We start from the raw sequence: 111,495 nt of genomic DNA, 5'->3' as shown, positions 1-111,495 counted from the left end.
AGGGCACCATTCGATTCGGCTTCGGCCTTCTTGCAGCCGTCGCGTGCCTGGTCGAAGAAAGGATTGTTCATGTTCTTCGGCACCAGGGCGAAGGTGTATTTCGCCTCGGCACCGGAAACGGCAAGCACCATGGCGCCAAGCGCGACAGCCGCCGTCAGCAGATGTTTCTTCATGTGAAGTTCTCCTCCTTGGTGTGATGTCCCGCAGGCCTCCCGCCGGCGGGTTTCTAGCGGCTTTTTTTGGGCATCAGGACTGCCAGCGACGCAGCGAGGATCGATTTGCCGCCGGTTTGCATGCCCAAAAGAACCGCAAGAACGATGAAGGCGCCGACGAAGGCACCCTGCCAGTTTGAATCGATGCCGGCCATCAGCAGCGCATTCCTGATCACTTCGAGGAACGCCGAGCCGATGACCGCACCGAAGGCCGTGCCGGCGCCGCCCATCAGGCTGGCGCCGCCAATCACTGTCGCCGCAATGACGCGCAGCTCATAGCCTTGGCCCATCGCATTGATGGCCGAGCCGTTGTAGCCGAGCAGCAGGAGCGAGGCGATCGAGGCGGTGAAGGCCGAGAAAAGGTAGGCCTGGAATTTGATCCAGTCGACCGGAACGCCGGTGAGCCGCGCCGCCTCCTCATTGCCGCCGATGGCGAACAGATGCCGGGCCCAGGCAGTGAAATTGAACACGAAGCCGACAATCAGCGCCAGGACCACCATGGTCCAGAATTGCGACGACAGTTCCGGTATCCAGTGCGGCGCCCAGTCCTCGGGTCCATGCCGCGGCCATTTCGCCTGGCCGATCGCCTTCACGATCGGAGCATCGGGCCCGAACTGGTAAAGCATCTGGTTGGCCGAGAACACCACCGCCAGCGAGCGCGCGACGGACAGCATGCCGAGGGTGACGACAAAGGACGGCATTCCGACATAGGCGACAAAAAATCCGTTGACCGCGCCGCAGGCCAGGCCGGAAATAAGGCCCATGGCGAAAGCGATGTACCAGGGATAATGCCAGGTGAGGAACAGGCCGGCGACGATGACCACGAGGCCCATGATCGAGCCGACCGACAGATCGATGCCACCGGTGATGATGACGACCGTCATGCCGAGCGCCATGATGCCGAAAGGCGCAAGATTGCGCGTCACATTGGCGACGTTTTCGGAGGTGCCGAAGCTCGGCTCCATCGCTGTCATCAAGATGACCAGCGCGATCAGCGCGATCGTCACCCAGAAGGGCTGACTTGAAATCACGCGTTGGAAAGCTGTCTGTTCCTTGGTCGGGACGAAGTCCGACATGGCCGGCTGGCCGGCGTTCCCGGCTGACTCCTGAACCATAACCGGCTCCTGAACACTATTCGCCACGGATGGCCCCCGTTATCAGTCCTGTGATTTCCTCGGGTGATGTGTTGCCGGTGTCCTTGTCGGCAACCTTGGAACCTCGCCTGAGCACGATGATGCGATCTGCGACGGCAAAAACGTCAGGCATGCGGTGGCTGATCAGCATGACGCCGACGCCCTGCGCTTTCAGGCGCCGGATCAATTCGAGCACTTCCGCCACCTGGCGCACCGAGATGGCGGCGGTCGGCTCGTCCATCAACACCAGCTTGGCGTTTGAAAGCCGGGTTCGCGCAATGGCTACCGCCTGGCGCTGCCCACCGGACATCTTCTTGACCAGATCGCGCGGCCTGGTTTCCGATTTGAGTTCCCTGAACAGCGCTGCCGAGCGGTCGATCATCGCCTGCTTGTCAAGCACTCTGATCGGCCAAAAGCCTTTCTTGATCTCGCGGCCGAGGAAGACGTTCTGCGCCGCCGTCAGATTGTCGGCGAGCGCCAAGTCTTGATAAACGACTTCGATCCCCTTGGCGCGGGCCTGGACAGGTTTATGGAAATGGCAAAGCTCGCCGTCCACGACAATTTCGCCGTCGCTCGGCGGGAAATTGCCAGCCACGGTCTTGACCACGGTGGACTTGCCGGCGCCGTTGTCCCCCATCAGACCCACGACTTCGCCTCGCTCCACCTGGAAGCTGACGTCGCTCAGGGCCTGGATGGCCCCGAAATTCTTCGAAACGTGGCGAACCTCAAGCACCGGCATCGCGGTCCTCCCCGGACAACATTTGCCAATCTTGTCCCGGACTTATGCAAGATAGCTAATCAGCGAAATGTATTCGACACAATCGTTATTCGAAGGAGACCGGCATCCGTTGTTGGAGGGGGGCAGGTGGACCCTGGAGCATCGAGAAGAATAGGACTTGCGAAGTTGTAGGATGACCGTATGATCTGACCCGATGGTCACGGATCGCCCCTCTCAACGCGAAGCTTCCGGCGCAATTGCTGAGCTGCCTGCGCAGTTGGCGGGTGATGCGCTGATAGACGGCCGGTCGCCCCAGGCGGAGCGCTACCTCATCGATTGGAGCCGCGACAGGCGCGGAAGTTCCCGCTTCATCGTGCGTCCAGGATCGGTGGAAGACGTCCAGGCGTTTGTGAGATGGTGCTCGCAGAGCGGTATCGCCATCGTCGTGCAGGGTGGCAATACCGGACTTGCCGGTGGCGCCATTCCAGACAATTCGGACTACGCAGTGCTGTCGCTTGAGCGTCTCAATCGGATACGCCGCGTCGACCCGCTCGACTTCACGCTGCAAGCGGATGCCGGGGCCGTGCTGCAGGACGTCAAGGACGCCGCTGAAGCATCCGAGATGACCTTCCCGCTCGCGCTTGGCGCACAGGGATCGTGCACGATCGGCGGCAATGTCGCGACCAATGCCGGCGGCATCAATGTGCTGCGCTACGGCATGACGCGTGATCTGGTGCTCGGGCTTGAGACGGTCCTGCCGGACGGGACACTGTGGAGCGGCATGAACGGGCTGCGCAAGGACAATCGCGGCTACAGCCTGAAGCAATTGATGATCGGCTCGGAAGGGACGCTGGGAGTCGTCACCGGCGTCGAGGTAAGGCTCTCGCCCCGGCCGACGCAGGTCGAGACCGCCTATGTCGGACTGGGCAGCTTCCGCCAGGCGTGCGAGCTGTTCCGGACGGCAAGGCATCTCTGCTCTGACCTTCTCAGCGCGTTTGAGGTCATCGGCGAGGAGTGCCTGCCGCTGGTCCACCTCATCGATCCGAACCTGCGCTCGCCGCTGACGCAAGAATGTCCGGTTCATGCGATCGTCGAACTCGCCTGTGGGCCAGGGATAGATGCCGGCGGCCTTCTTGAAATTATGCTGGCGCGCGCCCTCGAGGCCGACCTGATCAGGGACGGCGTCGTCGCGCAAAGCCGCTCGCAGGCTGCCACATTCTGGGCCATCCGTGAGGGCCTGGTCGAGGGGCAGGCGCGGCGCGGCTATCATGTCCGCACCGACCTGTCGGTTCGTCTCAGCCAGGTGCCGACGCTGATCGAGCAAGCACGCGCGTGTGTCTTGCGAGACTGGCCTGGCTGGACATCCCTGACCTATGGCCATGCGGGCGACGGCAACATCCATTTCAACGTGCTGCCTCCCATCGATTGCGACCCCGGCGAAGCGAGGACCGTGGGGCAGGCGGTTTTGACCCGGCTCTACGAGCTGGTCGGAGCGCTCGGCGGCTCGTTCAGCGCCGAGCATGGCGTCGGTCGCAGCCGCAGTCACGTGTTCTGGGCCGGCCTGTCGCAGCGCGAGCGGCAGCTTCATTTCGCGATCAAGGCAGCCTTCGATCCGGCAGGCCTGTTCAATCCGACATGTCTCATTCCTGATCCGGGCGATTTGTAGGGGAAAGCCGCATGAAGCAGCGTTCGTCCATCATCGGCAGCGTGGAGGCGCTTCCGCATCGCGTCGCTTCGCATCTGAGCCGCGAGATCGAGGGCGGCGACATCATCCCGGGAGCCCGGCTCCCCACCGAAAGCCAGCTCGCCGACAAGTTCGGCGTCAGCCGAAATGTTGTCAGGGAAGCGATCGCGCAGCTTCGCGCCGATGGCATGATCGAGGCGCGTCAGGGCGTAGGCGCATTCGTCATGGCGCCGGAACAGCGGACCGCCATCCGGATCGACCGTGAGGCGCTGAAAGACCAGCGCAACATGGAGCAGCTCTTCGAGCTGCGCAGCATCCTGGAGACCGAGTCCGCCACGCTGGCCGCGGCGCGCTGTAAATCCGATGATCTTGACGCAATCAAGGCTGCGCTGGACCGCATGGGCGGCGAGGAGCGCTGGGAGGATGGCAGCATCGAGGCCGATCTGCTTTTCCATCGGGCGATCGCCCGGGCGACCGGCAATAGTTACATCTACACCTTCATTTCCTTCGTCTGCGAGCAGATCCGCCAGTCGATCCACTATGCCCGCCTCACCAACCCGCTCCACGACCTGGTCGAGGTCAACGTTGCCGAGCACGTGCGGATCTACGACGCGCTCGCCGCGCATGATCCGCAGGCTGCCGGCGAGGCGATGCGCCGGCACATCGAAGGCGCCGCATCGCGCGTAGGCGTCGAGCTCACCGCCATCAATCGAGGCAAATGACCATGTCGCTCGGGCAGATCAAGGCAATCACCGATATCTGCCTGCTTGTAGAGGATATCGACCGCACCATCGACTTCTACACGCAGAAGCTTGGCTACCGGATCAGACGCCGCGCCGAGGGCTTTGTCGATTTTCATTCCGAGCGCGTGACGCTCGCTGCATGGCAATTGGACCACATCAATCGCCACTGCGGCGTCTCGAATGTCCGCTCACCGAAGCAGGCGCACAAGGCATGCGTCGCCATGGAACTCGAAAGCGCCGGCGAGGTCGACCGGCTCTACGCCGAACTGTCGGACAAGGGCGTGCCGTTCGTCGGGCCGCCCGGCGACTATGTCTGGAACGCGCGCTGCGCCTACTTCCACGATCCCGACGGGACGCTGTGGGAACTCTATGCCTGGACCGGCGCCGGACCGGGCGACTATCACGACACGCAAGTGTGATTGGATCGCGACGGCCTCGCAAGAAGGGCCGCGCCGCATGCAAACAGTCCAACAAAGGAGCAAGAAGATGAGTGGGAACGCATCGCAGTGGAATCGCAGATTGATCCTGAAGGCCGGCGCCGCCGGCCTGGCGGCTTTCGGGCCGGGACTTCAGCTGTTTGGCGCCAGCGCCTCGGCAGCCGCCAAGCTCGTGGTCCAGTATGACTGGCTGATGTCGAACGGCCAGATCGGCGACGTCGCAGCCGTCGCCAATGGCTACTTCAGCGAAGCCGGGCTTGAAGTGGAGTTCAGCCCCGGCGGGCCGAACGCCGCCACCGTGCCGCCGGTGGTGTCCGGTGCCGCCCAGCTCGGCCAATTCTCGGAATCGCCTCAACTCTATGCCGCGCGGGCGAGCGGCGTTCCGGTGAGGATAATCGCCTGCGGCTATCGCACCGGACCCTATGCGCTGACGTCGAAACCGGAGAAGCCGATCCGGTCGGTGGCGGATCTGAAGGGGATGCGGATCGGCACGCAGCCGACCGCGCGCTTCGCCATCGACGCGATGCTCGCGAAGAACAAGATCGACCCTTCCGAGGTCACCATCGTCAATGTCGGGTTCGACAAGGCGCCGTTGGTTCGTGGCGACGTCGATGCGATCGGCGGCTGGATCACCAACACGCAGGCGCTCAGCGTCGTCGGTGACGATCGCATCGATCTGCTGTTGTCGGAGCTCGGCCTGGCGTCCTATGCCAACGTCTACTTCGCGACCGACAGCGCCATCGAATCCGATTCCGCGACCCTGGCGAAATTCATCGGGGCGGTGGCCAAGGGGTGGGGCTGGGTCCACGCCAATCCCGAGCAGGCGGTCGACAAGCTCGTCGCGGCCTATCCCGAGATCGACGCAGGCTGGGAAAAGAAGACGATTTCCCTGGTGCTGAAACTGTCGTTCGACGACAACACGAAAAAGGATGGATGGGGCACCTTCGATCCTGCCTCGATCGAGAGCCAGATCGCGCTGCTTGACCAGATTGGCCAGTATCCAAACGGCAGGCCGAAGGCCGAGGACGTCTATACGACGAAGGTGCTCGAACTCAGTGCGGCTGATCGGCCGAAGCTCGGCGCGCCCGCCTCTTGATGGCCGCGCCGGCCATCGAAACTTCCGGGCTCGACGTCGGCTATCCCGGCCGGCGCTCGCCCGTGACGGTGATCTCCGGTCTCGAACTGACAGTCGAGGCCGGGACATTCCTGTCGATCCTCGGGCCTTCGGGGTGCGGAAAGTCGACGTTTCTGCGGGTTGTCGCCGATCTTCTGGCGCCGCTCGCGGGCACGATACGCGTGATGGGCGAAACGCCGTCGGCGGTGCGCTCCGGCCGGGGCGTGGGTTTTGTCTTCCAGGACTCGACCCTTTTGCCGTGGCGCACGGCGCGCGAGAATGTGCGGCTGCCGATCCAGGTGGGCCGCCGCAGCCTGTCGCGCATGATAGACGACCGCGCCGACGAGCTGCTCGAACTCGTCGGGCTGTCGGCGCTTGGTGAGCGCCTGCCGCATCAGCTTTCCGGCGGACAACGCCAAAGGCTGGCTATCGCCCGGGCGCTGCTTGGCGAGCCACGTCTGCTTCTGATGGACGAGCCGTTTGGCGCGCTTGACGAGATCACCCGCGATCGCCTCAACGACGAACTGCTGAACCTTTGGCGGCGGACCGGAACGACCGTGCTGTTCGTCACGCATTCCATTGCCGAAGCCGTCTATCTCGGGCAGCGCGTGATCGTGCTTGCCGCCCATCCCGGACGGATCGTCGCCGACCACGACCTTCGTCCGCTGAAGGGGCCGGACAACAGATGCTCGCGCGAGGATCCGGCGATCGTCGCGGCAATGGCCAGGATGCGCTCCGCCCTCGGAGCGGCGTCGTGAACCAGGGCGCGCTTTCGCCATTCGCACAGGCTGCGCTGCCGATCCTCGGCGCCGGCTCGCTTATTCTCGCATGGCAATTCCTGCTGCCGCTCGCCGGCGTGCCCGCTTACATCGTTCCGACGCCGACCGCGATAGCGGGCGTGTTTGCCGGGAACGGATCGCTTCTCCTGTCGAACCTCTGGCCGACGGCCATCGAGGCGCTCTCCGGCTTCGTGCTCGGCAACCTCGCCGCAGTGCTGCTGGCGGTCGTCTTCGTTCACAGCCGTACGCTGCAGGCGGCCTATTTTCCGGTCGTGCTGTTCTTCAATACGATCCCGGTGCTGGCGCTGGCCCCGGTCGTCATCCTCATCTTCGGCCTCGGCATGCTGCCCAAGATCGTGATCGCGGCGGTGATCTGTTTCTTCCCAACGCTCATCAACATGATCCGGGGTCTGGAATCGGCGAGCCCCAGCGAGCACGAGCTGTTCCGCGTGCTGTCGGCGACGCGCTGGGAAGTATTCTGGCGCCTGCGCCTGCCGCGCGCGCTGCCAATGCTTTTCGCTTCGCTGCGGATCGCCTCGGCGACCGCGGTGATCGGCGCGATCGTCGGCGAGTGGATCGGCTCCGACAAAGGTCTCGGCGCGCTGATCATCCAGGCGACCTTCAACTACCAGTCCGACCGGCTCTACGCCGCCATCGTGCTCTCATCGCTGTTGTCGATCGGGTTCTTCATGACCGTCGTCGCCGCTGAGCGATGGTCGGTTCGATACCGTTAGAGGCGGCTGAACGCGTCGGCGATGGACGTAGCATCATTTGTTCCCGCGAAGGCAGGGCGCCTCCTTGAGAGCCGCCCTGTTGCTTGTGTTTCTGGCGATGATTAGAGCTTTCCCGCTGCGAGCAGTTCGCGGGTCCGCTTCAGCGTCGACAGCAGGGCGGCCTTGTAGCCGTTTTCGCTGCCGAACTGAGCCTGCTCGGCCTGCTCCTCGCGACCGTTTGGCTCTTTGCCGCGCAAGCCAATGTAGCAGTAGAAGCGAAGCTGCAGTGCGCCTTCTCCATCTTCGTTGACAATCGCTCCCTCGCGCGGACCGGATGCCTGGAAGAAGGTGACCTTGCTTTCCGGCTCGAGCGTGACGATTTCGCGCAGGTCGTGGCCACCGATCGTGGCCTCACGCACGAAGTGGGTAGCGCTTTCCTCCACAACGTCGCAACGGGTGCAGAGACCCGTGACAAGGAACAAGCGGGCGTCGCGTGCTTTCAGCTCGAGACCCTTCCACACTTGAGCGCGCGTCAATGGGACTTCGCCTTCCGGGTTCACCGGAACTGTGGCAGTTGAATAAATCATGATGACAGTCCTTGTGATCAGACAGGGGCTGCGCTTCCGTCAGGCGGAGGCAGCGGTTTCCGAGGCGAAGGCTCGATATGGGCGCAGTGGACGTCCGAGCAGGGCAGTCAGGCGCTCGACGTCGCCGGCCCCAGGCAGCATCCCGTCGGTGAAGAAGCGCTCGCCCATCAGACGCATGTCGTAGGCCATCCAGGCGGGCACGAACTGCTTGAGATTTTGCTCAAAATCCTCGGTATTGTCGCCGCCGTAGTTGATCGGGCGGGCGAGCACGTCTGACCAGATGGCGGCGATATCCGCCCCAGTCAGTGTCTCTGGACCGACGAGGTTGATCCAGTCGATCGCAAGCGGCTCTGCGGCCTGTTCACGGCGCAGCAGCTCAAGGGCGGCGATCTCGGCGATATCACGGACGTCGATCATGGCGAGACCCTTGTCGCCGATCGGCATTGTGTAGGTGCCATAGCCGGTGATGACGTCTTTGATCATCAGATCGTTCTGGATGAAGTAAGCTGGGCGCAAGATCGTAGCCTTTAAGTCCATCTGCTCGATCATTCGCTCGACGCCGAACTTGCCAGCGAAATGGGGCACGTTCACGTAGCCGTCAGCGTGGATCACCGACAGATATACGATCCGCTCGATACCGGCCGATCGGGCGACGTTCAGCGCGACCAAAGCTTGGGTGAATTCGTCCGGGACTACGGCGTTCAAAAGGAACAGAGTGGAAACTCCAGACATGGCTTTGCGCAGCGAATCGACATCGAGAAAGTCGCCTTGCACGACGGATACGCCTGCCGGGAAGTTGGCTTTCGACGGATCGCGGACGAGAGCACGTACATCAGCGCCGCGCTTGACGAGGTGTTCGACGACTTGGCGGCCAATATTGCCTGTGGCCCCGGTAACGAGAATGGTCATGAAATTTCTCCTGTTGGGTTGCTTGACACGGCCAATATGTGTGGCTCACTGAGGGTCCAATAGGCTGAAATTTTAGACGCACCGTCTCGCTGGTGGAACACACATGGATCTTCTTGCCCTCGCCGATTTTAATCTCGTTGCCCGCCACGGTGGTTTCGGCAAAGCGGCAAGGGCCACCGGACGGCCTAAGGCGACCCTGTCCCGGCGCGTTGGAGAATTGGAAAGCAGCCTTGATCTGCGCCTGTTTGAACGGGGTGCGCGTAGCCTGAAGCTCACCGAAGAAGGACGGGCGCTCTTCGAGCGGACAGGGGCGCTGCTTGCCGAACTGGACGAGACGGCTTCGGCGATTGCCTCGGGCGGTCAGAGACCCAGGGGCAGATTACGGATTAGCGCACCTTTGCTTTTTTCTCAGACCGCAATGGGGAGGATTGCTGCGGGGTTTGCCCTTAAATATCCGGAGGTGAGGCTGGAGGTTACGACTGAGGATCGGCCTGTTGACATGATCGAGGAAGGCTACGATCTGGTAATCCGAGTCAATCCAGATCCCGACGAAAGCCTTGTTGGACGGGCGTTTCTCCGCGACCGCCTGGTCGTAGTGGCGAGCCCTGACCTTCCTCGCGCGAGTGGTGGACTCGCCGCTCCTGGCGTCGCGCGCTGGGCGGGCGATCGGCAAATATGGCACGTGAAGACACAAGGTGGCCGGTCAACAATTGCAATCGAGCCTGTCCTCGCTTTGTCGATGCTCGTCATGGTCCGGGATGCGGTACGAGCCGGCGTCGGTGCAGCACGTCTTCCCATTTCGTTGGTGGCCCACGACTTGGCTGACGGCACGCTGGTACTATGGGGGGATATCGACGGCCCCGAGATCGCTCTATGGGCGCTCTACCCATCTCGGCGGCTACTCAGCGCGCGAGTGTCGGCGTTCTTGAATTTTCTAAAACAGGCCTTCCCAAATGGGACGCCGGACGAACTAGCCGCCTATATTGGCAGGTGATGACCGAACCCGCGTTCGGGCGTAGAAAGTCCTATGCAACAAAAAAACGAAAACTGAGAAGCGCTTTGCCAGCGTCATGGATGAACTCACGTCCCATGCCAGCCTGCTTAGCAAAATGTGCTGGAACTATGGCCTGTCTTCCGATGCACTTTGTCAACAGAACCTAGGGGTGAAAGTCTGACGCTTGGTGCCGGTGGACGGCAAGAACCGACCCGTTGACGACCTTGGGCGTTGCAGACTTGAACCTCCAAATCGAGGTCGGGAACCTGACCTTCAGCGCAAGAGCATTCGGGAGTGCGCTCTCGTAAGGTAATTCACCACATTTGGCGGCACCCGCATATGCTTTTTCGTGTTATGATGGGCTTGCAACGCGCGTAATCTCGACCTCGGCAATATGGCAGAGGTCGAAAGCTATTGCCTTGGCACAGGAAGCTTTCGCCCCAGCACTTGATCGCCTCCGAAACGCTGGGTGTGCTGCTTTCCCTGACTGACCCCGGGGCGAGGAGGTTGTCCATGTCCACGAGTAGTGTTGACCGCCCGCTGCAGCCGGGCGACCGGGCACCGAATGTTGTGCTCAATGCGATCTCACGCGAAGGCAAGATCGCGCTCGATGATTTTCGAGGCCGTAGCCCGTTGTTGATCGGGTTGTTCCGAGGCCTGCACTGTCCGTTCTGCCGGCGCCATGTCGCGGCGATGGCGCAACTCAAGCCGGCCCTGCGTGAGAAAGGCGTCGAATGCCTGGCTGTGGTCAATACGCCGGTCGAGCGGGCGCGGCTCTATTTCCGTTACCACCCGGCACCCGATCTTCTCGCCGCATCCGACCCGGAGCGAGCCTCGCACCGTGCTTTCGGCTTGCGCGAGGTCGGGATGGACACGGTCATGGCGATACCGTTCCATCTCCCGGGCGAGTTGCCCGAGCCTATGAACGTCATGGCAATGAATGAATTTCTTAACAAGAAGGAAGGATATGAGATTACGGAAGTCGATCAGCAGGCGATGGCTTCCAGCCAGGCGCAGCTTGTCGGTCAGTTCCTAATCGACCGGGCGGGCATCGTACGCTGGAACTTCACTGAAGTTCTGGAGGATGGCCTCAACACCTTCAGAGCGCTGAATCCCGAGGAATTGATGTCGGCAGCTTCCCAAGTTGCACATTAATAGGCTGCGGAAATGGGCTGCTGAAAACTCGCTCGACGGCCACCGTCCTGTGGTGATTCTTTGGATTTAACAATCATCGAAATGCTCAGCGCAGGAGGCTAAGGTCTGCCCGTGGGCTTCGTAGCGATTTCGATTCAACGGTCTGCGGACCGCCCCGACGCTAGAGTGAGCAAGCCGCATAGGCGGAGCGACGTCCGCTCCTTGCCGCAATCACGTCGTTCCGACAGGCGCGCATACGGCAAGTTTCCACCCTGAGCTGCCCTACGCGTCGGGTAGCAAGCGTCAGGCTTTCACCACTAGGCGCCGCCTCCGGCGGCTTACCGCCGCGATGCGACCGCGGTGATCGGCGCGATCGTTGGCGAATGGATCGGGTCCGACAAGGTCTTGGCGACGATCGTCGACGCGACCTTCAACTATTGGTCCGACCGGCTCGACGCCGCTATCGTGCTCTCATCGCTGTTGTCGTTCGGGTTCTTCATGACTGTCGTCGCCGCCGAGCGATGGTCCGTTCGATATTTTTGACCGGTTGGCTACCGGGATGGCCGCTTGGCGTCGCGCAGCGGACTTTGCTGTATCGCGCAGGCGAGGGCTGGCCTTCCCTGCGTCGGCCTGTAGTATGACAGTGCTTGCAGGGAGCTCGAGCGTGGGGTTGGGTCGGAATTTCCGCCGTTGGGGGACGTTGGCCTTCATCGCCGTCATGGTGCTTTCGCCGCAGGCGGCGTCGGCCGACAGCCTTACGCCCGACCGGATCACTGCCGCCCTGTCGAAGCTCGAACTGCTCGCCGAAGGTGTCGTCGCGGACGGTGCCGTACCCGGTCTCGCCATCGGGGTCGTGCATGACGACAAGGTGGTCTTTCTCAGAGGGTTCGGGCGTCGCGAGGCCGGCAAGCCGGAGACCGTCGACGCCGACACGGTGTTCCAGATCGCCTCCCTCTCCAAGCCAGTCTCGGCAACGATAGTGGCGGCGCTGGTCAGCGAGGGCATCGTATCCTGGGATGCGAAAATCGTCGATCTCGATCCCGCCTTCCGGCTCGCCGAGCCCTATCCGACCAGTGAACTCACGGTCCGCGACCTGTTTTCGCACCGCAGCGGGCTTCCCGGCACCGCCGGGGACGATCTTGAGGACATTGGCTACGATCGCGCGGAGATCCTGCGTCGTCTGCGGTTCGTGTCGCCATCGTCGAGCTTTCGCGCCGGCTACTCCTACAGCAATTTCGGACTGACTGAGGGTGCCGTCGCGGCCGCGAAGCCGACAGGCAAGTCCTGGGAAGAGGTCGCCGAGGAGAAACTCTACCGGCCGCTTAAAATGGTTTCGACCAGCTCCCGTCATGCGGACTTCATCAAGCATGCCAACCGCGCTGCGCTCCACGTCAAGATCGACGGCGTCTGGGCCGCGAAGGTAAAGCGCGATCCGGATGCGCAGGCGCCCGCGGGCGGTGTCAGCTCCACGGCGCGCGATCTCTCGCAATGGGTGCGCCTCGTGCTCGGCAATGGGGTCTACGCCGGCGAGACGCTCATTAAGGCAGATGCACTGGACCAGACGCATGTTCCCCTGATGGCGCGCGGCAGGAACCCCGTCTCAGGCGGCACGTCCTTCTACGGCCTCGGCTGGAATGTCGAATTCGGCCGGCACGGCCTGAGCTGGGGCCATGCCGGCGCCTTCAGCGTCGGCGCCCGTACCCTGGTGACAGTTTTTCCTGAGGAGAAGCTTGGCATCGTCATCGTCGCCAACGCCTTTTCGACAGGGGTGCCGGAAGGGCTGTCCGACAGTTTCGCCGATCTCGTTTTCGACGGAACGGTCGAGAAGGATTGGATCAAGGCATGGGACGATACCTATGCGGGTCTGTTCGGCCCGGCAATCGCGGCGGCCAACGCCACCTATGCCGCGCCACCGTCTCCGGCAAGCCCGGCCCGGCCAGCCAGCGCCTATGCAGGCCGTTACTCCAACGATTTCATCGGCGATGCGGTCGTGTCGACTGCGGGCGACGCTCTTGCGCTCAAGGTCGGGCCAGCCGGCGCCCGGTCCTATTCGTTGAAGCATTTCGACGGCGACCTCTTCCTGACCTTCCCGGACGCCGAGACGCCGGACAGGCCCTCGGGCGTAGGCTTCGACATCGGCCCCGACGGCAAGGCGTCGGCCATGACAATAGAGTTTCTCGACGATAACAATCTCGGCACGCTGCAGCGCGTCGGAGATTAGAGTTCCTCTGCGCCTTCGTCATCCTGGGGCGGAGCAAGGAGCGAAGCGACGCGGCGCAGACCCTGGGATCCATTCCGTTACATAAGCCGAAGAATGCTGCGGCTCAGAATAAAAGCGCTCTGTAGCGATCTTTCGCGCCCCCTCGCGCTGTTCCTCCGCGATCAAAGGTTCTGCACCGCAGCAGCGCTCCGAGGTAAGATGGTGCCAACTATCCTCCCGCCAGTCTCGGCAGCAGGAATATCTCAGCGCCCTGCGGCAATTCCTTCGACCAGGTGTCGCGATAGATAACCCCGTCTATGGCGACTGCGATGCCGCGGTCGATGTAGGGCTCGAAGCCGGGATACTGCTCAGCCAGCTTCCTGAACAGCTCCCGAATATCCTTCGCCTCGATCTCGACCTTGCTCTTGCCTCCGGCGATTGCGCCGAGCGATCCCCAGAGCGTTACTTCGACCATCGGCCTCCCCGTTCCGCCTCGATCGCCGCGAGAATCCGCGGCGGCGACATCGGGATATGCGTCATCCGCACGCCCGCGGCGTTCGACACCGCATTGGCGATCGCCGCCAGCGGCGGCACGATCGAGGTTTCGCCGACGCCCCGCACCCCGTAAGGGTGGTTGGGATTGGGGATCTCGAGGATCTGCGTGTCGATCATCGGCAGGTCGGAGCAGACCGGGATGCGGTAGTCGAGAAAGCCGGGGTTCTGCAGCCGCCCGTCCTTGCCGTAGACGTACTCTTCGTTGAGCGCCCAGCCGATGCCTTGCGCGGCACCCCCCTGGTACTGCCCCTCGACATAGGTCGGGTGCACCGCCTTGCCGGCATCCTGCACGACCGTGTAGCGCAGCACCCTCGTGGCGCCGGTCTCCGGATCGACCTCGATATCGCAGATATGGGTGGCGAAGGAGACGCCGGCGCCGTCGGCGACGAGCTCGCTGTGGCCGGCGATCGGCCCGCCGGTCTTTCCTGACCCGGCCGCGATCTCCTTCAGAGACAGCGCCGCAAGGTTGCCGTACTTCTCGCCTTTGGCGATGGCGTGGCCGTTTTCCCAGAGCACGTCGTCGACGGGAACATCCCACATCTGCGCGGCGCGTTCCCGCAGGATCTTGATGGCGTTGCGGGCGGCCGAGATCGTCGCCATCGAGGAGGAGAAGGTACCGCGGCTGCCGTCCGTCATGTCGTTGTAGCCGAGGCTGGAGGTGTCGGCGACCACCGCCTTGATCTGCTCATAGGCGATGCCGAGTTCCTCCGCCGCCACCAGCGACAGCGACGCGCGGGAACCACCCACATCGACCGTGCCGACGGCAAGCGAGACCGAGCCGTCCATGCCGATGTTGAGGTCGGTGCAGGTCTGGCCGCCGAAGTTGAACCAGAAGCCGCAAGCCATGCCGCGGCCCTGGTTCTTACCCAGCGGCGCCTGCATGTGCGGATGGTTCTTCGCCGCCTCCAGCGTCGGGCCGATGCCGATCGGGCCGTAAACCGGGCCGTAGGACGATCGGGTGCCTTCCTGGGCGGCGTTCCTGATCCGGAACTCGACCGGATCCATGCCGATCTCCTTGGCCAGCTCGTCGACGGCACTTTCCACTGCAAACGCCGCCATCGGCGCCGATGGCGCGCGATAGGCCGCCGTCTTTGGCCGGTTGACCAGCACTTCGTAGCCGACCGTCCTGACGTTAGCGAGATTGTAGCAGGCGAACGCGGTCATGGCGCCGAGCTCGGCCCACATGCCGGCATAGGGGCCGCAGGAATAGCGCAGCGTCGCCTCGGCCGCGGTGATCGTGCCGTCCTTGCGGGCGCCGATCCTGACGTCGATCGAGGTGGCACTGGTCGGCCCGGAGGCGCGGAACACCTCGTCGCGCGTCATCACCAGCTTGACCGGCCGGCCGGCCTTGCGCGAGAGCGCCAGCGCCACCGGCTCGGCCCAGACGTGTGTCTTGCCGCCGAAACCGCCGCCGATTTCCGACGAGGTGACGCGCAGCTTGGAGGCTTCCATGCCAAGCAGCTGAGCGCAGTGCTGGCGGTAGACGAAATGGCCTTGCGTGCAGACCCAGAGGTCGGCGGTGCCGTCGGAACTGACGCTCGCCACGCAGGCATGCGGCTCGATATAGCCCTGGTGCGTCTGCTCGGTCTTGAAGGAGCGTTCGACGACGTAATCGGCCTGGCCAAATCCCTCATGGATGTCGCCATGGCCGTACTGGCTGCGTTTGGTGACGTTGGACGGCTTGACGGGCTTTTGCTCAAGGCCCTCGGTGAAGATGGTGTCGTCGAGCACGGGCGCCGAGTGCTTCATCGCCTCGTCGACATCGGTCACATGCGGCAGCACTTCATAGTCGACCTCGATCAGCTTCAGCGCCTGCCTTGCCGTGCGGGCGTCGACCGCGGCGACCGCGGCCACCGCATGGCCGTCATAGAGCGCCTTCTTGCGCGCCATGCAGTTGTCGAGGATGTCGTACATGGCGGCATCGCCGTCGGTGAGGTCGGGCAGGTCGGCCGCGGTGATCACCGCCTTCACGCCGTTGAGCTTCTCCGCCTTCGAGGTGTCGATCTTCCTGATCGTGGCGTGCGCGTGAGGGCTTCTCAGGACACGCCCGACCAACTGGCCGGCCATGTTGAAATCCGCGCCATAGCGCGCGCGGCCCGTTACCTTGTCGACGCCGTCGGGGCGGATGGGACGCGTGCCGACGGAGGCGAAATTGCGTCCGGAATAGCGCGGATCGAAGTTCATCGTCAGGCTCCCTTCATCACGCTTGCGGCGTCCTGAACGGCGCGCACGATCTTGTCATAGCCGGTGCAGCGGCAGAGGTTCCCGGCCAGGCCGAAGCGGATTTCCTCCTCGGTCGGGTCGGGGTTCTTGGCCAACAGGTCTTTCGCCGCGATCAGGAAACCCGGCGTGCAGACGCCGCATTGCAGCGCTGCGTGCTCGAGGAACTTCTGCTGCAGCGGGTGCAGGCTGTCGCCATGCGCCATGCCCTCGATGGTCTCGACGCGCCGGCCTTCGGCCTCCGCGCCAAGCACCAGGCACGAGCACACCAGCCGGTCGTCGAGGATGATGCTGCAGGCGCCGCAGTCGCCAGTGCCGCAGCCTTCCTTGGCGCCGGTCAGCCCGAGGCGGTCGCGCAGCACGTCGAGCAGCGTCTCGTCCGGCTGGCAAAGGTACTCGACATTGTCGCCGTTGATTGTCGTTGAAACTGCTACACCAGCCATCACTTGCCTCCTGCACGCGCATAGGCGGTCGTGGCGGCCCGCCTGGCCAGCACACCCGCAACTTTTCTTCTGAACTCGACGGTGCCCCGCTTGTCGTCGATGGGGCGGCAGGCCCCCGAGCAGACCTTGGCGAGCCGCTCAAGTGCTGCTTCGTCCAGCTTCCTGCCGATGAGGGCCTCGGCCGCCTCTTCCACCAGCAGCACCGTCGGTGCCGCTGCGCCCAGCGCCACGCGGGCCGATTTGACGACGCCTTGCTCATCGAGCGTCAGGTTCACCCCGGCGCTGACCACGGCGATGTCCATCTCCGTGCGTGGAATGAAACGCAGATAGGCATCGCCGGAGCGCGGCGCCCGCCTGTCGAGCAGGATCGCCTCGATGATTTCTCCCTTGGCGAGCGACGTCTTGCCAGGCCCGGTGGGGACTGCCTCCACCGCGACCGTGCGCCTGCCTCCTGGCCCGACAATCGATGCCCTGGCGCCGGCGGCCACCAGCGCCGGCACGCTGTCGGCGGCCGGCGAGGCGTTGCAAAGATTGCCGACGATCGTGCAGCGTCCCTGCACCTGTTTGGAGCCGATCAGCTTGGCCGCTTCGACGACGCCCGGCCATTCCCTGTTCAAGGCCGCGCTCTCTCCCATCAGGGCGCAGGGGACCGCGGCACCGATGCTGAAGCCCTCCGCCGTTTCCCCGATCTCGCCCAGTCCGTCGATCGACTTGATGTCGACGATAAGGTCGGGCTCGATAAAGCCGCCTTTCATTCTCACCAGGAGGTCGCTGCCTCCGGCGAGAATGGCGGCGGTGCCGGGCGAGCCGGCCAACTGGCCAACGGCATCTTCCATTGAAAGCGGACGTATGTAGCGCATCGTCTCCCCTTGATCATCGCAATTCTGTCGGCCTGTTATAGAGCCTTGGATTGGAATGGTCATCCGGTTCTGCATGAGCAGCGATTAGGCCAGGCGCGTCCGCGTTCAGGGCGCCGGGTTGAACTGGAGCAATTTGAAACAATCGCCGCTTCCCGACTTCAACTGCGTCAGGAAACCTTTCGACCGATCGATCCATTCCTGGTGCGACCTGGCTTCGGCCTCGATCTCGTCGACCGGTCCAAGCTTGACGAAGCTGCGCCCCTTGCTGAAAAGCCAGCACGCACGGCCGAGAAGTCTTCGGCTGCGCTGGCGCAAGAGGTCGGCATCATAAAAGATGTCGAGCACCTCCTGCTTGATTTTTGCCTGTTTTTCAGGATTTGCGATCGCAACCGCGATCGAGTCTCCGCCCATCGCATCCTGCAGGTCCTTGTAGTCGAGGGCGAGCTGAGTGGTGGCATATTTGATCTCGCTCTCATCCCGGACGATGTTGAACCACAGCGCGGGATCGAGCTCGTTGACGACGAACGATGCCTCGAAGTCGCGCGATAGGTTCAGGATCTCGAACCCTTGAACCTCAACATCGCGCTCAACCAAAAGGATCTCGGCGACCTGCTTGCCGACTTCCGCCCCGTGCGCGCTGATCGCGGCGTTGGTTCCACCGAGTTCCGGACTGATATAGGGTCCGCCATCATCCAGCAGCGCATCGAATTCGCTGAGGTATTCGACGACGGCCGCCCCGCGAGCAATGCGCGCGGCCAGTTTGGCGAGAACCAGCTGGAGCTCGGTTTCGCGTTTGCGCTGCTCCTGATAATTCTGCTGAAAAAAGAAGATGAACAGGGAAACGCCAATTCCGATCAGGATCACGCCGAGTTGGGAAAAGATGTTGCGATAATACTCCAGCAGCTTTTCACGATGGCGCATGTCGTGGCGCACGCTGTGCGCCACACGAGCATTGACGATCAGCGAAAGGATCAGCAGCCCGGCACCGACCAGGATGAGGCCGCCGATGAGGAAATAGCCTTGCCCTGAACTGAAATCCATTCTTTTGCCGCGTCCTGAAGCCCGAGACCGCGCAGACTAATCCCATTCCGTTTCAACGCCTACGGGCGCCCCCAAAAGCGTGCGCTCGCCTAATACTTTAGTTGTAATCTGCCACGTGTTTGATATCGTGACAGTGGGAGGAATTCAGATGGCCGTGGAGTGCAAATCCGCGCCCTATATGGGCGTCTTTTCAACCATTGAACTGGATCTTTTGAGCGGTGTGGTGCGGGAAACTTTGCGGTCCGGCGAAGCGGAGCTCGACAACGAGGACGCCGAAAGGATCGCGCGTGTGGTTATCGCAACCTACAAGGACGGCGCCTCGGGCCGCGAGGAATTGCTTGAAGCCGCCCGGATTGCCGCCAGGCGCTGCGCCCTCGACCATTTTTACGATCGAGCAGTCGGCCTGTTCGCATAGGACTTCGCAGCTGACGCACTTCAGGGCGGTGTTGCTCGTTCGACATTTCGTTGCGCACGTCGATCTCGTCAGTCGCTGCGGCCTACCTTCTCATGTCCTTCGAGCCGCAAGTCTGCCATCGGCTGCGAACCGTCGGTGGCAAATCTCACTGGCAGATCGCAAACGTTGGAGATTGGCCGAAACACCCCCTCCACTTCGTCATCCTAGGCGAAGCAAGGAGCGAAGCGGCGCGGCGCAGACCCTGGGATCCATGCCGTTACCTCAGCCGAAGAATGCTACGGCCCAGACCCGAACGCTACCACCCCGTTCCGCGAAAAAGCTCGAACCATTCTGGGTTGGGTCGGCAGCGACCCTTACGCAGAAATACCCAGCCTGAACTTGTCCGTTATCTCTCATCCTGCCTTGCCTCGCGGCCAGGTGGTTCGTCAGCAGATTTTCTTCGATCGGCTGTGACAGGAAAAACCCTTGAGCGCTGTGACAATGCTCGGCGATCAGGAAATCGAGCTGCGCTTCGTTTTCCACCCCCTCTGCCAGAACGGTCAAGCCGAGCGAATTGGCCAGCGCTATAATGCCTCGAACGACGTTCTGTTTTTTCTTCGACGCTTCCAGACCGCTCAAGAACGATCGGTCGATCTTCAGCCGATCGAGGTTGAAGTCGGCAAGGTAGCCGAAACTTGAATAGCCGGAGCCAAAATCGTCGAGTGCCAGACCGACGCCGATATTTCGAATTTCCGTCAGCATGTTCAAGGCGTTTCGGCTGTTCTGGATAAGCACCCCTTCCGTTATTTCCAGTTGCAGGCGCGACGGCGGCAGTCCTGTTTGTTGCAGCACCAGAACAAGGTGGGCAAAGTACGCATCGTTCTGAAGGCTTTTGCCCGACAGATTGACCGAGCAAACGAAATCATGGGCAGAAACAGGCGCCCATCGAGCTGCCTGCAGGCAAGCCTTGCTCAGCACGACCTTGTCAACTTCCAGTATCAGGTCGCTTCGTTCGGCAATTGGAATGAATGACATCGGCAGACGAATCGCGCCCGAAGCGGGATCGCGCCAGCGCACCAGCGCCTCGGCGCCGATCATGCGGCCGGTTGCCAGCTCGAACTGCGGTTGCCAAACCAGAAAGAACTCGTCGCAGTTAAGCGCACGCTTAATCCCAGCTTCTTGGCCGAGCTGCATATCGAACTGATTGAGGATTGCAGGCGAGAACGTCACGAAGCCAGAGCGTCCTTCGGCTTTGGCGACATAAAGAGCGCTGTCCGCGTTGCGCAACAGGGTGGAAATATCCGAACCATGTTCGGGGAAACACGCCATGCCGATACTGGCTCCCATCCGCACGTGGTGGCCCGCGAGTTCGGCAAACCGGTTCAATTGCTCGCGAAGCCGATTTCCGAGAGCATCGGCTGCCGCGTGCCGGTCCCCGATCGCCATGACGGCGAACTCGTCACCGCCCAAACGGATGGCGACAACTTCGTCGGGCCGTTCGACCGATTGCAGGATTTCGGCGACGGCTTTCAGCAAGAGATCACCGATGTGATGACCGAACGTATCGTTCACGCTCTTGAAATGATCCAAATCTATCAGGAAAAGGCGGAGTTGCTTGCCGGCCAGCCTTGCCCGGTCCAGCATCACGTCCCTGTTGGCTGACATCCAGGCACGGTTCTTCAGTTCCGTCGTCGCGTCGCGCCAGGCCAGAAACTCCAGTTTCCTTATCGTTTCCCGACGGCCGATAAGCAATACGGCAGTTCCGATCGCCAGCAGCGACAAGACCGCCAGAGCGAATGCAATCTGGTAGTTGAATCTCTTCAGGCTTTTTTCCGCCGAATAGAGATCCACGTTGATCTCATCTCCATATTTGTAATATTCGTCGTTCATCCTCGCTACGAGATGCTCGAGCTCCAACCCCATTTCCTTCAAAATCTTTTCGTCGAGAGGCAGCCCGGCCGCAATCATGGCATCAAGCCGTGTCACCGCGTCAACGATACGCGGAACGATACTTGCGTAGGCGGGAATCTCGCTTGCCGTCCCGGTGCCGTCGATCCGCTTGAAGCGGATGTAGACCAGGTCGTTCGCCGCTGATAACTGCTCAAGGCTGTCTGCAGAGCCGGGGGCGGCCTTGGCGAGCGATGTCATGTCCTTGAGGTGAGTTACATCGCGTATTGCAATATGGAACTCGCGGATGGCGAAAAAGCCGAACCGCGGCAGCGAATATTCGATCTTGCTGAGGCTGAGAAACAGTACGGTGATCAGGACCGCAGAGCTGGCTGCTGCAGCCGCGATGGCGGTCCCGTAGGTGACGGGAACGCGCCAGCCTTCAAAGCGTGCCATTCGAGCCACGCCGGAGCTCGATCAGCCGCCAGGCTCGAGCGTCTTGATCAGCCAGACCCACCGTGGTTTGTGGACTGGCGTGTCGAAGGCCGGGTGGTCGTTGAGCGGATAGACCAGCCGGGTCGGACCTTGCGTGCGCCGGGTCAGCAATTTTCCATTCTGGCGGGTGGCAAGCAGGAGAGGACCTTCCGTCCAATCCTGGCGCGGAATTATCTGCACATATTCGTCCACCGCCCGCAGAACAACGGAATCCTCGCCTTCCAATCCAACGAGCTTGAGCACGTCGCGGAACAGGACGCCTTCAAATGTCAGCTGCCCTTTTTCAAATGGACTTGCGGTGGTGACCCGGTAGAGACCGAGCTTTTCCAGCTGTCGCAACGTGACTGGGACCGACTTGCCGTTGTTCTGAACATTGAAGGCCACAGTGTCTGGCGATTCCGGGAGATCAACGGGCTCCAACGCCCCGGCCGGCAAGATGCAAAAGGCCAGGACTGCCAGCATGATCAGACTGCGCTTGAGCGATGAACGTCCGGTGTTGAGCAAGGATGACATGCGCAATCCTTTTCTTCTCGATGGGCCAGCACCCAGCCGTCGCCTGACTTTCAGGCGGGTTCAACATTGCCATGAATGTCTGATTTTTCCGTTAGCCCTGTTCGGCCAACGAACGGTTGATTGGCGCGCAGCGGCGACCTGCCGATCTCTCCGCTCGTGGCGGAGATGGCCGGCAGGCCAGAGGGGGGCATGAAGGATCGCGGCCTCATTCCAGCTTGGGTTCCTCGCCCCCACGAAGTGGTCCATTGTTGTGGGGCGAGATGCCTGCCAGGGCAGAGGGGGTTGAAGGATCGCCGGCCTTCGAGCTCACGTCTTCTCGCCGGTCGGCCTGATGAAATGGCCGAGCAAATCCATCGGCACCGGAAACACCACCGTCGACGAGCGTTCACCGGCGATGTCATGGAGCGCCTCGAAATAGCGCAGCTGCATGGCCTGCGGGGTCTCGGACAGCATCTTGCCGGCCTCGACGAGTTTTGCCGCCGCCTGCTGTTCGCCGTCGGCATTGATCACTTTCGCACGCCGCAGCCGTTCGGCCTCGGCCTGCTTGGCGATGGCGCGGACCATGTTCTCGTTGAGGTCGACATGCTTGATCTCGACATCGGAGACCTTGATGCCCCAGGCATCGGTCCGCTGATCGAGGATCTCCTGGATATCGCTGTTGAGCTTGTCGCGTTCGGCCAGCATTTCATCGAGTTCATGCTTGCCGAGCACCGAGCGCAACGTGGTCTGTGCGAGCTGGTTGGTGGCGGTCATGAAGTCCTCGACCTGGATCACCGCCCGCTCGGCGTCGACGATACGAAAATACAGCACTGCGTTGACCTTCACCGAGACGTTGTCGCGCGAGATCACGTCCTGCGGCGGCACGTCCTGGACCACCACTCGCAGGTCGACCTTCACCATCTGCTGCACGAAAGGGATGAGGATGATCAGGCCGGGCCCCTTGACCCCGGTGAAGCGGCCGAGCGTGAAGACCACACCGCGCTGATATTCCCTCAGGATGCGAATGGCCGCGGACAGGAACATGACCACGACGAGCGCTGCCACCAGATAGGCCACATATCCGAGCATCATTGCCTTGCTCCATCGCTTCGCACATTGCGGCGCCGTATCGTCAGCACGAGACCGCTGACATCAGCCACCTCGACGCTGTCGCCCACCGCAATGGGTTCGTCGGCTTTCGCCCGCCAGCGCTCACCCCGGGCCAGCACGTGTCCCTCGCTGCCCTGCCAGTCGAGGACCTTGGCCGGCAGCCCTTGCATGGCCTGGGCGCCAACACGCGGAACGTTCTTGCGGGCCGCCCACAGATAGCTGCCGGTCAGCAGCGCCAGGCCGAGCGTCAGGATGGCGGCGGTGCCGATGACGGCCCACGACATCTCGAAGCCGGGACCTTCGATCCTGAGCAGCATGGCAGCGCCCAGCAGAAACGCAGCCACGCCTCCCAGCCCAAGCACCACTGTGGGATTAAAGACCTCGACGACGAGGAAGATGATGCCAAGCAGCATCAGGGCAAGGCCGGCATAGCTGATCGGCAGGAGATTGAGCGCATAGAGCCCGAGCAGCAGGCAGATCGTGCCGATCACGCCTGGCGCGACCGCGCCCGGGCTGGTGAACTCGAAGACGAGGCCATAAACGCCGATCAGCATCAGGATGACGGCGATGTTCGGGTCGGTGATGACGGCGAGAAGCCGGATGAGCCAGCCAGGCTCGAGCGTTTCAACCGGCAGCCTTTTGGTCGCCAGCACCTTTTTCTTGCCGGCGATCTCGACCGTCCGGCCGTCGGCCAGCTGAAGCAGTTCGGTCGTGTCGCGGGCGACAAAGTCGATCACATTTTCCTGCAGTGCGGCGCTGGCCGACAGGCTGGCCGCCTCGCGCACCGCCTTTTCACCCCAATCGGCATTGCGCCCGCGCAGTTCGGCCAGGCTGCGGATCAAGGCAACCGCGTCGTTCGTCGCCTTGGCGATCATCGCATTGCCCGCCGGTGGATTCATCGGGTCCTTGCCGGCTTCCGGGCCCTTGTTCTTGTCGTCGCCGGGAAAGGATGGCATCGGCCCGCCCATCTCGATGGGCGTTGCCGCGCCCAGATTGGTGCCGGGCGCCATCGCCGCCACATGGGTTGCGTAGAGGATGTAGGTTCCGGCGCTCGCCGCATGCCCGCCGGCGGGCGCGACATAGCCGATGACGGGAACCGGAGAGGCGAGGATGTCGGCGATGATCTCACGCATGCTGGTGACCAACCCGCCCGGCGTGTTCATCTGCAGGATGAAAACCTCGGCGTTCCGTTCTGCGGCCACCGCCAGCGCTTCCTCGAACTGCATGGCGCTCGCCGGACCGATGGCGCCGTCTATCTCGATGCGCAGCGCAGTCCTCCCCTGGCCGTTTGCTTCTCCTGTTGCTGCGGAAGAAGAACAAACAGCCACAGCGGCTACAAAAGCCGCGGCAATCAGGGCTACACGCGCGAGTTTCACGCTCAAAGCTCCCTATCAGGGATATGGGCTCGATTTTGCCAAAATCCATGCTGCGTCGCGGCGGTGAAGCTGATCCATGGCAACCTTGCGTTGTGCCTAAACCGGTTGGCAGGAAACGGGTGGTTTGTGTGCGCTGCTTCACCCATCTGATGGCAGAAGCCGATGAAGCCAGAGGAGCAGAGCTATGACCATGCACACGGTTCCAGCAGCAGCGGTCCGATCGGCGGAAGCGCGCGTCGCCGGATATGACTGGCAGGCACTGGCCGAGGAGATGAGCTTCTATGGCTGCGCGGTGATGGAAAAGCTGCTGACACCAGAAGAATGCCGGGAGATCGCCGGGCTGTATCCCGACGAAAGCCATTTCCGCAGCCATGTCCACATGGCGCGGCACGGCTTCGGCAAGGGCGAGTACCGCTATTTCCGCTATCCCTTGCCCGAGCTGATCGGCGGCTTGCGCACCGCACTCTATCCGCGCCTTGCCGCCGTCGCCAACGACTGGAACGAGCGCATGGGCGTCGCGCAGCGCTACCCGGACGAACACGCCGCGTTCCTCAAGCAATGCCACGAGCAGGGCCAGACGCGGCCGACGCCGCTCCTGCTGCAATACGTTGCCGGCGATTTCAACTGCCTGCATCAGGATCTCTACGGCGAGCTTGCCTTCCCGCTGCAGGTGGCAATCCTGCTGTCGGAACCGGACAAGGACTTCACCGGCGGCGAGTTCGTGCTGACCGAACAGCGCCCGCGCATGCAGAGCCGCGCCGAGGTGGTGCCGCTGCGCCAGGGCGATGCAGTCGCCTTCGCGGTCCACAATCGTCCGGTGCAGGGCAGCAAAGGCAGCTACCGCGTCAATCTCAGGCACGGCGTCAGCCGGCTTCGCTCCGGCATGCGCCATACCGTCGGCATTATCTTCCACGACGCGAAATAGGGCTGTCCCTGCGTGGAGGCGACCAGCAACTTCGTGCCAAGGGGATCAGTCGTCGGAGTCGCCGCCGCCCCTCATCGCCCTGCCGGGCACTTCTCCCCGTGTGACGGGGAGAAGGGACTGGTCGCACCGTGGCGGATATTCTGCAACGCTGGTGATTGGCGAAACCATCGATGAGAGCGCCCCTCTTCCCGTCACTATACGGGGAGAGGGTCGCCGGCAGGCAGGTGAGGGGCAGCGCAAAGCTGAAGCGATTGGCTGCCGAACAATTCTTCAGGCAACCGCGGTAATCGCGGAAAAATAAAAATCTTACCCGCAAAGATCTTTGTCATCCAATCATTAACCAAGGTTCATACGGTGAGCGATGTTGTTTCTCTGCCGGCGTTCGTTCGCCGGGCGGATGACTGTTGATATCTGCCAAGACTGAAAAGTAGCTATTTGTTCGCGCGTCGGGGATCGCCATGATGTTTCCAGCAAGCTTTGCGTCACTACGGCGCAAATCAGCGAAGATCAGCGGCGCCATCACGCTTGCTGTTGGCCTGATGATCGGGGCCGCTGCGCAGGCCGAGCCTATCCGCGGCGCCGGATCGACACTGGCCGCCCCGATCATCGGCAAATGGGCAACGGCCTACGAGAGCGCCCGCGCCGACGGCGGGGACTATGTCTCGCCTGACTGGAAGGTCGACTATGAAATCGTCGGCTCGCTCGCCGGCGTCCTGCGTCTCGATCAGCCGGATATCGACTTTACCGTGACGGATGCGCCGATCAATGGCGCCGAACTCAAGAAGGCCGGCCGACAGCAGTTTCCGATCGTGATGGGCGCCATCGCCGTCGTCGTCAATCTCGACGGCATCGGCCCGGGAAGCCTTCGCCTGACCGGGCCGCTGCTGGCCGACATCTATCGGGGCAAGATCCAGTCATGGTCCGATCCCGCGATCAAGGCGGTGAATCCGGATGTGACGCTGCCCGATCTCAGGATCAGCGTCGTTCACCGCAAGGATGGCTCCGGCTCGACCTTTGTCTTCACGCAGTATCTGTCGGCGGTCAGCGATGAATGGAAGGCCAAATACGGCGCAAATACACTGATCTCGTGGCCGCTCGGCACTGACGCGGAAGGCACACAGAACCTCATCCAAGCCGTGCACGACACGAAGGGCGCGATCGCCTATGCCGAATCCGGCCAGGCCCAGCGCGCCAGCCTTGCCTACGCGCTGATCCAGAACAGAGCCGGCAAGTTCGTCAAGCCGGAGCCGCAGGGCGTGCAAGCTGCCGCGACATCCATCGACTGGGCGCAAACGACCGACTTCTTCGCCTCGCTGACCGATCGAGACGGCGATGCCGCCTATCCGATCAGCACGGCGGTGTTCGCGGTCGTTCAGGTCTCGGGCCGTTCGGAACATCGCTATCGCCGCGTGCACGACCTTTTCCGGCTCGCCTTCGCCCACGGCGCTGATGACGCCGCCGCGCTCGGCTACGTGCCGCTGCCGAAGGCGCTCGTCGCCCGGATCGAGCAATACTGGGCAAGGCTGGAGCCGGTCGGAAACTGAGCGGAAGAGCCAGGCCGCTGCTTCGCGCAGCGCCTGAACTGAAATTCATATCGCGCCGTGATGGCGGCTTGTTGGGGACTGCGTGACATGGACATCGATATCTTCAAGGACATCCTCGTGCCGGTGATCGGCGGGTTGGGCATTTTTATGCTCGGCCTCGACTTCATGGCCAACGGCATCCAGGCGCTGTCGGTCAACCGGATGCGCGCCTTTCTCGCCAAGGCCGCCGGAACGCCGATCAAGGGCGTGCTGGCGGGAACGCTGATCACCGGCGTCATCCAGTCGTCGACGGCGATGAGCGTCATGGTCGTCGGCCTGGTCAATGCCGGCGTCATCGCGCTTCGACCGGCGATCAGCGTGATCATGGGCGCCAATATCGGCACCACGCTCGGCAACGGGCTCATCGCCCTGCCGCTCGGTCCGCTCGGGCTGATCCTGGCCGGCGTGTTCTCGCTGATCTACTGCTTTGCCAAAAGCGAGAAGGTCAAGAACATAGCGCTTGCCGGCATGGGCTTCGCGCTGATCTTTTATGGCCTCAACCTGATGACCGGCGGCCTGCGCCCGCTGCGCAATCTGCCCGAAGTCATGGCACTGCTTCAAACACTGACGGCCGACTCCTATCTCAACCTGCTCAAATGCGTGTTCATCGCCGCCGGCGTGACCGCCATGATCCATTCGTCCTCGGCGACGATCGGCATTGTCATGGGCCTTGGCGCCGCCGGCATTCTCGACTGGACGACGGCCGTCGCCTTCTCGCTCGGCGCCGATCTCGGCACCACGATCACCTCGTGGATGGCTTCGCTCAATCTTTCGAAAAACGCCAAGCGCACCGCTTACGCCCACATCTCCTTCAACATCATCGGCGTGTGCATCACCATCCCGCTGTTCTTCGTCTCCATGCAGGTCCTGGAATGGGCCATGCAGTTCTTCGGCGGCGATCCCGCCATTCCGGTGATCGTCGACGGCAAGGAGACCTTTCCCCTGGTGCCGGTCGCGGTCGGCCTCTACTCGACCTTCTTCAACGTCTTCAACACGTTGTTGCTGTTTCCGTTCATCGGGGTGTTCGAGCGGGTCCTGTCGCGTGTCGGTCACACCGATGCCGAGGACACGGAAGATTTCTCGACGCCGCGATTCCTCGACCGCAAGCTGGCCGGCGATTTCGCCAAGGCCGTTCCCGCTGTCCAGCAGGAGACGGCACGCCATCTGCAAGCCGGCGCCATGTTCCTCGACATCGCCCGCTCGTCGAAGAAGGCGCCGTCGGATCCGGGCGAGCACTACCTCGCAACCGATATCCTCAGCCGCGACATCCGCGCCTACACCGCCGAATTGATGAAGGAAGACCTGCCCTACGACCAGCTCGACCTGATCGCCAGCCTGATCGAGGAAGCCGACTTCACCGCCGCCCTGACGGAATCGATGCATCAGGTGGCGCGCCGCGTCAGGCGCGAGAAGTTCAGTGGTCCGGCGCAGGCCATCGTCGACGTCGGGCTGAGCAAGCTCGATGCCTCGCTGCGACAGATCTTGCCGACTTACGGCATCTCCGACCCGAAGGTGCCGGCCGGACATGTCAATCTGCCGGAGGTCGAGGAACTGCGTGCCCGCACGCTGGCGCTCGGACCCAATGCAGGCGCCGCCGAACGCGGCACGATCCTGGCCCTGCTCGGGTCGATCGAACGCGCGGAAATCCTGATCCAACGCATCGATGCCGAGCGCAAATCGGTCAACCGGCAAAGCGTGCTCGCCCGGGCGTCGGCACGCAAGGAAACCAGGCCGCACGCGATGGGCGATCCCGGCCTCAGCCCGGTCCCGGCCGAGTAGCGGGGCGGGACATAGCGCGTTCGCATTAGAGGCGACGAATTATCGAAGTCGGCGCCGCCCCTCATCGCCCTGCCGGGCACTTCTCCCCGTATAGTGACGGGGAGAAGTGGCTGGCGGCGACCTAGGTGAATATTCTGCAACGCTGGTGATTGGCGAAACCGGCGAAGAGAGTGCCCTCTCCCCGTCACTATACGGGGAGAGGATGCCGGCAGGCAGGTGAGGGGCAGCGCCAACCTGAAGCGATGGGCTTGCCGTTCCGCTTTGCCGGGTCGCTTCGGCGCCTTCGCTCAGCCTTGAAACAGCGCCAGTTCTTCGGCCGTGAGGTGGCGGGCCTTGCCCTTGGCGAGGTCGCCGAGCTGCAAGCGGCCGATCGCCACCCGCACCAGGCGAAGCACCTCGACCTCATGCGCGCCGAGCAGCCGGCGGATGTGGCGGTTGCGGCCCTCGTCGAGTGTGATTTCCAGCCAGGCGGTGCTGGCGCCGCTGCGCAGGATGTCGATCGACCGCGCCGTCAAATCTTCGCCATCGACCGTGGCGCCGGCGCGCAACCGCGCCAGCAGGGCCGCGTCGGGCAGGGCGCCGATCTGGACGTGATAGATCTTGGCGACGTGCGAGGCGGGGTCGAGCAGGCGCTGGGCGAAACGCGTGTCGTTGGTCATCAAGAGCAGGCCCTCGCTGGCCTTGTCGAGGCGGCCGACCGGCGACACGAAGGGCAGGTCGAGCTCTGCCAGGCAGTCGTAGACGGTGCCGCGGTCCTGCGGGTCGTTGCGGGTGGTGACCAGGCCGCGCGGCTTGTTGATCATCAGATAGACCTTGCGCTCGGCGACGACGCGGCTGCCGTCGACCTCGATGCGGTCGCGGCCGGGATCGACGCGCAGCGAGCCGTTGCGCACGATTTTGCCGGCGACCCGGACGCGCCCTTCGGCGACCAGAATTTCCGCCTGCTTGCGCGAGCACAGGCCGAGCTTTGACAGCGCACGGCAAAGGCTGACGCCTGGCGGACTGGCTCCGGCGCTAGGCGAGGGGCGTGGCCAGCCGGCGTTCGGCCGTGTCGCCATAGTTTTTCGTGATCTTTCCGGCAAGTCAGGTCTTCCCCGCCACCTGAGGTGAATATTTGCTAACAGAAAGCCGCCGGGGTGGATATCTGGATTTCTCGATAGGAGTATCCGGACGTGTGAGCTGCGGCCCTCCGTTGCGACAGGTCGCCTCCGGACATCATGGCAAAGTTGGCGGGACAGCGCCCCCCTTTGTCCTGCCGGACATCTCCCCCACAAGGGGGGAGATCGGCCGTTATCACTGGTTCCGCCAATCGCCCAACTTTGAAAAAGAGGCGCGGTTGGCAAAGCTGCCGATCTCCCTCCTTGTGGGGGAGATGTCCGGCAGGACAGAGGGGGGCGCCGTAGAGCGCCAACATTTCGAGCCTCGCACGCGCCCCGACGCTGATCGCCGGGGGGCCCCGATCTTCAGTTTGCCCTGGGCTCGTCCTCGACAACGAAAGATGCGGCAATCAGGTCGTCGGCATCGATCCGCAGGGAGCCTTCACCTGCTCCCATGACAGCGGCTACCTTCTGAAAAATTTTCATCTCGTGCTCGGTAATCCGGGCGCTCCGCATCCTGGCTTTGAGATCAGCGATGCGCAGCCCCAATGTGTGGGACGTTCCAATTTCACGGTTCGACATGACAACATGCTCCTCCCCGACCCATGCTTTTTGCCTCCCCACCGCTATTCGCCCGTCGCCTATCATGTTTGCCCAAAAATAAGGCATCGCGAATACAGCGCCCCGAACGCTGGTGCGAGGGGAAGGTTCCGGCGCATCATGGTCACGAAATAATACGGGCCGCCGCCGCCGGCGGGTTACCCGCAGGAGGTGGCTAGCCGTCATTCTTCGATTTGTGACGGACTCGCCGGCAAGGTGAGCTCAAAAGAAGATTTGACTGGATCCTCCCGGGGAGGATACAAAACAGGCATGTCCGAAGGCATCCATCGTTCGCATCCGGCTATCGTGAAGCGTCTGAAGCGCGCGCAAGGCCATCTTGCGGCGGTGCTGTCGATGTTCGAGGCGCATCGTCCTTGCGTTGACCTGGCGCAGCAGCTCCACGCCGTGGAGAGCGCCATCAGCAGTGCAAAGCGCGAACTGATCCACGATCATATCGAGCATTGCCTGACGGACACCGCGGAAGCCGGCGGCAACTCGCTGGCGGAACTCAAGCAACTGGCGAAATATTTGTGAGCTGTCAAATGCCTGTGCTCGGCGCGCGCATCCTCGACTGGTTCGGGTTCGGGCCGCGCCATCACGCCGCGCATGGTCATGGCCATCACGATCATGTGAGCGGGTCGCATAGCCACGGGGTCATCGATGCGACCATTGCCACGACCGACCGCGGCATATGGGCGATAAAATGGTCGTTCGTCATCCTGGCAATCACCGCGGCGATGCAGATGGTCGTGGTCGCGCTGTCGGGCAGCGTGGCGCTGCTGGCCGACACGGTCCACAACATCGGTGACGCCACCACCGCCATTCCGCTGTGGATCGCCTTCCTGCTGGCCCGGCGCAAGCCGTCGCCGACCTTCACCTACGGCCTGGGCCGGGTCGAGGACCTGGCCGGGATGATCATCGTCGGGATCATCCTGTTCAGCGCCATCGTCGCCGGTTACCAGGCCATCGACCGTTTGATCAATCCACGCGTGGTGACGCATCTGGGCTGGCTGGCGGCGGCGGGCATTGTCGGCTTTCTCGGCAATGAGGCCGTCGCGGTGTTCCGCATCCGCGTCGGCCGCGAAATCAACAGCGCCGCACTGATTGCCGACGGCTACCACGCCCGCACCGACGGCCTGACCAGCCTTGCCGTGGTCCTCGGAGCGTTCGGCGTCTGGCTCGGTTTTGCGCTGGCCGACCCGATTGTCGGCCTGCTCATCACGCTTGCCATCTTCGGCATCGTCTGGCAGTCGGCGCGCTCGGTGCTGACCCGCATGCTCGATGGTATAGATCCTGAAGTCATCGGCGACATCGACCATGCCGCCGCGCATGTGCCGCAGGCGCGCATTGTCGATGCCAAGGCGCGGTGGATCGGTCACAGGCTGCACGCCGACATTGCCATCGCCGTAGAAGAAAGCCTGCCGGTCAGCGAAGCGCAGAAGATCACCGCAGCGCTGGAACACGAGTTGTTCGAGCACATGCCGGCGCTTGCGGCGGCGAATATAAGATTGGCGAACGCGGATGCCGATCACCGCCATGGACATGGCCACGGCGAGCACGACGGCCACTAACGGTCGCTCCGACCGGCGCGTTTCCGTTCGCTGCGCGAAAGATGTTGAGACCGCCGCGTCTTAGTCCATTATCCCCGGGTCCATTATCTCTGGCTCGTGCAAGGCTTGACCCGAGCGCCAAACGTGGCCGGAAACCGGATTGAGAAGATGCCTCAGGCGCCACTTATCGCAACCCTTGTCGCCGGCCTCGGACTCGCCTTCATCCTCGGCACGTTGGCGAACCGACTTCGCCTGTCGCCACTGGTCGGCTACCTCGTGGCTGGTGTCTTGATTGGCCCGTTCACGCCCGGCTTCGTTGCCGACCAGGCGCTGGCGCGCCAACTCGCCGAGCTCGGCGTGATCCTGCTGATGTTTGGCATAGGGCTGCATTTTTCGCTGAACGATCTGCTGTCGGCAAGAAAGATCGCGATTCCCGGCGCTATCGGTCAAATGGCTCTGGTGACCATGCTCGGGCTCCTTGTGACGCAGGCGATCGGCTGGCCGATCGGAGCCGGAGTGGTGTTTGGGCTGGCGCTGTCGGTTGCAAGCACAGTCGTGGTCCTACGGGCGCTGCAGGAAATGCGGCAGCTCGAAACCGATGGCGGACGCATCGCAGTCGGCTGGCTGGTCGTAGAGGACCTCGCCATGATCCTCGCGCTCGTGCTGTTGCCGGCCTTCGCCGGTGTGCTCGGTGGCAATTTCAACGGGCCAAACCTTAACGGCAATGACCTGTTCACATTGTTTGAGCCGCAGACCATCTGGAGCGCGCTCGGGCTGACGCTGGGCAAATTGGCGGCTTTCTTCGCGATCATGGTTGTCGTCGGGCGACGTGTCATTCCGCCGATCCTTCACTACGTTGCTCACACTGGCTCGCGAGAGCTTTTCCGTTTGGCCGTGCTGGCGATCGCCCTTGGTGTCGCTTTCGGGGCAGCCGAGCTGTTCGGCGTCTCGTTCGCTCTTGGGGCGTTTTTCGCAGGAATGATCCTTGCCGAATCCCAGTTGAGCCAAAGGGCCGCTCAGGAAACGCTGCCGCTGCGCGACGCATTCGCCGTGCTTTTCTTCGTCTCCGTCGGCATGCTGTTCAACCCGATGATCCTGGTCGAGCAGCCGCTGCTCGTCGGCGTGACATTTTTGATCATCGTCATCGGCAATGCCACGGCCGCATCGGCCATCGCATTGATGTTCGGCTATCCGTCCCACGTGGCCCTGACACTCGGCCTAAGCCTGGCGCAAATCGGCGAGTTCTCCTTCATCCTGGCGGGACTAGGTGTCGACCTCGCGCTTCTTCCAGAGGCTGGACGTGACCTGGTGCTTGCCGGAGCCATCCTTTCGATCCTCGTCAACCCGCTGCTGTTTGCGGCGTTGGATCGGCTGACGCCGTGGCTGAAAGCACGAGAGCGAACCATCGCCACGCAAGAAGGCAAATCCGAACCGCCCGAACTCGCGGCTACCAGCCTGACAGACCACGCGGTGCTTGTCGGCCATGGACGGGTCGGAAGCCTGGTCGCGGAGACGTTGCAAAAGGCAAGGCAGCCTTACCTGGTGATTGAGGAACGGCAAGTGATAGTAGAACAGCTGCGCGCCCGCGGCGTTGATGTCATTGCGGGAAATGCCGCCCAGCCGGGCCTGCTTGAGGCGGCCAACGTTGCCTCGGCCCGGTGGTTGATCAGCGCCATTCCCAATCCGTTCGAGAGCGGCAATCTCATCGAGCAAGCCCATGCCATCAATCCAAGGCTCGAGATCATCGCCCGTGCGCATTCCGATGCCGAAGTGGATTACCTGAAGAAGTTCGGCGCCGACCTGATCATCATGGGCGAGCGGGAGATCGCGCGCGGCATCTCGGATCACATTCTGAGCCGGATCGATGCCCCAGCCGCCCCCGTCGCCGACCAGAGCCAAAACACCCGCCAGGTCGACCCAAAGCCGATGGCCGGGTAATGGCGGCAGCCGCGCCAACAGCATCTCCGGCTTCTTCCGCTGATAGCGTGAGGTCTGGCAGGCGTCGGTCTTTGAAGCAACGCCGGGTTCCGGCACCTGCAATCACGGCCGACCGACCTATATCCAACTGAAGCTGGCCGATATCGAGCGGCTGTGTCGACGGCGGAAACGTCGTTTGCAACGGCAATAGCTTGTTTGTTCGCATCACTTTCAGGGAGATAAGGAGCCATGATTTCCGGCGCACACATGATCATCTACAGCACGGATGCCGAGGCAGACCGCGCATTTTTTCGCAATGTCCTACGTTTTCCAGCAGTCGATGCTGGCGAAGGCTGGTTGATCTTCGCATTGCCGCCGGCCGAGATTGCCGTTCACCCGGCCGCCGAAGTCGACAGCCACGAAGTCTATCTCATGTGCGAAGACATCAATGCCACAATCCAAGAGCTGAAATCGCACGATGTTGAATGCACTTCGGTCACCGATGAAGGCTGGGGCCTGCTCACGCATGTCTCGCTTCCCAGTGGCGGCTCGCTTGGCCTCTACCAGCCAAGGCATGCTTTGGCGCACAAGGCCGGGGCTGCTTGAGTGGCCGTTTTCCGCCCGGACGCACGACCCATTCAGATGCCCGCTCTCCGGCTGCACCCGCTCATTGGCTGCCGATCACCATGCGGTTGCCCTCGCTGTCGCGAAATTCCGCCACCGTGCGGCCTGGCTGCCAGGGCGCCTCCTGCGGTTCGGTGATGATCTCGACGCCGCCCGCCTTCAACGCGGCGATCGTGGCCTTGACGTCGTCGTCGACCAGCACCAGCACCGGCTCCGCGCCTGGCGTGTCGTCGGCGCGCCTCACGAAATGCAGGTTCGTCACGGCGCCGGGAAATTTCAGCTCGATCCAGCGCCAGCCGCTATCGCCCATCTTCTCGTCGGCCGCGACCTTGCAGGCGAAATGCCTGGTGTAGAACGCCTTGGCGCGGTCCTGGTCGAATACCGGCAGTTCGGCAAACTGGATGTGCATGGTCGTCTCTCCTGCTCCTCGATGGCCGCTGCGTAGCCGTCCACAGGTCGAGGACGGGTCCGGCCGGCCGAAGAGATTTATAGCGTGCGAGAATCTTTTCGGGAACGCGAAACGTCTTCTGCTCAGAGCAATCATTCAGGAGACGAACCATGGGCTACAAACTCATTCGCTACAGCGTGAAAGACACCGGGCTGGAAGAGAACCGCGCGCTGGTGGCAAAAGTGTTCGAGGCGCTGGATGAGACGGCGCCGCAGAGCGTGCGTTATCTCGTGCTCGAACTCGACGACGGCGAGTTCGTCCATGTCGTCGGCGAGGGAAACGACACATCTGCGCTGACCGGGCTTGCGGCCTTCGAGGCGTTCACGCAAAACCATGCGGAACGGCGCTCGACCCCGGTGAAGCGGTCGCCTGCCAAAATCATCGGCAACTACCGTGTACTTGAGGAGAGCAAGGCCGGATAGAATGGACGCCATGATCCAACCGAAATTCGATCGGCCGGCGCTTGAGGCGATGCTCTCCGAGTTTCGCCCAAAACTGCACCGCTACTGCGCCCGCATGGCCGGCTCGGTGATCGACGGCGAAGACATCGTGCAGGAGACGCTGATCAAGGCGCTGCAGGCGGTCGACGGCAGCATGACGGTCGAGCGGCCCGAGCAATGGCTGTTTCGCATCGCGCATAATGCCGCGCAGGACCATCTGCGCCGGCGCCATCGGGAAAGGTCGCGCATGACCGAGACCGACATGACCACCATCGAGGATCCTTCCGGCAGCGCCGACAGCAGGCTCGCCGCGGCGAGCGGCCTGCGCAGCTTCATGCAACTCTCGGTTGCGCAACGCAGCGCAGTGATCCTTGTCGACGTGCTAGGCCTTTCGCTGCACGAGACCTGCGAGGTGACCGGCGCAACGCTCGCCGCCACCAAGGCGGTGTTGCATCGCGGGCGGGCGCAGCTGCGCCTGCTGGCGTCGCAGCCTGAGCACGTTGCCGCGCCACGGCTCGACGCCGATGACGAGCGACGGCTGCGCCGTTATGTCGATCTGTTCAACGCGCGCGACTTCGACGCGGTCAGGGCGCTGATCGCCGAGGATGTCCAACTCGAATTGGTCAGCCGGCTCCGCATGCGCGGCAAGGCTGAAGTGTCGACCTATTTCGGCAATTACGAGCGCATCAGCGACTGGGCGCTGTCGCTGGGTTTTGTCGACGGCCGGCCGGCGATCCTGATCCGCAACCCGCAGGAGCCGGACGGCGCGGTGCGCGGCTTCATGCTGGTCGAATGGCGGGAGGAGCGGGTCGTCCAGATCCGCGATTTTCGTTATGCGCCTTGGTGCCTGATCGATGCCGAGATCAGCACGATGGAGGGGTAGGGGAGGGTCGGCCTCCGGCCGCCCGCTATCCGCGCCGGCCGTCGCGCCAGCCAGCCGGCGAGACGCCCGCGAGCTTCTTGAAGCTCCGGCTGAAGGCCGCTTCGGACTCGTAGCCGACATCACGCCCGACCGCCGAGACTTTGGCCAGCCCATCAGTGAGCAGTCGTGCGGCCAGTTGTACGCGCCATCGCGTGAGATACTGCATCGGTGGGCAGCCGACGAGACGCGTGAAGCGGGCCGCGAGGACGGACCGCGAGACGCCGGTTTCGCGTGCGAGTTCTTCAATTGTCCAGCCGCGCGCCGGATTCTCGTGGACAAGCGCAACAGCCCGGCCGACGGCGGGGTCGCGCAAGCCGGCCAGCCAGCCGGTCTGCTCCGGCGGCAGTGCCTCAAGATAGCGGCGAACGACCTCAACGAACATCAACTCGCTGAGGCGCAGGCGGATGCATTCAGCGCCTGGCCGTTGAACGGACACCTCTGCCAGCGTCGAGCAGATCGCTCGGTGCGCCGGCCGCGCGCCGGATGCGTATCAGCGGAGGCAGGGCCCCGAGCAGAGGATTGAACGGCCGTGCATCGCAGCCAAGGAAACCGCAGACATATCTGGTCAGGAGGAGGCCGTCGCCACCTTCGTTGATCACGAAGGGCAGTTGTCCGGCCGCCATGGCGCGAAAGAAATCGAGCGAATCTTCCGGGCTCAAACCTGATCGCACTCCGGGCGCACTGCACATCGCGTACGAATCCTCATGCGGGATCACAAGTATGTCGCCTTCGGCAAACTCCATCGGCGGATCGTCACCGATGCTGACCGAGCCCGATCCTTGGGTGATGATGTGGTAGGAAATCACATGTTGGGCGCGCGGCAGGATAAGATGGGCAAATGAACCCGCCCGCGGCACTTCCACGCTCCAGGGCGAAGAGGCATCGACCCAGAAGAAAAGCGCGCCGGTGAGCTTTACCACGCGCAGCACATCCGAAAGCACATCCTTGTCCGGCGCGGCCGAAGGTGCGGCATCGGCAACGACCTCTTCCGATGGCCGCCCAGGCGATCGCGCCAGAACGGACGCTGCAGCAAGCGATTGAGACGCTGGGTCATGGAGCGTGCCCATGGCCAAGTCTACTATGCGCCGAACAGTATATCCACCGCGCATCCCGTGGAGTCCATGCGATCAACGGAGGTCGGCCATGTCTACCTATTGCTTCTTCGACGTGCGTGAAATCACCGACCAGGCCAAGGTCGAGCAGTATCTGGCAGGGGTCTTTGCAACGGTTGAACAGTATGGAGGGCGCTATCTGGTGCTGGGCGGGAAATCCGACCTTGTCGAAGGAGACTGGCAGCCGGTCTATCCGGTCATCGTCGAATTTGCCGACGGCGAGCATGCCCGGCGCTGGTATTCATCGCCCGAATACGAGCCGCTGAAGGCGCTACGCGTCGCCGGAACCCGATCCAACGCAGTGTTCCTTGAAGGTGCAACGCCGGGATCGGAGCAAGCGGCGGCCCAGACCCGCCGGGGCAAGATATCGAAAACTCCGGCTGAAATCTACGACTCACTGTTCGTTCCAGCGCTGTTCCGACAATGGGGGCCTATCGTCGCCGCCGAGGCGCGAATAGGGAGGGGCGACTGCGTGATCGACATTGCCTGCGGTACGGGTGTGCTGGCGCTCGCGGCCCTCGACCGCGTTGGCGCGGAGGGCAAGGTGGTCGGGCTTGATCCCAATCCCGATATGCTTTGCGTTGCCCGCCGCAAAAGCACTCGCATCGATTGGCGAGAAGGGCGCGCTGAGCAGATCCCTTTCCCGGATGAAAGCTTCGACGCCGCGGTCAGCCAGTTCGGCCTGATGTTCTTCGACGATCGAGCAGCCGGACTGCGGGAAATGATGCGCGTGCTTAAGTCCGGCGGCCGGCTCGCCGTCGCGGTCTGCGACTCGCTCGACCAGTCGCCCGGCTATGCCGCAGTGGCGGATATGCTTGAACGGCTGTTTGGGGCCGACGTTGCGAACGCGTTCCGCGCGCCCTTTGTGCTCGGCAATGCGGAGTTACTGCGCTCGCTCTGCGCGAAGGCAGGCATAGAGCGTGCCGAGGTGAAGCGGCACCGCGGAACGGTCCGTTTTGCCTCGATCGAGTCGCTGATCTCGACTGAAAGAGCCTGCATCTGGACGTTGGGCGGGCTTTTGGACAACGAGCAGTTCAATCGGCTTCTGGAGGAGGCCGAGCGGGCACTTATGCCTTACGTGACAGCAGCCGGCGCCGTCGCTTTCGACATGCCAGCGCTCGTCATCACGGCATCCAAGGACTGACGCTGGCAACCAGTCTGCGATCAGGCGCTGCCTGCTTCACCTTCCCGCAAAGTCTATCAAACGACACGCACGCGGCGCGTCACCTGGCCATTGCTTTCCCAGTATGTGTGTTTCTTGGCAATCAAGGGATCGTCCATTGCCGGTTGAACCTGTCCCGTGGTGCTGACCGCGCGCGAGGTCACCGTGTGTTCTCCAGGCGACGGATTTGGCCAATCCAGGGACCAGATCTTCCAGGCGTGTTCGGCCTCCTCGCTGCGGTCGATGGTCGCCGGTGCCCATGGCGCTTGATCGATTTGCACTTCGACCCGATCGATCGGTGCCCCCCAGGCTGCCCCAATGATGCGGTAGTCCGAGTCCTTGCGGGTGACCTTCGCGGGCGCGGACTTTATCAGCGCTCGCCCGACTGAGTCCTCGGTCCACACGGTCTCGCCATTGCGCTCTTCCTCCCGGATGGTGACATAGTCACGCGCCATCAGAAGGCTCATGAAGCGGGTGTCGCGCACCTCGATGCGCTCCAGCCACTTGACGTTGGCGATGCCGTACCAGCCCGGAGCAATCAGCCGCAGCGGAAAACCATTGGCCGCCGGCAAGGCGGCTCCGTTCATTTCATAGCAGAGCAGGTTGTCTGGGTTCGTCGCTTCGGCAAGCGACATGCTGCGCGCGAAGTTCTGCTGCATCTTGACGTCGCGGATGGCGACCTCGCCGGTGTCAGTGCCGAAAAAGACCACCTCGATGCCATCTTCCAGGACGCCGGCTTCCTCGAGGATCGGGGCGAGCGGCGTCCCTGCCCAGCGGGCATTGCCGATGCCGCCGGTGAAAAACGGAAAACCGTGGTTGCCCGAGCATTCGACTGTGAAAACGACCTCCTGGCGCGGCCGCGCCTTGATGTCGGCGAGGGTCAATTTCAGGGGCTTCTTAACCAGACCGCCAATCTCCATCGACCATGTCTTCTCGTCGATGGTTGGTCGATTGAAATGCGAGATGCTGAAGAACTTGTCGTTTGGCGTTATCCAGCTGTCCAGATCCTCCCAGACAAGCTGCTTCTGGATACCGACCGGATCGGGATTTTCGGTCGGCTGGTCCAGCCACCGAATAACTTCCTCGCTCGCCCGTGTTGGAAAAGCGTAAGCCCGACGCGAGGTATAGAGAGAAGCAATTGCGGCAAGGGCAGCACTTCCCTGAACAAGAAGTTCTCTGCGTTGAAGATCAGGCATGTTGTTTCCTCCCAGTTGATCCGGAAACAGGCTGCACGTGCCTTAGGCCGCAGCCTGAACACGGATAGGCGCAATGAACGTTTGCCCCACCCGGAGATTATCCGGACAGGTCAAGCGATCAGCGGCGCATCTCAAACATGTGAAGCCTTGGACGAAACTCTCGCTTGGGTTTCGCCTTTTTGAGGGTGCGCCTTTGAGAGGGAAGAGTCCAGTGTATGATGATCGTCTAATATTTCGAGATCAGGGAGGACAGCATGACGTCTTGGGAAATCAAGGGGCGCGACACTCGTCAATTGCACCTGCGAATATGGCTGCAACTGTCAATTCAATGCGCTGCCCGACAAGGGCCATTGCCATGCCGTGGCCGGCATCCAGATCGATGAAGGTCATCATGGCGAGACCGTTCTCGACGGCCTGCGCATCGCCGCGATCTTCAAATGGCCCGGCGCAATCTACGAGGGCAACGGCGAAGCCATCGCTTTCGTCGACGAGAAGGCAACCGACCAGCAGCGTAACGCGCTGCTGCGCATCATGACCGGCCAGGACACCGACCCGTTCGCGACGATGTTCGCCGTCTACGCCTCGACCGTGACAAAAATGAACGAGCCGGTTTTCACCAAGATCGATCTCGACCTCAATATCGACGGCCGCAGGGGCCGCATCTTCGTCAAGGACTACATCGAAACCGTCGGCGAGCCGATCCGCAACAAGGTGACGGGCGCGGACTCGCGGGCTCAAATCGTGTTGCCGAACGGCTTCGAATATGCCGTCGCCGAGATCGGCAGCGCTTCGAGCGCACCAGCGGGCCGGTTCAGGTGACCACTAAAGACAGTTACGGCCAGTTCGCGCGGCTGCATCTCAACAATCGCGGGGTGGTGCGGGCCTGACGCGGCGCATGAACGGCGGGTCGCCACTGGAACGGCTGCTCAAGCGCGACCGCGTCATCACGATTGCGGGCGTGGTGGCGCTGTGCCTGCTGGCCTGGCTTTACATCGCCGCCGGCGCAGGGCTCGGCATGAATGCGTGGGAGATGTCGAGGCTCGCGCTATTCCCCCACCTGCAAACTCCGAACATGACATCCGATATGCCCGGTATGGATATGTCTGGCATGGATATGTCTGGCATGTCCGGCATGGACATGAGCGCGATGGCGACGGAGCCGCGGGCCTGGGGGCCGCGAACTGGGCGCTGATGATCGCCATGTGGTGGGTCATGATGGTCGCCATGATGTCGCCGAGTGCGGCGCCAACCATCCTGCTCTATGCGCGCGTGCATCGCCATGCGCTGGCACAGGGTCAGATCCAGGACAAGCTCGCGCCGACCGGCGTGTTCATGGCAGGCTACCTCTGGTCTGGCTGGGGTTCTCCGTCGCGGCAACCGCATTGCATTGGCTGCTCGAACGCGAAGCCTTCGTTTCGGCGACGATGATGAGTTCGCAAAGCCGCTGGCTTTCAGCCATCGTCCTGATCGGCGCGGGCCTGTATCAGCTCTCGCCCTTCAAGAACGCCTGCCTGTCGCATTGCCGGGCACCGACGGCGTTCCTTGCCCGCCACTGGCGTCCGCACGCAACTGGCGCGCTGCGTCTCGGCGCACTGCACGGGGCGTTTTGTGTCGGATGCTGCTGGATGCTGATGGCGTTGTTGTTCGTGGGTGGCGTCATGAATCTGGTGTGGGTTGCCGCGCTCGCCATTCTGGTGCTGGCGGAAAAACTGTTTCCTGCCGGCCCGTGGGTTGGCCGGGCAGCCGGCATCGCCCTGATCGCCTGGGGCAGCGCAAAGCTTTTGGTCTGACGACCAGGGCCGCCTCTGTCGGCATTCAAAGCGTCGAGGAACTTTGAAGTCTCGCATCCGTTACCGAATATCGTGGATGGGAGGCTCCGCCGATGAATGTTAGCGATGAAAGGACTGTATCGCTCTGGGCGGCGACCGAAGTCGTGCCCGATGCGGTGCCGCTCGGGCAAAGCGAACAGGTCGATGTCGTGGTCGTCGGGTCTGGGATTGCCGGACTGTCGGTCGCCTACGAACTGGCCGTCGCCGGGCAAAAGGTGGCTGTCCTCGATCGCGGCCGGATCGGAAGCGGCATGACGGCTCGCACCACTGCGCACCTGTCATCTGTCTGCGACGACTATTTTTCGGAGCTGACCAAATTGCGCGGCGAGGACCTGGCGCGGATTTTTTACCACAGCCAATCGGCCGCTATCGACCGTATCCAATCCATCCGGGAGACCGAGCGTATCGCTTGCGATTTCCGGCGCCTTGATGGCTTTCTCTTTCCGGCTTCCGGCAGCCAGGAATCCGATATCACGCGCGAACTGGACGCCGCTCTGAAGATCGGTGTCGAGGTCGAGAAGACCAGGGGCGTGCCATTTGCAGGCTTTTCGGATGTGCAGGCCCTTCGATACGCCAATCAGGCGACCTTCCACCCGCTCAAATATCTCCGCGGGCTGGCCGCGGCCATCCGCGCGCGCGGCGGCGTGCTTTATGCTGATACTATCGTCGAAAAGGTCGAGGAGACTGATGGCGGCGTGCGTGTAACCACGGTTTCAGGCTCTACCGTGTCTGCCAGATCGGCCGTTGTCGCCACCAACTCGCCGATCAACGATCGGGTCGCGCTTCACACCAAGCAAGCGCCCTATCGAACCTACGCGATGTCGTTCGAGATCGCGCGCGATACCATACCGGATGCGCTGTATTGGGATACTGAAGACCCTTATCACTACGTTCGGCTTCAGCCTGGCGACGGTCGGACCGACTTCCTGATCGTCGGAGGTGAAGACCACAAGACAGGACAGGCCGATGATGCCGGTGACCGTTTCGCGGCCCTGACGGCCTGGACCAAAAGGCTGGTGCCCGATGTCGGCGTGGAAATCAACCGGTGGTCCGGGCAGGTGATGGAGACCGTCGATTATGCGGGGTTCATCGGCCGCAATCCTGGCGACAGCCGCGTCTTTGTGGCGACCGGGGATTCCGGCCAGGGCATTACCCATGGCGTTGTCGCCGGCCTGTTGATTTCAGACCTGATTCTGAAGGAGGAAAGTCCCTGGCGCGAACTCTACGAGCCATCGCGCAAGACGGCAGGCGCGATCGGCGATTACCTGTCGGAGAATGCGACGGCGATCAAGAGTTTTGCCGAATATATCGCGCCTGGCGAGATCGATTCCGTCGATAAGCTGCGACCGGGAGAAGGTGCCATCGTCCGCGAAGGGCTCAGCAAGATCGCCGCATTTCGCGATGACGACGGCACGCTCTACAAGCGCTCGGCCGCATGCACGCATGTCGGCTGCCACGTCCACTGGAACTCGCTCGAGCGCTGCTGGGACTGCCCCTGCCACGGTTCGCATTTTGCAATCGATGGCACGGCCTTGAACGGACCGGCCGTGGCGCCGCTGGGAAGCGAGTAGGGCAGTAGGCAGTAGGCAGTGGGCAGTGGGCAGTGGGCAGTGGTGAGGACGCCATTCCAGGGGCCATTCCCCTACCCCCCTACTGCCTACTGCCTTCCCTTACTTACAATTCCTTTTCGGCCAGCTCGCGAAACGCATCGGGGACCGATCGCGATTGGCCGAGCGCCGAGGCATAGCCGACCGCCTCCCAGCCGAAGCGGTCGCGGATCTTGTCGATGGCGCGGTCCGCGGTCCAGCGCGCCGCACCCTTCCTGGTGCCGGGGCGGAGGCGGTCGTCGTCGAGGCCGAGCGGCAGTTCCAGCTGCAGGGCCGGCTGCTTCTCCAGATGCGAGACGGCGATCGCCAGCAGCGAAATGGTCTTTTCGTGCGGATGATCGACAAGCACCTTGCGCACCAGCGCCTCGGCGATCTCGGCCAGCATCGCGGTTGCCGAAATCGGCTGGTCGAGCGTGATCGAACGCGTCACCGAGCGCAGATCGGCAAAGCGGACGCGGACCGTCACCGTGCGGCCGGGCCGGGATTTCGCCCGCAGCCTGGTGGCGACCCTGTCGGCCAGATGCAGCAGGGTGGGTACGAAGATTTTTGCCTCGGCCGGTTTCCTGCCGAGCGCCGATTGCGCGCCGGCCGATCGTGCCCGGCGCTGCGTCTCGAGTTTTCGCGGATCGCGGTTCCAGGCCAGCGCGTTGAGTTTTTCACCTGCCGCCGGGCCGAGCAGACGCTCCAGCGACCCACCATTGGTCTTCGCCAGTTCGCCGATGGTGCGCACACCAATGCCGGCCAGCCGCTCCCTGGTGACCGGACCGACGCCCCACATCAGCTCGACCGGCAGATCGTGAAGGAACTCCAGCTCGTGGCGCGGATCGACCACTACCAGCCCGTCGGGCTTGGCCACCTGCGAGGCGATCTTGGCCAGGTGCTTGGTGCGCGCCACGCCGACCGAGATCGGCAAGCCAAGCTCGGCCCGCACGCGGCGGCGGATGGTTGTCGCGATCTCGGCCGGCGGGCCGAACAGGTGGGTGCAGCCGGCGACGTCAGCAAAGGCCTCATCGATGGAAATCCGCTCGACCACCGGGGTAAAATCGCCGAGCACTTGAATAGCCGCATCGCCGAGCCGCTGATAATCCTTGAAATGGCCGCCGACGAAAATCAGCCCGGGGCAGAGTTCCCGCGCGCGCCGCCCCGGCATGCCGCCGCGCACGCCAAAAGCCCTGGCCTCGTAGGACGCGGCCAAGACGACGCCGCCGCCGACGGCGATCGGCTTGCCGCGCAGGGCGGGGTCGAGCAACTGTTCGACCGAGGCATAGAAAGCGTCCAGATCAGCGTGGAGGATGTTGGCTTCCATCCGGCCCGTTCGCCCGCGGCGGTTCGAACGCCGCATTGTCCTGAGGGTGGGTTTTGTGCGAACATAAAGAGAACAAATAGGGCGGATTGTCAAGGAGCGTGGAGGGCAGGTGGAGGGCATCGGCTCAGGTCTGCGCTGCCCCTCATCGCCCTGCCGGGCACTTCTCCCCGTATATGGACGGGGAGAAGGACGCCGTCGCAAAGGATTTCGCCAATCTCCGGCGTTGCAGAAGTGGAGCCGACGCTGCGGCCAGCCCTTCGCCCCGTCACTATACGGGGAGAAGGTGCCGGCAGCGGGGCAGCGCCGACGTTACTCACCTCTAGCCTACGCCGCCTGCCGTGCCCAGAGGCGGTGGCCGTAGCGGCGGAAGAAGCGCGCCAGCAGAAGCTGCTGCCTGGCGCGGGCGAGATCGGCGCCGCGCCTTTCCTGGCGCCAGCGCGGCATGTTGCGATAACAGGCGATGAAGCGGGCGGCGTCCTCGATCGCCTCTTCAGCCGACTGCGCCGGGCGGATCGCCGCCAGGAACAAGGCCTCGCCGAGCTTCAGCCGGTCGACCAGCGCCTTGCGCTGGCCATGGCCGAGGCGCGCCCGGCCTATGCCGTCGAGGCGGATAGCCGCGAGGGCGGCGAGCATGGCCGGGCTGTCGCTGGTATAGCCGCAATCGCGGGCGAACTGGGCGGAGAGGGCGTCCATCTTCGTCTCCTTGGCTGGCGGCGGCGCGACGGAGACCCGGTCCCGTCGCCCATTCATCTGGGATATCACATGGAAGCATAACTCGAAAAATGGCACAAGTTAAACTTTTGCATGGGTTGAGCGGAACCGACTCGACTCTTCGGGAAAAACCCCTAATGTTGTGAACAAAACAGGAACTGAGGCATCAGGGACGATGGCATTGCCGGGCAAGGAAGCAACGATCGCCGAGGTCGTCTCGATCGCGGTCGAGTGTATCGATTGCGGTCGAAACAGATGGTGGAAGCCGGCGGAGCTGAGGCGATTCGGGGTGACCGCGCAGACGCCGCTGGTGGCGCTGTCGGGGCGGCTTCGCTGCTCGGCCTGTCGCGCCGATGGCCTGCCGGGCGCGGCCGTCTCGATCCAGGCGGCGTTCATCGACGAGCGGCAGCAGCGCCGCGCCGAGGCGCGGATGCTTGGCGAGCGCGAGGTTCCGCTGGAGAGATCCAGGCGGGCTTGATGGGGAGTGGCGATTCCTTCTCCCCTTGTGAGAGAAGGTGGCCTCGCGAAGCGAGGTCGGATGAGGGGTGTTGGACGGATCGCCAACGCCTGCCTTTGCTCCAGGGAAGTGAAGCGAAGGCGACGGATTGCCGATGCCTCATTCCGTCCAGCACCCCTCATCCGGCTCGGCGCTACGCGCCGATCCACCTTCTCCCACAAGGGGAGAAGGGCGCGCTCCGCCGCCGCCCTAGTACCCCAGCAGTTCCTTGAGCGGGATGACGCGCCAGACGTGTTTTATCGCGTAGCGGTTGAAGGTCAGCGACTTCGGCGGATTGTACTGCTCGACGACCAACTCGGCGGCGGTCCGCTTGACCAGCTTTTTGATGAAGGCCTTGCCGTTGCGCTCGTTTTCCTCGGGAAACATCTCGATCACCACGTGGTCGCCGGGCACAGCGTCGCGGCCGCCGCAATAGAGCATCTCGCCGGGCTCGTAGCGCGGCACCATCGAGTCGGAGAGCACGTGCAGGGCGAACACCTTGCGCAGATGGGCGATGCCGGGCGGGCGCTGGACATAGCCGGCGACCTCGCCGTTGAAGGTGAAGTCACCGTCGTCGCCGCCGACCGCGGCACCCAGAAGCTCGATGTCCATCGGGCCGGCGGGCAGGGGGGCGGCGTCGGTGACGATCTCGGCGTCGGCAACATTGTCGGCGTCGTCGAGGAAGACGACCTCGCCCTTGCCGAGCGCCACCGGGTCGACGCGAAGGAAGGCGGCGGTCTTCAAAAGGTTCTCGGTTTTCGGCAGGTTGCGGCCGGTTTCCCAATTGCCGACAGCGGCGACGTCGGTGTCGTTGTGCTCGGCAATATGGCGCATCACCAGGCCGCGCTGCTTGCGCGCCTTGCGGATCGCCGCCCCGACCTTGATCGACAATGAGGTTTTCGCCATGGCGCCATCTGAAACATAAGAATCGGTTTCGTCCATGAAAGAATGGCTTGCATAATTTTTTGAGTTATGCTTATATATAGCCATGCACAAGCCACGCTCCATCTCGCTTTCCCATCCGTCCCGGCTGTCCTCCTCTCCGGCCGGGACGAAGCCCGAGGCTCGCGCCTCGGATCCGGTGGCCCTGCCGTCAGCGGCGGCGACCGGAACGGCCAGAGCCGTCCCCTCACGGCTCCGGCCCCGAATTTCGGCGCGTGCAATGCGGGCCTTTCGTGCAGCCGCACCGAGGACGGCACGGTCATCGTCTTCGACCGGCGCACGGGCAGGGCGGTTTCCCCTGGGAGAGGTAATCGGCGACGCCGCGCCGCCCCTCACCTGCCTGCCGGCATTCTCTCCCCGTGAACGGGGAGAGGGGGCAGCTTCGGCATCTACGCAACCCTTTCGATCTCGATGGAAGAACATCATGCCCGCCTATACCGACACAAAATTGCAAAGCATCGCCCGCACGCCGGCCAGGCTGGCGCCGCCGGTCTGGCTGCCGCAGCGCCCGTTGATGCGCGAGATCCAAGGGCCCGACGGCGAGGCCCTCAAGCTGCCGTCGCCGCGCCCCGCTGCCGCCGTCGGGCGCCAGCCGCATGTCGCGGCCATGCGCTTCATCGACTGCCTGTTCAACCGCTGCCGCGCACCGCTCGACCTGACGCTCGAGCAAAATCCCGAAAACGACGCGCCCGGCAGCCGGCCGGCACTGGCGATGCTGTGCTGCGGCTTGCGCACGCGGCCGCTGAAAAGCTACTGCGCCTATCACGCGGCGCGGTTCTGCGACCATCGCCGTACGGCTCTCGCGGACGCAGCGTGAGCGGCATCGGTCGAGAGTCTTCTCGCCAAGCACGGCGGCCCGGTTCCTCGCCCCCGCTGCGCGGAGCAGCCCAGGTTCTGCGAAGACAGCAATGAAACGAGGAGCCACAGATGAGCAAGAAGACCGCCCAAAAGGCCAAACCGCCCAAATTACCCACGGGCGAGGCCGAGCAGGTGCGCATCCGCAAGCAGGTCGGTCATGATTTCGCGCTGAAGGACGATGCCTTTGGCCGCAAGCGGCTGGCGACCGGCACGCTGGAGGCGAGGCGCGTCTATGAGGTGTCCAATAACGGCCACACCGCGACCGGCGGGATTGTGCGGGTGCGCAATGTCGACCCGCTGACCGGCATCACCTCGCTGTCGCGCCAGCAGCGCGAGGCGGGCATGCGCTACCGCGAGGATTTTCGCGTCTCGGCACAGGACGGCGTCAAGCCGATGGCGCTGATCGAGCGCGTCGACGGCGGACGCATCGGCGGCGGCGTTGCCGACCGCATCCTGTCCGCCGGCCGCGCCTATGCCGACGCCACCAGGGCGCTTGCGCATTGGGAGGTGTCGGTCGTGGTGCAAAAAGTCTGCTGCGCCGGCGAAACGGTGAAGAGCCTGGCCGAACAGACCGGCGAGCCGCGGGATGTGCTGTCGAAACTGCTCAAAATCGGGCTGGACTTGCTGGCGGTGCATTACGGCATGATGCTGATGCGGCGGCCGCGGTGAAGGGGCAAACGGGGCGTTTGGCAATGCGTTTTGGCCAGCGTCCTCCAATTGAAGGGCGCGGGTTTCCCGACGGCCTGTTACGCTGCGCCATTGCTGGTAAATCACAATGCCAAAGATGCCGCAAAACGCTCATTTCGCAGATACGGCGCCGACGTCTTCGGCGCTGACCGCGTATGACGAGCACTGCATGCTGACTTACATCCGGCTGCTCGATGCTTCGGCGGACAGCGCCGATTGGCGTGAGGTCGCCCACACCGTCCTGCACATTGACCCGGAGCAGGAGCCAGAACGGGCATTCCGCGCCTGGGCGACGCATCTGGCGCGTGCCCGCTGGATGACCGAGGTTCGTGTCGATCGGCATGATCGTGGCACGGAATGACGCGGGAGATTTTTCGTGGAACTGCCATCCCGGTCTGACCGTTTAGACAGGAAACCAACTGGGAAGCGCCCGATGAACTCTTGGCAAATCAACACCTTGGAGGCCTGCTGCCTGCTTGCCGTCCCGCTGTCGATGATCCTTACGGTTCTGGTGGCGGGTTTCATCCTTGGCTGAATCTGCACTGTTCAGTGAAGGAGACGGCACGCATGGCGGCACCGGCGTGAGTTGCGCCCTGGCATTCATCGCGCGCGACACCTTCAGCGACGACAAAAATGATCCTGCCTCTCAGTCCTTGGCGCGCTCCACATAAGCGGCATCAGCCGTCATCACCACCACGCGGGTGCCGGCGGTGATGTGCGGCGGAACCAGCGTGCGCACGCCGTTGGACAGCGTCGCCGGCTTGTAGGATGAGGACGCCGTCTGGCCCTTGGTCACCGGCTCGGTCTCGACCACCTCGAAGGTGGCGCGCTGCGGCAGCACCAGCGAGATGGCGATGCCGTTGTACTGTGAAATCTGCACCGCCATGCCTTCCTTGAGATAGGGCGCCATCTCGCCGACCACGCTTTCCGGCACCGCGACCTGGTCATAGCTTTCCGGGTTCATGAAATGATAGCCTTCGGCGTCGTGGTAGAGGAAGGTATGCTCGCGCTCCTCGACATAGGCGCGCTCGACCTGCTCGGTGGTGCGGTAGCGCTCCGAAACCTTCACCCCGTCGGAGATGCGGCGCATGTCGAGCTGGGTCACCGGCGTGCCCTTGCCCGGATGGATGTTTTCGGCAAAGAGGATCACATAGAGCTTGCCGTCCTTTTCGACGACATTGCCTTTGCGTAGGGAACTGGCGATGACCTTCACGGGCTTTATTCCTAACAGCGTTGACTGGCCTGGGAGCGCCGAATGGCGCAAATCGGCTGCGGGAGCCGTTCGGTGCGGCCTAGCGCATCTTGGCGGCAATCGCCAGTCCTCGATGCAAATCCTGTCGCCATGACCGCCGCCTCGCCCTGGTGGACGCCTGATGTTCACGCCGACCGGCGGCCGCGGTTGATCCTGCGCAACGCCATCACCGCGGCCGTGCGCGACTGGTTTGCCCGCCGCGACTTCGTCGAAGTCGAGACCGCGGCGCTGCAGGTCTCGCCCGGCAACGAGGCGCATCTGTCGGCCTTCGCCACCGAGGCGCTCGGCCCAGATGGGCGGCACCAGCCGCTCTATTTGCACACCTCGCCGGAATTCGCCTGCAAGAAGCTGCTCGCCGCCGGCGAGAAACGCATCTTCAGCCTGAGTGCCGTCTATCGCAACCGCGAGCGCGGCCCATTGCACCATCCGTCCTTCACCATGCTCGAATGGTACCGGGCCGATGAGACCTACGACAGCCTGATGCAGGATTGCGCCGGGCTTGTCGCGCTGGCCGCCGAGCGCGCCGGCACGAAACGCTTCGCCTTTCGCGGCCGCGAGGCCGATCCGTTCGCCGAGCCGGAACGGTTGAGCGTCGCCGAGGCTTTTATCCGCTATGCCGGTATCGATCTGTTGGTCACGGTCGCCGCCGACGGCAGCACCGATCGCGAGGCGCTGCATGCGGCTCTGGTCCAGGCGGGCTTGCGCACCGCGCCCGACGACAATTGGGCCGATCTGTTCAGTCGGGTGCTGGTGGAAAAGATCGAGCCGGCGCTGGGGCAGGGGCGCGCCACCATTCTTTACGGCTATCCGATCTCGGAGGCCGCCCTTGCCCGGCCGAGCGCCGATGACCCGAGGACCGCCGAGCGCTTCGAGCTCTATTGCTGCGGCGTCGAACTGGCCAATGCGTTCGGCGAGCTGACCGACGCCGACGAGCAGCGCCGGCGCTTCATCCTCGAAATGGACGAGAAGCAGCGCATCTACGGCGAACGCTATCCGATCGACGAGGATTTCCTCGCCGCACTGGCCATCATGCCGCAGGCAAGCGGCGCCGCACTCGGCTTCGACCGGCTGGTGATGCTGGCGACGGGGGCGATGCGGGTCGAGGATGTGATGTGGACGCCGGTGACGGGGTGAGGCGAGGCCTGCACTCTACGGCGCCCCCTCTGTCCTGCCGGGCATCTCCCCCTCAAGGGGGGAGATTGGCTGACCGCAACGCCGCACCTCGTCCTTCAACATCGGCGATTGAGGCGGGAGCGACGCGAAGGCGCAATCTCCCCCCTTGAGGGGGAGATGCCCGGCAGGGCAGAGGGGGGTGCCTCGCTCAGGCGTCACAATACTACCGCCCCATCAGCAAAGCGACGATCAGCCGCTGCAGATTGCCGCGCGGGGCGAATTCTACCCGGTCGAAATCGCGGCTTGCCTGCCGCTGCGCCTGGGAGAGTTCGGCAAGCCGCGTGGTCATTTCGGTCCTGATCTTTTTGCAGCCGGGATCGTCGGCGACGGACAGGCCGATGGTCGCCGTCTCGATCTTGCGGACCATGTCGACGATGATGTCGCCATGCACCTTTTCGTGGGCGGCGAGGCCAGCGGCGAAAACGTCCCAGCTCTTCTGCACGGCGGCCGGCACCGGCCCGGACGCTTTGGGCAAGGTATAGGTTATGATGAGTTTTGGGCGCGCCGACACCAGCACACAGGCATTGCCTTGCCGCTGATAGTCCCTGACCCAGGTCAGCTTGAAATTGGTATAGGCCATGGCGCGGACCCTGCTTTTGCCGATCGTCGGACCGCGCTCGCCCATCGAGGCATGGAGCTGGGGACCGGTCTGCCCTGAAACGGCGTAGGTCTCGACCTTCTCGACCGGCTTCCAGCCCGCCTGCGCCGGCGATGCCAGCAAAATGGCCAGGGGCAGGTGCGTCAGAACGGCTGTTTTCATGCGAATCCTCCGGGGCGATGCCTTTGGTGTGAGATCATCAACGCATGGCCGGAATGCGGTCAAGGCGCCGTTGCCGAACTCGCCGTTCGCATTTCGCGTCGAAAGAACCAATCAACGGCGATGTGCCGCAAACTCAATCCGCTTGGCGGGCTCGTTTTGAAATCTTCTTTCTCATTAAACTCTATAAACTTAGTAGAGTTAACGCACACAAGCGTTTTGCGAGGAGCCCAAATGTCGAAAAATCTGGTGGTAGGGCTGTCGGGCAACCTGACCCGTCCGTCGAAGACCAAGGCGTTCATCAGCCACATCGTTGCGGAGGTGGCGAGCAGCACCGATGCAGCCTCGACCGTTTTCGACATCGAGGATCTCGGTCGGTCGTTTCCGCTGGCAAGGCGCATTGGCGATCTGGATCCATCGGCCAGGAACATCGTCGAGCGATTGCTGGGCGCCGACGTTCTGGTGGTTGGCTCGCCGACTTTCAAAGGCAGCTACACCGGGCTTTTCAAGCATTTCTTCGACCTGCTCGACCCGTCATCCCTGCGGGGAAAGCCGGTGATCCTTGCTGCAACCGGCGGCGGCGATCGTCATTCGCTGGTGGTCGAACATCAGCTGCGGCCGCTGTTCGGCTTCTTCGAGGCTTTGACCCTGCCGACCGCGATCTACGCCTCCGACAAGGACTTCGCCAACGGCGTGCTGGTGTCCGAAGCCATCCATGCTCGCGCCAGCCAAGCGGTCGCCGAAGCATGCCGTGCGGTGCCACGCAGCGTCGGTCTTGCCGCCTGAATACCGGCCCCGTGTCCTCAATTCGCTTCCCGCACAGCTCAGAAGGAGCCCGCAATGACCAGACCCAGCAAGTCGAGGCAGATCAAGCTTGGTGCTTTCCTGCCCGGTGGCGGACAGCATATCGCAGCTTGGCGCCATCCTGACGCGCCGGCCGACGGCGCGACGAATTTCGAGTTCCACAGGCAGCTCGCGCTGACCGCCGAGCGCGGCCTGTTCGACGCCTATTTCCTGGCCGACAATCTGACCGTCGGCCTCGGCGCCCGCGAAGGCGGCAATGCCAAGATCGCCGGGTTCGAGCCGGTGACGCTGTTTGCCGCATTGGCGCCGCTCACCACGCATCTGGGCTTCATCGCCACCGCCTCCACCACCTATGAGGAGCCCTATACGCTCGCCCGCAAGTTCGCCTCGCTCGACCTGCTGTCGAACGGCCGGGCCGGCTGGAATGTGGTGACCTCGGCGGGTGACGAGACCGCGCGCAATTTCAATCGCGAGACGCAGCCTGCCCACGCCGAGCGTTATGCCCGCGCGCATGAACATGTCGAGACGGTCAAGGCGCTGTGGGACAGCTGGGAAGACGATGCCTTCATCCGCGACAAGAAGTCGGGGCGCTTCTACGACAAGGACAAGCTTCACGACCTCGACCACAAGGGCCGGCATTTCAGCGTCAAAGGCCCGCTCAATGTGCCGCGACCGGTGCAGGGCCATCCGGTGGTGGTTCAGGCCGGGCAGTCGGAGGACGGACGCAAGCTCGCCGCCCAGTCGGCTGAGGTCATCTTCACCGCCCATCAGAACCTGGCCTCGGCGCAAGAATTCTACCGCGACATCAAGGCGCGCGTGGCGGCAGTCGGCCGCGATCCCGGGCAGGTGCTGATCATGCCGGGCGTAGCACCCTTCGTCGGCCGCACCGACGAGGAAGCCCGCGCCAAGTACCAGCAGCTGAACGAGCTGATCCTTCCCGAGGATGGCGTGGCCCTGCTCAATGGGCTGGCCGGCCAGACGCTCGACATCCGGGGTTACCCGCTCGACGGACCGCTGCCGCCGAGCCGGGAAACCGAAGGCATGAAGAGCCGCCAGGCGCTGATCCGCCAGATTGCCGACGAGCACAACTTCACCATCCGCCAGCTCTACCAGTGGGTGGCGACGGCCCGCGGCCACTACACCGTGATCGGCAGCGCGGCGCAGGTTGCCGATCAGCTGGAGGAATGGTTCGGCAACGACGCCGCCGACGGCTTCAACATCCTGCCGCCGTGGCTGCCCGGCGGGCTCGACGATTTCGTCGACCTGGTGATCCCCGAGCTGCAGCGTCGCGGCCTGTTCCGCACCGCCTACGAGGGCAGGACGCTGCGCGAGAATCTCGGCCTCAGGCGGCCGGAAAACCCCTGGACCGCCGCCCGCTCCAAGGTGCTGGCCGCCGAATAGATTCTCTTGAAGCAAAGGGCAAGACGATGAGTTTGCAACACATCGAGCAGCGGGTGACAATCGATGCACATGACGGCAGAACCGGCCTTGGCGCCGATTTCCCGCGCCTGGCCAACCGCACTGTCATCCGCTTCCTGTCCCGCTACGGCATCCTGATCGGCTTCCTCGCGATCTGGCAGGTGTCGAGCAGCGCGGGATGGGTCAACGCCGCGGTGCTGCCGCCGGTCGACACGATCGTCTCCGCACTGTGGAATGGTCTGGCCGGCGGCACCTTGCTTGGCGATATCGCCATCAGCCTGCAGCGCGCCGGCCTCGCCTTCGCGGCGGCGGTGGCGGTTGCCATCCCGCTTGGTCTGTTCATGGGCCAGGTGCGCGCCGTCGAAACCGCGCTTGACCCGATCCTGCAGGTTTTCCGGCAGACCTCGGCGCTTGCGCTCTATCCGGTGTTCATCCTGCTGCTCGGGTTGGGGGAGGCATCAAAGGTCTTCGTCATCTTCTGGGCGACGCTGTTTCCGCTGCTGCTCAACACCATCAGCGGCGTCAAGCAAGTCGATCCGAAACTGCTCGAGATGGCCCGGGTCTACGGCGCCACGCGGGTCACCGCGTTTCGCCGGGTCGTGCTTCCGGGGGCCGTCCCTTCGATCTTCGTCGGCTTGAGGCTGAGTGCGACCACGGCGCTCTTGTTGCTGATCGCATCCGAAATGATCGGCGCCAACAAGGGCATCGGCTTCCAGGTGATGAACGCGCAGTACAACTTCCAGATCCCGCTGATGTTTGCAGCGATCGTCATCCTTGCCGGCCTCGGCCTGATCGCCAACCAGGCGCTGGTCGGCCTGCAGCGGCGGCTCTGCCGCTGGAGCAATCCCATCGACTGACCAGCTTTCAACCATCCTCTCCAACAGGCCCCATCCTCCAACACGAAAGTCCGGACCATGCCAATCACTCGCCGTTCCCTGCTTGCGGGCGCTCCCTTTGCCGCCGGCATCATCGCCTCCGGCCTGCCTCGCTTTGCCGTTGCGCAAGCCGCGCCGGTCACGTTGCGCTACCTCGCCAGCCGTGGCAGCATCTCGCCGCATGAGCTGGCGGACGCGCTCGGCTATTTCAAGGACGTCGGCGTCAAGCTTGAGAATGTCGGCTACTCCAGCGGCGGCCCGGAATCGCTGTTCGCGCTCGCCTCCGGCAGCGTCGATCTCGGCTCGGCCGCAACCGCTGCGGTGATCAATTCGATCTCCGGCGGCAACGACTTCGTCGCTGCCTATCCAAGCAACGGCATCAACGGCCAAGTGCGCAGCATCTTCTACGTGCTGGAAGACAGCCCGATCAAATCGATTGCCGACATCGCCGGCAAGACCATTGCGGTCAACACGCTCGGCGCCCATCTCGACTATACCGTCCGCGAGGCGCTGCACGGCGTCGGCCTGCCGCCTGATGCCGCCAACCTCGTCGTCGTGCCCGGGCCACAGCTTGAACAGACCTTGCGGTCACGCCAGGTCGATATCGCGGCACTGGGCTACTGGCAGGCGACGTTTGCCGGCGCGCTGGTCGACAAGGGCGGTGTGCGCGGCGTGTTCAACGACACCGACGTGCTGGGCGAACTGGCCGGCGGCTTCATTGTCCTGCGGCGCGACTTCATCGCGGCGCATCCGGATGGCGCCCGCAATTTCGTCGAACAGTCGGCCCGCGCCGCCGACTGGTCGCGCCAGCACCCGAACGAGGCGCGCAAGGTGCTTGCGGAGATCCTCGATAAACGCGGCGAAAATGGCGAGCTGGCGCGCTACTGGACCGGCTTCGGGCTGCGCGAAGGGGCGAAGGCCGACGACCGCGACATAGACTTCTGGGTCGGCGTGCTCGAGCGCGACGGCCGGCTGCCCAAGGGCAGGCTGAAAGCCGCGGATATTCTTTACGGGCGCGGCGAAACGAAAACCAATTGATCGGGAGACGGCCATGGCCAGCACAAGCGGCGGCGAGGTCACGATACGCGACCTCTCCAAATCCTTCACCCTCGGCGGGCGCCTGCTTGCCGTGCTGAGGGCGCTCAACCTCGATATCCGCTCCGGCGAATGTCTCGTCATCGTCGGCGTCAGCGGATCGGGCAAGACCACGCTGCTGCGCATCCTTGCCGGTCTTGAGACCGCCGACAGCGGCGGTGTCGCGATCGACGGCAGGCCGGTCCATGGCGTCGGCGCCGAGCGCGCGGTCATCTTCCAGGAACCGCGCCTGCTGCCCTGGCTGACGGTGCTCGGCAACGTCGCCTTTGGCCTAGAAGTGCGGGGCGTGCCCAAGGCGGAAGCCGAGGACAAGGCCCGCTTCTATACCGCGCTCGTCGGCCTGGCCGAATTCAGCGATGCCTATCCCAGGCAGCTTTCGGGCGGCATGGCACAGCGCGTCGGCATTGCCCGGGCCTTGACCGTGCAACCTGAAATCCTGCTGCTCGACGAGCCGCTAGGCGCGCTCGACGCCATGACCAAGATCGGCATGCAGGAGGAACTGGCACGCATCTGGAGCGAGGAGAACGTCACCATGGTCATGGTCACCCATGATCTGGAGGAAGCGATCTATCTTGCCGACAGGGTGCTGATCCTGCCCAGGGAGAAGGGCGGCACAGCACGGCTGGTCGAGGTTGAACTGCCGCGCCCCCGCGATCGCAGCGAGAGCCGGTTCGTGCGCTACCGCGAAGAACTGCTGCGCGAGTTTGGCTTGCACTGAGACTGGGGGCACCGAGACGCTGGTGAAAGGCGCGTCTTGCGCGCCTTACTTCCCGGCCGCCCCGGTCGAGAACAGCGCGCGCTCGACCGTCGGCTCCAGTGTTTGCGCAAAGGGCGTCGCCATGTGGTGGCGGTCGCGATAGGCCAGCTTGCCATCGATGAAGACATGGCAGGTCTTGGCGTCGCAGAACCGGTCGGTCATGTCGATGTAGGTCGCGTTGGGGACGGCGCGCACGATGTCACGCTCCACCGCGGCCATGGCGTCGTTGGCGGCGTCGGTTCGCGGCGCGTCACATACCGATGGCGTCTGTCCACGCCACAGCGCGCGGGCCACGCAGGTGTCGACAAACAGGGTGTTGAACGGCACATCGCGGATGAAGGCGACTTTCAGCCCGGCCTGGCTGAACGCCTCCAACGTTGCGCGCAGGCCGCCCTGCCAGTCCTGATCGAGGCTTTCGGATTGCCGGGCGTCGGGCGACAGTTTGCGCGAACTGGTCAGCGAGATCTCCGAGATCACCACCAGGCTCGGGCGCAGGGCGATGATCTCCTTGATCGATTGCTCGCGCCATTGATCGCACTCGGTGTAGTCACGCTTCAGCTTCGAGCTCCAGACCGTCAGCCGCGATGCCCGGCAGGCGGCTTTGAGCCAAGTGACGACCTTGTAGTCGTTCTTCTTCGCCGCCTCGATCAGCGGCGTCGACCAGTGATCGGCATGCGAATCGCCGAACAGCGCGATCGAGCGCTCGGCATTCTTGGCGCCGAACTCGCAGGCCCTCGGCGTCACTGTCTCGTAGTCGACAACGCAGCCTACCTTGGCGCGCGCGGTAGAGGGCTGCGCGGCAGTTTCGGCAATGATGCGTTGCGAGGGGTCGAGGCCGTCCACGGCAAGGCGCGCATTGGCGTAAGTCGCCACGACGCCGGCGCCGGTCAGCATTGCGGCGGGGATTAGCGCGCGCGCCGCGTTCGCCATCAGCCAGCCATTGCGACGGATCGGGTTTTCGATGAAATTATAGGTGAAGAGCGACAGCGCCAGCGTCAATGCGGCGCAGGCAAGCCGCCCCGGCCAGGCCAGGTCGGGCACCATCATCGTCGCATAGACGATGACCGGCCAGTGCCAGAGGTAGAGTGAGTAGGAAAGTTTCCCCACCCATTGCAGGGGCGGCAGCGCCAGCATGGCGCTCGGCCCTCTTTGGACATTGCCGGAGCCGCTGAGCAGCAGGAGCACGGTGCCGGCCACCGGCACCACCGCCGCAAAGCCGGGGAAGGGAGTGTCCTGCTCGCTGAAGGTCAGATAGGCACCGGCGATCAGCGCCAGGCCAAGCCATGCCAGTGCTGCGCCCAGTTGCGGGCGCTCTCGCCAGAATTTTACCGGCGCCATCGTCGCCAGGCCGCCGGCGGCGAATTCCCAGGCCCTGAGCGGCGAGAAATAGAAGGCCCAGGGCTGCGCCACGGTGGTGAGCCAGGCGCAGACGGCGAACGACACCGCGCCGGTGAGGCCGATCACCAGGATCGCCGTGCGCTTGCCCGGGCGCAGCCATGCCGCCAGCAGAAGCAGCCCCGGCCATACGAAATAGAACTGCTCCTCGACCGAGAGCGACCAGAAGTGGATGAAGGGGTTGTTCGCCGCGTCGGGGGCGAAATAGTCGAACGACCAGCGTATCAGCCAGAAATTGATCGCATAGGCCGAGGCGAACATGGCGCCTTTCGAATAGAGCGACTGTTCGTCGGGCGACAGGATGAAGTAGCCGGCGACCAGCGTGGCGAAGATGACGAACAGCGAGGCCGGCAGCAGGCGCCGGGCGCGCCTTGCATAGAACCGCCACAGGTCCAGCCTGCCGTCCTCGGCGATTTCCCGCAGCAGCTGGCCGGTGATCAGGTAGCCGGAGATGACGAAGAAGATGTCGACGCCGGTGAAGCCGCCAGGCAGGTCCGACAGACCAAAATGGAACGCGACGACGCCGGACACCGCCAACGCACGCAGCCCTTCGATATCAGGCCGAAACGATGCTGACACGGCAAAACCTCGCGAAGTCGTTGAAAAGCCACCCGTGCGAAGACTCGACGCAATGCATTGATATTGCAATGCAACAAATCTAACGCAGTGCAACATAAGTGGAAGTTTGCCGGGTGCAGTGCGGCATGCTCGTCGGTGCGTCCTCAGCGAACGCCGCGCCAGCGCTGCCATCCGCATCCGCGGCGGCGGACTTTGGGCGGCGGGATTTTGGAGCACAAAAAGACAATTTGGCCGGGATACGGCGGGCGGGAGGCGTGCGAATTTGACTGGCGTCCGCTCTATCTGTTCGTTTTAGCCGCATTTCTGCAACGCCAGATTCCTCCTGGCTGCAAAAACACTCTAGCGGGCCCGATCTCAGGCTTTAGAAGGAGCCCGCCGCTCGCGCGCCGCGCTCCTCCCTTAAAGCGCCTCGCGTTCGAAAGGAAATCGACGCGCTTTAAGTCTTTGTTTCTGTGCCTGTCGTTACCCCCAAAACCGCTGCGCACCCTCGGGTCAGGCCCGAGGGCATGCTTTTGGGCGACAAGCATCAGTCGTCACCGATCACGCATGCGCTGGCGGATGATGACGGGAGTCCCAGACTGCCCAGGCCGATGCCGCAACCACCAGCACGCCGAGGACAACGTGGGTCGCCATTGCGTTGGCGTTTGCCACGAAGCCGAGCAGCCAGGGCGACGCGATCAGCCAGAGCCCGACGACAAGGTTCACCCACTCTTCCCATTCGGCGAATACTGAAAGCGCCGCGAGCGCCAAGGCGCCGAGCACGACCGCGGCAATCCAGGCGTTCCAGGCAGCAGCGGTTTCAGCAGCGAAGCCGATAACCCAGGGTGAGATGAACAGGCATGCCGCAAGGATCAGGTTGATCCAATCCTGGGCCTTCTTTCCTTCCATCAGATCGTTTGCCATGACAACCTCCACAGATGAAGCTTGACCAAAGCACTACGTCGCGTGCAACGCACGCTTAGTCATTGATATATCGCAGTTTCGCGCGCTTTCAAGGAGTGGCGCCGGGGGCGGCCGGTTACGCACCTGAGTGCCGGGCGCGATCACGCCTTTTTCAGGAACTCGGTCTTCAGCACCAGGCCCTTGACCTGCTTGGTGCTGCACTCGATCTCGCCGGGATTGGCGGTGAGGCGGATGTTCTTCACCAGCGTGCCGCGCTTGATCGTCTCCGACGTGCCCTTGACCTTCAAATCCTTGATCAGGGTGACGGATCGCCCTCGTTCAACTGGGCGCCGTTGCTGTCTCTTGCGATCGCGTCTGTCATATTAGGGTCTTTCATCGAAGGGGATAGCGGACTATCCGGCGGATGGCGGCAAGGTCAAGCGTGGTGGCAACTGTGCCATCGCTGGCGCGTGAAGCGGGCAGGGCACCCTTGTTGCTCATGCCAGGAGGCCGTATCGCCCGTCGAAGTCGGCGATGCCTCGTGGTTGAAGCCGATTTCACCGGAAGGTGGAGGATCACAGCCTGGCGCGCCGCCGGCTAAGCCTGTCGATCAAGTGGCCTGTCGAACAAATGACTTGTCGAACAGGTGACCTGTCGAAATGCGGACCCGTCGATCGCGGACACCGCAAGCGGCGTACGGCCGGTTAAAGATTGAGCCCCACAACGGATGGAGGGACTCTAGAAATTGAAATAGATCGCCGGCGGATACAGACTGGATCCATTGTTGTCGGCTGGCGCCGCCGTCGCATCAGACGACGTGATCCCGCTGGTGGACTTGTTGTCGAGCGGAGGCCGGTTTTTCTCGGCTGAGGACGCTTTGGCATCGGTGGCAACGGCTTTCGTCTTGGCCTCCACGGCTTGCGAAAGTGCGAGCACGGTGAGAAGTGCAGACAGGGCAAGTTTCATGACGAGGTCCCTCCATGGTTAACGTAAGGTTAACCGCGGCCGCCGGCCCGAACACGGCCGCTGTGTGGAAGGACGTGGAATTCTCCGGAATTTCTGGAATATTAGCTTGTGGAAAAGTACAATGTGAGCAGTTGCCGGCACGTGTAGGCTTGCAGCCGCATCAGGCCGAAGCTTGGAGCGGCCGCGACAGAACCCAGACATCCAGTTGCGCTTGGCCGCTCAATGTCGCGGCCAACGCTGGTGTTAAGATCAATCCCTGAAGCCGTTCGAGTCGAGCAGGGCGACCTGCTTGCCGTCGATGAAAAAGCGTATCACGTGCGCGCCGCCGTCGACTTCGATGCGCGTCGGATCGATGACCGGCGCCGCAGGAGCCGCCTTGCCATATGTCGCTGCCGCGCGCGAGCCGGCAGCGGCACGCGACGGTCCATCCGGCCCGAAGGTCAGCAGCAGCAGTGCAGCGGATCCAGCCGCAACCGCGGTGAAAGGGATTTTGGGGGAGGCAATCCAGGACATCGAATTATTCCTTCCTTGTTGAGGCGGCATCTACGCTGGTTTGTGCCGGTGCCGAGAGCTCGGCTTCGCCGTCGTTCAAATGACTGAGGAAGGGTGTTGGTATTCAGGCCTAAATAGCGTGAGTTTCATAACTTGCCCCTGCCCTGCGCGACCTTAGCGCCGCCCGGCGGGGCGAAAAGCGCAGGCGCGTGGAGGGGCGTGGAATTCTCCGGAATTTCTGGAATATTGGCTTGTGGAAAAGTATAGCCGGCGCGTGCTATCCTCGCGGCGGCATAAAGGGGCGGGTAGGATGGCACAGCATATCGCGCAGAAATTGCGGCTGACCGCGGCCGTGCTGGGGACCGTCACCCGCAAGGACCTTGCGGCGGCGTTCCGGGGCGTCAACCCGAAGACGGCGTTCGACCTCGGCCGCGCCGATAAATGGCTGCAGGGGCGCTCCCAGCCACGCGAGCTCAGCGTCTACGACGACTGGACGAAGCTGCTCAAGCTGGAGCAGCCCGGCGCCTGGATCGCCGAGAGCGACCTGCCAGGTTTTACCGCGGCGATCTGTGCCCGCCACGGCATCGACAGGGCCGAACTGGAGCGCCGCGCCAATGCGCATTTCGAAACCGCTGCCGGGCATGAGGAGCGGAGCCCTGGATTGGCCCTTGCCGGAACCTACGCCTGTTATTCCAGCGCCTTGTCGCCCTACTATCGCGGCCAGCTGATCAGGGGCAGCCTGTCGATTGAGGTCGGGCCGGGGGCGAACGGCCTGACCGCCGCCTATCGCGAGGCCTTGCCGACCGGGCAGCTGCTGCTCGGTGGGCAGATGACGTCGGCAAAACGCGGGCTTTATGCGCATCTGAAGGAAGCCAGCGGCGAGGCGCAATTCTTCTTGTGCCTGTTTCCGCACTCGCGGCCGGGAAGCGTGCTTGGCGGCTATTTGTGCGGCACCACCATCATCGGCCCGGAGCCGCAGCCGTCGCTGACCCGGATCCTGATGGTCCGCTTGCGCAATCCGGCGCCCCAGGCATGGGGCGGATATCTGCCGCCCGACGGATCGATCGCCGCCGATCTGGCATCGCTTGGCCTGTCCGTCGAGCAGACGGAAGCGGTTGACCGGCAGCTGGCGCAATTCCTCGTCGGAGACAGCGACGGCGGCGCCAGCCAGATCCCGCCGGCCGAGTTCCGCGCCATCGTCGACGTGTTCGACCGTCATTGGCTGAGCCATTCGTATTAAGCCTGACCTCGTCTTCTGCCTGTGCGGAACCGATCACCACGTCAGTTGTTTTGTCCGGCGACCAAAGCGCCCGTCCGGCTGTCCAGTTGGGCCGCAAAGCGCCGCCCTTGCCGATCGCGTCTTCGAACTCGCCGGCGCGAAGAAGCGAAAGTTGCACGCCGGCTCAATATGCCTGATCATGGCTATGGCAGGGTGGAGGCATCAAGTGGCGGCCAATCGGCGAAACGGCATGCATCCGTCGGAGCCCGGGCTGGTGGGCGTTGTTTCGGCTGCCATGGCCCTGCCGCGCATGTCGCTGCCCACCGTCGCGACCGTCGTGGCGGCGGTTGCGGCCCTGTATTTCGGGCGCGAGGTTTTCCTGCCGATCGCAATCGCGCTGCTGCTGACCTTTGCGCTTGCACCCTTGGTTTCGGCACTCAAACGGGTCGGCATTCCCCGTCTTCCTGCGGTCATCGCCAGTGTGCTGGGCGCATTCACCGTGCTTGCGCTGTTCTCCTTCATTGTCGCCACGCAGGTCAGCGAACTGGCGCAGAACATCCCGCTTTACCAGTCAAATATCCTGACCAAAGTCCGATCCCTGAAGGAGACCGGCGTCGGCGGCGGCGTCATCGCCAGGCTGAGCGAGGCGATCGAACGTGTTGGCCAGGAACTCGACAGGCAGGAAACCTCGCCGCCCGCCGCGGATCAGCCACGGCGCGAGCCGGTGCCCGTCGAGATCATCGCACGCGAAAGGCCGCTCCAGGTTCTGCAGAACCTGATCGGCCCGCTGATCAGCCCGCTGGCGTCGGCAGGCCTGATCGTCGTCGTCGTCATATTCATGCTGCTTGAGCGCGAGGACCTGCGCGACCGTTTCATACGCCTCGTCGGCTATGGTGATCTTCATCGAACTACCGAGGCGCTCCAGGATGCCGGCAAGCGGGTCGGCCGGTATCTTCTCATGCAGTTGGTCGTGAATATCGTCTATGCCATACCGGTTACAGCAGGGCTTTGGATTCTGGGGATACCCAATGCGCTGCTGTGGGGCTTGCTGGCGCTGGCGCTGCGCTTTGTTCCCTATATCGGCCCGATCATTGGTGCGCTGCTGCCGCTGTTCCTGGCGCTTGCCGTGGCGCCTGGCTGGTCGCTCGTGCTGTGGACCGCCGGTCTGTTCGTGGTCATGGAAATGATCACCGGCAATGTCGTCGAACCGTGGCTCTACGGTTCACGAACGGGGCTTTCGCCATTGGCCATCATCGTTGCGGCGATCTTCTGGACCTGGCTCTGGGGCCCGCTGGGCCTGGTCCTGTCGACGCCGCTCACGGTCTGCCTCGTCGTGCTCGGCAGGCACGTGCCGCAATTCGAATTCCTCGACGTCCTGTTCGGCAACGAACCGGTGCTCGAACCCCACGCCCGGCTCTACCAACGGCTGCTGGCCGGCGATCCAGAGGAAGCCACGGATCACGCCGAGGAGATGCTGGAGGAAAAATATCTGTTCGAATTCTATGACAAGGTCGCCATTGCCGCACTGCTGCTCGGCGAGCAGGATCGGGTGCGCGGCGTCATGGGCGATGAGCAAAGACGGCGGGTGGCGGCCAGCGCGCAGATGCTGGTGGCGAACCTCGACGACAGCGCACGGGAGGAAGCGGAGGAGGACGATGATCCGGCCACAGCCGAACCTGCGCCGGCGGACAAATACAAGGACAAGGACGGGGACAAGCAGGCTCAAGCGGAGGGCGAGGACGACACTGAGCTGCCGGATGGCACGGAGATGTCGGTGCTGTGTGCCGGCGGCCGCGGCGAACTCGACGATGCCGCCGCCGCCATGCTGGCGCAGGTGCTCGAAGTCCAGGGGGCGACGGTCTCGAAGGCGAGCTTTGCCGATATGGATCCGACTGGCATTCGCCGGCTCGAGCTCGACGCTGTCGACACCGTTGTGGTCGGATTCCTGAACCGCGACTCGGTCAAGCACGCCCGTTTTCTTGTTCGTCGGCTGAAACGTGCCAGGTCGGCGCTGCGGGTAGGGATCGTGTTCTGGTCGAAGGACGGCGACGACAAAAAGACAGAAGTCGAATGGACCAATGACATCAACGCCGATTTTGTGGCGTTTGGCATGGTCGAAGCCGTTCTGGGCGCATTGTCGAGCGATCCGCCGGTTGCGCTGAAGGTCGCTGCCAAGCGCCGCATGCGCCGCCGGCCGCGCCCGGCCAGGAAGGCGCCGCTTGCGGCTGCAAAGTAAGAGACCGTTTGGAAACTCTACTCTGGCGGCCATCTGATGGCGTTTTCTGCGCTTCCGGTGCTCACGGACCCAAATGTCCGCTGCGCTCCGGTTCTCGAAACCACCACCATATGACTCACCGGAGCGACTTTCGAAACAGCCTCTGAGGTCGTAGCTCGCCCTCACGTCCAGAAATAGCGCACCGTGTGAAAGAAAACCGGGGCGGCGAAGACCAGGCTGTCGGCGCGGTCCATCATGCCGCCATGGCCCTCGATCAGATGGCCCCAGTCCTTCACCCCCTGGTCGCGCTTGATGGCGGAGGCGACCAGCCCGCCGAGGAAGCCCATCAGGCAGGCGATGAAGGCGACGCCCGCCGCCTGCAGCGGCGAAAACGGCGTCAGGAACGACAGCAGCGCGCCAAGCAGGCCCGACGTCGCCAGCCCGCCGACCAGCCCTTCCCAGGTCTTCGACGGCGAAACCTTCGGCGACATCAGGTGCCTGCCGAACAGCTTGCCAAAGATGTATTGCAGCACGTCGCTGCCTTGCACGGTGATGATCAGGAAAGCGACCAGCAACAAGTTGCGGCCTTCGAAGCCGGGCACGTCGAGAGTCAGCAGCGCCGGCACGTGGCTGACGCAGTAGACCGAGATCATGACCGCCCATTGCTGCGCCGAGATGCGCTCGAGAAAGCGCTCGGTGTCGCCGTGCAGCGCGGTGATCGCCGGCATCAGCAGGAAGCAGTAGACCGGGATGAAGATGGTGAACAGGCCGTACCAGGCGGTCCATACCAGCCAGTACTGGAATGGGATGATGAGGCCGAACATGCCGAGCAGCACCCAATGGTCGCTGCGGCGGCTGTGCGTCAGCGTCACGAATTCGCGCAAGGCGGCAAACGAGATCAGCGCGAACAGGATGGTCATGCCGGCGCGGCCGAAGAAGAAGGCGACGGTGATCGCCACCACCATCACCCACCAGGCGTTGATGCGCTGGTTGAGGTTGACCAGCGTCGACGACAGCGGCTTCGGCGCGCGCCACGACAGGATGCCGGCAACCAGGCTTGCCGTGGTCAGCACAGCAGTGAGGCCGACAACCATGATAAGGGTCTCGTGCATCATTGGCATCGTGTTCTAATCGCCTCTTAGCGGGCGTGGGTTCAGCGCCAGCAGCGTCTCGCGGGCGCGGTCGAGAAAGGCGCGGCGTTCCTCGCCGGGCGCAATGGCGATCGGCGCGCCGAAGACCACCCGGCAGAGCAGCGGCACCGGCACGAACTGGCCCTTGGGCAGCACCCGCGACATGTTCTCGATCCAGCACGGGATGAGTTCGACGTCGGTCCGCGCCATCGACAGATTGTAGAGGCCGGAGCGGAACGGCAGCAGCGGCTGGTCGGTCATGTTGCGCGTGCCCTCGGGGAAGATGATCAGCGAATGGCCCTCGTCGAGCACCGACAGCATGACCGAGATCGGGTTCTGCGCCTCATCGGTCCACTGCCGGTGGATCAGCACGGAGGACAGCATGTCCTGCGCGATGAACCGGCGCAGCCGCGATTTTCCCCAATAGTCGGCGGCAGCGACCGCATGGGTGCGGGCGCGCTGCTTCTCGCTGAGGCAGGCCGACAGCAGGATGAAATCGCCGTGGCTGGCATGATTGGCGAAGTAGATGCGCTGCCGGTCCGACGGCTGGCTGCCGTTCCAGATCGGCCGCACGCCGGTCACCGCCCAGGCCAGCGCCGACAGGCCGACCGAGGTCACGGTCTGCAGCAGGGTGAAGCTCCTTGTGCCGAGCCTGCTCATCGTCGGGCTCAGAAAGACAAGGCGACGAGCGACGCCGCCACGAACAGGCCGAGTGCGATGCGCTGCTTCATCAGCAGGCGTTGCGTGCCCGCGATGCGCCGGTCGAGCGAGCGGATGCCGGCAGCGGCCGGTTTGACGCGCATGCGCGCCAGCACGTCGTCTACCGAGGCACCGCCGGCGGCCTCGCTGATGTGGCTGGCCATCAGCCAGAACAGCAACGCGTCGAAGGCAAGCAGGGCCGAGACGGCGAGAGTGACCACGCCGCTCGCTGCCGCGACCAGCCACGCCGCCGCCGCCAGCGTGGTCGCCTGCGGCTGCGCTGCCACGGCAATGACCGGCGCGGCCGCCAACGCGGCCAGCACAAAAAACAGCGGCCACACCGCCTGCGTCATCAACCCGACGGCGAACGCTTCGGCCTTGTCTCGATGGGCACTCATGCCGGAATAATCGCTTCAGGTTTGGTGCCACCCTTTTCCAAATGCTTGCGCCGCCCCTCATCGCCCTGCCGGGCACTTCTCCCCGTATAGTGACGGGGAGAAGAGGCTGGCCGCAGTGTCGGCGCCATTTCTAAAACGCTGGTGATTGGCGAAACCGCTGATAACGGCACCCCTCTCCCCGTCACTATACGGGGAGAGGATGCCGGCAGGCAGGTGAGGGGCAGCGCCGACTTTGGCAAGTGGCTTCGTCTATTGCTCGAACTGTTCATGCCGGCTCGTCCATCGCGATCCGAAGATGCACCGGCCGGCCCGATGCTGCGAGCTTGGTTCGCGCTTGCGCCAGCGTGTCGGCGCGGCCGGTGGCAACCAGCCAGGCGGCGACGGCGCCGGCGCTGCGCTGGAAGCCGAGCGCGCAGCAGACAAGCACCGTGCCGTAGCTGCGCGCGTCCTCGATCGCCGCCACCGCTTGCGCCTGCGCCTCGGGCGAGGGCGGCAAAAGATCGACCATGGCGACAGCCGTCCAGCGGCAGGCGACGCCGCGCGGCCGCTCCAACTCGCCGGCAAGGTCGATCACCGTGCCGAATGCGCCAGCCTCGGCGACGGTGGGAAAGCGGCCGAGGAAGACACCGTCGGCAATGGCGACATGCGGCGGCAGCTTGCGCGTCCATATCCATGCATTGATCGTGGCGCCAAGCCGGTGGGGCAGCAGCAAGACACGGCTGGCCAGCGAGACGCTGCCGTCGGCCGTTTTCTGGAACACTTTGGCGCCGGCTCCGGCATAGGCGAAGGCAACGATGGCCAGCGCCAGCGCCGGCCACAGCAGGATGAGCCACAGCGCCAAAACGAAGGCGCCGGCAGCGGCGCCGGCAAGCGCCAGCGCTGCAACCAGCGCGTAGAACAGCGCCAGCCGCCGCGCGCCGGCATCAGCGGTCAGCCGGAAGCCGGCGAACGGCAATTCGCCGTGGCGCGGAAACAGCCACAGGGCGAAGAAGCCGAGCAAAGCGCCGGTCGGGATATCGATGACATGGTGCTGCCACGTCGTCAGCACCGAGGCGCCGATCAGCAAACACCAGGCATGCCAGACGACGCCGGCCATGCCTTTCAGCCGATAGCGCCAATGATCCCAGATGATGACCAGCAGCGCGATGTGCAGCGACGGCGCCTGGTTGAACGGCTTGTCGAAGCCGCCGAGGACCGCGAACATGAAGCCTGGCAGGCCCGATGTCTGCGGCCGCACGAAGGTCGCCGTCAGCGGGAACAGGATGAAACAGGCGACGGCGACGATCTGCGCCGTCAGATAGCGGCCGGCAAGCCGATCGACGCCGCGCTTGGTATCGTTGAGCAGCAGCGACAGGCCGTAGAACAGATTGATCGACCAGTAGGGCACGATCGTCCAGGCGATGAACGGGATGTTGTGCTCCCAGGCGAAGACGATGCTGCCGACATCGTCGCGCTGCGACGCCAGCCAGTTGGCGAAGCCGTAGCTCGCGTAGAAGAACGGCGCCAGAAAGACCAGCCACAGCGCCGCCCGCAGCGCGATTCCAGCGTACGGCTCGCGCGCAGGGGCAGAAGGGGCGGCAGGGCCAAGGACAGGCAAGACCATGCTCAGACGCGCCGCGCGACCGATACGGTGAAGATCCCCCACTGGTCGATGCGCTGGTCGAGCTTCTCGAAGCCGGCCGCCGCCACCAGCTGGTCCATCTCGCCTTGCGTGCGCCGGCGCATCACCCAGGCCTGGCCGCCGCGATGCGAGGTCAGGCTGCGGGCGATCATTTCGAGCTGCGGATGCCAGGGCTGGTTGGTGTAGACAAGCAGGCTGCCGGGCTGCATCGCCCTGGCCAGCCCGCCGAGCGAGCGGATGATCATGGCGTTGTCGGCAAACAATTCGTAAAGCCCGGAGACGATGGCCAGGTCCGGCGCCGGATCGAGCCCGGCAAGCATCTCGGCGTCGAAGGCGTCGGCCTGGTGGAACGAGACATCGGTCGGCAGGGGCCGCTCGGCGATCAGCTTGCAGCCGAGCGAAACGTTGAGCTCGGAAAAATCCTGCAACCGAACGCTGGCCGGCGGCTCGGTGCATTTGGCGACGGCGTCGAGCACGTAGCGGCCGTGGCCGGCAGCGATATCGACGATATGGACCGTGCGGCCGGCGGCCTTCAGCGTGCGAGTGGCGCTGCCGATCAGCTCTTCGAGATGCAGCTTGCGCTGGCGGATGCCGCGCCAGCCGATGGCGTCGAGAAAGGTGCGGTCGATCATGCGGCCGAGCGGACCGGCGCCCCGCGCCTGGTTCTCATAGACGTAGTCGAGGGTCGAGCCGGAATCGAAGCCGGTGGCGATCCCGGTCTTCATGCCTGACGACAGCCAGGCGCCCGCGCGGATCGAGGCGCGGCTCATTGCCCAATAGAGGCCTTTCGGTGACAGCAAAGCGAGCGGCGAGGCCAGCCGGTCGGCCTCGTCGCGTGTGTAGCCAACGCGGTCGGCCGCGGTCAGGTCGACGGACTTCTGTGGCGTCGAGAACTGTCTTTCGAGGAACGGCTTGATCAGGTCGAGTGCCTTGCGGCGGTCGCGTTCGCCCAGCGTGTCGTGGAAGAAGCCGGGCAGCACATGCCGCTGCTTGGCCGGGCTGGCGAGATTGACGAAGAATTCGTGCTGCGGTCCATGCCGCACAACCCAGTCGCTGCCGGAGATCAGCAATTGCGTCGGCACGGTGATGGCGCGGGCATCCGAGACGATGCGGGCGGCGTGGTCGTAGAGCTCGACCAGGATGTTGGAAGAGATCGGCCGCGTGATCAGCGGATCGGCCTCGAAGGAGGCGATGCGCTCGGGGTCATGCGTCAGGAACTTGGCCTTGACGTAGGAATTGACGAAGAAGCGGCCCTTGATCTTCTGCCACAGCGCAATGCCTTGCTTGGCGAAAGGCACGTAGAGCTTGACCGAGAAGGCCGGCGAGGCCAGTACCAAGGCGCGAATCTGCGGTGCATAATCATGCACCCAGGCGGCCGCGAGCACCGCGCCGAAAGATTGCGCGATCAGCGCGATGTCGCGCTGGGAAAAACCGTCTCTGCCAATCTCGCGCACCAAACAATCGATGTCGCGCACAAGTGCGGCAAAAGACGGCGCATAGCCGCGCTCGCCGGCCGAGCGGCCATTGCCGCGCGCGTCCCAGGCGTAGAAGGCATGGCCGGGCATATCGAGTTCGTCGACCAGATGAGCCATGCGGCCGCCGTGCTCGTGGCCGCGGTGGAACAGCACAACCGCGCCCTTGGCGGGTTGCCCGACCGCCGGCCAGTAGCGGTAGAAGATCTCGGTGCCGTCATCACTGCGGAAGGTGCGCTCCTGCGCCACCCGCTGCTCAACTGCGGAAGCAGCAATCGTCGGTTCATGAAGCATGTTTTTCCCCAGGCGGATGCGTCCGGAATTTCAGTCGCCGCTCCCGTTAAGGCCGCTGCGTATCCGGTTGATGGCGGTCACCAGCGAGAGTGTAGCCATTGCCGGAAACACGAACGGCGTGATCGCGTCCACCCACAGGCCGCAGGCGACGAGGACGGCGACGATGCCGAGCGCCAGCGCCCGATCGCTCTTGCCGAACGGCCCGGCATAATTGCGCCCGCTGCCTGCCGCGATGCCAAGCACGCCGGCGAACTCCACAAGCACTGCTGTGACGGCAAAGGCGACGACGCCCCAGGCAGGGAAGAGAGCGGCAAAGGCCAGGATCAGCGCCAGGTCGGAGACGGCGTCGCAGAGCTCGTTGAGATACATGCCGAGTTTTGAGGCCTGGCCATGTTCGCGCGCAAGCATGCCGTCGATGGCGTTGAGCGCCATGCGCGCAAACAGCACCACCGGCATCAGCAGGAAGACCGCGCGATGGCCGGCAAGGGCCGCGACCACAACGCCGGTGGCAACCGACAGGGCGGCAGCCAGCAGCGTGATCTGGTTGGCGGTGACGCAGGCCCCGGCCAGCCGGTCGGCGAGCGGCCGCAGTCTGGCCTGGAAGGCCGGTTTCAGCGCATAAAGCGTCGGCATGTGCGAACCCCCCGGCCGCGGTGCAACTGCGGCGAGGATGATCAATTGGCGCGCAAGACGCAAGGGCGACGAGCGGTTGTACAGGGTTACGATCAGCAGCGCCCGCCCGGAACCTTACCATGCGCAGGCCTTACGGTTTGGCGGCGCCGCCTCAAGGTCGAATTCCCTAGAGCCCTCAAATGAGAACTTTACAAATACTCAAAAATATGTGAAGTTATGTCCACCAAAAGGATCATCCATGACAGCCAGTCGTTTCGCCACACGCCTCAATTCCTTTGCCTCGCGGCCGCAGGCCGAATGGCCGGATCTTGTCGGCAAGCCGTCCATGCTGCAGATGGCGGCGCGAGCGGCGAAGGTTGCGGGGCTGACCGACCTCGACCTCAACTTTCCCGATCATGTCGATGAAAAACCTGCGGAAATGGCACAAAAACTTGGCGATCTCGGGCTTTCCATCAATGGTTTTGCCATGCGCTACTACTCCAATCCCGCCTTCAAGCTCGGCGCCTTCACCAATCCGGATCCGGCAGTTCGCCGCGAAGCCATCGACCTGACCAAGGCCGGCATCGACGCCGTGCGTGAGGCGGGCGCCAATCTGATGACGCTGTGGCTCGGCCAGGATGGCTTCGACTATGCCTTCCAGGCCGATTACGCGACGCTATGGCAACACGAAATTGATGGTATTCGTGAAGTGGCAGCGCATGATCCCGACTGCCTGATCAGCCTGGAGTACAAGCCCAACGAGCCGCGTTCCTACAGCCTGATGCCCGACGCGGCGACGACATTGCTGGCGATCCGCGAGATCGGCCTGCCCAATCTCGGCGTGACGCTCGATTTCGCCCATGTGCTCTATGCCGACGAGCAGCCGGCCTTTGCCGCAGCACTTGTGGCGCGCCACAGCAAACTCTTGGGCGTGCATCTCAACGACGGCTATGCCAAGCGCGACGACGGCCTGATGGTCGGCGCAGTGCACACGCTGCAGACGATCGAGCTGCTCCGCCAGATCCGCCGCGACGGCTACGCCGGCGCCATCTACTTCGACACCTTCCCCGACATGACCGGCCTCGATCCGGTCCACGAATGCGAAGTCAACATCGCCACGGTCAAGCGCATGCTGCGCGTCGTCGACCGGCTGGAAAGGGACAACCGCCTGTCCACCGCCATCGACCGTCAGGACGCGGTCGCGTCGCAAGCCATCATCCAGGAAGCCATGCTCGGGCCGGAGAACTGAGGCCGGCGCCGTTTTCAACAAGGGAGGAAAGACCATGAAATTTCTGCTTGCCACCGCCACCGCTGCGCTGATGGCGCTGTCCATCGGCTCGGCCTTTTCGACCGACCTCGCGCCGCTCAATTCCGATACCGAGAAGGACCGCATCGACTGGTCGCAGCTCGAGGCCAAGTTCGGCGCGCTTCCCAAGCTGCCCGACGGCACCAGGGCGGGCGCCGTCTCCAAGACGCTGACCAACGAATACTGGCGCTCGCTGGGTGAAGGCTACAAGTCGTTCGGCGATCGCGTCGGCGTGCCTGTCGTCTACCAGGCGGCGCAGAGCGAGGGCGACCAGCTCGGCCAGCTGACAATCGCCGAAGGCCTGGTCACGCAGGGCTACAACGTGCTGCTCGTCTCGCCGCAGACCGACTCCAACCTGCAGCCAATCATGGAACAGGCCAAGGCCGCCAACGTGCCGGTGGTCAATGTCAACGACGCGGTCATCCCGCAGGCCGAGCACTATGTCGGCAATGTCCAGCGCGACAATGGGGTGCGCGTCGCCAAATGGTTCATCAAGAACTGGCCGGATGGCGGCAATGTCGCCATCGTCGAAGGCCAGGCCGGAGTCTATGCCGCAGTCCAGCGCACCGATGGCTTCAAGACCACGATCACCGAAGCCGGCAAGTTCGAGGTCGTCGCCAGCGTGCCCGGCAACTGGGACCGCCAGACCTCCTTCGACGCTGCCAGCAACATCCTGCAGCAGCACCCCGACCTGATCGGCTTCTATGCCAACAATGACGGCATGGCACTGGGCATCGTCGAGGCGGTCAAGGCCGCCGGCCTGCAGGACAAGGTCGCCGTCTTCGGCACCGACGGCATCTCCGACGCCTATGCCTCGATCCGCGCCGGCGAACTGACCGGCACCGTCGACAGCTTCCCGGTGCTGACCGGCGAGGTGGCGCTGGAATCGGCGCTGCGGCTGGTGGCCGGGCAGAAGCTGCCGCGCGTCGTCGCCACGCCGCAGGCGCTTATCACCAAGGACAATGCCGACCGCTATTCCGGCGCCGGCGACGCCGTGCGCAAGGCGCTGCTCGAGGACGCGGCAGCGGGCAATTAAGGGCAGGACTGCGGGTGCCGGCCGGGCTGGCGCCCTTTGCCTGGAGAATAGAGCCAATGTCTGTCCCGCGGCTGCAATTCGAGGGCATTTCCAAGGTGTTTCCGGCGGTGCGAGCGCTGAGCGATGTGTCCTTTTCCGTCGGCGCCGGCGAAATCCATGGCCTGCTCGGTGAGAACGGCGCCGGCAAATCGACGCTGCTGCGCATCCTGTCGGGGGTCTACAGGCCGACCGCCGGAAGCGTGCTGATCGACGGCAGACCGGTGGCGCTGAACAATCCGGTCGCGGCGCGCGCCGCGGGCGTCGCCATGATCCATCAGGAATTGCAGCAGGTGCCGCATCTCAGCGTCGCCCAGAACATGTTCCTCGGCCATCCGCTGACGCGCGGCGGCATCTTCGTCGCCCGCCGCGAGCAGGAACGCCGCGCCGCGGAAGCCCTTGCCGCACTCGATCCGACCATCGATCCGGCAGTCCCGCTCGGCAGCCTGAAGGTTGCGCAGCGGCAGATCGTCGAGATCGCCCGGGCGCTGCTCGATCGGGCGCGCGTCGTGGCGATGGACGAGCCGACATCGAGCCTGACGCCGAGCGAGTTCGAGCGGCTGGCCGAAGTCATTGCCGGGCTGGCGCGCGACGGCGTCGCGGTCGTCTATGTCTCGCACAAGCTGGACGAGGTGTTCGGCATCTGCCAGCGCGCCACAATCATGCGCGACGGCGTCGTAGTCGGATCCGTCGATCTGGCGCAGGTGTCGGAAAAAGCCGTCGTTTCGATGATGGTCGGACGCGAGCTCGCCCAGGAACAGCACCGCTCGCACGCCTCCAGCGAGGTCAGGCTGAGCGTGCGTGGCCTCGCCTCGGCAACCAAGGTCCATGACGTCTCGTTCGACCTGCACCGCGGCGAGGTGCTGGGCATTGCCGGCCTGGTCGGCTCGGGCCGCACCGAACTGCTGCGGCTGCTGGCCGGCGCCGACCGCGCCTCGTCGGGCAGGGTCGAGATCGACGGCAAGGCGATAAAACTCGCCAGTCCGTGCGAAGCCATCGCCGCCGGCATCGGCCTGGTGCCGGAGGAGCGCAAGCGCGAAGGCATCGTGCCGCTGCGGTCGATCTCCAGCAATATGGCGCTGGCCTCGATGGGCGTGTTCGCACCGTGCGGCGTCATCGATCACGCCAGGCTGAAACGGGTCGCGGCCGAGAAGATGAAGCGGGTCAATTTGCGCCCGTTCCTGCTCGACCGGCCGATCCGGCTGTTCAGCGGCGGCAACCAGCAGAAGGCGATCATCGGCCGCTGGCTGGCGGCGGGAACGCGCATCCTTTTGTTCGATGAGCCGACGCGCGGCATCGACGTCGGCGCCAAGGCGGAGATCTACCATTTGATCGAGGAGCTCGCCGCCGAAGGCCATTCGGTCGTCGTCGTGTCGTCCGAGCTTCCCGAGGTGATCCGGCTCGCCGACCGCGTGCTGGTCATGCGCGACGGCACGGTCGCCGCCGAACTCGACCGGGCCGATCTCAGCGAACAGGCGATCGCGGCGCACGCCATACCCCAATCGGAGACGCAAGGCCGGCAAGGCGCAAGGCCATCGGGCCGGCAAGGCATAACGGACAGGACCAGCGTATGACTGATGTAACCGAACACACAGCAGCGCGCCCACGGGCTGAATTCCTGCACCGGTTTTCGCTGCGCGATGCCGGCACGCTGATCGGCCTGGTGGTGATCCTCGCCGTCTTCGGCGCGCTGGTCCCGGGCTTCTTTGCCGAGCGCAACTTGATCAACATCCTGCAGCAGTCGAGCATCAACGCCTGCCTGGCGTTGGGCATGACGCTGGTGATCATCTCGGGCGGCATCGATCTGTCGGTCGGGCCGACGGCAGCCCTTTCGGCCGTCATCTCGGCCTCGATGCTGATTGCCGGCGTGCCGTTTCCGCTGGCCATCGCCGCCGGCTTCGCTATCGGCCTCGTCTGCGGCCTGCTCAATGGCGTGCTGGTCGCCTATGTCGGGCTGCAGCCTTTCATCGTCACACTGGGAACGCTCAGCATCTACCGGGCGCTGGCGCTGATCTATACCGGCGGCAATCCGGTGCTCGGCCTGCCTGCCGGCTTCCGCGCCATCTTCAACGGCTCGCTGTTCGGGCTGCCATTGGCGGTCATCATCGTGGCCGTGGTCGCGCTGATCGCCTGGATCATCCTCAAGAAGACGCCTTTCGGCGAATATCTGCTCGCCGTCGGCGGCAATGAGGAGGCAGCCTACATAGCCGGCGTGCCGATCGCTCGCACCAAGATCGCCGCCTACATGATCTCGGGCCTGCTGGCGGCCCTTGCCGCGCAGATCCTGATCGGACGGCTGGGTGCCGCCGAACCCATTCTCGGCAATCTCTGGGAGCTCGATGCCATTGCCGCGGCGGCCATCGGCGGCGCCTCGCTGATGGGCGGCAAGGGCAGCGTCGTCGGCACCATCCTGGGCGCCGTCATCCTCGGCACCATGCGCAACGGCCTGACGCTGATGAATGTCCAGTCCTTCTATCAGCTCTTGGCAACTGGCCTTATAATCCTCGCCGCGATGCTCATCGATCGCGTGACGAGGGGACGTGGATGACCTTGACCAGCCTGGATCTGAAAGCAGTAGGGCCGCGGATCCGCATGATGATGCCGCATTTGACGCCGCTCGAGGCGAAGGTGGTGGAAACCGTGTTCGGACGGCGCGGCTTCGACGAGACCATTCCGCTCAAGCAGATCGCCGAAGAAGCCGGCGTGTCGGAGGCGATGGTGGTGAAGATCGCCAAGAAACTGGGCTTTTCCGGCTATCGCGACTTCCGCACCGCGGTTTACGAATACAGCCGCCTGCCGACCGCCGAAATGCACCAGGAACTGTCGGTCGACGACAGTTCGGCCGAGATCGTCCAAAAAGTGTTCCGCACCTCGATCCAGGCGCTGGAGGAGACGCTGGCGATCCTCGACATGGACGATTTCGACCGCGCCGCCGATCTTTTGTACCGCGCCAGGAACCGCGATTTCTATGGCGTCGGCGGTTCGGCGCAGATCGCGCGCGACGTCTCGCACAAATTCCTGCGCATCGGCATCCGCGCATCCGTCTACGACGATTCGCACATGATGCTGATGTCGGCCTCGCTGCTCGGCGCTGACGACATCGCCGTCGGCTTCTCGCATTCCGGCAACACCAGCGCCGTGATCGATGCCATCCATCTCGCCCGCAAGAGCGGTGCGCGGACGCTGGCGATCACCAATTACGACAACTCGCCGCTGGCCGCCGTCGCCGACATCGTGCTGTGCTCGACCGCGCAGGGCTCGCCATTGATGGGCGAGAACGCGGCGGCGCGCATCGCCCAGCTCAACATTCTCGACGCGCTGTTCGTCGCGGTGGCACAGCGCGACTACCAGGCGGCGGAGCGCAATCTCGGCCGCACGATGTCGGCGGTGACCTCGAAACGCCGGGACAAGGGCGGTTCATGAAAGATTGGGGCGGCTCATGAAAGATTGGGGCACATGACGGCTCCGCTGGTCACCGTGTTCGGCAGCCTGCATTACGACATCATGGTCGAAGCGCCTGACCGCCCGCGCAAGGGCGAAACCGTAACCGGCCATGCCTGGCAGCCGAAATGCGGCGGCAAGGGCGGCAACCAGGCGGTCTCGGCGGCGCGGGCCGGCGTGCGCTCGGCAATGATCGGCGCCGTCGGCGATGACGATTTCGGCCGCGCGCTTGTCAGCAATCTCGCGCGCCGCGGCGTCGACAGCCGCTTCGTGCGGGTCGCACCTGGCGCCGGCTCGGGCATGAGCGTGGTGATCTTCGACGCCGGCGGCGATTATGGCGCGGTGATCGTCTCGGGCAGCAATCTCACCTTGGGCGAGAAGGACATCGTGGCCGCGACCGAGATGGTTGCGCAAACGGCGGTGCTGCTGCTGCAGAACGAGGTGCCGGAAGCCGCCAACATTGCCGCAGCGCGGGCGGTGAAGGCGCATGGCGGCCGCGTCGTGCTCAACGCCGCCCCCGCGCGAAAACTGTCCGGCGAATTGATCGCACTCACCGATATCGTCATCGTCAACGCCATCGAGGCGGAATTCTTGGCCGGCGTTGCGGTCGTCGATACGCTCGAGGGTGCTGCCGAGGCGGCACGCATGCTGGTCGATTTCTACCCGGCCGCGATCGTCACGGCAGGCGGGGAGGGCGTTGCCTATTGCGGCCGCGACGGCCAGGCGTTCGCGCGGGCCGCCCTTCCGGTGAAGGTGGTCAGCACCCATGGCGCCGGCGACGAGTTCGTCGGCGCGTTCGCGGCAGGCCTTGCCCGCGGGCATCGGGTCGAGGCCGCACTTGCTGCCGCCAACGCCGCCGCGGCCTTGCTGGTCGCCACGCCGGAACGGCAGCGCGAGGCGATCTGAGACGGGTGGCTGCCTCCGCCCGCGATCGTGACACGAAGCGGATGGCGAGGACTTTTCACAGGCCGATAAAGCCGACGATTAATACGAAAGCCCGCCACCCCAAGGGATGACGGGCTCCGTAGCCTGTGCGCCAGGAACGCCACGGTAGCGACGCTGCTACTCAATGCTCCGTAGATACTCACTATGCGGCCTTCGCACCGTCAGGCGCATCGGCCGAACAAATGAAGCCCGTGCCTTTGGGCGGAGCGCGCGGGCCGATCGGGATGCAGCCCGATCTGCAGCCGGGCGCGGCTGGCGCGTCCGGCTGCCGATGTCGTCAGTGCTTGCTCTTGCCGGGGCTGGCGGCACTGCCACTGATGGCGATGCGCTTGGCTTTCGTCCGTGCGCGCTCCGTCTTGGGCAGCGTCACGGTGAGCACGCCGTTATGGAAGGCGGCGTTCACCTTGTCCTCCTCGACCTCGTAGCCGAGCGGGATGCGGCGCTCGAAGCGGCCGTAGAACCGCTCGGAGAACTGCCTGTCCTTGTCTTCGGTCTCGGAGCGCTTCTCGCCACGCAGCGTCAGCACGCCGTCATCGAGCATCACCTCGACGTCCTTTTCGTCCATGCCGGGAATTTCCGCGGTCACGCGGATCTCCTTCTCGCCGTCGGCGATTTCGACGCTCGGCCAGCTGCCGCGCGCCGACGAAAATCCGCTGAGCATCGGCATGCGCGTTTCGAAGCCGCGGAAGGCGTCGTCGATCAGGCGGTTCATCTCGCGATGCAACGCCATGAACGGGTCGCGGTCCTCGTCACGATAGAAGCTGGGAACCGGACTGTTCTCCCGGCCCCAGGGAATGAGATCACGAATAGCCATTGCTGTTCTCCTTTCTCGACTGGTTGTGTCAAAGGCGAACGCCAGAGATCGCCTTCGCTCAGGCGGCCTGCTTCGGCTTCTCGACCTGTCTGGCCTTCGGTGCGGCGTCTTGCTTGGCGATCGTGATGCGACGCGGCTTCATCTCTTCGGGCACTTGGCGCACGAGGTCGATCGTCAGCAGGCCGTTGTTGAGCGAGGCGCCGGTGACCGTCATGTGATCGGCAAGCTCGAAGCGCCGTGCGAACGGTCGCACCGGAAGGCCGCGATGGAGATATTCCACCTCGTCGTGTTCCTTGCGCTCGCCAGAGACGATGAGAAGGTTCGGCTCGTGGCTGATGTCGAGATCGTTCTCGGAAAAGCCGGCGACGGCGATCCTCACCCGATAGGTGTTCTCGTCGCTTCGCTCGATGTCATAGGGCGGCCAGGTTTCGACTGCCTGCGGCGCGTTTTCCAGCAGGTTGAAGATGCGGTCGAAACCGATGCTCGACCGATAGAGCGGGGAAAAGTCGAATGCGGTTCTCATAGCTACATCCTCCATGGAGCAACATAGTACGAGGGACGCCAAAGAGCTTGGCGCTCCCTGGGTTCTGCCGGTCCCATTCGGCAACCGGCAATTTTCATTTGGTTATTGTCAGGCCGAAATCAAGACCCAGATTCTGTCCCGCTGCCAGAATTTTTGTTGCCGGATTGTACTGGCCCCGATTGTGCTGGCAATGCCGGTTTCAACCGTCGTTTGAGGGTCGCGCCGGCACGCCGCATGGAGGACATCATGACCATGACACGCGACGACATCATTTCGGTGCTGGGCCCGGTCGACGACGCCGTGATCGCCGACATCGCCTCGACCGGCGCGACGATCGAAGAGTTGCGCGAGGCCTTTGCCTGGGTCGGCGCCGATGAGGCGCTGGTCAACGAGGGCCGCCCGCTGCCGTCGGCAAGGGTGGCGACGCTGATCGGACTTCTCGAACCGCCGGACGACGACATATAGCGCCGGGTTTTGGCAAGCAGACTGGGAGATGGGGGAGGTCTTGAAGCGTGCAGCCATACGAACCATCTCGTCAGTCGGGCGCCGATCGGGCTGCCTTCCTGGTTATTCTCAAAAAGAAAAGGAGGAAGTGATGAACGACGTCTCATTTTCCGGGCCGATCACGCTGAAGCTCCAATCCGTCGGAGAGCGCAAGGTCGCAAGCAGCTGGGAAGCCATCGAATGCATGCAGCAATGGCCGGACCGGGCGCGCGGCCGCAACTGGCGCGCAGCCTATCGCGCCTGCCGCGACGCGCTCGACGGTTGGCGCACCGCCCGCGAGGCGCGCACCGCCTTCGTCAAGGCGGCGCGCACCGCCGGACTGCTGGTCACGGGACGTTAATCCACCTGAATATCAATCCACCTGAACGCCAATGAAACTGAAGCCGGGGCGGAAGCGCCGTGCTGCAGAGGCGACGCCTTTTATGAAAATTATGAAAAGCGCCGCCTTTTTCTATTTCACTGCAGCGTAATGACGCCGTCCACCGCCCGCCATTCGGAGGGCTGGATCAGACGGTGATGGGCGACGCGCACAGAATGCAGCGGGCCCTCGATCTCACGTTCCCAAAATTCGAGGAAATGCTTCAGCGTCGGGAAATCCGGGGCGATGTCGTATTGCTGCCAGATGAAGAGCTGGAGCAGGTCCCGATAGTCGGGAAGACGATAATGGATCTCTGCCGTCGTCAGGCCAAAACCCTGCATCTGGAGCCGGAACTCGTTGCTGACCTGGAACTCATTACCGACCATGCCCGTCTCCTTTCCGAACGATCAGGCGTCCATCCTCCGCGGGGGAAAACGCTTCCACTTCCTCATCGGTTCCGGCCGCCGGCAGACGGTGCCGGGATCGACGATGATGTCGGAAGGTTGCGCCCCGATTTCAAGCCGCATCCGTCGTTTCAAATCCTGGAATAGCGCCATTATTACAGCGCGTTATTACGGTGTGTTGGCACTCGACAACGGCGAGTGCTAAAATTTTTTCGGCGTCCTCTTGAAAGGCTGGATAGGCAGACTAATTCGATAGGCGCGTGATGCCTGAGCAGGGGTCGCGCACCGTCGCACCGACCCACTGGTCGGCTGCGAAGGGAGGTCCAAGAAAATCTGTTTGTCCTATGAGGAGAACGACATGGCGTTCCGTCCATTGCATGACCGTATCCTGGTCCGCCGCATCGAGGTCGACGAGAAGACCGCGGGCGGCATCATCATTCCTGACACAGCCAAGGAGAAGCCGCAGGAAGGCGAGGTCATCGCCGCCGGCCCCGGCGCGCGCGACGATAGCGGACAGTTGCAGCCGCTGGACGTCAAGGTCGGCGACCGCATCCTGTTCGGCAAATGGTCGGGCACCGAGATCAAGCTCAATGGCGAGGACCTGCTCATCATGAAGGAAAGCGATGTGCTGGGCGTGATTGAAATGACCGACCAGATAAAAAAGAAGGCCGCCTGAGCGGGGCCTGAACAAGCCATCAGTCAACGTAAGCTGCCTATTTGAAGGAGTTATCCAATGGCTGCCAAGGATGTGAAATTCCATACCGAAGCCCGCGAGAAGATGTTGCGCGGTGTCAACATCCTCGCCGACGCGGTGAAGGTGACGCTCGGTCCCAAGGGCCGCAATGTCATCCTCGACAAGTCATTCGGCGCCCCGCGCATCACCAAGGACGGCGTTACCGTCGCCAAGGAAATCGAGCTTGAGGACAAGTTCGAGAACATGGGCGCGCAGATGGTGCGCGAGGTCGCCTCGAAGACCAGCGACGTCGCCGGCGACGGCACCACGACCGCGACCGTTCTGGCGCAGTCGATCGTCCAGGAAGGCGCCAAGGCGGTTGCCGCCGGCATGAACCCGATGGACCTGAAGCGCGGCATCGACAAGGCGGTCGACGCCATCGTCGCTGAACTCAAGGCCAATGCCCGCAAGGTGACAAGGAACGACGAAATCGCCCAGGTCGGCGCCATCTCGGCCAATGGCGATGCCGAGATTGGCCGCTTCCTCGCCGAAGCGATGGAAAAGGTCGGCAATGAGGGCGTCATCACGGTCGAGGAGGCCAAGACCGCCGAGACTGAACTCGAAGTGGTCGAGGGCATGCAATTCGATCGCGGCTATCTCAGCCCTTATTTCATCACCAACCAGGACAAGATGCGCGTCGAGCTCGAAGAGCCCTATGTGCTGATCCACGAGAAGAAGCTGTCCAACCTGCAGGCCATGCTGCCGGTGCTCGAAGCCGCAGTGCAATCGAGCAAGCCGCTGCTGATCATCGCCGAGGATGTCGAAGGCGAGGCGCTGGCGACGCTGGTCGTCAACAAGCTGCGCGGCGGCCTGAAGGTTGCCGCCGTCAAGGCGCCGGGTTTTGGTGACCGCCGCAAGGCGATGCTGGAAGACATTGCCATCCTGACCGGCGGCACGGCCGTCAGCGAGGATCTCGGCATCAAGCTCGAAAACGTCACGCTGGAGATGCTCGGCCGCGCCAAGAAGGTGCTGATCGAGAAGGAGAACACCACGATCGTCGACGGTGCCGGCCGCAAGGACGAGATCCAGGCGCGCATCAGCCAGATCAAGGCGCAGATCGAGGAGACCACCTCCGACTATGACCGCGAGAAGCTGCAGGAGCGGCTGGCCAAGCTCGCCGGCGGCGTCGCCGTCATCCGCGTCGGCGGCTCGACCGAGGTCGAGGTCAAGGAGCGCAAGGACCGCGTCGACGACGCCATGCACGCCACCCGCGCTGCGGTCGAGGAAGGCATACTGCCTGGCGGCGGCGTGGCGCTGCTCAGGGCAGCGAAGGCGCTCGACAATGTCGCCGTCGACAACCCCGACCAGAGGACCGGCGTCGAGATCGTGCGTCGGGCCATCGAGCAGCCGGTGCGCCAGATCGCCGAGAATGCCGGTGCGGAAGGCTCGATCATCGTCGGCAAGCTGCGCGAGAAGACCGAATTCGGCTATGGCTGGAACGCCCAGACCAATGAGTTCGGCGATCTCTACGCGCAGGGCGTGATCGACCCGGCCAAGGTGGTGCGCGCCGCTCTGCAGGACGCCGCGTCGGTCGCCGGCCTGCTGGTAACCACCGAGGCGATGGTGGCCGAGAAGCCGAAGAAGGAAGCTGCCGCACCGGCAATGCCCGGCGGTGGCGGCATGGACTACTAAGGTCAGGCCTCCAAAGCGAGGCTTCTGAACGGCAGATGGACCGTGTCCGCCAAAGCGGGCACGGTTTTGCCGGTCCGGGATTAATGCGGAGCAGGTGTTGCGATGGATGTGATGGACAGTTTTGGAAAGATCGCGGCGCCGACCCGCCCGAAGAACGATTTCAACTATGAAACCGATTGCAGGGCGGCGCTGGCGCCCCTGGTCGACGGCTTGCTGGACATGGCCGAGCAGGCCGGCTGGGATCGCCGCAAGGCGGCCTATACGCTGATGTTCCTGTCGGCCCAACGCGTCGGGGCCGGCCAGGAGGAGCATAAATGATTGCCGCGCGCATGCCTGCGCCTGTTGCGTTGGAATGGAGACAGTTGAACCGGAAAGGAGAGTGTCATGGACCGTTCTTCTTTTGAAAAGCCGGTCACCATCCTTACCGGCCTCGGCACGCCGACCAGGATAGAAAGCGCGGCTGAGGCCCATGCGCTGCTTGCCGACTGGCCGCGGGCGAGCCGGACGGCCGCGCATGACATCGCCGCCAAAGCCTGCCGGGCGGCGATGGACGGAGAGATCGACGCCGAGACGGCGCGGGCGACCTTCGTGGCGTTCGCCCGCCGCAACGATCTTCTCGCGCCGCTGACGAGTCCTACCGTTGCCGGCGGGACAGTCATCGATTGGGCAACGCGTTCGCAGCGTCTCAACGCACCGGCATGAACGCGGCTTTTCCCCAAGTTGGAGAATGGCGAAAGCCGCAGCAACATCCAATCTCCCCCCTTGAGGGGGAGATGTCCGGCAGGACAGAGGGGGTGCCTCGCGCCAACGTTGCGCATCTCCGCGCCTGCCAAGCCGGCTACGATCACGACCTCGCGCATCTGGCGCATGTGCCGCGGTTACGGGGAGGTACGGATAGTGGTGCGCTGCCTTTGATCTCTCCGCCCTACGGTCGAGGACCCCCCTCTGTCCTGCCGGACATCTCCCCCTCAAGGGGGGAGATTGGCAGCTTCGCCGGTAGCGCTTCTTCTGACATTGGCGAAAGCCGAAGCGACATCCAATCTCCCCCTTGAGGGGGTACTGCCCCGCCAGCGTTGCGCGATCAGCTCCGCGAGCAACACTCAACGCATCTCTGCGCCTGCCAGGCCGGCCACGATCACGATGTGCTGGCAGACATTGTCGATGTCGCGAATGACGTCGTCGTTCCAGAAACGCAGGATGGTCCAGCCAGTCGCCACCAACCTCGAGCTTCTGTAAGCATCCGATGCCGAGGCTTCGGCCTGAGCGTGCTGGGAGCCGTCGAGTTCGACGATCAGCTTTTTGTCCGGACAGGCAAAATCGACAATGTAGCCGGCTATCGGCATCTGTCGCCGAAACGCCAATCCCATGAGACGGTGCGCCCTGATCTCGTTCCAGAGCTTCAGCTCGGCGTCCGTCATGGTCTTGCGCATCTTGCGCGCATTGCCGCGGTTGTTCGGAGGTACGTGATAGTGGTTCACTGCTTCTATTCCCTCCGCGCGAAACTTGCCTATCCCTATGCGCCGCGCTTGAACACCCCCTCTGTCCTGCCGGACATCTCCCCCTCAAAGGGGGAGATTGGCAGCTTCGCCGGTAGCGCTTCTTCTGAGATTGGCGAAAGGCGAAGCGACATCCAATCTCCCCCCTTGAGGGGGGAAATGTCCGGTAGGACAGAGGGGGTACTGTCCCACCTACCTAGGTCTGTATTGCCCCTCGGACTACCGCCTTACCCGTGATTTCAGCCAGCGGTCAAAGGCCACGGCGAGGATCAGGATCAGGCCGATGACGATGCTTTGCGTGTAGGACGAGACGTTGTTGAACTGCAGCCCGTTCTGCAGCACGCCGATCAGTGCTGCACCCACCACCGTGCCGCCGACCGAGCCAATGCCGCCGAACAGCGAGGTGCCGCCGATGACCACCGCCGAGATCACGGTCAGCTCGTAGCCGATGCCGGCGACGGCTTCCGAGGAATTGAGCCTGGCCGACAGCACGAAGGCGGCAAGGCCGGCGAAGAAGCCGACGATGATGTAGACCGAGATCAGGATGCGGTCGACGCGCAGGCCGGACAGCCGCGCCGCCTCGGCATTGCCACCGACGGCGTAGACGGCGCGGCCGTAGCGCGTGTAGCGCAGGACAATGTGGCAGAGGATGGCCGCCGCAGCGAAAATGATCGCCGGCACCGGCACCGGGCCGATTAGCCCGGTGCCGAACCAGCGCATCGAAGCGTCGAAGCCGGAGATCGGGCCGCCATTGGAGATCGTCAGCGTCAGGCCGCGAAACACGGTGAGGCCGCCGAGCGTAACGACGAAGGGTGGCACTTTCAGCCGGGTGATGGCAAAGCCCTGGACGCCGCCGGCCAGGGCGCCGACGACGACGGCGGCCAGAAGGGCTGCGAACCAGCCATAGCCTTGTGCGCCGGACGTCGACAGCGACAGCGTGTTGGCGGTGCCGCCCTTGGCCACCACCGCCGCGACCATGCCGCAGAAAGCCAGCAGCGAGCCGACCGACAGGTCAATGCCGGCGGTGAGGATGACGAAGGTCATGCCGAGCGCGATCAGCCCGGTGATCGAGATCTGCCGCATGATGTTGAAGATGTTGATCGGGTCGATGAAGCTCGGCTTCAGCACGGTGAAGACGACGATCAGCAGCGCCAGGAACATCAGCGGGCCGAAGCTCATCAGCAGGCGCGCGACATTGATGCCGCCGCGCTGGCTCTGTTCGGTCGTGCTGGTCATTGCGTCGCTTCCTGCGTTTGATCGAGCGCCATCAGTTCCATCAGTTTTTCCTCGGTCGCCTCGATGCCTGGCATCTCGCCGGTGATGCGGCCGCGCCGCATGGTGACGATCCTGTCCGACACCGCAAGCACTTCGGGCAATTCCGACGAGATCATCATGATGGCGATGCCGCGCCCGGCGAGCTGCACCAGGATCTGGTGCACCTCGGCCTTGGCGCCGACATCGACGCCGCGCGTCGGCTCGTCGACGATCAGCACCTTGGGGTCGCGCGCCAGCCAGCGGGCGAGGATGACCTTCTGCTGGTTGCCGCCGGACAGCCCTTCGATGGGCTGCTCGGGCGAGGCCATGCGGATCGACAACGTTTTTCTGTAGCTCGCCAGCGCCTGGCGCTCGCGGCGCTCGGCCATGAAGCCGAGAGCGTTGGAGTAGCGGCCGAGCGCTGCGACGGAAAAGTTGGTGAGGATGCCGAGCGCGGCGAAGATCGCCTGATGCTTGCGGTCTTCCGGCACCAGGCCGATGCCGAGGGCGATGGCGTCGGCGGGTGTTTCAGGCGCGATCGTCTTGCCGTCGAGGGTGATGGTGCCGGCGGCGATGCGGTCGGCGCCGAAGATGGCGCGGGCAAGCTCGGTGCGGCCGGAGCCGACGAGGCCGGCGACGCCGAGGATCTCGCCCGCCTTGAGGTCGAGATCGATACCTTCGAGCACGATGGCGTGCGGCGCCTGCGGATCGCGCACCGTGCGCAGGCCGCGCACGGAAAGCCTGACGTCGCCGGCGACGTCGCGCAGCGTCGGCCTGGCATAAAGCTCGGACGCGGCGCGGCCGACCATTTTTTCGATGATTTTCGGCAGCTTGATCGGCCCGCCATCGCGGTCGAGATGGCCGGCCAGCCTGCCGTCGCGCAGCACCGTCATGCGGTCGCAGATCGCAGAGGCCTCTTCCAGCCTGTGGGTGACGAACATGATGGCGACGCCGTCCTTGCGCAGCCGGCCCATGATCGACATCAGTTTTTGCACTTCGGTTTCGGTCAGCGCCGAGGTCGGCTCGTCCATGATGATGAGCCGGCTCTTCAGCGACAGCGCGCGGGCGATCTCGACCAGCTGCTGCTCCGCCACCGACAGCGCCGACACCGGCGTCGCCGGGTCGAGGTCGAGGCCGACGCGGGCGATGATCGCGCGCGAGTCTACCTCCATCTTCCGCCAGCTGACCAGGCCGAAGCGCCCGAGCGGCGCGCGGCCGATAAAAATATTCTCCGCCACGGTCAGCGTCGGGATCAGGCTCAGTTCCTGGTAGATGGTGACGATGCCGAGGCGCTTGGCATCCTGCGGATTGTGCGGATTGAATTCGACGCCGTCGAAGACGATGCGGCCGCTGGACGGCGGCATCACGCCGGACAGGATCTTGAGCAGCGTCGACTTGCCGGCGCCGTTCTCGCCGAGCAGGCCGAGGATTTCGCCGGGCCGAACCTCGAGCGAGACATCGCTCAGCGCGGTGACGCCGGCAAAGCGCTTGGTCACGCCCTCGACGGCGAGGAGGGGGGTATTGGGCGACGCAGTGGCTTCGGCTGGCAAAGCTTTTCCCTCGATGCAGTTGTTCACGCCGCGCTTGAACACCCCCCTCTGTCCTGCCGGCCAGAGGGGGGGTGCTGTCCCACCGGCCTCGCCAATTGGCCTACTTCGTCTCGCCCAGCCTTTCCGCCTTGTCGAGATTGTCCTTGCCGATGACGATCGGCGTCAGCAGCACGAGCTTTTCCTTCGGCTCGGTCTTGTCCCTGGCATAGGCGACGGCGATCTGCACGGCGGTGCGCGACTGCTCGCCGGGGAACTGTTCGACCGTGCCGGCCAGCTTGCCGTCGCGCACGGCGACCAGCGCTTCGGGAAGTGCATCGAAGCCGTAGATCTTGACGTCGGTGAAGTTGCGCGCCGCGCAGGCTTCAACCGCGCCCAGCGCCATGTCGTCATTGGCGCAGATGATCGCGTCGGGCTTGCCGTTGGCGGCAAGGCCGGCCTCGGTGACCGAGAGCGCCTCGGCGCGGGCGAAATTGGCGGTCTGCTCGAAGATGATCTGGTACTTGTCCTTCATCGGATCGAGGACGTTGTGCACGCCCTTGTTGCGGTCGATCGCCGGCCCGGCACCGGGCTGGCCCTGCAGATGGAAGATCTTGGCGCCGTTCGGGAAAGCCGCCACCATGGCCTGCGCTTCGGCCTCGCCGCCCTTGACGTTGTCGGCGCCGACATGGGCGAGGATGCCTTCGACCCCGTCGACGCGGCGGTCGATGGTGACGACGGGGACGCCGGCCTGGATCGCTTGCTCGATGGCCGGGGCCAGCGCGTTGACGTCGAGTGGCGAGATGACGATGGCGTTGACCTTCTGCACGAGCGCTGCCTCGATATCGGCGGTCTGCTTGGGCGCCGAGTTCTGGCCGTCGCTTTCGACAAGATTGACGCCCTGCGCCTGCGCTTCCGCCTTGATCTGGTTCAGCATGTGCACGAAGAACGGAAAGCCGAGGCTCGGCACCGAACCAAGGATGGTCAGCTTGTCCTGGGCGAAAGCCAGTTGCGGAGCGGCCAGCGCCATCGTGCCCATCGCCACGGACGACAGCAGGAATTCACGTCTGTTGATCAATTTAGTCTCCTCCCACATGAGCGCATGAACCCGAAAACCGGTTCCGGTTTTCCGAAAATTCCTGCGTCGATCCAGAAATGGAGTGTCCTTTGAGCGCCCAAGGGGACGCAACGGCGCTCCAGCCGGTCCACCGCGACGTTCTCCTCCGCTCGGCGCCGGCGGGCGGATGCTAGCCAAGGCCGGAGATTTGCGCAAGAACGCGCGGATCCGACACAGGGCCGCGTCACGCGCCCAACGCTCCGATGCTGCTCATGGTGTTGTCGGCAATTGCGCTTCATCCCATCCGGCCAACTCGAGACCGGATCGTATCCGCTCCCGATCTTCCGAGCGCATCATATGAAGGTCCGCCATGATTTCCTGCACGGTCAGCCCGGGGTTTAGGCGACGGCCCTCCCTGGTGCAGGCCCTTGCCTTGTCGATATTGCCGTCAAGCGCGTGACAAGCCGCCAGCCGCGACCATTGCCAGGCACTTTTTCGCGGAAGGCAGGAAAAAGACGCGGCCGCTTCCGGGTAGCGGCCAACGACAAGCAGGGCCTCACCCCGGTCGTAATAATACCAGGCGGGATGCATCGGATTGAGTTGGATCGCCTGGTCCAGCAGCACCAGGCCGGCCTCGCCATGGCCGCGTATGACCTCGAAGAAGCCCGTCTGGGCCAACGTGTCGGCATCATAGGGGTTCAGATCCAACGCGCGCGCGAAATGGCGTGCGGCGGCGTCGAATTCGGCCAGGTAGAGGAGGATCAACGCCAGGATGCGATGGCAGCGTGCCTCGTCCGGGCTGAGTGCAGTGGCGTGCAAGGCCCGGTCCCGAGCCTGATCGAGCAAGGCGCGGGGCGCACCGCCATAGCCGCCTATGATTGTGTCCGCCAAGGCGAGATAGGCGTGAGCGAGCCCCGAATCCGGATCGCGTTCGAGCGCCTTCAGCAAATGTTCGCGGGCCTGCTGGTTGACACCCTCGCCATAGCTGCGCAGCAGTGCCATGCCGCGCAGGATATGGACGTAGGCCTCAATGTTGGCGGCGGGCGCGGGGGACATGCGCCGCATCGCCGCGCTCTCGATGTTGGCAACCAGCGCGGTCGCGATCCGTTGCGCCACCATCCTTTGAAAGACGAAGATATCGCTGGTCCTGAACGAAAATGCCTGCGCCCAGATGCGCCGGCCGGACGATGTCTCGGACAGCACGACATGCGTGCTGTAACCATCCTCAGCGCTCTCGACGCTGCCTTCCGCAACATAGTCGGCGCCGAGACGCTCAGCAGTCGCCCAGATGTCCTGGTCGGAATGTTCGGCAAGCGCGAAGGCCGAATGGCGCGCCAGCACCGCGATGGTCTTGAAGTAGGAAAGCGCGTTGATAATCTCCTCGACCGCGCCGTCGAAGAGCGGCTTTGCCGTCGCATCGTCAATGTTAACGCGAAACGGCAGGATGGCGACCATCGGCTCGGGCGCTCGTTCAATCTGAACCGCAGCGCTGGCCGGCGGCAGCGAAGCGGACAGATCGTCGGCAGCCTGGAACATGTAGCCGCGCCGGGGCACGGTGCGAACCAGCGACTGCGTCTCGTCGCCTATGCATTTGCGCACATCGCGAATGCATTGCGTGAGCGAATCCTCTGTCACGATGGTGTTGGGCCAGACCGCTTGGAACAGTTCGTCCTTGCTCAGCACACGGCCGGGATTGCGCACCAGGAAGGCCAGCAGCTCGAAGGTCTTTGGCCGCACCGGCACGATCTCGCCGTCACGCCGCAATGTGCCGCGGTCGAGATCGAGAACCGAGCTGCCGACCTGGTGTGCCAAGCTCCTGCACCACCGCTGCGCCTGATTGCGCAACGATCATCGGAGCCGCATAAGCCGGTAAGGTCAAGCCCGAAAGATGCGGGAAAGGCGCTGCCACAGGCGCGGCCTCGTTTCAGCAGGAATCGTTTCGGCAGGAATCCTGGCTGTCTCACTCGGCATCAGTCGGTCGAGATAGTGCAGCATCTGGGCCGTTTCGCCGCCACAGAATTCAACGTTGCCCGTCGACAGGATCCGGTGCACGGCTTCCCGTGCCAGAACCGACGGGGAGAATGGTCCTTCAGCCTTCGCATGCATAATCGATCTCCACGGTTGGTGCCGGCAAGGGCGTGCCGGATTGCAATGATCCGAGGTAGGCGGCGACCTTGCCTTGCAGCCGCCATAGCGTGGCGTCGCGGATGTTGCGGGCTTCAAGCTGAACGACGGTCCGGCGCAGATAGTCGGCGCAACTTCCGATGTGGCCCGCGGCGAGCGACAGGATTTCCACTGTGGTCTGCTCGGGCAGGTCTGCTGCATAGGCGGGGCCACTCCGGTCGGCGACGAAGGCGATGGCCCGCAAATTCCCAGCCGCGCCTCGAACCGAAACCCAGCGCGGAATGTTGGTCGGCGGGTTGGCGCTCATCTCCCGGCGCAGCAGCCGGTCGATTGCCGCGTCGATATCAAGGTCGGGGAGACGATAGACGACACCGCGGCAGCTGCCGCCGCGGTCGAGCGCAAGCATCAGCCCGGGCCGCTCGCGCGTGCCGCGCCAGCGGGTCAGCCACAGCGAAAATCGCCGATGCCAGCCATGCACGGTTGCCGGTCGCTCCTCGACGAATTCGAAGCAAGGGTTCCACAGCAGGGAGCCGTAGGCGAAAACCCAGACGTCACGCGGGCGTCCCGCAAGCAGTTGCTTGCGAATGCCGACATAGTCGCGATCCTCCAGATTGCGCAGTCCAGGCGCCGGGCCGGCGTCTTCGATCTTGCGATCGATCCTGGCGAGGAGGTCTTCTGTCAGGGCGATTGTCATGGTCGCTCATCGGGTTTGTCTCCCGGGAGCATCGCCGCGACAAGGCATCCGCGTCCTGAACGGATGCTGATATTGTGCTGAAATCGAATGGAGCCGCAGCGCCTGGTCTCACAATCTCTCAGTCTGCCACCGCCGGCTTGCTGATTTTATCGGTTGTCAGCGACAGCAACGTGATTGATCCAAATATGACCGCAGCACCGGCTGCTCCGGTCGGCGACAGACGCTCGCCCAGAAATATGGCGGCACCAACCGCTCCGAACACGCTCTCTGCGCTGACGATCACCGCGGCATGGCTGGCCGAGGTGAAGCGTTGAGCGATCGTCTGCATGCCGAAGGCGGCCCCTGTCGAGAAGATGCCGAGCACGGCGAGTTCCGGGGCGGCATCGCTGATGGCGGCCAGCGACAGATTACCCAAAAGGGCGCCGAGCGGCAGCGTGATCACGGCGGCGCCGAGAAATTGCGCGGCAGCCGCTGCGATCGGCGCGCCGTGGGTCTGCATGTGGCGACCAAGCTCCACCATCCACAGCGCGTAGCACGCGGCCGAAAGTGTCGCAGCGAGATCGCCCTGGCTGAAGCTGGTGATCAAGCCTCCGGACAGCAGCAGGACACCGGCCAATGTCATGGCAGCCGCAAGCCCGCCGACAGCAGTCGGGCGCTCGCCAATCAGCAACCAGGCCGCAAGCGGTGTCATCACCGTTGCGGTGCTCACCAGGAAACTCGCATTGGTAACCGACGTGTCGAGATAGGAGACCTGCTGGATGATGATGGATATCGAGAACAGAGCGCTGACTTTGGCGAGGCTGATCCAGTAGCCTGGCCCGGATTTCGTTCCCCATTCGAGCCCCGTCAGCGGCGCGACCATGAGCCCCGCGATCAGGCAGCGCATGCCCACGGCGCTGAGCGGATCGAGATGATCCAGCACAGTCTTCTGCGCAACATTGCCGAAGCCCCAAAAGGCAGCGGCAAGCAGAAGCAGACAGTTGGCCTGCACCTTCGACATATCGATGTCTCGGCAAAGCTTGCGCCGCAAAGGGCGGATCGCTGGTTGCTAGCGGGCGGCGAGCTTGTCCCACCGCTTGCAATACAGGCGGACGCCGACGGGCATGATCTCATAGCCGGCGTCATTCAACTGGAGCTTCATCTCCTCGAAATGCCGCTTTGAGCCGCTGACGATCGATTCAGGCGTGTAGTCCCAGCCGTTGCGGGCGGCATTGGCCAGGATGTCGGCATAGAGGCGCATGCTCGTGATTTTCACATCCGATTCCAGCACCTGCCTGCATCCTCTTGCGAACGACGGCGACTGGGCGGCGGAAAAACTCAAGATCGTGCATGCCAGCATTATCGAAACAGGACGCATGGAAACCTCCCCCGGATTGCCGCTTTTTGCGGCAAACGACCTTGCAATTTGTGCGCCTGCGACGGGATCGGGCAGATGCAGTATTCGGCCTCCTGCATTTGTAGTATTCTGTCCTGGGACGGGTTCCACCATGACGGTCAATGACGCTTCGAAAGCGCAGACGCTCGATGCCTTGTCGGGTCGCGAGCGCGCGGTCGCGGAAAAATTCGCAACCGGCATGACCTATCGCGAAATCGGCAATGCACTTTTCATTGCCCCGACCACTGTTCGCACCCACCTTGCGGCCATCTACGAAAAACTTGGCGTGCGCACCAAGATCGGACTCGCGGCGTATTTTGCCGGCGCTTCCGGCGCTCGGCCGGGCGGGCAGTCACCCCCGTCGGACGCTCCGCCGGTGCTCGCCATATTTCCGATTGAATGCCTGAATTCCGAAGAGCGCTGGAACCGCTTTGCCGACGGCCTGTCGTCAGACATCACCATCAACCTGGCGCGATACGCGGGCCTGCCTGTCATCGCCTTCCACACGATGAAATCGCTGGGCAGCAAGCCGGCCGATTTCGCGGCGGACGGCAAGGCGCTCGGCGCCACCTATTTCGTATCGGGCCAGTTGCGTGCGGACGACCAGAGGATTCGCTTGACGATAGAGCTTGCCGATGCCCGTAGCGGCGTCGACCTGTGGAGGGAGCGCTACGATCGCCCGGCCGAGGACATTTTCGCGCTGCAGGACAGCCTGACCGAAAGCATCATCAATGTGTTCGCCGGCAGTTATGGAACGCTGGCCACGGTCGGCCGCAACGCGGTTCGCCGCAAGCCGCTGGCCAGCTTGCGGGCCTATGATTTTTATCTGCTTGCCCTCGAACAGCACACCATGTTCAGCCGCGCCAGCAATGCCGAGGCGATCCGCTTGTTTTCGCGCGCGCTGGAGCTTGATCCTACCTTCGCAAACTGCTGGGCCGAACTCGCCTACGCCTATTCGATCGAGGCCTGTAACGGCTTTGGCGACGACGTGCTGACGTCGATCGAGAACGGGTGGATCACGGCCGAAAACGCCTTGCGTCTCGACCCGACGGACAGCTGCGCTCACGCATGCCTTGGCAATGTCAGGGCATGCCTTGGCGATCTCGAAGGAGCGGAGCGCGCGCACCGGCGCGCTCTCGAATACGGCTCCAACCACGCCGGCATACTGGCGCTGCTGGCCGGCAGCAAAGCGCTTGTCGCCGGTGATCCAGCCGAGGCGATCCCGCTCATCGAGCGTGCCATGCGCCTCAATCCATTGGCCCCGCCCTGGTATTTCGGCATGCAAGGCCGCATCCTGTTTGCCGCCGGCAGGCATCGGGAAGCTGTCGCGGCGCTCCGCAGGAGTTCGCCGGAGTCGCCGGACGTGCTGATGTTCCTGGCGCTTTCGCATGCGGCCATGGGCGAGACCGGCGAGGCGGCGCGCGCCGCGGCCCGCTTGAGAGCCGAATTTCCAGGCTTTTCGGTCGAACGCTTCATCGCAGGCTATCCGGTGGCCAACCGGGACGCCTTGCTTGCCATCCGCCACGCTGCCGAGCTGGCGAAGCTGCCGTAGGCAAGTTGAAAAATTGACACAACCGTCTGTCTCGGCCATCCTTATGCCAGCCGTCTTCTCCTGCGGCGGCGTGTGTATGAGCAGTCCATGGCCAGTTCCGTCACCAGCCAGAATTCCAAGCGCGCTGCAGTGCGCAGGGCGCTCGGCCGCCACAAGGTCTACATCACCGCACAGAGCTTTTCCGCCGGCGCCTACAAGGCGCGTGTCCTCGTCGACGGCGAGGCTTATTGGGTCGACGAATTCCGGCTGAGCCAGCTCCAGCAGGGTCTGTCGCCTGCCGAGCTCGAATTGACGCCGGCCACCGACGATTGAGCTGCGTGAGCGCCGCTGCGGTGGAATTTTGATGCTGGCGGGACAGCGCCCCCCTCTGTCCTGCCGGACATCTCCCCCACACGGGGGGAGATCGGCAGCGTCACTGTTGGCGCCCTCTTTGCGACGTCGGAGATTGGCGAAAGCATTCGTGACATCCAATCTCCCCCCTCGTGGGGGAGATGTCCGGCAGGACAGAGGGGGGCGCGAAGGAATGAGACGCTGGTTGCTGACTGCCGCGCGCTTCGATCTTTGACATGCCAGCTCCTTCAAAACTCAAGGCCTATCGCGCCAAGCGCGAATTCAGCAAGACGCCGGAGCCCGCCGGCGGGCCGGTTGCCGCAGAAGGCAATCGCTTCGTCGTCCACAAGCATCATGCTACTGCCGACCATTACGATCTTCGCCTGCAGGTCGGCGATGTGCTGAAGAGCTGGGCGGTGCCTCGCGGCCCGTCGCTCAATCCGGCCGACAAGCGGCTGGCGGTCGAGACCGAGGACCATCCGCTTGAATATATCGACTTCGAAGGCGTCATTCCCGAGGGCGAATATGGCGGCGGGCCGATGATCGTCTGGGACACCGGTGTCTGGGCGCCGATGGACGATGTCGAAAAGAGCTTGCGCACCGGCTCGTTCAAATTTCGTCTCGCCGGCGAGAAGCTGAATGGCGGCTGGATGCTGACCAGGCTGAAACCGAAGCCCGGCGAGGATGAGGGCAAAAAGAACTGGCTGCTGTTCAAGGAGCGCGACCTCGCCGCCGACGCCAGGCTCGACATACTGGAAGCCCGGCCGGAAAGCGTCAAATCCGGCCGTCGCATCGAGGAGTTGGTGGCAAAGCCTGCCGCAAGGCCTGCGAAACCGGTGGCATTGAAACCCGGTGCGCTGCCGGGTGCGGTCAAGGCGCCGCTGCCTTCCCGGATCGAGCCGCAGCTGGCCACGCAGGTTCCGAAGCCGCCGGGCGGCGAAAGCCCTGCCGAAAAAACGCGCGAAATCTGGCTGCACGAAATAAAATTCGACGGCTACCGCACCATGGCACATCTGGCCGACGGCGCGGTCAAATTGATCACCCGCGCCGGCCTCGACTGGACCAGGCGCTATGGCGACCTGCCGCTCGCCTTTGCCAGGCTGCCCTGCCGCGATGCAATCATCGACGGCGAGGTCGTTGCGCTCGACGCCAGGGGCGTCAGCCGCTTCGCGCTGCTGCAGGAGGCATTGGCGCAAGGCGCCGGCAACAAGCTCCACTTCTATGCCTTCGACCTGTTGTATCTCGACGGCTGGGACCTGACAAAAGCACCGCTCGGCCGGCGCAAGGCGCTGATGTCGCAATTGCTGTCCGGCCTGGGCGCCAACTCCGCCATCCAGTTCTCGGACCATGTCGAAGGCGATGGCCAGGCGCTCTACGACCAGGCCTCCGAGATGGGGCTGGAAGGCATCGTCTCCAAGCGCGCCACGGCGATCTACCAGAGCGGCCGCACCAAGACGTGGACCAAGACCAAGGCGCTGAAGACCGGCGATTTCGTCATCGCCGGCTACACCACCTCCGCTGCAGCCGAGGGGCTGGCCGCACTCGGGCTCGGCGAATTCGAGGATGGCGAGCTGCACTATCGCGGCAAGGTCGGCACCGGCTTCGACGCCGCCACCGCCACCGCGTTGCTGGCCCGGCTGGAGCCGCTGCGCGCCGGCGCGTCTGCACCCGAAGGCGTTCCACGCGAGATCATGCGCGAGATGAACTGGGTGCGGCCGCTGCTTTCGGCCCATATCCACTATGCCAACCGGACCACCGACAATGCGCTGCGCCATGCCGTGTTCCGCGGACTGCGCGACGTCGGCCTGTCGACGCCTGTATCGGCCAGGCGCAAGCGGCTGATCGCCGAGGCCGACCTCGCCACGATATGGGTGACCAACCCGACGCGGCGGCTGTTCGGCAGAACCGGACCGACCAAGCTCGATATCGCCGTCTATTACGCGCTGGTCGGCGACTTCATGCTGCCGCATATTTTGGGCCGCCCGGTGTCGCTGGTGCGCTGCCCGACCGGCAAGCCGCAGGACTGTTTCTTCCAGCGCCATGCCTTCACCGGCATGCCGAAATCGGTGGCGACTTTCGAGGCGACCAATTCCGAGGGCGAGACCAAATCCTACCTGTCGGTCGAGGACGCCAAGGGCTATCTGGCGCTGGCGCAGTTCGGCGTCGTCGAGTTCCACACCTGGGGCACCCATCGCACTCGGCTCGACAAACCCGACCTGATCGTCTTCGACCTCGATCCCGGCGAGGGGGTTAGCTGGCGCGAGGTGGTCGAGGCGGCGGTGCATATCCGCGCCGAACTGGAGGCGATGGGGCTGGTGCCGTTTGCCAAAACCTCGGGCGGCAAGGGCATCCACATCTCAGTGCCGGTGACGCAAAAACAGAACTGGAAAAAGCTGCACCAGGCGACCAGCGCCATCTCCTCGGCATTGGCCGCCACGGCGCCCGACACCTTCACCACCACGATGGGCAAGGACAACCGCAAGCGGCGCATCTTCATCGACTTTCATCGCAACGCGCGCGGCCACACATCGGCGGCACCTTACTCGCTGCGCGCCCGCACAAACCTGCCGGCCTCGACGCCGGTGAGCTGGTCCGATCTGGAATCCATCGACGCTCCGGAAGATTTGAATTATTCTTCACTGCCGGGCCTTCTGGCCACCTCCGGCGACCCCTGGGCCGACATGGAAGATTTCGCTAGGGATTTGCCGGTATTGTGAGGGCGATGTAGGTTTTGCGCAGCGTCGTTCGTCCTTTGGACGAAGCGCTGCGAACAGTTCGACAGTGCACGGCCGCGTAGGAGAGTTTCATGGCGCCCAGGGCAAGTTGGAAAGGTTACCTCAAGCTCAGTCTCGTCAGCTGTCCGGTCCGGCTGTATCCGGCGACGAGTGCCAGTGAGCGCATCAGTTTCAACCAGCTGCACAAGGACACCCACAACCGCATCAACATGAAGCCGGTCGACCCCGAGCTCGGACTGGTCGAGCGCTCGGATCTGGTCAAGGGCTACGAATACGAGGACAAGCAGTATATTATCATCGAAGATACCGACCTCGAGGCGGTGCGCATCGAATCCAACCACACGATGAACATCGAGGCTTTTGTCGACGAGCATTCGGTCGACGTCATCTACCAGGACGCCCCCTACTATCTGGCGCCGGATGGCGCGATGGCCGAGGAAACTTTCGCGGTGCTGCGCGAAGCCATGCGCAAATCCGGCAAGCTGGCGATCGCACGGCTGGTGCTGTCCAGCCGCGAGCGCGTGGTGACGATCGGGGCGCGCGAGAACGGCATGTTCGTCTGCACCTTGAGGAACCCGAACGAAGTGCGCGGCACGGCTGAATATTTCGGCAATATCCCGGCCGGCAAGCCCGACCCGGAAATGCTGCAGCTTGCCGAAGCGCTGATCAAGCAGAAGGAAACCACCTTCGATCCGAAGAACTATGAGGATCGCTATGAGATCGCGCTGATGGCGATGATCCGCGAGAAGCTCAAGGGTCACAAGCCGATCATTGCGGCCGCGCCCGAGCGCGGCAACGTGATCAACCTGATGGATGCGCTGAAGGCCAGCCTGTCGCAATCGGCCAAGCCGCCGGCCAAGAGCAAGAGCAAGGCCGATGAAGCGGCGAAACCGGCAACGAAATCCGCCAGGGGCGGCGCCGGCGCGGCCAAGGAAAATCCGCTCAAGGCCAATCTGCTCAAGGCCGTCGGCAAGAGCAAAGGGTGACAGCGCCCACCGGTATGATTTCCGGCAGCGTCTTCGGCGCGATCGGCGCGCTGGCGGCGTTCCCGCTGAGGCTGGCGGCGCGTGAAGTCGAGCGCCGGCAGGGCCAGTTGCGACGCGGCGTCAACAGGCGCACCAGCCATGTCGTGTTCGGCCGCAAACTTCTGGCCAAGGCCGGGGATGCCGAGATCGAGCGCCGCGTCGCCGCCGAGCGTGCGGCCGGGCGCAAGCTGATCAGCGAAAACGGTTTTTTGCGCCTGCTCGGGCTGATCAAGGCGCCAGAGGCCTCGGCGTTGTCGCGGCAGTCGCTTCTCGATCAATCGCGATTGGCCGCATCCGACCTCGACCTGTTGTCGCTTTTCGATGCCTTTGAGCATGATTGCGAACCCTATTCGTTTCGCGATTTGATCCTGGCCCGCAAATATGCCGGGCTGGTCGCCGGCGGCGCCTCGTGGGGGGCGATCGCGCGCTCGGTGCACCGCTGCGGTCCGGTCGCTTCGCTGACCGCCAAGTCGCTGAATGTCGGCTCGCAGCACGGGCGCGCCGATCAGATCTATCTCGAGGGCGGCCAGAGCGAACTCGACGGCCAGCTGCTGTTCGATCTGGGAACGCCTGACGATGACACGCTGGAAGAACTGTTCGCCGATGCTGAAGCCGCGGAAGAGGCTGAAGACCACGAACAGGCGGCTGCACTCTACCAGCGCTGCCTTGCCATCGATCCGAGCGATGCGATCGCCGCCTTCAACCGCGCCAACTGCCTGCGCGCCGCTGGACGCGCGCCCGAGGCGGCGCACGACTATGCCCGCGCCATCAAGTGTGACCCCGGCTTTGTCGAGGCCTGGTTCAATCTGGCCGGGCTGATGAGCGATGAGGGTCGCGAGGCCTCGGCGCGCCGGAATCTGCAGAAGGCGATAGCGCTCGACCAAAACTATGCCGATGCGGTGTTCAACCTGGCAAGGCTGGAGTTCGACGCCGGCAACCTCGCCGAGGCGCGGCGGAACTGGGCGCGCTATCTCGAGCTCGACGCCGGCTCCGAATGGGCGCGGATGGCGGCCAAGGGTATTCAGTTCATCGATTTGCAGCTGGCGCACAAATCGGCGGGGTGAGGGCTCGTTTGGTCGCGCTTGAACACCCCCCTCTGTCCTGCCGGACATCTCCCCCTCAAGGGGGGAGATTGGCTGTCACCGACGGTTTCGCCAACTACCACCGTTGGGGAGTGGGCGGGGAGACGAAGCTGCTAATCTCCCCCCTTGAGGGGGAGATGGCCGGCAGGCCAGAGGGGGGTGGGACGGAACGCGGCCTCTATAAGTGGGATAAGTGGGCCGCCCCATGACCACCTTCCTCTACGACGGCCCAGACACCGCTCCCATCACCATCCTGCTCGCCCATGGCGCCGGCGCGCCGATGGATTCTGCCTCGATGAATGCCACGGCAAAAGCGCTGGCCGAAGCCGGGTTCCGCGTTGCGCGCTTTGAATTCCACTACATGGCGGCCCGCCGCTACGGCCACCGCAAGCCGCCGCCGCGCGCCGAGACGGTGAACCCGGAATACATCAAGGCGATCGCCGACCTCAGGGCGAAGGGCGTGAACGGGCCGCTCATCATCGGCGGCAAGTCGATGGGCGGCCGCGTCGCTTCGATGATCGCCGACGAGGTGTTTTCGAAGGGCGACATTTCAGGGCTGCTTTGCCTCGGCTATCCCTTCCATCCGCCGGCGAAACCGACGCAGCTTCGGACAAAACACCTCGCCGGTCTCAAGACGCCGACATTGATTTTTCAGGGCACACGCGACGAATTCGGGACCAGGGACGAGGTCGCGACCTATGACCTTTCCGACACCATCGAAATGCGGTGGCTGGAAGATGGAGACCACGATTTGAAGCCGCGCAAGAGCATCTCCGGTTTTTCGGCCGCCGATCATCTGAAGACACTAGCCGATGCGGTGAAGGCGTGGACCGAGCGCATCGTGCGCTGAAGCAGGCCAATGAAGATCGCCACCTTCAACGTCAACAACATCAACGGCCGGCTGCAGAACCTGCTCGCCTGGCTGACTGTCGCCAAGCCCGACATCGTCTGCCTGCAGGAACTGAAGGCCAGGCAGACGCAGTTTCCGCGCACAGCACTCGCCGCGGCCGGCTATGGCGCGGTTTGGGTGGGACAGCCGACCTGGAACGGCGTCGCCATACTGGCGCGGGGTTCAGAACCGGTTCTGACCCGCGAGGCGCTGCCCGGCGACGACAGCGATAACCAGGCCCGCTACATCGAGGCGGCGGTCAGCGGCATCGTCGTCGCCTGCCTCTATGCGCCGAACGGCAACCCGCAGCCCGGCCCGAAATTCCAGTACAAACTTGCCTGGCACCAACGCCTGAACGCGCATGCGGAAGAACTGTTCGACACCGGCCTGCCGGTGGTGCTGGCCGGCGACTACAACATCGTGCCCGAGCCGCGCGACATCTATCCGACCCGCTCCTATGACGACAATGCGCTGGTGCAGCCGGAAAGCCGCGCCGCTTTCGCAGCGCTGCTCGACCAGGGCTGGACCGATGCGCTGCGCAAAAAACACCCGAAGGAGACGCTCTACACATTCTGGGATTATCGCCGCAACCGCTGGCCGCGCAACGCCGGCCTGCGGCTGGATCATATATTGCTGTCCAAGAAACTGACGCGCCGGCTGGCCGGGGCAGGCATCGACCGCGACGTCCGCGGCGAGCCCGGCGCCAGCGACCACGCCCCGGTGTGGGTGGAGTTGCGGTGAGAGCGGAGATTGGCCGTCATCGGCGGTTTCGCCAATCTTAATCCTTCATGCGCAACCGGTCAGCCCGGTCGCGCGCCTTCGCGGGCGAAGGCCTCGATCAATGGCGTATACCCCTCAAGGTCGGGTTGGGTGGCGAAGCTGTGGCTGGCGGCGGTCGTTGCCCAGGGCAGCCTTTCCGACGTGAAGACCTCGACGAAGGGCACATACCAATGATGCTCGTCCAGCATGGTCGCGCGAACATTGACGAAGAAGTCCAGGCCGTGCGGATGGGTGAACATCCAGTTCTTGCAATGCGGGCAGTAGAGTTGCCGGTGCGGGCCATGCATGCCGCCGACCAAGGGCTCGCCTTGCGTAACGGTGAAGCCGCTGCTTGGCACCGCCATAGTCAGGGAATAAGCACTCGCGCTCAGCTTCTGACAGCCGGTGCAATGACAGGCCATTGTCAGCAAGGGCGGCGCACTTATGCGAAAGCGTATCCCACCGCACAGGCAGCCGCCGTCCCAGGGTAGTTTCCAATCATCCATCACTTGGCCTCGGTGCTGAGTTCCCTGCCAGGCGATTCTAGCGCGCGACCGGGCAACATTGCGGCGACCGAGAGTGTCGCCAGGCCATATCGAGCGCTTTGGCGCAGGCGCGTGTTTTGCGCTCGCTGTTTCGCTCTTCGGAATTGACCGGGCATCGACAAACCCGGCGCCGACCTGCATCATTGCGGACGAAGCGAACAGCGGCGCGAGGGGAGCCCGATGTACAGGTTTGTCGACAGGCTGCTGGCAATGCTGCTGCTGGCGATCGGCATGCTCTGCTTCACACGCGTGTATTTCGCGCTGGGCGGCGAGGGCGCCGGCGACGCTTTCGCGTCCGCGCGCCTGGCTTTTTTCGGCGCCGCGGGTGTTTTCTCAGCTCTTGCCGCCCTGCTGTTCTGGGCCGGCCTGTTGCCGGGCCGATCGACGCTCGCTCCGAAGACGCCTCTGTTCGGCAGGGGCGCCGAACTGCAACCCGGCGGACGACCACGCCTGCGGCGGCTCTTTGCCGTCGTTCCGTTCCTCGCCGTGCTCGCTCTGGTGGCCGACCAACTCGGCCCCTGGTCGCGGCAGCCACAGGACGCCGGCAAAAGCCTGATCGCCGAGCAAACCGTGCCGAGCGCGCCGGAAAGCCAAGAGGTCACCAGCGCACCGGCCCCGGAACCGGAAGCGGCTCCTGCCTCGCCATCCGAGGTCGCGCTTGCCCCACCTGTCTCACCGCCGGAGCCTGCTCCAGCCCCGGCTGCGCCACCGCAGACCGTCGCGCCGCTGCCTCAGGCTCCGCCGCCGCAGCCGACGCAGCCCGATGGCCACCGCGAGCCCGTCGTCTGGCTGGCGGTGGCGTCCGACGGTCACTCGATCATGAGCGCCAGTACCGACCGCACGATCAAGCTCTGGGATATCGATGGCAAGCGCCTGATCCGCACCCTCGGCATCCACAAGGACATGGCGCGTACCGCGCTTTTCCTGCCCGATGGGGCGCGGGCGCTGACGGCGGGCGACGATGGCGAGATCGCGCTGCGCCAGCTCGCCGATGGCGCGGTGCTGCACGTCTTCTCGTCAGGCCAGAACGGCGGCGTCAACAAGCTCGCGATCGGCCCGGACGGCAAACGTGCCGTCAGCGGACACGACACCGGCAGGGTTATCGTCTGGGATATCGAGAAAGGCTCGGTGCTGCATGTGATGCCGGGGCACGACTGGTCGATCAGCGGGGTCGCCGTCTCGCCCGACGGCACACGCGCGATCAGCGGCAGTACCGAGGGCACACTAAAACTATGGGACATCGGCACCGGCAATCAGCTGCGCAGCTGGCACGGGCATGAGCGCGGCCCCTATGGCGTGGTGTTCACGGCCGACGGGCGCCATCTGATCACCGGCAGCGGCGATTATACGATCAAGCTCTGGGATCTCGACAGCGGCCGCGAAGTCCGCCGCCTCGAGGGCCATTGGGCCACGGTCTATGCGCTGGCGCTGTCGACCGACGGCAAGCGGCTGCTGTCCGGTTCGCTCGACGGCACGGCACGGCTGTGGGACATGGAAACCGGCAGCGAGACCGCGCTGTTCGACAGCCGGTCCGGACCGATCTACGCCGTGGCGTTCGCCGCTGACGGCACAGTGCTGACCGGCGGCTACGACCGCACCATCCGGGACTGGCCGGCAGGCGGCGGAGACGGGGTGGTGCTTTTCGCCGGAGCGCCAGATTGATTAGATTTTCAAGGTGCGAATATTTCGGAAAGAGGCGGCGTGCGCTAATGATTACCGCTATCGACAAATGGATTGGCGAACGTGAGCAGTGAAGACTGGCCGCTTGAGGCGAACACAACTGTGTCCATTTTGCCCGTGCCACATCGCCGAAGAATCTTTCCCATCGTCTTGCTTGTGTTGGCTGCTGTCGTGCTGTTTTGGCCAGCTCGCAATTATTACGTTCAGTGGTCGGCCATCCAGAAGGCGCAAGCGGCATTCCTCGACAAGGACTACGCCGAGGCATTCCGCCACTGGAAGATAGTGGCCGACGCCGGCAACCCCGATGCGCAGAACAATATTGGTTTGATATATTGGTTAGGCCAAGGCGTTGCTCGGAATGACGCGCTGGCAGTGGACTTTTGGCGCAAGACCGCAGAGGCAGGAAACCTAGATGGTGCGTCCGGCCTCAGCCAAGCTTATTATGATGGCAGAGGTATCGGAAAAGACGATCAGTTGGCCTTAATGTGGGCGCGGAAGGCTGCGGACAATGGGCACGCAAATGGTCAACACTTCCTTGGCGTTCTCTATTCAGAAGGCCGGGCGGTGGCGAAGGATGACCGCAGGGCGTTCGAATGGTGGATGAAAGCCGCGGCCAGTGGCCTCGCCGATGCGCAATATGCCGTTGGAACTGCATATGCGTTGGGAAAAGGCGTGGGCAAGGATGACGCAAAGGCATTTTCCTGGTTCAGTAAGGCGGCCGATCAGGGATATCCCAACGCTCAATTCGCTGTTGGCCAAGCCTATTCACAGGGTTGGGGGGTTCAACAGGATCATGCTCAGGCTGCCGTCTGGTGGCGTAAAGCGTCCGAACACGCCAACGCCCAGGCACAAGCCGCGCTTGGCTATGCATACTCAATCGGCAACGGTGTTACCCAAAGCGATGCGGACGCAGCGTCTTGGTGGCTCAAGGCGGCCAATCAGGGAGACGTCAGTTCGCAACTGAACCTGGGGGTCGCCTATTCGAAAGGCGCTGGTGTTAGCAAAAGCAAGGCGGACGCGGTTTCGTGGTGGCTCAAGGCCGCAAAGCAGGGAGATATCCAGGCCCAGCTCCTCGTGGCATACGCCTATGCCAATGGTGAAGGCATCGCCAGAGACCACAAATCTGCTGAGTTCTGGTGGCTGGCTGCCGCGAAAACGGGAAATGTCGATGCCGAAGCCAGTCTTGGGATGCTGTATTATCGCGGTATCGATGGACAACCGGACTACAAGGAAGCCGCTAAATGGTTGCTCAAGGCTTCTTCCCATGGCCATCCCGCTGTCCAGATTTATCTGGATATGATGAAGGAAGACGGTCTGTTGGACACCAAGACATTATAGGTAAAGATCATATTTGAAACTGTTGCGGATAACAGACGTTTGGCTTTCCCAAAGTGACCGATCTCCACATCGTCGAGGCGTCGATCGCAGAGCTGCGGCGGGCGCTGGAGGCCGGCACTGTCACCAGCGTCGAGCTGGTCGGCGCGTATCTCAGGCGCATCGCCAGGTACGACCGCCATGGCATCGCCCTCAACGCCGTTCCGGTGCTCAACCCCAAAATGTTCGAGGAGGCGGCCGCGTCCGACTGGCGCCGCAGGAACGGTGCTGCGCTCGGGCCGCTGGACGGCATCCCCTATACCGCCAAGGATAGCTACAAGGTATCAGGCCTCACAGTGGCCGCGGGCTCGCCGGCCTTCGAACATCTCGTCGCCAATGAGGACGCCTTCACCATCGGGCGGCTGCGGGCCGGCGGCGCGGTGCTGATCGGGCTGACCAACATGCCGCCGATGGCCAATGGCGGCATGCAGCGCGGCGTCTACGGCCGGGCGGAAAGCCCCTACAATGCCGATTACCTGACCGCCGCCTTCGCGTCGGGCTCGTCGAATGGTTCCGGCACCGCGACCGCCGCCAGCTTCGCCGCCTTCGGGCTTGGCGAGGAGACATGGTCGTCGGGCCGCGCGCCGGCGTCGAACAACGCGCTGGTCGCCTACACGCCGTCGCGCGGCGTCATTTCGGTGCGCGGCAACTGGCCGCTGGTGCCGACGATGGACGTGGTGGTGCCGCATACGCGCAGCGTGCCCGACATGCTCGAACTGCTCGACGTGATCGTCGCCGACGACCCGAACACAAGGGGCGATTTCTGGCGCGCGCAGCCCTGGGTGGCGCTGCCGAAGAGCTCGGACGTACGGCCGCCACTCTACACCGGCCTCGAGCTGGAGGGAGCGCTGCGAGGCATGCGGCTCGGCGTGCCCCGCATGTATATCGGCCGCGATACGGAGGCCAAAATTGCGATCCAGACCCGCGCCTCGGTGCTGGAGCTGTGGCAGCAGGCGGCAGCGAATCTGCGGCGGCTCGGCGCAGATGTGGTCGAGGTCGATTTTCCCGTCGTCTCCAACTACGAGCGCGACCGGCCGGGAGCAAAAAACATGGTCGATCGCGGGCTGATTCCCAAAGGATTCGCCGAGCGCGAGATCTGGGACCTGTGCGTCTTCGCCTGGGACGATTTCCTGCGCGCCAATGCCGACCCTGCCATTCCCGATCTCGCGTCGGTCGACGGCGCAAAAATCTTTCCGCAGCCGCCGGGCACGCTGCCAGACCGTTATGAGGACAGTTTTGATGTGGCGGGATATGTCGAGCGGGCCAAGCGCGGCGTCACGCCATTCCTGGCCATTCCCGAGCTGCAGGCCGGCGTGAAAGGCCTGGAGGCGACGCGGCGCATCGATTTCGAGGATTGGCTCGACGCGCAACGGCTCGACGCAGTGGTGTTTCCCGCCGTCGCCGATGTCGGGCCGGCCGATGCGGATGTCAACGAGGCCTCCGCAGTGCTGGCCTGGCGCAACGGCACCTGGGTCGCCAATGGCAATCTGGTGCCGCGCCATCTCGGCATTCCGACCGTCACCGTGCCGATGGGCGCGATGGCCGATATCGGCATGCCGGTCGGCCTAACCTTCGCCGGCAAGGCCTATGACGACACCCGGCTGCTGCGGCTGGCCGGCGACTTCGAGCGTTTTGGCCAGCGCCGCAGCCGCCCGCCGCGCACGCCGGAACTTCCCGACGATGTTTTTTTCGCCCGGCCTTCCGCCCGCCGGCCCGGCGAGGCGCCGCCGCTCACCGTCGCGCTTGCCGCCGAGACGCGCCATGCCGGTGATCAGGATGAGATAACCATCATGCTCGACATCGATGGCGAGGCCGGGACCGAGATCAGCGTGAAAGTCCATGTCAACGGCGAGCCCATTCGCATGCGGACCGGGGCGCGCTTCACCGGGCGCGCGGTGGTGCCGGCCAACGAGCATGAGAGGATCCACAGCGTCTGGCGCGGCTCGTACGGCTCGATCGTCACCGCTGTCGTGCGTCTTGAAGACGGACGCGCCGCCGGCGCCTACGTGGTGACCGGCGGCATCGGATGACCATCGCGCTTCGCCTTGTGCTGCGGCGCGCCGTCTGCAAACGGCTTTCAATTCGCGTCAGTCCGGCTTGCAGGGGTCGGCCTTGGCCGCTGCTGTCTTCTCGCCCTCCTGCTGCGCCTCGACATCCTGCTGCGAGGTAGCAAGGTTTTTATCGCCGCCGGCTTCCTGGTTGGCAAGCGGCATGGTGTTGCCGGTCTTGTTGGCCGGGCCGCCCTTTACCCTGTTACCGGTATTCGCGTCGGTTTCGAGGGGCGCGCGCGTTGCGTCTTTTGCGACGCCTGATTGAGCTTCGATCGATGCGGTCGTGTCGTGGCAGGTAGCGCTTGCCGTGCCGGCCGTCAGCCCGATCATTGAGGTGGCTAGCAAAATAGCGGTTAGGGTCTTCATCTCGTCCTCCTTCGCTGTTTGATGTCATCTTTCTAAACTGCCGGCACTATCTGAGGTTCCGCCAATTCAGTTCGAACTTCGAATGTGGCGTCCTATTCCCGTGATTTGCGGGCTTCCGCAGGCGCCGCCTATCGCGTATTGGCGCGGGGAAAATCCCTTGGGCGCGCGTGAAAAGCATGATTCGACTGGAAAGCATCAGCAAGCAGAACGGCCGGCAGATCGTCTTCATCGAGGCCTCCGCCTCCCTGCAGAAGGGCGAGAAGGTCGGCCTGGTCGGCCCCAACGGCGCCGGCAAGACGACGCTGTTTCGCATGATCAACGGCGAGGAGCAGCCCGACGAGGGCCAGGTCTCGGTCGATCGCGGCGTCACCATCGGTTATTTCAGCCAGGATGTCGGCGACATGGCGGGCCGCAGCGCGGTTGCCGAAGTGATGGACGGCGCCGGGCCGGTGAGCGAAGTGGCGGCTGAGATGGGCGCGCTCGAAGCGGCCATGGGCGATCCCGATCGCGCCGACGAGATGGACGCCATCATCGCCCGCTACGGCGACCTGCAGGCGCGGTTCGAGGAGCTCGACGGCTATGCGCTGGATGGCCGCGCCCGCGAAGTGCTGGACGGCCTCGGCTTCAGCCAGGAGATGATGGACGGCGACGTCGGAAAACTTTCCGGCGGCTGGAAAATGCGCGTGGCGCTTGCCAGGATCCTGCTGATGCGGCCCGACGCCATGCTGCTTGACGAGCCGAGCAACCATCTCGACCTGGAAAGCCTGATCTGGCTGGAACAGTTCCTGAAGAATTATGACGGCGCGCTGCTGATGACCTCGCACGACCGCGAGTTCATGAACCGCATCGTCGACAAGGTGGTGGAGATCGATGGCGGCGCGCTGACCGCTTACTCCGGCAACTATGAATTCTACCAGCAGCAGCGTGCTATCGCCGACCGGCAGCAGCAGGCGCAGTTCGAACGCCAGCAGGCGATGCTGGCCAAGGAGATCGCCTTCATCGAGCGCTTCAAGGCGCGGGCGTCACATGCCGCCCAGGTGCAGAGCCGGGTGAAGAAGCTGGAGAAGATCGACCGCGTCGAGCCGCCAAAACGCCGCCAGAAAGTGTCGTTCGATTTCCAGCCGGCGCCGCGCTGCGGCGAGGACGTGGTGACGCTGAAGAACGTCCACAAGGGCTATGGCAGCCGCCCGATCTATCAGGGGCTGGATTTCCAGGTGCGCCGCCGCGAGCGCTGGTGCGTGATGGGCATCAACGGTGCCGGCAAGTCGACGCTGCTGAAGCTGGTCGCCGGCGCCTCCGCGCCGGACAACGGCACGGTGGCGCGCGGGCCGAGCGTCAGGATGGGCTATTTCGCCCAGCACGCCATGGAAGTGCTGGAGGGCGAACGCACCGTGTTCCAGACACTGGAAGACGCGTTTCCGCAGGCAGGCCAGGCGCCGCTCAGGGCGCTTGCCGGCTGCTTCGGTTTTTCCGGCGACGAGATCGAAAAGAAATGCCGGGTGCTGTCGGGCGGCGAGAAGGCGCGGCTGGTGATGGCGCTGATGCTGTTCGACCCGCCCAACCTGCTGGTGCTGGACGAGCCGACCAACCACCTCGACATCGCCACCAAGGAAATGCTGATCACGGCACTTTCGCAATATGAGGGCACCATGCTGTTCGTCTCGCATGATCGGCATTTTCTGGCGGCGCTGTCGAACCGGGTGCTGGAACTGACGCCAGAGGGGATTCATACCTATGGCGGCGGCTATACGGAGTATGTCGAGCGAACCGGGCAGGAGGCGCCGGGGCTGCGGAGCTGAGGCCCAGAGCGGCGTTGCCGCTCACCATGACCCAAACGCTCGATTCCGGAAGGAAGCACCGGCTGCTCAGTCGTGTATCGCAATTTCGCGCAGCGGATCGCCGCCGTCGATGTACAGTCGGCCTTGCGCCGTCAACGCGGCCTTGAGCCGTTGCAGGGCGATTTTCCCTGCCTCGGGATGACGCCCGTCCAACGCGCCGACGCGCACCGCAACGGCAATGTCGAAATGCTTCTCGTCCGCCTCCAACTGGAAATCCTCGATGGCGACCTGACGCAGGCTCAGCCGGCCCGCTGCAATCTCGGCGCGCGAGGCGGCCCTGGCCTGCGTGATGGCCTTGGCCGAGCGGTCGATCGCCAGCACGTCGCCGTCGCCAATCCGGCGCGCGATCTCGCGCGCCGCAGCACCCGGTCCGCAGCCGATCTCCAGCACCCGCATGCCCTGCCGCAAAGGCAGCGCATCGACGATCGCCAAAAGCCTTGGCGACAAGTCGTTCGCCATTCCGCTTCTCCAGCCTTTCCGTGAGCCGAGATTAGCGACCATGGCTGGCGACGGGAAGGCCGACACCTGAGGGGATCGCGGACGTCGTCGATGTGTTCACCGCCGGTGAAGGCCCCTTGATCGATATCGAAGAGGCCGACATCGGTCGACTTCTCAACTGCGCGACAGGAACAGCAGGGATACTTAAAGAGAGAATAAAGGCCGAGCGGCCCGGCGTCGTTGGCCTGAGGGGGGCGGGACTGGCGCCGAGCCTAACCGGTTGGGGGGTAGATCACCGGCCACCTGCATACATACGCTAAATCTAATTTAAGAGCAAGCTAATGTAACAGTGATTCAATGTTGCGCGTTGGCGATTTTCCAGCGGTTGTTTCCAATCAGTTGTTGTTTCTGGCGGCCGCTGCCTGGCCGCGTGCGTCACTCTTATGGCGGCGGCTATACCCGACATGTTGAGCGCACCGGCCAAGAGGCGCCGGGGGCGCGCGGGGCTGAAGCGCAGAGCGCCGGCTTGACCCTGCACCAGGCCGGCGACATTGTGCTGGTCGCCAGTCCATAACGGTCGTGTGGGAATGGATTTTCGCAACGCCATCGATGAATCGCTGGCCCGGGCCAGCCGATGGTTCGACTACGCCGTCACGCCGTGGTTTTTCTATCAGGCTGCCATCATCGTCGTGCTCTTCCTCATCGCGAAGCTCGCAGCGCAGCGCATCGAACCGCTCGTGGAGAACCGGGCACGCCAGATCAAGGGGCATCCCGGACTGTTGAGGGTCGTCGTTGCCCTGTTGCGGCGCACCGACTGGATCCTGTTCACGGTCTTCCTGCTTGCCGCGCTCGTTCTCATGCGCGCCGTCACCTGGCCGAGCCGGACCCATTTCATCTATATCGCGCTCTCGCTATCGCTTGCGTGGCTGTTTGCGTCGGTGCTGTCGCGCATCGTCCGCAATCGCTTTGTCGCGCGGGCTCTCGCCTGGCTGACCTGGATCTATGCGGCCCTCGTCATCCTGGGCATCGATGACGACGCCGCGACTTTCCTGGAAGGCCTCGCAATACCTTTGGGCGCGGTGCGCCTTTCGGCGCTCATGGTGCTGAAAGCGGCGCTGCTGCTGATCGCCACGGTTTGGCTTGCGGTGGTCGTCGGCAAGTATATCGACGAGCGCGTCCGCATCTCCGAAGAGCTGACACCTTCGATCCGCGTCCTCGTCGGCAAGGTCGCAAAGGTCGGCCTTGTGCTGGTGGCGGGTGCCATCGCCCTGTCTTCCGTCGGTCTCGACCTGACGGCCCTGACGATATTTTCCGGCGCCGTCGGCGTCGGCCTGGCTTTCGGGCTGCAAAAGGTGGTTTCGAATTTCGTCTCCGGCATGATCATCCTGCTCGACAAGTCGATCAAGCCGGGCGACACCATTTCGCTCGAAGGCACTTTCGGCTGGGTGCGCGAATTGCGGGCGCGGTTTGTCTCGGTGGTGACGCGCGACGGCCGCGAATACCTGATCCCGAACGAGGACTTCATCACCCAAAGGGTCATCAACTGGTCGTTCAGCGACAACCTCGTGCGGCTCGACGTGAATTTCGGGGTCTCTTACGACGCCGACCCGCATAAGGTCAGTGAACTGGCGATCAAGGCCGCCATGAGCGTCGGCCGGGTCGAAGCGGACCGGCGGCCGGTTTGCTGGCTCACCGACTTCGGCGAATCCTCGCTCAATTTCGTCCTGCGCTTCTGGATCCACGACCCTCAGCAAGGCCTGACCAACGTGCGTGGCAGGGTGCTGCTGGCGCTGTGGGACACTTTTAGGGAAAACGGCATAGACATCCCCTATCCGCATCGCGAGATCATCATGAAGCCGGATGGGCGTGCTGAGAAATCAGGCGGGCGCTGAAGCTGCCAATCTCCCCCCTTGTGGGGGAGATGTCCGGCAGGACAGAGGGGGGCGCTGTCCCGCCGACTTCTCTCACCGATCCGCTCTCACGCGCATTCGCTTAGAACGTCCTTTGCGCGTTCAGAACGAACAAGGTTGGCGATCCTTCGCGCCCCCCTCTGCCCTGCCGGGCATCTCCCCCACGAGGGGGGAGATTGGCAGCTTCGGCGCCGTGCGCGTTCGCGAGTGCATCCGGCAAGGGTTCGCACCTCGGCTCCAATGCTGTATCCAGCCCGAATTCAAGGAGCCTGCGATGACCTCACACCTCGACATCCCCGACGCCAGCAGCATGGCGGCCGACGACGAGCACGCCTACGACGCCGCGTGGCAGGACGATGTTCGCGCCGGCGTGCGGCAGGTGCGCGATCTCGACTCCCTGCCGCTGTCGCCAGCCGAGCGCGCGGCGGCTCAAGCCGCGGCCACGCGCCACAAGGTTCGCATCCCAAAAGCCTATCTCGACCTGATCGACTGGAGCGACCCCGCCGATCCGATCCGGGCGCAGGTCATCCCGTCGCCCGAAGAGCTGGCCGAGCAGGAAGGCGAGCTCGACGATCCGATCGCCGACCACGCCTTCAGCCCGGTGCCGCGATTGACGCATCGCCATGCCGACCGGGTTCTGCTGTTTGCGACCTACCAGTGCGCGGTCTATTGCCGGTTCTGCTTTCGCAAGGAGTCGCTGACCTCGATCGGCCGGGGTTTTTCGCGCGAGGCGCTGGAGCCGGCCTTCGCCTATATCGAGGCCCACCCCGAAATCCGCGAGGTGATCCTGACCGGCGGCGACCCGCTGTCGCTGCCGGACAAGGCGCTGGCAGAAATCCGCGCCCGCATCGAGGCGGTTGCGCATGTGCGGCTCTTGCGCATCCACACCCGCGTGCCCGTAGCGCTGCCCTCGCGCGTCACGTCAGGGCTGGTTCGCTCGCTGCAGGGCCGGCTGATGGTCACAGTCGTCACCCATTTCAACCACGCGCGGGAGATCACGCCGGCCACCGAAGAAGCCTGCCGCGCGTTGCGGCAGGGCGGCTTCGTGCTGCTCAATCAGAGCGTCCTGCTGAAAGGCGTCAACGACACCGTCGAGGTGCTGGAGGAACTGTGCCGCGAGCTGATGTACCGCCTCGGCATAAAACCCTATTACCTGCACCACGGCGACCTCGCGCGCGGCATGGCGCATCGGCGCACCACGATTGCCGAGGGACGGGCGCTGGTCAGCGCCTTGCGGGCGCGCCTGTCGGGCATCTGCAACCCCGTCTACGTGCTGGACCTGCCGGACGGCGGCGGCAAGGTGCCGCTCGGGCCGTGCTATGTCGAGGCGCGGGACGGGGAGACCTGGCGGATTCGCGGGCAGGACGGTGAGTTGAGGACATATACGGAGATTGTCGGCGACCTCTGAAACCTTGGTTCCTCGCCCCCGCAAGCGGGGGAGAGGTGGCCGCGAAGCGGCCGGATGAGGGGGTGCTGCGAAAAAGAAAAACTATAAAGGGATTATTACATATTATAGAAAAACAGGGGCAAATAAAA

The 111,495-nt window shown here is 63.8% G+C and carries 111 protein-coding genes and 3 pseudogenes (1 of these 114 running past the window's edge); 63 read left to right on the top strand and 51 right to left on the bottom strand.

Annotated elements, in window-relative coordinates; genetic code table 11:
• The 3 genes in view from AC0L3O_RS20725 to AC0L3O_RS20715 are tightly spaced (at most 53 nt apart) and all read right to left on the bottom strand, a layout consistent with a single transcriptional unit that may run on beyond the window.
• A protein-coding gene (locus AC0L3O_RS20725) for a sugar-binding protein (protein WP_287284401.1) crosses the window boundary here: on the bottom strand, positions 1-173 show its beginning. The gene continues 832 nt to the left of window position 1, outside the view; only the first 173 of its 1,005 coding nucleotides appear in the window; the start codon lies at positions 171-173; its stop codon lies beyond the left edge, outside the window.
• 53 nt (positions 174-226) lie between these two features.
• On the bottom strand, positions 227-1,327 hold the full coding sequence (locus tag AC0L3O_RS20720) for an ABC transporter permease (RefSeq protein WP_473616474.1): 1,101 nt from the start codon (positions 1,325-1,327) through the stop codon (positions 227-229).
• Positions 1,328-1,343: 16 nt separating this feature from the next.
• Positions 1,344-2,084: an ATP-binding cassette domain-containing protein gene (locus AC0L3O_RS20715; RefSeq protein ID WP_287284399.1), complete on the bottom strand. Its 741-nt coding sequence runs from the start codon at positions 2,082-2,084 to the stop codon at positions 1,344-1,346.
• Positions 2,085-2,277: 193 nt separating this feature from the next.
• Here AC0L3O_RS20715 and AC0L3O_RS20710 point away from each other — a divergent pair, with 193 nt between their 5' ends.
• From AC0L3O_RS20710 to AC0L3O_RS20685, 6 genes are all read left to right on the top strand, one after another.
• A complete protein-coding gene (locus tag AC0L3O_RS20710; RefSeq protein ID WP_473616473.1) occupies positions 2,278-3,729 on the top strand; it encodes an FAD-binding oxidoreductase in 1,452 nt (483 codons plus the stop codon).
• 11 nt (positions 3,730-3,740) lie between these two features.
• Positions 3,741-4,469 (top strand): FadR/GntR family transcriptional regulator, encoded by a 729-nt coding sequence (locus AC0L3O_RS20705; protein WP_473536910.1) that lies wholly within the window; start codon positions 3,741-3,743, stop codon positions 4,467-4,469.
• 2 nt (positions 4,470-4,471) lie between these two features.
• Entirely contained in the window at positions 4,472-4,909 is a 438-nt protein-coding gene (locus AC0L3O_RS20700) for a VOC family protein (protein ID WP_473524735.1), read from the top strand.
• Positions 4,910-4,976: 67 nt separating this feature from the next.
• A complete protein-coding gene (locus AC0L3O_RS20695) occupies positions 4,977-6,023 on the top strand; it encodes an ABC transporter substrate-binding protein (protein ID WP_128246961.1) in 1,047 nt (348 codons plus the stop codon).
• Positions 6,023-6,799, top strand: coding sequence for an ABC transporter ATP-binding protein (locus tag AC0L3O_RS20690; RefSeq protein WP_031254866.1), 777 nt, complete (start codon positions 6,023-6,025; stop codon positions 6,797-6,799). Before AC0L3O_RS20695 ends, AC0L3O_RS20690 begins: the two co-directional genes overlap by 1 nt.
• On the top strand, positions 6,796-7,554 hold the full coding sequence (locus AC0L3O_RS20685; protein ID WP_287180427.1) for an ABC transporter permease: 759 nt from the start codon (positions 6,796-6,798) through the stop codon (positions 7,552-7,554). Before AC0L3O_RS20690 ends, AC0L3O_RS20685 begins: the two co-directional genes overlap by 4 nt.
• Positions 7,555-7,655: 101 nt before the next feature.
• Here the strand turns inward: AC0L3O_RS20685 and AC0L3O_RS20680 are convergent, their stop codons facing one another.
• Positions 7,656-8,120 (bottom strand): SRPBCC family protein, encoded by a 465-nt coding sequence (locus AC0L3O_RS20680; RefSeq protein ID WP_473536908.1) that lies wholly within the window; start codon positions 8,118-8,120, stop codon positions 7,656-7,658.
• Between the two features lie 39 nt (positions 8,121-8,159).
• Positions 8,160-9,029 carry an SDR family oxidoreductase gene (locus AC0L3O_RS20675; protein WP_473536907.1) on the bottom strand — a complete coding sequence of 290 codons (870 nt, stop codon included), beginning with the start codon at positions 9,027-9,029 and terminating at the stop codon, positions 8,160-8,162.
• Positions 9,030-9,132: 103 nt separating this feature from the next.
• Here AC0L3O_RS20675 and AC0L3O_RS20670 point away from each other — a divergent pair, with 103 nt between their 5' ends.
• The 4 genes from AC0L3O_RS20670 (at position 9,133) to AC0L3O_RS20655 (ending at position 13,378) form a co-directional block, all read left to right on the top strand.
• On the top strand, positions 9,133-10,023 hold the full coding sequence (locus AC0L3O_RS20670; protein WP_473536905.1) for a LysR family transcriptional regulator: 891 nt from the start codon (positions 9,133-9,135) through the stop codon (positions 10,021-10,023).
• 513 nt (positions 10,024-10,536) lie between these two features.
• Complete coding sequence (locus tag AC0L3O_RS20665; protein WP_091590900.1) at positions 10,537-11,178, top strand: peroxiredoxin-like family protein; 642 nt, start codon at positions 10,537-10,539, stop codon at positions 11,176-11,178.
• Between the two features lie 339 nt (positions 11,179-11,517).
• The gene (locus AC0L3O_RS20660; RefSeq protein WP_413468436.1) at positions 11,518-11,700 is read left to right on the top strand and encodes a hypothetical protein; all 183 of its coding nucleotides are present in this window, start codon (positions 11,518-11,520) and stop codon (positions 11,698-11,700) included.
• Positions 11,701-11,821: 121 nt separating this feature from the next.
• Positions 11,822-13,378: a serine hydrolase gene (locus AC0L3O_RS20655; protein WP_473536903.1), complete on the top strand. Its 1,557-nt coding sequence runs from the start codon at positions 11,822-11,824 to the stop codon at positions 13,376-13,378.
• A gap of 208 nt (positions 13,379-13,586) precedes the next feature.
• Here AC0L3O_RS20655 and AC0L3O_RS20650 read toward each other — a convergent pair whose 3' ends face one another.
• The 5 genes from AC0L3O_RS20650 to AC0L3O_RS20630 form a co-directional block, all read right to left on the bottom strand.
• Complete coding sequence (locus AC0L3O_RS20650; RefSeq protein ID WP_023799104.1) at positions 13,587-13,832, bottom strand: MoaD/ThiS family protein; 246 nt, start codon at positions 13,830-13,832, stop codon at positions 13,587-13,589.
• Complete coding sequence (locus tag AC0L3O_RS20645) at positions 13,820-16,096, bottom strand: xanthine dehydrogenase family protein molybdopterin-binding subunit (RefSeq protein ID WP_287230053.1); 2,277 nt, start codon at positions 16,094-16,096, stop codon at positions 13,820-13,822. Before AC0L3O_RS20645 ends, AC0L3O_RS20650 begins: the two co-directional genes overlap by 13 nt.
• Positions 16,097-16,098: 2 nt before the next feature.
• Positions 16,099-16,575, bottom strand: a complete 477-nt coding sequence (locus tag AC0L3O_RS20640) for a (2Fe-2S)-binding protein (RefSeq protein WP_023799102.1) — start codon at positions 16,573-16,575, stop codon at positions 16,099-16,101.
• Positions 16,575-17,435, bottom strand: a complete 861-nt coding sequence (locus AC0L3O_RS20635; protein ID WP_287240750.1) for an FAD binding domain-containing protein — start codon at positions 17,433-17,435, stop codon at positions 16,575-16,577. The genes AC0L3O_RS20640 and AC0L3O_RS20635 overlap by 1 nt, the downstream gene beginning before the upstream one ends.
• A gap of 105 nt (positions 17,436-17,540) precedes the next feature.
• Positions 17,541-18,476 (bottom strand): hypothetical protein, encoded by a 936-nt coding sequence (locus AC0L3O_RS20630; protein ID WP_473524572.1) that lies wholly within the window; start codon positions 18,474-18,476, stop codon positions 17,541-17,543.
• Positions 18,477-18,624: 148 nt separating this feature from the next.
• Between AC0L3O_RS20630 and AC0L3O_RS20625 the strand changes: the two genes are divergently transcribed.
• On the top strand, positions 18,625-18,891 hold the full coding sequence (locus AC0L3O_RS20625; RefSeq protein WP_473616471.1) for a hypothetical protein: 267 nt from the start codon (positions 18,625-18,627) through the stop codon (positions 18,889-18,891).
• 261 nt (positions 18,892-19,152) lie between these two features.
• On the opposite strand, the gene AC0L3O_RS20620 is transcribed toward AC0L3O_RS20625, so the two are convergent.
• From AC0L3O_RS20620 to AC0L3O_RS20605, 4 genes are all read right to left on the bottom strand, one after another.
• Positions 19,153-21,213, bottom strand: a complete 2,061-nt coding sequence (locus AC0L3O_RS20620) for a putative bifunctional diguanylate cyclase/phosphodiesterase (protein WP_473616470.1) — start codon at positions 21,211-21,213, stop codon at positions 19,153-19,155.
• Positions 21,214-21,234: 21 nt separating this feature from the next.
• Entirely contained in the window at positions 21,235-21,765 is a 531-nt protein-coding gene (locus AC0L3O_RS20615) for a putative pterin-binding protein (protein WP_419693942.1), read from the bottom strand.
• A 306-nt stretch (positions 21,766-22,071) separates the two neighbouring features.
• The gene (locus AC0L3O_RS20610; RefSeq protein ID WP_023799095.1) at positions 22,072-22,836 is read right to left on the bottom strand and encodes a slipin family protein; all 765 of its coding nucleotides are present in this window, start codon (positions 22,834-22,836) and stop codon (positions 22,072-22,074) included.
• Positions 22,833-24,230 carry an NfeD family protein gene (locus AC0L3O_RS20605; RefSeq protein ID WP_473616469.1) on the bottom strand — a complete coding sequence of 466 codons (1,398 nt, stop codon included), beginning with the start codon at positions 24,228-24,230 and terminating at the stop codon, positions 22,833-22,835. The genes AC0L3O_RS20610 and AC0L3O_RS20605 overlap by 4 nt, the downstream gene beginning before the upstream one ends.
• Before the next feature lie 184 nt (positions 24,231-24,414).
• On the opposite strand from AC0L3O_RS20605, the gene AC0L3O_RS20600 reads away from it, so the two are divergent.
• From AC0L3O_RS20600 to AC0L3O_RS20590, 3 genes are all read left to right on the top strand, one after another.
• Entirely contained in the window at positions 24,415-25,155 is a 741-nt protein-coding gene (locus AC0L3O_RS20600) for a 2OG-Fe(II) oxygenase (protein ID WP_473616467.1), read from the top strand.
• A 458-nt stretch (positions 25,156-25,613) separates the two neighbouring features.
• On the top strand, positions 25,614-26,699 hold the full coding sequence (gene pstS / locus AC0L3O_RS20595) for a phosphate ABC transporter substrate-binding protein PstS (RefSeq protein WP_473616466.1): 1,086 nt from the start codon (positions 25,614-25,616) through the stop codon (positions 26,697-26,699).
• 87 nt (positions 26,700-26,786) lie between these two features.
• Positions 26,787-28,517 carry a Na/Pi cotransporter family protein gene (locus AC0L3O_RS20590; RefSeq protein ID WP_023799091.1) on the top strand — a complete coding sequence of 577 codons (1,731 nt, stop codon included), beginning with the start codon at positions 26,787-26,789 and terminating at the stop codon, positions 28,515-28,517.
• Positions 28,518-28,804: 287 nt separating this feature from the next.
• On the opposite strand, the gene AC0L3O_RS20585 is transcribed toward AC0L3O_RS20590, so the two are convergent.
• Entirely contained in the window at positions 28,805-29,575 is a 771-nt protein-coding gene (locus tag AC0L3O_RS20585; RefSeq protein WP_473616465.1) for a pseudouridine synthase, read from the bottom strand.
• Positions 29,576-29,980: 405 nt separating this feature from the next.
• A complete protein-coding gene (locus AC0L3O_RS20580) occupies positions 29,981-30,196 on the bottom strand; it encodes a hypothetical protein (RefSeq protein ID WP_023799088.1) in 216 nt (71 codons plus the stop codon).
• Between the two features lie 288 nt (positions 30,197-30,484).
• Here AC0L3O_RS20580 and AC0L3O_RS20575 point away from each other — a divergent pair, with 288 nt between their 5' ends.
• The 4 genes from AC0L3O_RS20575 (at position 30,485) to AC0L3O_RS20560 (ending at position 34,287) form a co-directional block, all read left to right on the top strand.
• On the top strand, positions 30,485-30,748 hold the full coding sequence (locus tag AC0L3O_RS20575; protein WP_027154260.1) for a metal-sensing transcriptional repressor: 264 nt from the start codon (positions 30,485-30,487) through the stop codon (positions 30,746-30,748).
• Positions 30,749-30,756: 8 nt separating this feature from the next.
• On the top strand, positions 30,757-31,785 hold the full coding sequence (locus AC0L3O_RS20570) for a cation diffusion facilitator family transporter (RefSeq protein ID WP_473616463.1): 1,029 nt from the start codon (positions 30,757-30,759) through the stop codon (positions 31,783-31,785).
• A gap of 147 nt (positions 31,786-31,932) precedes the next feature.
• Positions 31,933-33,702, top strand: a complete 1,770-nt coding sequence (locus tag AC0L3O_RS20565; RefSeq protein ID WP_287230046.1) for a cation:proton antiporter domain-containing protein — start codon at positions 31,933-31,935, stop codon at positions 33,700-33,702.
• Positions 33,703-33,930: 228 nt separating this feature from the next.
• Positions 33,931-34,287, top strand: a complete 357-nt coding sequence (locus AC0L3O_RS20560) for a VOC family protein (RefSeq protein WP_023799084.1) — start codon at positions 33,931-33,933, stop codon at positions 34,285-34,287.
• A 61-nt stretch (positions 34,288-34,348) separates the two neighbouring features.
• On the opposite strand, the gene AC0L3O_RS20555 is transcribed toward AC0L3O_RS20560, so the two are convergent.
• Positions 34,349-34,714 (bottom strand): VOC family protein, encoded by a 366-nt coding sequence (locus tag AC0L3O_RS20555; RefSeq protein WP_287230045.1) that lies wholly within the window; start codon positions 34,712-34,714, stop codon positions 34,349-34,351.
• 149 nt (positions 34,715-34,863) lie between these two features.
• On the opposite strand from AC0L3O_RS20555, the gene AC0L3O_RS20550 reads away from it, so the two are divergent.
• Positions 34,864-35,175, top strand: a complete 312-nt coding sequence (locus tag AC0L3O_RS20550) for a hypothetical protein (protein ID WP_236377460.1) — start codon at positions 34,864-34,866, stop codon at positions 35,173-35,175.
• Between the two features lie 10 nt (positions 35,176-35,185).
• The gene (locus tag AC0L3O_RS20545) at positions 35,186-36,076 is read left to right on the top strand and encodes a sigma-70 family RNA polymerase sigma factor (protein WP_473616462.1); all 891 of its coding nucleotides are present in this window, start codon (positions 35,186-35,188) and stop codon (positions 36,074-36,076) included.
• A gap of 25 nt (positions 36,077-36,101) precedes the next feature.
• Here AC0L3O_RS20545 and AC0L3O_RS20540 read toward each other — a convergent pair whose 3' ends face one another.
• Positions 36,102-36,497, bottom strand: coding sequence for a helix-turn-helix transcriptional regulator (locus tag AC0L3O_RS20540; RefSeq protein ID WP_473616461.1), 396 nt, complete (start codon positions 36,495-36,497; stop codon positions 36,102-36,104).
• Positions 36,498-36,525: 28 nt separating this feature from the next.
• Positions 36,526-37,182, bottom strand: a complete 657-nt coding sequence (locus AC0L3O_RS20535) for a cupin domain-containing protein (protein ID WP_473616459.1) — start codon at positions 37,180-37,182, stop codon at positions 36,526-36,528.
• A 76-nt stretch (positions 37,183-37,258) separates the two neighbouring features.
• Between AC0L3O_RS20535 and AC0L3O_RS20530 the strand changes: the two genes are divergently transcribed.
• Complete coding sequence (locus AC0L3O_RS20530) at positions 37,259-38,371, top strand: DUF1330 domain-containing protein (RefSeq protein WP_473616458.1); 1,113 nt, start codon at positions 37,259-37,261, stop codon at positions 38,369-38,371.
• Positions 38,372-38,427: 56 nt separating this feature from the next.
• Here AC0L3O_RS20530 and AC0L3O_RS20525 read toward each other — a convergent pair whose 3' ends face one another.
• Positions 38,428-39,585 (bottom strand): sulfite oxidase, encoded by a 1,158-nt coding sequence (locus AC0L3O_RS20525; RefSeq protein ID WP_473616456.1) that lies wholly within the window; start codon positions 39,583-39,585, stop codon positions 38,428-38,430.
• A gap of 254 nt (positions 39,586-39,839) precedes the next feature.
• Here AC0L3O_RS20525 and AC0L3O_RS20520 point away from each other — a divergent pair.
• The 4 genes and pseudogenes from AC0L3O_RS20520 (at position 39,840) to AC0L3O_RS20505 (ending at position 42,985) form a co-directional block, all read left to right on the top strand.
• Positions 39,840-40,472: pseudogene (locus AC0L3O_RS20520) on the top strand (DUF1326 domain-containing protein).
• Positions 40,473-40,480: 8 nt separating this feature from the next.
• On the top strand, positions 40,481-40,777 hold the full coding sequence (locus AC0L3O_RS20515) for a hypothetical protein (protein WP_473616455.1): 297 nt from the start codon (positions 40,481-40,483) through the stop codon (positions 40,775-40,777).
• Positions 40,777-41,375, top strand: a pseudogene (locus AC0L3O_RS20510) (DUF2182 domain-containing protein). Before AC0L3O_RS20515 ends, AC0L3O_RS20510 begins: the two are co-directional and overlap by 1 nt.
• Positions 41,376-41,467: 92 nt before the next feature.
• Positions 41,468-42,985: an FAD-dependent oxidoreductase gene (locus tag AC0L3O_RS20505; RefSeq protein WP_473616454.1), complete on the top strand. Its 1,518-nt coding sequence runs from the start codon at positions 41,468-41,470 to the stop codon at positions 42,983-42,985.
• A gap of 103 nt (positions 42,986-43,088) precedes the next feature.
• On the opposite strand, the gene dinB is transcribed toward AC0L3O_RS20505, so the two are convergent.
• The gene (gene dinB, locus AC0L3O_RS20500) at positions 43,089-44,327 is read right to left on the bottom strand and encodes a DNA polymerase IV (protein WP_473616452.1); all 1,239 of its coding nucleotides are present in this window, start codon (positions 44,325-44,327) and stop codon (positions 43,089-43,091) included.
• Positions 44,328-44,651: 324 nt separating this feature from the next.
• Entirely contained in the window at positions 44,652-45,020 is a 369-nt protein-coding gene (locus AC0L3O_RS20495) for a hypothetical protein (protein ID WP_473616451.1), read from the bottom strand.
• Positions 45,021-45,213: 193 nt separating this feature from the next.
• On the opposite strand from AC0L3O_RS20495, the gene AC0L3O_RS20490 reads away from it, so the two are divergent.
• Complete coding sequence (locus AC0L3O_RS20490) at positions 45,214-45,516, top strand: hypothetical protein (RefSeq protein WP_473616450.1); 303 nt, start codon at positions 45,214-45,216, stop codon at positions 45,514-45,516.
• 228 nt (positions 45,517-45,744) lie between these two features.
• Here the strand turns inward: AC0L3O_RS20490 and AC0L3O_RS20485 are convergent, their stop codons facing one another.
• Positions 45,745-46,440, bottom strand: a complete 696-nt coding sequence (locus tag AC0L3O_RS20485) for an XRE family transcriptional regulator (protein ID WP_023799071.1) — start codon at positions 46,438-46,440, stop codon at positions 45,745-45,747.
• Positions 46,441-46,900: 460 nt separating this feature from the next.
• Between AC0L3O_RS20485 and AC0L3O_RS20480 the strand changes: the two genes are divergently transcribed.
• The 3 genes from AC0L3O_RS20480 to AC0L3O_RS20470 all read left to right on the top strand — a co-directional run bounded on the left by AC0L3O_RS20480 (position 46,901) and on the right by AC0L3O_RS20470 (position 48,382).
• Positions 46,901-47,293, top strand: coding sequence for a hypothetical protein (locus AC0L3O_RS20480; RefSeq protein ID WP_473616449.1), 393 nt, complete (start codon positions 46,901-46,903; stop codon positions 47,291-47,293).
• A 110-nt stretch (positions 47,294-47,403) separates the two neighbouring features.
• A complete protein-coding gene (locus AC0L3O_RS20475) occupies positions 47,404-48,003 on the top strand; it encodes a DUF6456 domain-containing protein (RefSeq protein WP_128246990.1) in 600 nt (199 codons plus the stop codon).
• Between the two features lie 106 nt (positions 48,004-48,109).
• A complete protein-coding gene (locus AC0L3O_RS20470; RefSeq protein ID WP_023799068.1) occupies positions 48,110-48,382 on the top strand; it encodes a hypothetical protein in 273 nt (90 codons plus the stop codon).
• A gap of 285 nt (positions 48,383-48,667) precedes the next feature.
• On the opposite strand, the gene efp is transcribed toward AC0L3O_RS20470, so the two are convergent.
• Positions 48,668-49,234: an elongation factor P gene (efp, locus tag AC0L3O_RS20465; RefSeq protein ID WP_023799066.1), complete on the bottom strand. Its 567-nt coding sequence runs from the start codon at positions 49,232-49,234 to the stop codon at positions 48,668-48,670.
• 129 nt (positions 49,235-49,363) lie between these two features.
• On the opposite strand from efp, the gene epmA reads away from it, so the two are divergent.
• Positions 49,364-50,407 carry an EF-P lysine aminoacylase EpmA gene (gene epmA, locus AC0L3O_RS20460; RefSeq protein WP_128170727.1) on the top strand — a complete coding sequence of 348 codons (1,044 nt, stop codon included), beginning with the start codon at positions 49,364-49,366 and terminating at the stop codon, positions 50,405-50,407.
• Between the two features lie 202 nt (positions 50,408-50,609).
• On the opposite strand, the gene AC0L3O_RS20455 is transcribed toward epmA, so the two are convergent.
• Complete coding sequence (locus tag AC0L3O_RS20455; protein WP_473616448.1) at positions 50,610-51,206, bottom strand: DUF922 domain-containing Zn-dependent protease; 597 nt, start codon at positions 51,204-51,206, stop codon at positions 50,610-50,612.
• A gap of 231 nt (positions 51,207-51,437) precedes the next feature.
• Between AC0L3O_RS20455 and msuE the strand changes: the two genes are divergently transcribed.
• The 5 genes from msuE to AC0L3O_RS20430 are packed head-to-tail and all read left to right on the top strand — an operon-like array spanning position 51,438 to position 56,114.
• The gene (msuE, locus tag AC0L3O_RS20450) at positions 51,438-51,989 is read left to right on the top strand and encodes an FMN reductase (protein WP_473616447.1); all 552 of its coding nucleotides are present in this window, start codon (positions 51,438-51,440) and stop codon (positions 51,987-51,989) included.
• Between the two features lie 54 nt (positions 51,990-52,043).
• Positions 52,044-53,408, top strand: a complete 1,365-nt coding sequence (locus tag AC0L3O_RS20445) for an LLM class flavin-dependent oxidoreductase (RefSeq protein WP_473616445.1) — start codon at positions 52,044-52,046, stop codon at positions 53,406-53,408.
• Positions 53,409-53,434: 26 nt separating this feature from the next.
• On the top strand, positions 53,435-54,283 hold the full coding sequence (locus AC0L3O_RS20440) for an ABC transporter permease (protein WP_287346225.1): 849 nt from the start codon (positions 53,435-53,437) through the stop codon (positions 54,281-54,283).
• A 57-nt stretch (positions 54,284-54,340) separates the two neighbouring features.
• On the top strand, positions 54,341-55,339 hold the full coding sequence (locus AC0L3O_RS20435; RefSeq protein WP_473616444.1) for an ABC transporter substrate-binding protein: 999 nt from the start codon (positions 54,341-54,343) through the stop codon (positions 55,337-55,339).
• 13 nt (positions 55,340-55,352) lie between these two features.
• Positions 55,353-56,114, top strand: a complete 762-nt coding sequence (locus AC0L3O_RS20430; RefSeq protein ID WP_473616443.1) for an ABC transporter ATP-binding protein — start codon at positions 55,353-55,355, stop codon at positions 56,112-56,114.
• A 45-nt stretch (positions 56,115-56,159) separates the two neighbouring features.
• On the opposite strand, the gene AC0L3O_RS20425 is transcribed toward AC0L3O_RS20430, so the two are convergent.
• The 5 genes and pseudogenes from AC0L3O_RS20425 to AC0L3O_RS20405 all read right to left on the bottom strand — a co-directional run bounded on the left by AC0L3O_RS20425 (position 56,160) and on the right by AC0L3O_RS20405 (position 60,488).
• Positions 56,160-58,127 carry an acyltransferase family protein gene (locus tag AC0L3O_RS20425; protein WP_473536871.1) on the bottom strand — a complete coding sequence of 656 codons (1,968 nt, stop codon included), beginning with the start codon at positions 58,125-58,127 and terminating at the stop codon, positions 56,160-56,162.
• Between the two features lie 540 nt (positions 58,128-58,667).
• A complete protein-coding gene (locus AC0L3O_RS20420) occupies positions 58,668-59,030 on the bottom strand; it encodes an SPW repeat protein (protein WP_023799062.1) in 363 nt (120 codons plus the stop codon).
• Positions 59,031-59,170: 140 nt separating this feature from the next.
• A pseudogene (locus tag AC0L3O_RS20415) lies at positions 59,171-59,391 on the bottom strand (alkylphosphonate utilization protein).
• A gap of 356 nt (positions 59,392-59,747) precedes the next feature.
• Positions 59,748-59,975: a hypothetical protein gene (locus tag AC0L3O_RS20410; protein ID WP_027154287.1), complete on the bottom strand. Its 228-nt coding sequence runs from the start codon at positions 59,973-59,975 to the stop codon at positions 59,748-59,750.
• A 249-nt stretch (positions 59,976-60,224) separates the two neighbouring features.
• Positions 60,225-60,488 (bottom strand): hypothetical protein, encoded by a 264-nt coding sequence (locus tag AC0L3O_RS20405; protein ID WP_023799059.1) that lies wholly within the window; start codon positions 60,486-60,488, stop codon positions 60,225-60,227.
• 289 nt (positions 60,489-60,777) lie between these two features.
• On the opposite strand from AC0L3O_RS20405, the gene AC0L3O_RS20400 reads away from it, so the two are divergent.
• Both AC0L3O_RS20400 and AC0L3O_RS20395 read left to right on the top strand, forming a co-directional pair.
• Complete coding sequence (locus tag AC0L3O_RS20400) at positions 60,778-61,707, top strand: hypothetical protein (protein ID WP_473536869.1); 930 nt, start codon at positions 60,778-60,780, stop codon at positions 61,705-61,707.
• A 205-nt stretch (positions 61,708-61,912) separates the two neighbouring features.
• A complete protein-coding gene (locus AC0L3O_RS20395; protein WP_473536868.1) occupies positions 61,913-63,922 on the top strand; it encodes an AI-2E family transporter in 2,010 nt (669 codons plus the stop codon).
• Between the two features lie 161 nt (positions 63,923-64,083).
• On the opposite strand, the gene AC0L3O_RS20390 is transcribed toward AC0L3O_RS20395, so the two are convergent.
• From AC0L3O_RS20390 to AC0L3O_RS20365, 6 genes are all read right to left on the bottom strand, one after another.
• Complete coding sequence (locus tag AC0L3O_RS20390; protein ID WP_473616442.1) at positions 64,084-65,022, bottom strand: phosphatidate cytidylyltransferase; 939 nt, start codon at positions 65,020-65,022, stop codon at positions 64,084-64,086.
• Positions 65,023-65,028: 6 nt separating this feature from the next.
• Entirely contained in the window at positions 65,029-65,691 is a 663-nt protein-coding gene (locus AC0L3O_RS20385) for a lysophospholipid acyltransferase family protein (protein ID WP_473536865.1), read from the bottom strand.
• A gap of 8 nt (positions 65,692-65,699) precedes the next feature.
• Positions 65,700-66,128, bottom strand: coding sequence for a hypothetical protein (locus AC0L3O_RS20380; RefSeq protein WP_473536864.1), 429 nt, complete (start codon positions 66,126-66,128; stop codon positions 65,700-65,702).
• Positions 66,129-66,393: 265 nt separating this feature from the next.
• Complete coding sequence (locus AC0L3O_RS20375) at positions 66,394-67,731, bottom strand: phosphatase PAP2/dual specificity phosphatase family protein (protein ID WP_023799053.1); 1,338 nt, start codon at positions 67,729-67,731, stop codon at positions 66,394-66,396.
• A 2-nt stretch (positions 67,732-67,733) separates the two neighbouring features.
• Positions 67,734-69,515 (bottom strand): bifunctional alpha/beta hydrolase/class I SAM-dependent methyltransferase, encoded by a 1,782-nt coding sequence (locus AC0L3O_RS20370; protein ID WP_473616440.1) that lies wholly within the window; start codon positions 69,513-69,515, stop codon positions 67,734-67,736.
• Between the two features lie 30 nt (positions 69,516-69,545).
• Entirely contained in the window at positions 69,546-70,148 is a 603-nt protein-coding gene (locus AC0L3O_RS20365) for a CDP-alcohol phosphatidyltransferase family protein (RefSeq protein WP_023799051.1), read from the bottom strand.
• 238 nt (positions 70,149-70,386) lie between these two features.
• On the opposite strand from AC0L3O_RS20365, the gene AC0L3O_RS20360 reads away from it, so the two are divergent.
• Genes AC0L3O_RS20360 through AC0L3O_RS20335 form a run of 6 tightly spaced genes read left to right on the top strand, consistent with a single transcriptional unit; the run spans position 70,387 to position 76,852 of the window.
• Positions 70,387-71,376, top strand: coding sequence for a TIM barrel protein (locus AC0L3O_RS20360; protein ID WP_473536862.1), 990 nt, complete (start codon positions 70,387-70,389; stop codon positions 71,374-71,376).
• Positions 71,377-71,410: 34 nt separating this feature from the next.
• Positions 71,411-72,469: a sugar ABC transporter substrate-binding protein gene (locus tag AC0L3O_RS20355; protein WP_473536861.1), complete on the top strand. Its 1,059-nt coding sequence runs from the start codon at positions 71,411-71,413 to the stop codon at positions 72,467-72,469.
• Positions 72,470-72,525: 56 nt separating this feature from the next.
• The gene (locus tag AC0L3O_RS20350; protein WP_473616439.1) at positions 72,526-74,079 is read left to right on the top strand and encodes a sugar ABC transporter ATP-binding protein; all 1,554 of its coding nucleotides are present in this window, start codon (positions 72,526-72,528) and stop codon (positions 74,077-74,079) included.
• A complete protein-coding gene (locus AC0L3O_RS20345) occupies positions 74,076-75,053 on the top strand; it encodes an ABC transporter permease (RefSeq protein ID WP_473536859.1) in 978 nt (325 codons plus the stop codon). Before AC0L3O_RS20350 ends, AC0L3O_RS20345 begins: the two co-directional genes overlap by 4 nt.
• A complete protein-coding gene (locus AC0L3O_RS20340; protein WP_091598869.1) occupies positions 75,050-75,928 on the top strand; it encodes a MurR/RpiR family transcriptional regulator in 879 nt (292 codons plus the stop codon). Before AC0L3O_RS20345 ends, AC0L3O_RS20340 begins: the two co-directional genes overlap by 4 nt.
• A 33-nt stretch (positions 75,929-75,961) precedes the next feature.
• Positions 75,962-76,852, top strand: a complete 891-nt coding sequence (locus AC0L3O_RS20335) for a ribokinase (protein ID WP_473536858.1) — start codon at positions 75,962-75,964, stop codon at positions 76,850-76,852.
• Between the two features lie 316 nt (positions 76,853-77,168).
• On the opposite strand, the gene AC0L3O_RS20330 is transcribed toward AC0L3O_RS20335, so the two are convergent.
• A complete protein-coding gene (locus tag AC0L3O_RS20330; protein ID WP_023799044.1) occupies positions 77,169-77,705 on the bottom strand; it encodes an Hsp20/alpha crystallin family protein in 537 nt (178 codons plus the stop codon).
• 58 nt (positions 77,706-77,763) lie between these two features.
• Positions 77,764-78,228, bottom strand: a complete 465-nt coding sequence (locus AC0L3O_RS20325) for an Hsp20 family protein (protein WP_473616437.1) — start codon at positions 78,226-78,228, stop codon at positions 77,764-77,766.
• 246 nt (positions 78,229-78,474) lie between these two features.
• On the opposite strand from AC0L3O_RS20325, the gene AC0L3O_RS20320 reads away from it, so the two are divergent.
• Together AC0L3O_RS20320 and AC0L3O_RS20315 are read left to right on the top strand one after the other, a co-directional pair.
• Positions 78,475-78,693: a hypothetical protein gene (locus tag AC0L3O_RS20320; RefSeq protein ID WP_023799042.1), complete on the top strand. Its 219-nt coding sequence runs from the start codon at positions 78,475-78,477 to the stop codon at positions 78,691-78,693.
• A 130-nt stretch (positions 78,694-78,823) separates the two neighbouring features.
• Complete coding sequence (locus tag AC0L3O_RS20315) at positions 78,824-79,072, top strand: DUF982 domain-containing protein (RefSeq protein ID WP_023799041.1); 249 nt, start codon at positions 78,824-78,826, stop codon at positions 79,070-79,072.
• Positions 79,073-79,188: 116 nt separating this feature from the next.
• On the opposite strand, the gene AC0L3O_RS20310 is transcribed toward AC0L3O_RS20315, so the two are convergent.
• Entirely contained in the window at positions 79,189-79,476 is a 288-nt protein-coding gene (locus AC0L3O_RS20310; RefSeq protein WP_091598882.1) for an usg protein, read from the bottom strand.
• On the opposite strand from AC0L3O_RS20310, the gene AC0L3O_RS20305 reads away from it, so the two are divergent.
• From AC0L3O_RS20305 to AC0L3O_RS20285, 5 genes are all read left to right on the top strand, one after another.
• Entirely contained in the window at positions 79,475-79,699 is a 225-nt protein-coding gene (locus AC0L3O_RS20305) for a hypothetical protein (RefSeq protein ID WP_473536856.1), read from the top strand. The two genes, AC0L3O_RS20310 and AC0L3O_RS20305, sit on opposite strands and share 2 nt — an antisense overlap.
• Before the next feature lie 153 nt (positions 79,700-79,852).
• Positions 79,853-80,170, top strand: coding sequence for a co-chaperone GroES (locus AC0L3O_RS20300; RefSeq protein ID WP_023799038.1), 318 nt, complete (start codon positions 79,853-79,855; stop codon positions 80,168-80,170).
• Between the two features lie 57 nt (positions 80,171-80,227).
• On the top strand, positions 80,228-81,859 hold the full coding sequence (gene groL / locus AC0L3O_RS20295) for a chaperonin GroEL (protein ID WP_473616436.1): 1,632 nt from the start codon (positions 80,228-80,230) through the stop codon (positions 81,857-81,859).
• A gap of 111 nt (positions 81,860-81,970) precedes the next feature.
• Positions 81,971-82,177, top strand: a complete 207-nt coding sequence (locus AC0L3O_RS20290; protein WP_245277651.1) for a hypothetical protein — start codon at positions 81,971-81,973, stop codon at positions 82,175-82,177.
• 66 nt (positions 82,178-82,243) lie between these two features.
• Positions 82,244-82,561, top strand: a complete 318-nt coding sequence (locus AC0L3O_RS20285; protein WP_128171066.1) for a DUF982 domain-containing protein — start codon at positions 82,244-82,246, stop codon at positions 82,559-82,561.
• 398 nt (positions 82,562-82,959) lie between these two features.
• Here the strand turns inward: AC0L3O_RS20285 and AC0L3O_RS20280 are convergent, their stop codons facing one another.
• From AC0L3O_RS20280 to AC0L3O_RS20240, 9 genes are all read right to left on the bottom strand, one after another.
• Positions 82,960-83,337 carry an endonuclease domain-containing protein gene (locus AC0L3O_RS20280; protein ID WP_473616435.1) on the bottom strand — a complete coding sequence of 126 codons (378 nt, stop codon included), beginning with the start codon at positions 83,335-83,337 and terminating at the stop codon, positions 82,960-82,962.
• Between the two features lie 237 nt (positions 83,338-83,574).
• Entirely contained in the window at positions 83,575-84,591 is a 1,017-nt protein-coding gene (locus AC0L3O_RS20275) for an ABC transporter permease (RefSeq protein WP_023799033.1), read from the bottom strand.
• Positions 84,588-86,159 (bottom strand): sugar ABC transporter ATP-binding protein, encoded by a 1,572-nt coding sequence (locus tag AC0L3O_RS20270; RefSeq protein ID WP_023799032.1) that lies wholly within the window; start codon positions 86,157-86,159, stop codon positions 84,588-84,590. The genes AC0L3O_RS20275 and AC0L3O_RS20270 overlap by 4 nt, the downstream gene beginning before the upstream one ends.
• 100 nt (positions 86,160-86,259) lie before the next feature.
• The gene (locus AC0L3O_RS20265) at positions 86,260-87,210 is read right to left on the bottom strand and encodes a substrate-binding domain-containing protein (RefSeq protein ID WP_023799031.1); all 951 of its coding nucleotides are present in this window, start codon (positions 87,208-87,210) and stop codon (positions 86,260-86,262) included.
• 252 nt (positions 87,211-87,462) lie between these two features.
• Positions 87,463-89,004: a winged helix-turn-helix domain-containing protein gene (locus AC0L3O_RS20260; protein ID WP_023799030.1), complete on the bottom strand. Its 1,542-nt coding sequence runs from the start codon at positions 89,002-89,004 to the stop codon at positions 87,463-87,465.
• A 63-nt stretch (positions 89,005-89,067) separates the two neighbouring features.
• Positions 89,068-89,298 (bottom strand): hypothetical protein, encoded by a 231-nt coding sequence (locus AC0L3O_RS20255; protein ID WP_023799029.1) that lies wholly within the window; start codon positions 89,296-89,298, stop codon positions 89,068-89,070.
• The gene (locus AC0L3O_RS20250) at positions 89,282-90,010 is read right to left on the bottom strand and encodes a gamma-glutamylcyclotransferase (protein WP_051407813.1); all 729 of its coding nucleotides are present in this window, start codon (positions 90,008-90,010) and stop codon (positions 89,282-89,284) included. Before AC0L3O_RS20250 ends, AC0L3O_RS20255 begins: the two co-directional genes overlap by 17 nt.
• A 118-nt stretch (positions 90,011-90,128) precedes the next feature.
• Complete coding sequence (locus AC0L3O_RS20245; RefSeq protein ID WP_023799028.1) at positions 90,129-91,010, bottom strand: DMT family transporter; 882 nt, start codon at positions 91,008-91,010, stop codon at positions 90,129-90,131.
• A 48-nt stretch (positions 91,011-91,058) separates the two neighbouring features.
• Positions 91,059-91,508, bottom strand: a complete 450-nt coding sequence (locus AC0L3O_RS20240; RefSeq protein ID WP_156942584.1) for a hypothetical protein — start codon at positions 91,506-91,508, stop codon at positions 91,059-91,061.
• Between AC0L3O_RS20240 and AC0L3O_RS20235 the strand changes: the two genes are divergently transcribed.
• The 7 genes from AC0L3O_RS20235 (at position 91,498) to AC0L3O_RS20205 (ending at position 99,739) form a co-directional block, all read left to right on the top strand.
• Positions 91,498-92,937, top strand: coding sequence for a LuxR C-terminal-related transcriptional regulator (locus AC0L3O_RS20235; protein ID WP_023799026.1), 1,440 nt, complete (start codon positions 91,498-91,500; stop codon positions 92,935-92,937). The genes AC0L3O_RS20240 and AC0L3O_RS20235 overlap by 11 nt on opposite strands.
• 87 nt (positions 92,938-93,024) lie before the next feature.
• The gene (locus tag AC0L3O_RS20230; protein ID WP_023799025.1) at positions 93,025-93,249 is read left to right on the top strand and encodes a hypothetical protein; all 225 of its coding nucleotides are present in this window, start codon (positions 93,025-93,027) and stop codon (positions 93,247-93,249) included.
• 254 nt (positions 93,250-93,503) lie between these two features.
• Positions 93,504-95,984, top strand: a complete 2,481-nt coding sequence (ligD, locus tag AC0L3O_RS20225) for a DNA ligase D (protein ID WP_473616433.1) — start codon at positions 93,504-93,506, stop codon at positions 95,982-95,984.
• 89 nt (positions 95,985-96,073) lie between these two features.
• Positions 96,074-96,988, top strand: coding sequence for a non-homologous end joining protein Ku (ku, locus tag AC0L3O_RS20220; protein WP_473616432.1), 915 nt, complete (start codon positions 96,074-96,076; stop codon positions 96,986-96,988).
• Positions 96,989-97,002: 14 nt separating this feature from the next.
• Complete coding sequence (locus AC0L3O_RS20215; protein ID WP_287378003.1) at positions 97,003-98,091, top strand: tetratricopeptide repeat protein; 1,089 nt, start codon at positions 97,003-97,005, stop codon at positions 98,089-98,091.
• Between the two features lie 223 nt (positions 98,092-98,314).
• The gene (locus AC0L3O_RS20210) at positions 98,315-98,959 is read left to right on the top strand and encodes an alpha/beta hydrolase family protein (RefSeq protein WP_473616430.1); all 645 of its coding nucleotides are present in this window, start codon (positions 98,315-98,317) and stop codon (positions 98,957-98,959) included.
• A 9-nt stretch (positions 98,960-98,968) separates the two neighbouring features.
• Positions 98,969-99,739 (top strand): exodeoxyribonuclease III, encoded by a 771-nt coding sequence (locus tag AC0L3O_RS20205; protein ID WP_128247021.1) that lies wholly within the window; start codon positions 98,969-98,971, stop codon positions 99,737-99,739.
• A 59-nt stretch (positions 99,740-99,798) separates the two neighbouring features.
• Here the strand turns inward: AC0L3O_RS20205 and AC0L3O_RS20200 are convergent, their stop codons facing one another.
• The gene (locus AC0L3O_RS20200; protein WP_128170363.1) at positions 99,799-100,263 is read right to left on the bottom strand and encodes a GFA family protein; all 465 of its coding nucleotides are present in this window, start codon (positions 100,261-100,263) and stop codon (positions 99,799-99,801) included.
• 219 nt (positions 100,264-100,482) lie between these two features.
• On the opposite strand from AC0L3O_RS20200, the gene AC0L3O_RS20195 reads away from it, so the two are divergent.
• The 3 genes from AC0L3O_RS20195 (at position 100,483) to AC0L3O_RS20185 (ending at position 105,386) form a co-directional block, all read left to right on the top strand.
• The gene (locus AC0L3O_RS20195; RefSeq protein WP_473616429.1) at positions 100,483-101,964 is read left to right on the top strand and encodes a WD40 repeat domain-containing protein; all 1,482 of its coding nucleotides are present in this window, start codon (positions 100,483-100,485) and stop codon (positions 101,962-101,964) included.
• Positions 101,965-102,045: 81 nt separating this feature from the next.
• Entirely contained in the window at positions 102,046-103,320 is a 1,275-nt protein-coding gene (locus AC0L3O_RS20190) for a tetratricopeptide repeat protein (RefSeq protein ID WP_473616428.1), read from the top strand.
• Positions 103,321-103,373: 53 nt separating this feature from the next.
• Positions 103,374-105,386: an amidase gene (locus AC0L3O_RS20185; protein ID WP_473616426.1), complete on the top strand. Its 2,013-nt coding sequence runs from the start codon at positions 103,374-103,376 to the stop codon at positions 105,384-105,386.
• Positions 105,387-105,443: 57 nt separating this feature from the next.
• Here AC0L3O_RS20185 and AC0L3O_RS20180 read toward each other — a convergent pair whose 3' ends face one another.
• Positions 105,444-105,773, bottom strand: a complete 330-nt coding sequence (locus tag AC0L3O_RS20180) for a hypothetical protein (protein ID WP_023799016.1) — start codon at positions 105,771-105,773, stop codon at positions 105,444-105,446.
• Positions 105,774-105,949: 176 nt separating this feature from the next.
• Here AC0L3O_RS20180 and AC0L3O_RS20175 point away from each other — a divergent pair, with 176 nt between their 5' ends.
• Positions 105,950-107,572, top strand: coding sequence for an ABC-F family ATP-binding cassette domain-containing protein (locus tag AC0L3O_RS20175; RefSeq protein ID WP_473616425.1), 1,623 nt, complete (start codon positions 105,950-105,952; stop codon positions 107,570-107,572).
• 66 nt (positions 107,573-107,638) lie between these two features.
• Here the strand turns inward: AC0L3O_RS20175 and AC0L3O_RS20170 are convergent, their stop codons facing one another.
• Positions 107,639-108,070 (bottom strand): SAM-dependent methyltransferase, encoded by a 432-nt coding sequence (locus AC0L3O_RS20170; protein ID WP_473616424.1) that lies wholly within the window; start codon positions 108,068-108,070, stop codon positions 107,639-107,641.
• 566 nt (positions 108,071-108,636) lie between these two features.
• Between AC0L3O_RS20170 and AC0L3O_RS20165 the strand changes: the two genes are divergently transcribed.
• Together AC0L3O_RS20165 and AC0L3O_RS20160 are read left to right on the top strand one after the other, a co-directional pair.
• Positions 108,637-109,941: a mechanosensitive ion channel family protein gene (locus tag AC0L3O_RS20165; protein ID WP_473616422.1), complete on the top strand. Its 1,305-nt coding sequence runs from the start codon at positions 108,637-108,639 to the stop codon at positions 109,939-109,941.
• A gap of 292 nt (positions 109,942-110,233) precedes the next feature.
• Positions 110,234-111,367, top strand: a complete 1,134-nt coding sequence (locus AC0L3O_RS20160) for a KamA family radical SAM protein (RefSeq protein ID WP_473616421.1) — start codon at positions 110,234-110,236, stop codon at positions 111,365-111,367.
• Positions 111,368-111,495 lie beyond the last annotated feature (128 nt).

It is taken from the genome of Mesorhizobium sp. WSM4810 (assembly GCF_055811235.1).
This window is presented reverse-complemented; position numbering and strand designations above follow the sequence as displayed.

Coding starts and splice junctions, on each gene's coding strand:
- AC0L3O_RS20680 (WP_473536908.1), bottom strand. CDS start 8,120: ATGATTTATTCAACTGCCACAGTTCCGGTGAACCCGGAAGGCGAAGTC.
- AC0L3O_RS20275 (WP_023799033.1), bottom strand. CDS start 84,591: ATGACCAGCACGACCGAACAGAGCCAGCGCGGCGGCATCAATGTCGCG.
- groL (WP_473616436.1), top strand. CDS start 80,228: ATGGCTGCCAAGGATGTGAAATTCCATACCGAAGCCCGCGAGAAGATG.
- AC0L3O_RS20385 (WP_473536865.1), bottom strand. CDS start 65,691: ATGAGCAGGCTCGGCACAAGGAGCTTCACCCTGCTGCAGACCGTGACC.
- AC0L3O_RS20290 (WP_245277651.1), top strand. CDS start 81,971: ATGGACAGTTTTGGAAAGATCGCGGCGCCGACCCGCCCGAAGAACGAT.
- AC0L3O_RS20305 (WP_473536856.1), top strand. CDS start 79,475: ATGCCCGTCTCCTTTCCGAACGATCAGGCGTCCATCCTCCGCGGGGGA.
- AC0L3O_RS20340 (WP_091598869.1), top strand. CDS start 75,050: ATGACCTTGACCAGCCTGGATCTGAAAGCAGTAGGGCCGCGGATCCGC.
- AC0L3O_RS20545 (WP_473616462.1), top strand. CDS start 35,186: ATGATCCAACCGAAATTCGATCGGCCGGCGCTTGAGGCGATGCTCTCC.
- AC0L3O_RS20235 (WP_023799026.1), top strand. CDS start 91,498: ATGACGGTCAATGACGCTTCGAAAGCGCAGACGCTCGATGCCTTGTCG.
- AC0L3O_RS20530 (WP_473616458.1), top strand. CDS start 37,259: ATGTCTACCTATTGCTTCTTCGACGTGCGTGAAATCACCGACCAGGCC.
- AC0L3O_RS20710 (WP_473616473.1), top strand. CDS start 2,278: ATGGTCACGGATCGCCCCTCTCAACGCGAAGCTTCCGGCGCAATTGCT.
- pstS (WP_473616466.1), top strand. CDS start 25,614: ATGATGTTTCCAGCAAGCTTTGCGTCACTACGGCGCAAATCAGCGAAG.
- AC0L3O_RS20405 (WP_023799059.1), bottom strand. CDS start 60,488: ATGTCCTGGATTGCCTCCCCCAAAATCCCTTTCACCGCGGTTGCGGCT.
- AC0L3O_RS20475 (WP_128246990.1), top strand. CDS start 47,404: ATGAGCAAGAAGACCGCCCAAAAGGCCAAACCGCCCAAATTACCCACG.
- AC0L3O_RS20170 (WP_473616424.1), bottom strand. CDS start 108,070: ATGGCGAACGACTTGTCGCCAAGGCTTTTGGCGATCGTCGATGCGCTG.
- AC0L3O_RS20315 (WP_023799041.1), top strand. CDS start 78,824: ATGAACGACGTCTCATTTTCCGGGCCGATCACGCTGAAGCTCCAATCC.
- AC0L3O_RS20720 (WP_473616474.1), bottom strand. CDS start 1,327: ATGGTTCAGGAGTCAGCCGGGAACGCCGGCCAGCCGGCCATGTCGGAC.
- AC0L3O_RS20210 (WP_473616430.1), top strand. CDS start 98,315: ATGACCACCTTCCTCTACGACGGCCCAGACACCGCTCCCATCACCATC.
- AC0L3O_RS20335 (WP_473536858.1), top strand. CDS start 75,962: ATGACGGCTCCGCTGGTCACCGTGTTCGGCAGCCTGCATTACGACATC.
- AC0L3O_RS20165 (WP_473616422.1), top strand. CDS start 108,637: ATGGATTTTCGCAACGCCATCGATGAATCGCTGGCCCGGGCCAGCCGA.
- AC0L3O_RS20375 (WP_023799053.1), bottom strand. CDS start 67,731: ATGGTCTTGCCTGTCCTTGGCCCTGCCGCCCCTTCTGCCCCTGCGCGC.
- AC0L3O_RS20515 (WP_473616455.1), top strand. CDS start 40,481: ATGAACGGCGGGTCGCCACTGGAACGGCTGCTCAAGCGCGACCGCGTC.
- AC0L3O_RS20195 (WP_473616429.1), top strand. CDS start 100,483: ATGTACAGGTTTGTCGACAGGCTGCTGGCAATGCTGCTGCTGGCGATC.
- AC0L3O_RS20175 (WP_473616425.1), top strand. CDS start 105,950: ATGATTCGACTGGAAAGCATCAGCAAGCAGAACGGCCGGCAGATCGTC.
- AC0L3O_RS20665 (WP_091590900.1), top strand. CDS start 10,537: ATGTCCACGAGTAGTGTTGACCGCCCGCTGCAGCCGGGCGACCGGGCA.
- AC0L3O_RS20555 (WP_287230045.1), bottom strand. CDS start 34,714: ATGCACATCCAGTTTGCCGAACTGCCGGTATTCGACCAGGACCGCGCC.
- AC0L3O_RS20400 (WP_473536869.1), top strand. CDS start 60,778: ATGGCACAGCATATCGCGCAGAAATTGCGGCTGACCGCGGCCGTGCTG.
- msuE (WP_473616447.1), top strand. CDS start 51,438: ATGTCGAAAAATCTGGTGGTAGGGCTGTCGGGCAACCTGACCCGTCCG.
- AC0L3O_RS20370 (WP_473616440.1), bottom strand. CDS start 69,515: ATGCTTCATGAACCGACGATTGCTGCTTCCGCAGTTGAGCAGCGGGTG.
- AC0L3O_RS20600 (WP_473616467.1), top strand. CDS start 24,415: ATGACCATGCACACGGTTCCAGCAGCAGCGGTCCGATCGGCGGAAGCG.
- AC0L3O_RS20250 (WP_051407813.1), bottom strand. CDS start 90,010: ATGACAATCGCCCTGACAGAAGACCTCCTCGCCAGGATCGATCGCAAG.
- ku (WP_473616432.1), top strand. CDS start 96,074: ATGGCGCCCAGGGCAAGTTGGAAAGGTTACCTCAAGCTCAGTCTCGTC.
- AC0L3O_RS20480 (WP_473616449.1), top strand. CDS start 46,901: ATGCCCGCCTATACCGACACAAAATTGCAAAGCATCGCCCGCACGCCG.
- AC0L3O_RS20540 (WP_473616461.1), bottom strand. CDS start 36,497: ATGTTCGTTGAGGTCGTTCGCCGCTATCTTGAGGCACTGCCGCCGGAG.
- AC0L3O_RS20645 (WP_287230053.1), bottom strand. CDS start 16,096: ATGAACTTCGATCCGCGCTATTCCGGACGCAATTTCGCCTCCGTCGGC.
- AC0L3O_RS20325 (WP_473616437.1), bottom strand. CDS start 78,228: ATGAGAACCGCATTCGACTTTTCCCCGCTCTATCGGTCGAGCATCGGT.
- AC0L3O_RS20690 (WP_031254866.1), top strand. CDS start 6,023: ATGGCCGCGCCGGCCATCGAAACTTCCGGGCTCGACGTCGGCTATCCC.
- AC0L3O_RS20440 (WP_287346225.1), top strand. CDS start 53,435: ATGAGTTTGCAACACATCGAGCAGCGGGTGACAATCGATGCACATGAC.
- AC0L3O_RS20565 (WP_287230046.1), top strand. CDS start 31,933: ATGCCTCAGGCGCCACTTATCGCAACCCTTGTCGCCGGCCTCGGACTC.
- AC0L3O_RS20380 (WP_473536864.1), bottom strand. CDS start 66,128: ATGAGTGCCCATCGAGACAAGGCCGAAGCGTTCGCCGTCGGGTTGATG.
- AC0L3O_RS20345 (WP_473536859.1), top strand. CDS start 74,076: ATGACTGATGTAACCGAACACACAGCAGCGCGCCCACGGGCTGAATTC.
- AC0L3O_RS20435 (WP_473616444.1), top strand. CDS start 54,341: ATGCCAATCACTCGCCGTTCCCTGCTTGCGGGCGCTCCCTTTGCCGCC.
- AC0L3O_RS20525 (WP_473616456.1), bottom strand. CDS start 39,585: ATGCCTGATCTTCAACGCAGAGAACTTCTTGTTCAGGGAAGTGCTGCC.
- AC0L3O_RS20430 (WP_473616443.1), top strand. CDS start 55,353: ATGGCCAGCACAAGCGGCGGCGAGGTCACGATACGCGACCTCTCCAAA.
- AC0L3O_RS20560 (WP_023799084.1), top strand. CDS start 33,931: ATGATTTCCGGCGCACACATGATCATCTACAGCACGGATGCCGAGGCA.
- AC0L3O_RS20300 (WP_023799038.1), top strand. CDS start 79,853: ATGGCGTTCCGTCCATTGCATGACCGTATCCTGGTCCGCCGCATCGAG.
- AC0L3O_RS20670 (WP_473536905.1), top strand. CDS start 9,133: ATGGATCTTCTTGCCCTCGCCGATTTTAATCTCGTTGCCCGCCACGGT.
- AC0L3O_RS20390 (WP_473616442.1), bottom strand. CDS start 65,022: ATGCCAATGATGCACGAGACCCTTATCATGGTTGTCGGCCTCACTGCT.
- AC0L3O_RS20310 (WP_091598882.1), bottom strand. CDS start 79,476: ATGGTCGGTAATGAGTTCCAGGTCAGCAACGAGTTCCGGCTCCAGATG.
- AC0L3O_RS20215 (WP_287378003.1), top strand. CDS start 97,003: ATGATTTCCGGCAGCGTCTTCGGCGCGATCGGCGCGCTGGCGGCGTTC.
- AC0L3O_RS20640 (WP_023799102.1), bottom strand. CDS start 16,575: ATGGCTGGTGTAGCAGTTTCAACGACAATCAACGGCGACAATGTCGAG.
- AC0L3O_RS20635 (WP_287240750.1), bottom strand. CDS start 17,435: ATGCGCTACATACGTCCGCTTTCAATGGAAGATGCCGTTGGCCAGTTG.
- AC0L3O_RS20230 (WP_023799025.1), top strand. CDS start 93,025: ATGGCCAGTTCCGTCACCAGCCAGAATTCCAAGCGCGCTGCAGTGCGC.
- AC0L3O_RS20320 (WP_023799042.1), top strand. CDS start 78,475: ATGACCATGACACGCGACGACATCATTTCGGTGCTGGGCCCGGTCGAC.
- dinB (WP_473616452.1), bottom strand. CDS start 44,327: ATGGAAGCCAACATCCTCCACGCTGATCTGGACGCTTTCTATGCCTCG.
- AC0L3O_RS20590 (WP_023799091.1), top strand. CDS start 26,787: ATGGACATCGATATCTTCAAGGACATCCTCGTGCCGGTGATCGGCGGG.
- AC0L3O_RS20180 (WP_023799016.1), bottom strand. CDS start 105,773: ATGAAGACCCTAACCGCTATTTTGCTAGCCACCTCAATGATCGGGCTG.
- AC0L3O_RS20245 (WP_023799028.1), bottom strand. CDS start 91,010: ATGTCGAAGGTGCAGGCCAACTGTCTGCTTCTGCTTGCCGCTGCCTTT.
- AC0L3O_RS20570 (WP_473616463.1), top strand. CDS start 30,757: ATGCCTGTGCTCGGCGCGCGCATCCTCGACTGGTTCGGGTTCGGGCCG.
- AC0L3O_RS20285 (WP_128171066.1), top strand. CDS start 82,244: ATGGACCGTTCTTCTTTTGAAAAGCCGGTCACCATCCTTACCGGCCTC.
- AC0L3O_RS20675 (WP_473536907.1), bottom strand. CDS start 9,029: ATGACCATTCTCGTTACCGGGGCCACAGGCAATATTGGCCGCCAAGTC.
- AC0L3O_RS20445 (WP_473616445.1), top strand. CDS start 52,044: ATGACCAGACCCAGCAAGTCGAGGCAGATCAAGCTTGGTGCTTTCCTG.
- AC0L3O_RS20495 (WP_473616451.1), bottom strand. CDS start 45,020: ATGGACGCCCTCTCCGCCCAGTTCGCCCGCGATTGCGGCTATACCAGC.
- AC0L3O_RS20700 (WP_473524735.1), top strand. CDS start 4,472: ATGTCGCTCGGGCAGATCAAGGCAATCACCGATATCTGCCTGCTTGTA.
- AC0L3O_RS20630 (WP_473524572.1), bottom strand. CDS start 18,476: ATGGATTTCAGTTCAGGGCAAGGCTATTTCCTCATCGGCGGCCTCATC.
- AC0L3O_RS20330 (WP_023799044.1), bottom strand. CDS start 77,705: ATGGCTATTCGTGATCTCATTCCCTGGGGCCGGGAGAACAGTCCGGTT.
- AC0L3O_RS20365 (WP_023799051.1), bottom strand. CDS start 70,148: ATGCCGACGCTTTATGCGCTGAAACCGGCCTTCCAGGCCAGACTGCGG.
- AC0L3O_RS20455 (WP_473616448.1), bottom strand. CDS start 51,206: ATGAAAACAGCCGTTCTGACGCACCTGCCCCTGGCCATTTTGCTGGCA.
- AC0L3O_RS20350 (WP_473616439.1), top strand. CDS start 72,526: ATGTCTGTCCCGCGGCTGCAATTCGAGGGCATTTCCAAGGTGTTTCCG.
- AC0L3O_RS20650 (WP_023799104.1), bottom strand. CDS start 13,832: ATGGTCGAAGTAACGCTCTGGGGATCGCTCGGCGCAATCGCCGGAGGC.
- AC0L3O_RS20715 (WP_287284399.1), bottom strand. CDS start 2,084: ATGCCGGTGCTTGAGGTTCGCCACGTTTCGAAGAATTTCGGGGCCATC.
- AC0L3O_RS20615 (WP_419693942.1), bottom strand. CDS start 21,765: ATGTCATCCTTGCTCAACACCGGACGTTCATCGCTCAAGCGCAGTCTG.
- AC0L3O_RS20575 (WP_027154260.1), top strand. CDS start 30,485: ATGTCCGAAGGCATCCATCGTTCGCATCCGGCTATCGTGAAGCGTCTG.
- AC0L3O_RS20585 (WP_473616465.1), bottom strand. CDS start 29,575: ATGGCGACACGGCCGAACGCCGGCTGGCCACGCCCCTCGCCTAGCGCC.
- ligD (WP_473616433.1), top strand. CDS start 93,504: ATGCCAGCTCCTTCAAAACTCAAGGCCTATCGCGCCAAGCGCGAATTC.
- AC0L3O_RS20550 (WP_236377460.1), top strand. CDS start 34,864: ATGGGCTACAAACTCATTCGCTACAGCGTGAAAGACACCGGGCTGGAA.
- epmA (WP_128170727.1), top strand. CDS start 49,364: ATGACCGCCGCCTCGCCCTGGTGGACGCCTGATGTTCACGCCGACCGG.
- AC0L3O_RS20535 (WP_473616459.1), bottom strand. CDS start 37,182: ATGGGCACGCTCCATGACCCAGCGTCTCAATCGCTTGCTGCAGCGTCC.
- AC0L3O_RS20470 (WP_023799068.1), top strand. CDS start 48,110: ATGCCAAAGATGCCGCAAAACGCTCATTTCGCAGATACGGCGCCGACG.
- AC0L3O_RS20695 (WP_128246961.1), top strand. CDS start 4,977: ATGAGTGGGAACGCATCGCAGTGGAATCGCAGATTGATCCTGAAGGCC.
- AC0L3O_RS20410 (WP_027154287.1), bottom strand. CDS start 59,975: ATGAAACTTGCCCTGTCTGCACTTCTCACCGTGCTCGCACTTTCGCAA.
- AC0L3O_RS20200 (WP_128170363.1), bottom strand. CDS start 100,263: ATGGATGATTGGAAACTACCCTGGGACGGCGGCTGCCTGTGCGGTGGG.
- AC0L3O_RS20705 (WP_473536910.1), top strand. CDS start 3,741: ATGAAGCAGCGTTCGTCCATCATCGGCAGCGTGGAGGCGCTTCCGCAT.
- AC0L3O_RS20205 (WP_128247021.1), top strand. CDS start 98,969: ATGAAGATCGCCACCTTCAACGTCAACAACATCAACGGCCGGCTGCAG.
- AC0L3O_RS20625 (WP_473616471.1), top strand. CDS start 18,625: ATGGCCGTGGAGTGCAAATCCGCGCCCTATATGGGCGTCTTTTCAACC.
- AC0L3O_RS20490 (WP_473616450.1), top strand. CDS start 45,214: ATGGCATTGCCGGGCAAGGAAGCAACGATCGCCGAGGTCGTCTCGATC.
- AC0L3O_RS20360 (WP_473536862.1), top strand. CDS start 70,387: ATGACAGCCAGTCGTTTCGCCACACGCCTCAATTCCTTTGCCTCGCGG.
- AC0L3O_RS20505 (WP_473616454.1), top strand. CDS start 41,468: ATGAATGTTAGCGATGAAAGGACTGTATCGCTCTGGGCGGCGACCGAA.
- AC0L3O_RS20610 (WP_023799095.1), bottom strand. CDS start 22,836: ATGATGCTCGGATATGTGGCCTATCTGGTGGCAGCGCTCGTCGTGGTC.
- AC0L3O_RS20620 (WP_473616470.1), bottom strand. CDS start 21,213: ATGGCACGCTTTGAAGGCTGGCGCGTTCCCGTCACCTACGGGACCGCC.
- AC0L3O_RS20420 (WP_023799062.1), bottom strand. CDS start 59,030: ATGGCAAACGATCTGATGGAAGGAAAGAAGGCCCAGGATTGGATCAAC.
- AC0L3O_RS20255 (WP_023799029.1), bottom strand. CDS start 89,298: ATGCATGCGAAGGCTGAAGGACCATTCTCCCCGTCGGTTCTGGCACGG.
- AC0L3O_RS20485 (WP_023799071.1), bottom strand. CDS start 46,440: ATGGCGAAAACCTCATTGTCGATCAAGGTCGGGGCGGCGATCCGCAAG.
- AC0L3O_RS20355 (WP_473536861.1), top strand. CDS start 71,411: ATGAAATTTCTGCTTGCCACCGCCACCGCTGCGCTGATGGCGCTGTCC.
- AC0L3O_RS20160 (WP_473616421.1), top strand. CDS start 110,234: ATGACCTCACACCTCGACATCCCCGACGCCAGCAGCATGGCGGCCGAC.
- AC0L3O_RS20580 (WP_023799088.1), bottom strand. CDS start 30,196: ATGTCGAACCGTGAAATTGGAACGTCCCACACATTGGGGCTGCGCATC.